The following is a 111,706-nucleotide window of genomic DNA, read 5'->3' as shown; positions in this document are numbered from 1 at the left end:
AAAACTGAACAAAATTCAACTACATATTTACTGCATAGTTTGGTAGGTAAGTCATTGATTTTACTAATAGGCGCGGAGGGGATCGAACCCACGACCTCTTCCGCGTCAAGGAAGCGCTCTCCCACTGAGCTACGCGCCTGATTTTTATAATTATAATTACATTGCGTAATTGTTGTCAAATTTTTAAAAATAATTGGTTAAAGCATTACAAATATTACCATAAATATTTATTTTCTGTTATTGCAAGCAGATAGGTAACGAAGCAATTTCTTTTTTTGGGATTTCCATGTCTCACCTTCTTTGGGAATGTTATTACTAAAGCCAAGTCACACTTTATTACTATATTAAAATGTCACATTTTATTTTAAGCTTCTCCTCCAAGGGTGATTAGCTGCAGGTTTATATTTTTTCTTTTCCTTCTGCTCTCTCTGTTCCTCTATATAAGTCCTGAGATTTAAAATCTCTTCTTTCTCTTTAAGTCTCTCTTTTTCTGTCTTATCTAATCCTTTTATTTCTGAATATCCTATACGTTTGCCTTCCCATAATATCTCCATTCTACCGTCTCTAAGTTCACAAACATCTACCCATTTGCCTGCAAGGCTCTTAATTCCCTTTACAGGAAGTATCTGATAAACTCCTCCACAGTATCTTAATGTGTTGTCTTTGTTCACTTTTCTTGGATGTTTTATTGAAAAGACAAGGTCAAGGTCTTTTTCTGTAGCCACAGGCATATAAAGACTCTCTACAGAAAGAGTGTATCTACTGTTACTCCATGTAAGAAATTCCTCTTTGAGAAACTTGTTAGCCTCATCATAATCCCTTATACCACTTAATCTCATCTCCTTAATAAGCCTGTCCTGAAAAAATCTAAACTTACGTTCAACTCTTCCTTTTGCCTGCGGAGTATTTGCATTGATTAGTTTAATCCCCAATTCATTTAATGCTCTTGCAATCTGGGTTTCTTTATGTTGTACTTCAACATGATAGTGAAGTCCTCCATGCCTTGTTGTCCTAAAGTGAGAGGCTTTATCAGTGTATAAAGCCATAAAGACACCTTTTTGCTCTATATATGCTCTTATTACTGACATATTTGCCCATACTGTCTCAGATGGATGAAATTCAGCATACACAAATCCATCTGCATCATCTATCATTGCTACAAGCCACCATTGCTGCCCAATACCTTCAATCCACCTATGTTGAGATGAATCCATCTGCACAAGCATTCCTGCCTTAGGCATCCTCCTTCTCCTTCGGTATACTTTTCTTTTCTTCTTAGGTTCATGTAACCCTTCCTGTATCAATATCTTTCTTATACTTTCATAGCTTAAGTTAATGTCATGAACATCCTTAAGTTTATCCTTAAAGTGAAGTATGTTGAAATCCCAGTACAAGGACTTTCTCAAGCTTATGATCTCATCCTTGACGGAAGAGTCAATCTTTAGGGCTGTGGGTGGCTCAGGTATTTTCCTTAAAAGCCCCTCAAAACCCTGAAACTTGAACCTCTCCTTTAGCCTTAAAACCTGTCTGTAACTCAACCCTAATATCTCCTAAGCTTGTTTAAGGGTTAAAAAGCCTGATAAGACTTGATTCATTACTTCAAACCTCTTCAACTCTTCCTCCGTAAAAATGTATTTTTTTCTCCATAAAACCTCCTTCCTTTAGATTGCTTGCCTAAAAGAAGGAGGTTAACATATATGTGACATTTCAATTTAGTAAAAACAGATGACATTTTAATATAGTAACCACAGGTTAACACGTGGTATTTGAAATAATTCTAATGATATGCTACAATAGGTCAGTGATTACAGGAAAAACAAAGGTAATTGGTATATTTGGAGATCCCATTGAACACTCTCTTTCTCCCTTAATTCATAATGAAGCTTTTAAATATCTTGGACTTGATTACTGTTATGTGCCCTTCCATGTCAAAAAGGAAAAATTGAAAGAAGCCGTTGATGGCATTCGAGCATTGAATATAAAAGGGGTAAATATAACTGTTCCTCATAAGGAAGAAGTAATTCAGTATCTTGACGAATTATCAGAGGAAACTAAAAATATCGGAGCAGTCAACACAATTTTGAATAAAGAAGGAATTCTTAAAGGATTTAATACTGATGCTAAGGGGTTTATTTATTCATTGAAAGAAGCAGAAGTGAGTATAAGCAATAAAAATGTATTAATTATCGGAGCAGGAGGCGCAGCAAGGGCATTAGTTTATGGCATCCTTAATGAGGGAGGAAAAATTTTTATATATAATAGAACAATTGAAAAGGCGAAGGCATTAGAAGGAAGGTTTCAAAATTTTGGAAGTATTGAAGTTTTAGATAAAATGGAAAAGAATACGATAGAAAAGATGCATATAATTGTTAATGCAACATCTCTTGGTTTAAAGAAGAATGATTCATTACCTATTTCTCCTGAACTTTTAAATTCCTCACAGATTTATTGTGATATCGTATATCCTGAAACAATAATGATGAAGAAGGCAAAAGAAATTGGTTGTAAAGTTTTAGGTGGGATTGGAATGCTTCTCTGGCAAGCAGTTTTTGCCTTTGAGATATGGACTGGAATTCAGCCTCCCATTGATATTTTGAAAAAGGTCTTGACAAAAAATTTCTGATAATAAAAAATAATAATAAAAAATAAACGATGATTATCGGAATAGACATAGAGCCATCTTCTATTAAAGTTGCCCAAATAAAAAAGAAATTTGAACTCGTTCAGTGGGAAATATTTGATTTGCCAATGGGGATTGTTAGTTCTGAGGGTATATTAGATAAAGACGGATTAGTTAAAAATTTAGCAAAGATAAATACAAAATTAAATTTAAGAAATCCAAAAGTAGCATTTTCTATTTCAGGTCCAACATATATAGCTGTAAGAATTGTGAAAGTACCATATACTGATAAGGATGAGATTGCCTTAAATCTTCCTTATGAGCTTGATAAATATATACCATTTAGTGTTAAAGAAGTATATCATGATTTTCATATTATTGAAAAATCAAATGACACAAATTCTACTGAAATTCTACTTGCTGTAGCGAATAAGGATATAGTTAACGAATATATAGGAGTTTTTGAAAAAGCGGGGATGAATGTTGCGGTAGTAGACATCGGAGCAATAGCTCTTTATAATGTATACGAAATTAATTACACAGATAATTATGCAGCATTGATTGTAAATATTGGAGAAAAGGTCATAAATTTTGTTGTGGCAAAGAAAAAAAAGCCTCTTTACATTAAAGACAGCATTCATTCATTTAATCCTAATGTAAATGAATTAACTGAAGATGAAATAAGAAACTTTGCAGATGAGATTTCAGCTGAAATTTATAGACAAATAGAATACTTCAAGAATTATATGAGCGAAGAATCAATAAATAAAATTTATCTAACTGGCATTCCTGTTATCTCTCCTGTTTTTATATCTGCTGTCAGTGACAGACTTGAACAGGAAGTGATGATTTTTAATCCTTTCAGACAAATCAAGATAGACAAAAAAATACCATCAAGGATCCAAAATTACTCTCACTTAGCTTCAATATCTATTGGATTGTCATTAAGAGGAACGGAGAAACTTAAGTGATAAAGATTAATCTGCTCCCAAAAAGAGAAATTAAAACAAAAACCAAAAAAAAGGTTGACATAACATTATCAAAGGATGTTGTAAAGAATTTATTGATTCCTGTATTTATATTATTAATAATTTTAGGTCTGATATTTGCATACTTAGAGATGACTAAATCTAATTTAAAAAAGGAGATAGAGCAAAATAAAAATCTGCTTTCAAATCTTCAGAAAAAAGTGGAAGAGGTGAAAAAATTTGAAGCCCTTAATAAAGAAATAGAAGCTAAAACAAAGTTAATTGAGGATTTAAGAAAAATACAGGCTTTGCCTGTTACTCTTTTAAATTTGATACCAAAAAAACTTCCTGATGGAGTATGGATGACTGCGTTAAATTATGATAATAATGCTGTGACTATTGAAGGATTTAGCTTTTCCAATTTGAATATTGTAAGTTTTGTAGAAAATTTAAAAGCAGTTCCTGAACTACAGGATGTTGCTCTTGTTGAATCTTCTCAAGCTGAATATGAAAAAACAACAGTTTATAAATTCATATTAAGATTTAGGGTGAAAAGTTAAAATGGATTGGGAAAATCTACCAAAAAGTAAGAAAATTTTAATTATAATTTTGCCCGTATTAATCGTTGGATTTTTATTTATGCAACTATATTTACTTCCGACTTTAGATGAAATCGGTAAACTTAAAAATGAAAATCTTAGCGTTAAACAGGAAATAGATAAAGCCAATCAAGTAGTTGCAAGATATGAAGAATTGAAAGCTTTAAATGAAAAGCTTCAGCAAAAAATGGAGTATTTAAAAACATTACTACCAAAAGAAACAGAGGTTTCAGATGTTTTGAAAAAAGTCTCTGAGCTTGGCTTGCAGAAAGGTTTAATTGTATTATCTTGGAAACCTAAAGACAAAGGGGTGCATTCATCAAATGAGATTTATGAGATTCCAGTAGAAGTAGGAATGAAAGGGAAGTACCATACATTCGGAAGCTTTTTTGCAGATATTTCAAAAATTGAAAGAATTTTAAATATCAAAAAAATTGAGCTTAAAAAAGGAGATAAGGACCCAACTACGCTTAGTAGTAATTTAGTAGCAGTCACTTATTCATTAATTCCTGAAGAAGAAAAAAAGAAAATACAAGAGAAGAAAAAATGAAGATAGATAAAAAAATATTAATTATTATCGCTATTACAGTCGGAGTTGGATTAATTTTGGGAGGAGTTTTATTTTTAACTTCAAAAAAGGATGTAAAAGAAACATCTATTGTATTACCTCAAAAACCTAAAAAGATAGAAATACAGCCTAAACAGGAAGAGGTAGCCTCTGCTGTGTATTCCTATGATGCTCAAAATTTAAGAGATCCGTTTGCTCCTTTGATTGTTAAAAGAGATGAAAAGAAAAAATCAGCCTCACCCTTTGAAGTTTATGATATTGATGACTTTAAACTTACAGGTATAGCAAAGGATAATAAAGGAGCATACGCTTTACTGCAAGCACCTGATGGAAAATTTTATATCATAAGAGATAATGATAAAATCGGTGCATCTGGAGCTCGCATTAAAATACTCAAGGATTTCGTTGAAGTAAGGGATGGCAATAAAATTAAGCGAATAAAGCTTTATACGGAGGAAGATAAATGAAAAGAACAATTTTGATTTCAATAATTTTTGGTTTATTTTTTGTTTTCAACTCTTGGGCTGGTGAGATTAATAAGGTGGATTTTAACAAAGATGAGTTGAGAATTTATCTTACGGAGCAAACAGATTGGAAAATCTTGCAACAAGATGACCCCTTTAGATTACTAATTGAGCTTAAAAATACCAAACCTGGCATCCTTAACAAAAAAATGATTTTTCATGAAGGTATAGTTAGTGAAATATCTGCTAAAGAAGTAAACTCAGATACAGTAGTTGAAATTCTTTTATCAGAGCTATCCAACTCTGAGATTAATTTTGCCCAAAACATTTTAAATATTTCCTTTTCTAAGAAACAGCTATCTAAAGAAACGCCAATTAATGCTAAAATTATTGATTTTACAGTTGAAAAGATAACAGATGGCTATGAAGTTTCCATCAAGGCAGATAGAATATTTCCAGAACCAGATGTTGAATGGATTGATGATTATTTTAATCTTAGTTTCTCGGATGTTATTCTTTCTACAGAACTGCCAAAGGAAATTCCTGTATTAGTACAAAGGGCTGATGATAAATTAAATTTAAAATTCTTTTTAGGCAAAAATTTTAGCGTGGAACCATTATATTTAGGCGATGAAGTAGTTTTGGAAATTAAAGAGAAAAAAGAAGTTAAGGTTACAAAGAAAGAAAAATCCGAGGACAAGGTATCAATAAAAACAGTATACACCAATATCCCCGAATCAGATAAAACAATTTCCCTTGACTTACAAGATGCTGATATTGTGGGAGTTTTCAGACTTCTTGGAGATGTGGGTGGATATAATATGGTTATTCATCCTGATGTCAAGGGCAAAGTTACTCTTAAGCTCATCAATGTGTCTTGGTTAAAAGCTCTTGATATTATTTGTAAAACTTATCATCTGGAAAAAGTATTTGATGGAAACATTATTAGGATAGCGCCAGTTAAAGTTTTTCAGGAAGAGAAAAAACTTCAGGCAGAGACAAAGGAATTATTTGAAAAGGCTGAAGAGGAACAAACAAAAATTTACATACTTAAATATGCTCCTGTGGATAAAGTAAAGGCAACCATTGAATCATCAAAAATGTTATCTCCGAAAGGAAATATTTCAATAGATGATAGAACCAGAGCAATAATTATTAAGGACATTCCAAGTACTATTGCAAAAGTAGAGAGATTAATTGCAGAACTGGATAGACCCATCAAGCAAATTCTTTTAGAGACAAGAATTATTGAAATCAATAGCTCCTTTTCAAAAAGTCTTGGGTTTGAATGGGGAATTAGTTGGAGACCACCAGATTCTCGTTCAACTATAGTTGGCTCCCAATCAGGTACAACCCCTGTGACTGGTGGAAATACTCCTATAGGTATAAATCTTCCTGCTTCAACTCCAACTGCTGCATTTACAGTTGGATACATTAATGCCTCAGGCACTTTTGCTCTTGATTTAAGGATTTCTGCCCTACAGCAGAGTGGAAAGGGAAAAGTTATCTCAAATCCAAAAGTAATTACGCTTGATAATCAAAAAGCTAAAATAGTTCAGGGTGACAGTATACCATATGGAGAAAAAGATGTACAAAGCGGGCAGATTTCAACAAAATTTAAAGATGTTGCAATTACAGTAGAGGTTACACCTCATCTTGTTGATGAAAAAACGATGCTTATAGATTTAAACGTTGTTAAAGAGGACCTTGTTGAATTTGTAAATGTTGGTGGTGCCTATGCTCCGAGAACAGTCAAGATTGAAGGAAATACAAAAGTTTCTCTACGGGATGGGGAAACACTTGTAATAGGAGGAATTTATAAGCAAAAGGATTCATTTACCACTGCTCAAGTGCCTGGATTAGGAGACATCCCAGTAGTTGGAGAGCTCTTTAAAAGTAGAAGTAAAGACGCAACCCAGTATGAAGTTATGATATTTATTACCCCGAGAATTTTGTTAAAAGAATGATTAATGAGGGTTCTTTTAATAGAGGATGACGGTATCCTCGGTGAAAGTCTGAGGGAGTATCTTTCAACCGAGGGTATTGAGACTATTTGGCTTGAAGATGAGAGAAAAATTGCAGAAGTTCTATCCTCACAGGATTTTGATGTAATAGTTCTTGACCTTATTCTCAAATATTCAGCTGGTGAAGATTTAATATCTCAACTCAGAGAGAAGGGTATCAAGATACCTATACTTGTTCTTACAGCGAAACAAAGTATAAATGACAAAGAAACATGCTTTTTAAGAGGCGCAGATGATTATCTCACAAAGCCCTTTCATACAAGAGAGCTTGTTTTAAGAATTCAATCCCTAAGTCGGAAAAAATCTGTTGATACGATTGTGAAAATTGGAGATGTGATTATTAATCTTGATGCAAAAACTGTTTTCAAAAATAATAAAGAAATAAAAATCACAAAAACTGCTTGGAAATTGCTCACCCTTCTTATTAAACATAGGGGAGAAATAGTCAGCACTGAGACAATAATGAACTATGTTTGGGCTGGAAGAATAGTCGGAGATGAAGTTTTGCGGGCATATATAAAAGAATTACGAAAAATACTTCCACCTGAATCAATAGAAACTCATAAAGGAAGAGGGTATAAACTTATTTGAAAAAGAGAATAGATTTTCAGATAAAAGTCATAATTGCAACAACCTTTGTTTTAATCGTCGTTTTATTTTATCTCAATACAATGACTTTTACTTTTTTAGATGATATGCTGAGAGATCTTTCCAATCAATTTACACTAAAGGGGGAAATTAACAAAAAAATAGAATTTGAAAAGAGATATGCAGAATATTTAAAAGATATTCTTTTATGGGAATCACTTCTTGCTCTCTCTTTAATGCTAATTCTCTATAAAATAATTCAGGTACTTACAAAAAAGGAGATTGAATATCAAAAGTTTCTTGAACTATTAATCATGTTAATTTCGCATAAATTTGGTAATTTTTTGGCAATTCACCGAACAAATATTGATATTCTTAAAAAAAGATATGATATTAAAGCGCTTGACAGACTTGAAAAAAGTTATGAATACATTCAGGAGGATTTATCAAAAATTCTTAATACCTTAATATCCTTTAAATCTCCAGAAGAAAAAGAAACTATCTTTATTAAAGAAATTGTAGAAAAGATAGTTTTTTCCTTTCCACAAGAAAAAAAGATAATTTTAAAACTTAACAATACAAAAATTAGAACATGTAAAATGAAGATTGAAAATATCATTTTTTTCTTATTTGAAAATTCTATCAAATATTCAAAAAGTTTTATTCACATTAGACTTACTTCTAAATATCTCGCAATAAGAAATGACATAAATTATACAAAAAGAGGAAGTGGCATTGGATTAAAGATTGTTGATTGGCTTGCCAATAAAGAAAAAATTAAACTAAGATATAGATGCACATCTGAAATATTTTTTGTAATTTTGAAATTTAAGTAAGCCTTCTGTTAAATTTTTGTAAAAATTTTTTGCAATTTTTTATAATTTAAGTATGGACTACTTAGTTGTTCTAATAACTGCACCGAATGAAAACGAAGCAGTAAGTATTGCAAAAACAATTGTAGAAGAAAAGCTCGCTGCTTGCGTAAATATAATAAAAGATGTACGTTCAATTTACTCTTGGCAAGGAAAAATAGAAGACGACTCTGAGGTTTTAATGATAGTGAAAACCCGTTCAGATTTGTTTGATGAACTGGAAAAAAGAGTAAAATCCCTGCACTCCTACACAATTCCTGAAATTATAGTTTTAAAGATAAAAAAAGGCTCAGAAAATTACTTAAATTGGATTAGTGAGGTTACAAAATGAAAGAAGACATTTACACCTCATTAATTTGTAAAAAATTTTGCAGTTACTACAAGCCAGGCAAAGAAACAGAAACCTGCGGAGGTTATGATTACATTCAGCAATATTTAACTCCGTCTGAGCTGAATTCTGTTCTGAAAATCTATAATTTAAACAAAGATATCTTATCATCTCATTCAGCATCTTTTTTATGTGAGAAATGTAGCTTTAAAGAAGACGGATGTGATTTTTTTGTTAACAAAAGCTCTAATCCTTGCGGAGGATATTCAATAATCATAGGTTTACTTAATCATACAAATTTTTGACAGGGAGGTTTCTCATGTCAAAAAGAATGGTTGAAAGGGCATTAATAAAAAGAAGGCATCGCAGAGAAAAAATAGGAAAACTTAGGGAAAAATTTAAATTAGCAAAAACAGAAGAAGAAAAAAAGCGTATCATTGAAAAAGTTTCAAGAATTTCTCCTTCATTAAAAATAGAGGATTTTATCGCATCAGTCAAATAAAGTAAGTTGGCAAATTTTTATGAGATAACTTCCTAAATTCTCATTTTTAGGCACTATGATATCTGAGAGTTTGTGAATACTCTATTAAGAGATATCTGACATTTATCAAGGGATTGATGAGGAAGGTAGAGCACTATCTATGCTTTTTGAAATATCCTAAACAGATAAGGAAATATTTTTATTCGACAACACTTTTTTCGTCTTCACGAGTCTTGCTTAGCAAGTCGAAGTGATCTCCTTTTTGGAGAAGAAAAAGGCGAGATTGCTTCGCCTGCAATGACGGACAAGGAAACTCCAAGAAGGGGACACCCTCGAAATGAAAGAGAAAAAGGCTTAATAACGAAAAAGGGATCAACCTCGCCATGACGATGAAGGGACACCATCGCAATGACAGGGAAAAAGGCTTGCGTTTACGATGAGGGGGCATATACGTATATATTATTTATGAAAAATTTAACGAAATTTTCACGATTTTTTTAATTAAGTTTTATATAATATAATTAAAAGTTAAAGCAAACCTGCTTGGCAGGTTAAAAACTCTTAGGAGGTGTCCTATGAAGGCACTATTTTTAAGGGACCAGAAGGGTTTCACGCTGATTGAGCTCCTCATCGTTATAGCAATTATTGCAATTCTTGCATCACTCGCAATTCCACAGTATATGAAGTATCAAAGAAAAGCAAGAGTATCATCCTATGCAGAGCCACTTGCAAGAGCTTGTATGATGGATATAGCTGCATGGTGTACTGAAAATCCAGACGTAAATCCAACCACAGACAATTTGGGTAACTGCGCAAATACGAATATTCCGACAGCTGGTGGACAAGTAACGCTGAATATTACAAGTGCAAGCTGCGCTAACGGTGCACCAGCTAATTCAACGGTAACAGCTAGCCTTACTAATGTTAGTGATTATTCTGCTGTATGTTACTACACCGACAACAGCATAAAATGCACAATACAAGGCTAATTTAAGCTAACCCCCCATAAAATGGGGGGTTTTTATTTTTTATGATATATATCTTTCTTCTATTTTTTTGTTTCCTTTATTTCATATCATCAACAAAAGTTCTAAACTCAGGTGATGCTGGTGAACTTGTTGTATCTTCAGTTACTCTTGGTATTGCTCATCCATCAGGTTATCCGCTTTATCTTGAGATTTTAAAGCTATTCAGTCTAATTCCTGCAGGAAACATATCTTTTAGAATGGTATTTGTATCTATTTTATTTTCTGTTCTGTCTCTTTATCTGATTTACAAGATAGTTCTTAAAATAACTAATGACAAATGGGCATCGGTTTTTTCTGTTGTTTTGCTTGGTTTTTCATACTCTTTCTGGGGGCAGTCTGTTGTAATAAAGTTTTATCCTCTTAATCTGTTTATTATAACTTTTATGCTTTATCTTGGAATAAAGATTATTACTGATGGCTATGACAGAAGACATCAACTTCTTATCAGTCTTTTTCTTGGTCTTGCATTAGCCAATCATCATACAGGCTTTATAATGGTTATTCCATTTTTTGTACTATCTTTTTTTTATACCAGAGATGTATTCAAAAACCTTGCATTAAGCCTGTTTTTCTTACTGGCAGGATTTCTTGTCAATATTCATATGTTAATAAGAGGACAAAAAGGATTCTGCATGAATTCAGTCACTGACTTAAACAGTTTTTTGTCAGTATTTTTAAGAAAACCTTATAAAAAAGGAGCATCCTTAGAGATAGCCAAAAATGTTGCTTCAACTTTTGATGGTTACTGGTATGCTATAAAAAATTCTTTAATAATAATTCAAAATAACTTTCCAGTTTATGTTTTTCCTCTTTTTCTATTAGGGATATGGTATGCATTTAAAACTTCAAAAAAGTTGGGTATTTTTCTTTCCATTTATTTTCTGGCTTATTCTGTTTTTTTGGCAAAGATTTCTTTTTCCGGATCTTTAATAAATATGGATGGATGGTATATGGGTGCACATCAGTACTTTCTTCCAATGCTTTCAGGTTTTTGTATTCTGGCAGGTTTAGGTTTTTTCTTCCTCTTAAAACTCCTTCGCAAAACATCCATGGAACTTTTAAAGTTGGTTATCCCTTCTGCAGCTATCTTAATGGTTGGTCTGACTGTTTTTGAAAGATTAATTGACCAGAACTTCAATGATAACTATGTACCATATACAGTAACAAAAACAATACTCTCATCACTACCTGTGGGAAGTCTTTATCTTACATTTGGGGATAATCATACTTTCCAGTCATGGTATTTCAAGTATGTAGCAAAATACAGAGAAGATATATGTAGTCAGGATTACTTTGCTCCGGACAGTAATAAATTCATACCTAGAGGATGTCAACCTACAAATATCTACAAAAATAGCTATATTTTCTCAAAATTTTTCAAAGAATTAGATGAAATTTCTCGGCAAGAAAGATTTTATAGCATAATATACTTAGAAAATAAAAATCCACTTAGAAAATATCTTAAAAACCAATACTGGGTTTTTACATATATGCTTATTCCTGCTAATTATAAGATACCTGAAAGCTATTTTGAGAAAAAACTCACCCACTGGCAGGAGCTTGAGTATCTGTCAATGCTTGACTGTGCCAATTACAAAGCAGATGACCAGTTTACAAGACTGCTTTGTAATTACTCGCTTCCGTTTTTTGCATACTTAGCCAGAAGTATAGAAGTAAAAAAGCCAACATCTTCAATAAAATACGACACAAAGCATGACAATGAATTTTTTACAATAAATGCAGGCATTGAAAATAGAGAAATTTTAGACCTTTATTCAAGAGTTCTTGAGAACAACAAGTCTGAAAGATTCAGGTATTACAGATACTCAAAGGAATACTTGGAGAAACAAAAATGAGAAGACTTTTACCAGCAATATTGGCAATTCTGATTATTGTAATTTCAATTTCTTCTCTTCTTTACAACCAAAAAACTTTAATCCGAGAAGCTCAAATGGTGCAGATAATGGGAAAACCTCTTATGGCAGTAAATCTATATGAAAGAGTGCTTTTAAACTATGTGCCATTCAGCCCATATAACAGAAAAGCAATTGAGGGTATTGAAAATATATGTATCAGCCTCACTGACAAAAAATACAAACTTTTCTGCGAAGAGACCTTGAGGTCATCGCTATATCAGATAAGAAGTTTTTACATTCCATATAATGACAAAATAAGAGAAATAGACAAAAGAATACTTCTGCTTAAAACAGAGCTTTACATAGAGCATAATAGACCGCCAGAAGATAAATTTGAGGCAATATATAAAGATTTAAAGAATATTCAAGATTTTGACTACAATGCTCAGGTATCTTGGAGTCTGATTGCTGTACTGTCACTTCTTTTGTGGATAGGATGTTTAATTTTTGCTATATTTAGAGGATTTACTAAACCCGCAAATAAGAAAAATCTCCGGATTGGATTTGCTGGCTTTGCTATCTTTTTCATCCTATGGATAATAGGACTTCTTAAGGCATGAGAGTTTTGGCATTACCACTTTATGGAATAGGTGATGTTTTAATGACTACTCCTGCAATAAGAATTCTAAAAGAGCAAAAACCTGATATTTCTCTAACATACATATGCATGTTTTCATCCCAATATGAGATTCTATCAAAAAATCCATTTATTGACAGATTAATATTGTTTCCATTTTTTGAATTGGGTGTGCTAAAAAGCATGAGATTTGCCCTTTCATTAAGAGGAGAGTTTAACTGCTCAATAAATTTTTATCCATCAAACAGAAAACATTACAACATTCTGGCTTTTTTGGCTGGAGCACCAGTAAGGATTGGTCACAGATACTTGCATAGAGATTTTTTGGAGTTAAATTTTTTAAAAAATAAAACAATCATGGAAAATGAGGAACTTCATAACGTTGAGGAAAATGTAAGGCTTTTAAGCTTTTTTGGAATAAATGCAAATGAGATTCCAGCTATGGAAATTTATCTGACAGATGAAGAGATTGAAAGAGGCAGAAGCCTCTTAAAAAAAGGAGTTTTAAACATAGGAATTCATGCTGGAACAAGCAGGTATAAAAATCATATCCACAAAAGATGGGACAAGGAAAAGTTTGTTGAACTTGTAAACAGAATGGATGGATGTCATTTTTTTATTTTTGGTGGCAAGGATGATGAGGATGTAAATAGATTTATAATTGAAAAATGCAAAAACAAGGTAACACTTTTTGAAAACAAACCAATAAGGGAAGTAGCATCATTGATAAAGGCTTTAAATCTCTTTATCTCCAATGACTCTGGACTTATGCATATTGCAGCAGCAGTTGGAACACCTGTTTTAGCAATATTTGGTCCAACAAATCCAAATTTTGTAAGACCTTGGGGAGTAAAACACAAAGTTGTAAGAGCAGAGCTTCCATGTTCTCCATGTTTTTATTACTCTCCAAAACCTCTTAAATGTAAGATAAACGATAAATTCAAATGTTTAAAGGAAATATCAGTTGATGAGGTTTTAAAATCCGTAGAGAGTTTATTGAAATGAAAGCATTGGTTATTATTCCAACATATAACGAAGTAAACAACATTTATACAGTTATCAACAAAGTTTTGGAACATGAAAATGTTGATATTTTAGTTGTTGATGATAGCTCTCAAGACGGAACAGCAGAGAAGGTTAAGACATGGGCTGAAAAAACTGAAAGAGTAAGCTTAATCATAAGACCTGCAAAGCTTGGGCTTGGAACAGCTTATGTAACAGGTTTTAAATGGGGATTAAATCATGATTACAAATACTTTTTTGAGATGGATGCAGATTTATCCCATGATCCAGCAGAAATTCCAAATTTTATAAGAAAAATTGATGAGGGATACGATTTAGTAATAGGCTCTCGTTATATGAGAGGAACAATAAGTGTTGTTGGATGGGATTTTAAAAGACTTCTTTTAAGCAAATTTGCAAACAAATATGCCATAACAATTCTCAGGCTTAATTGGTTAACTGATATAACCAGCGGATATCGTTGTTATAGCCGTAGAGTCATTGAAAGCATTGACTTGGACAAAATTAAGTCCAATGGCTATGCCTTCCAGATAGAAATGGCATACAGAGTATACAAGAAGGGATTGAAAATTGGAGAAATTCCAATAATTTTCTATGAAAGAAACAGTGGCTCATCAAAAATGTCACGCAAAATCGCCCTTGAAGCAGCATGGATGGTTTGGAGACTGAGATTTAGAGGGTAGGAATGAGAAGTAGTAAAATTCAAAAAGATTTTTATGATTCCGGAATTGAAATGAATGATTTACAAAAGGCAATGAAATATAAAGAAAGTGATGAATTTAGAAAAAAATTTATAAACCAGATACAAGGCTTGAACTCTTTCTTAAATGAAGTATTAAAAATAAGTTTTTAATCTTGAAATACTTTCAATGAAATGCCCATCTGTAAACGTGTTCATAGAATTCTTCTAAATCTTTCAGATGCTTTGTTAAAATCAGCTTATTTTTATCTAACTTAATACATTTATCTCATCAAAATTCAGAATATCCATATAATCCCACTCTCTCCAGCCCATCACATAGATACCTTTTTTGCTTGCATAGTGGATTACATCCTCTGGAAAAGTTATGCCACCAAAGATTATTATCAGAATCTTTCCCTTATACTCTGGGAAAAATTCAAAAAAGCTCTTTGCCTTCTCCTTTATCTCATCAACATCAATAATTCTCGGAGTTGATTTAACTTCAATCATAAATACCTTGTCTTCACATGCTGCTATTGCATCTACTTCGTAATTTCTGCCATTTTTCCTTCTCCGCATTCTTTGCCCTTCCATGTTTACTTCGCATTCAAAGTATTTGGAAATCACTGGACGAAGGGCTGGTGAGATAAGGTCTTCCACAATAGTGCCCATCTTTTTGGCAAGATTGCTCCACTCTTTGTTCTTCTTTCTGCTTTCCTCTTTCATCTCATCCCTGAAAGCTTTCATCTCATCCTTAAAATCTTTCATCTCATCTTTAAAATCTCTCATCTCATCCTTGAAGGCTCTAAACTCTTCTATCACTTTTTCAGTCTTGTCTCTGAAAACTCTCATCTCGTCCTTGAAGGCTTTCATTTCGTCTTTGAATGCTTTGAATTCAATTTGGTTTTGCATCTGTAGATTGTAAACTTTATTAAATTCAATGCCAACATTTCTAATGAATTCCTCAAGAGACTTTTCAAGGTTAGTAACTCTTTCTTCTATTGCAAGCATGAGAACCTCCTAAAAGGTTTTTAAAACTTCCAAATCTTATTTTTATTTTACCATGCTTATTTGAAAAAATCTTCTTTTTCAATCTGGCGAAGAAATTCAAGTCAGAGCTTACAAAGTACGATATATAATTCTGTATCTAAATTTTGCATTTTTTATAAAACCTTTGTTTACCTGTCATTACGAGGCAGACCGAAGGATGCGAAGCAATCTCTTCTATCAATATATGAAGAAAAACGAGACTGCCACAGCTTTGGCTCCCAGTGGCTATTATTTATCCCCATTTCTGCTATAATATTATCATGAAAAACATTGTCCTCGTGGGTTTTATGGGAAGCGGAAAAACTACTGTTGGAAAGATGATAGCTAAAAAGCTTGGTTTGTCTTTTGTAGATTTGGATGATGTGATTGAACAAACTACAGGAATGAAAATATCAGATATTTTTAAGAATTTTGGAGAAAACAGGTTCAGAGACATAGAATCAGAAATTGTTAAAATTGTAAGCAAAAAAAGTGGATTAGTGATAGCTACAGGAGGTGGTGTAGTTTTAAGGCAAGAGAATATTGAGAATTTAAAAAACTCGGGAATTGTTTTTTGGTTGACAGCGTCTGAAGACACAATTTATGAGAGAGTAAAATCAAGCAAAGACCGTCCGCTTTTGCAGGTGGAAAATCCTAAAGAAAGGATAAAACAACTGATGCAGAAAAGAAAACCTCTTTACGAGAAGGCTGATGTTATTATAGATACTGAAGGATTAACAATAGAAAAAGTTGCAGAAAAAATAATTTCTGAATATGAGAGGTTAGTTGATGGAAAAGATTAGGGTAGAGCTTGGTGAGCGCAGTTATGAGATTTTAATTGACAGTAACATTCTTGCCAGCATCAGTGAGAGGCTTCTAAGATTTTCCATAGGCAAGAAAATAGCAGTAATAAGCAATCCGACAGTTTCAGAGCTTTATGCAGAGAAAGTTTTAACTTCCCTAAAAAAAGAAGGCTTTGACCCATATTTTATTCTTATTCCTGATGGAGAAGTTTACAAAGATTATTTTTGGGCATATCATATTCTTACGAAACTTTTAGAGCTTGGATTTGACAGAAAGTCAGCTCTTATTGCTTTGGGAGGCGGAGTAATAGGAGATATAACAGGTTTTGTGGCATCCCTTTTTATGCGAGGAATTTCGTATATCCAAATACCAACAACACTTCTCGCTCAGGTTGACAGCTCTGTTGGTGGCAAGACAGCTGTAAATCATCCACTTGGTAAAAATATGATTGGCACATTCTGGCAACCTTGTCTGGTTTGGATTGATGTTGGAGTTCTTGATACTTTGCCTGAAAGGGAATATCTTTCTGGTTTAGCAGAGGTAATAAAGTACGGAATTATTTGGGATAGCGAATTTTTTGATTTCCTTGAGAAAAACAGAGAGAAAATTTCAAAAAGAGATAAGTCTGTGCTTATTGAAATTGTCAAACGCTCATGTGAGATTAAGGCAGAGGTGGTATCCAAAGATGAAAGGGAAAGCGGACTCAGGGCAATTTTAAATTACGGACATTCAATCGGACATGCCATTGAAACATTGACAGGATATAAATCATATCTACATGGAGAAGCAATTTCAATAGGAATGGTTTATGAGGCAAAACTTTCTAATTTGCTCGGATTTCTTGATAAAGACAGCTTTGAAAAAATTAGAAAAATCTTCAAAGATTATGGATTGCCTGTTGAAATACCGCCTGTGCTTGATTCCACATCCATAATTAAAACAATGCTCCTTGACAAAAAAAATATTCACGGCAGAATAAGAATGGTTATTCCTGAAAGCATAGGAAAAATAAAAATAAATTTTGAGGTCAGTGAGGAGGAGTTAAAAAGAGTCTTTCATGGATAAAAGAATACTAATTGTTGAAGACGAAAGAGAAATAGCTGATTTAATAGCCTACACAATGAAAAAAGAAAACTTTCAGGTAGATATCGCATTAGATGGGCAGGAGGCTCTAAAAAAGCTTAAAGAGAATTTTTACGACTTATTGATTCTTGATATAATGCTTCCCTATCTTTCAGGGCTTGAAATATGTAAACTGGTAAGAAATGAGCCAAAAATGATTAATGCAGGAATAATCATTGTTACTGCAAAGGGCGAGGAACACGACAAAATCATCGGACTTGAACTGGGAGCAGATGACTATATCACAAAGCCATTTAGCCCACGAGAACTTGTAGCAAGAGTAAAAGCAGTATTAAGAAGAACAAAGGATAAATCACAGTCCCAAAGGATTTTAAAAATTGGTGATATAGAAATTGATAGAGAAAAATATACTGTCACTGTAAGAGGTGAGACTATTAAACTTTCTGCTACAGAGTTTAAGCTTCTTCTTTATCTTGCTGAAAAGCCTAACAGAATATTCAACAGAGACCATCTTCTTGATGCAGTGTGGGGACAAGATGTTTATGTTGACCCTCGCACAGTTGATGTTCACATAAGAAGGCTCAGGATGAAGATTGAGAAAGACCCTGACAATCCAGAATACATTAAAACAATGAGAGGGATTGGTTACTACATAGAAGGTTAGGTATGCAGATATACATAATAATTATAGCTTTTTTAGTTATCATTATTTTCTTCCTTGCTTTGCAGATCAGAAAAAAATCTCCAGATGAAAATTCTCGCAAACAAGCGCTATTAGAAGATTACTCAAAGATTTCAATACAGAATTTTGAGACAATTCTCAGGTCAATCACAGATGGAATAATAATTATTGATGAAAAGGGCAAAATACTTTTTGCAAACAACAGCTTTAAAAAACTTGCAAAGATTGAAGAGCCTCCAGAGGGAAAACATTTCATAGAAATTATAAGAAACTTTCAACTTATTGAACTTTTGCGTTCTGCCCTTGAGTCTATGAAAGAGGTTTCAGGAGAGTTGTCTGTTAAGAGAGCTGGTGAAGAAATCTTTCTGTATGCAAAGGCAATGCCTGTAGTTGGAGAAAGCAGGGAAGTTTTTCTAATTGTAATTCTTCATGATATAACAAAGTTAAAGAAACTTGAAAATGTCAGAAAAGATTTTGTTGCCAATGTTTCCCATGAACTTAAAACTCCACTTACAGCCATTAAAGGATATGCAGAAACCCTCCTTGAAGGTGCGATTGATGAAAGGGAAAATGCAAGGAAATGCATTGAAATTATTAAAAATCAGGCAGACAGATTGGTTGCACTTGTTGAGGATTTGCTTACTCTTTCAAGAATAGAGTCTGGAGAGATTAAGATTGAAAAACAAACTGTTAATTTAAGAGAGATTGTTAATTCTGTTTTTGAGATTTTTCAAGAAAGAAGCGAAAAGAAGGGGATTGAGTTAATAAATGATATTAAGGATGAAATAAAAATAAGAGCGGATATCAATAAGCTGATACAAATACTAACAAATCTCATTGATAATGCTGTAAAGTTTACAGATAAGGGAAGAGTGACAGTAAGTGTAAGTTTTTTAACCGAAAATGAAAAAAATGTTCTACTTGTAAAAGACACAGGCATAGGCATTCCAAAGGAGCATCTTTCTCGGATAGGAGAGAGATTTTACAGAGTTGACAGAGTCCGGTCAAGGCAACTTGGTGGCACAGGATTAGGTCTTGCAATTGTAAAACATCTTATAAGAGCTCATGGATGGCAGTTAGAAATAGATAGCGAATATGGCGTTGGAACAGAGGTAAAAATTGTTATTCCAAAGGAGGATTTGATTTATCCTTAAACCCAACATCATCAAATACTGATTGAATTATAAGACCTCTGCTGTTTTTAAAGGCTAAAAATCTATGAAGTTGGGTTAAGTGCGGTTAAGCAATTTATTGTATTATGAGCTAGCAGAAAAATAAAAAAAGCATAAAGGAAGCTGAATAAAAATTAGAATCTCAGTTCAGCTCCTGTCTCGGAGATTAATGCATTTATTAGTTTTGAGTGAATTTCTTCAACTTCCTCTGAAGTAAGTGTTCTATCAAATGCCCTATATATGACCCTGAATGCTATGCTCTTTTTGCCTTCAGGTATGCCTTTGCCTTTGTATACATCAAAAATATAAGCATCCTCAATAAGCTCACTTCCAAATTTTTTTATAAGTTCCAATATTTTTTGAGCCTCAAAATCTAAAGAAACCAAGACTGCTGTATCCCTCTTTATTGGTGGATATGTTGAAAAAGGCTTGTAAGTAGTTATTTGTGTCTGCTGACTGACTATTGGTGTTAATTTTAATATTTTCTCAAGATTTATTTCTGCCAAGCAGATATAAGGCTTTGTTTTAAAGTCAAATTTGTCTAAAATTTTTGGTGAAATTACTCCAATATATCCTATTTTTTCATCTTTTACATATAAATCAGATGATTGACCAGAGTGTAAAAATGGCTCTGATGACCTTTGATATTTAACATCTTCCAATTTAAAATGCCTTAGCATTCCACCTATTATACCCTTTAAAGCATAAAAATCATATGGATCCTCATTAAATGGTGATTTGAAATCTTCCTTCTTCGTTATTATACCAAGATAAACAGGCTCATCTGGTAAGCTATTGCTTAGTTTGTGGCTTTTAGATGTATTTTTTGCAATAAAAACTCTGCTTATCTCAAAAAGTTTTAAACATTCTATTCCACGAGAAGTATTTCTTTCAACATTTTTCAGTAAGGATGGCGTAAGCATGGTTCTAATGATTGATTCCTCTTGTCTCAAAGGATTTTTTAAGGAAATAAATCTTCTTCTTTCGTCATTTTCTGGAAATTCAAAGATATCCAAATCCTCTGGAGACATGAAACTCATGTTTACAGCCTCATTAAATCCAAGTGCAAGCATGTAATCGCGAATTTTTGCTAAAATTTTTCTCTTTTGAGAAAGTTCTTGATTTTCTTCAACATGTCTAAAATTTTGAGGAAGTGCTGCAGGTATTTTTTCATAACCGTAAATTCTTGCCACTTCTTCAGCAATATCTTCCTCAATGGAAAGATCCTGTCTGTGTGTGGGTACTATTGCAACATAGCTGTCTTTATCTTTCTTTACCTCTATATCAAGGAGAGATAGAATTCTTAAAATTTCTTCATCTTTGATTTCAACGCCTAAAAATTTGCGAATCCTTTCAGGTTTAAATTTTATTTCCGCTGTAGGAATTTTTTTGACATACTCATCAATAATTTCGTAAATCTCTCCTCCGGCAAGTTGCTGAATAAGGTAAGCAGCTCTGTCAAGGGCATGAATTAGGTTTTCTATGTCTGTTCCCCTTTCAAATCTGTATGAGGCTTCTGTTGATAATCCAAGTCTTTTTGCGGTTTTTCTGACTGATTCAGGCTTGAAATAAGCACTTTCAAGAAATACATTTACTGTTTTTTCAGTTACCTCCGTATTTGCTCCACCCATTACTCCAGCAATTGCAACAGGCTTTTCTGCATCCCATATCAAAAGGTCATCGGCAGATACTGTTCTCTTTACTCCATCGAGTGTTTCAATTTCTTCCCTATCTTTCCCAGAAATTGTTTTTGATGTGCCTACCCTGATGCAATATCCCTTGAGAAGATCAAGGTCAAAGGCATGGAGAGGATGTCCATATTCAAGCAATACGTAGTTTGTAACATCAACTATATTGTTTATTGAACGAATGCCTGCTTGTTCAAGTCTCTTTTTCAGCCAAGAAGGCGACTCTCCAATTTTTACCCCCCTGACTATCCTTCCTGCATATCTATAACACAGCTCAGGGTCTGCTATAATAACTTTGAATTTATCATCTTTTACTTCATTCTCTATTTTAAAAACAGGCTTTTTTAATTCTACTCCAAATAATGCTTTAATTTCCCTTGCAACGCCTAAAATACTTAGGCAGTCTGCTCTGTTAGGTGTTAGCTCTATGTCTATAACAGGCTCACCATAAACTTCCTCTACAGCACCAACCTCAAGTCCTGCCATTGTAAGAGAATCAGCAACTGAGTTAAGCTCTAATTCACCTTGAATATATTCCTTTAACCAGTAAAAAGGAACTCTCATCAGAACTGCCTCAAAAATCTTATATCATTTTCAAAAAATAGCCTTATATCATCAATGCCATATTTAAGCATTGTGAGTCTCTCAACTCCCATTCCAAAAGCAAAGCCTGTGTATTTTCCTTCAGGATAACCTGCAAATTTAAAAACATTCGGATGAACCATTCCTGCTCCCAAAACCTCAAGCCATCCTGTTCCTTTGCATACTCTGCATCCCTTTCCTCCACAAATAATACAGCCAATATCTACCTCAGTGGATGGCTCTGTAAATGGGAAAAAGCTTGGTCTGAATCTTACAGGAATCTTTCCAAAAAGTCTTTGCAAAAAATATACAAGTACTCCCTTTAAGTGGGAAAAATTAACATCTTCGTCAACCATCAAACCTTCAACCTGATGAAACATAGGTGTGTGGGTTACATCAGAGTCACATCTGTAAACCTTGCCCGGAGAGATAAACCTTAAGGGAGGCTTTTTCTTTTCCATAACCCTAACCTGAACAGGTGAGGTATGAGTTCTTAAAACAACATCTTCGCTGACATAAAATGTATCTTGCATATCTCTGGCAGGATGATTTTTAGGAATATTAAGGGCTTCAAAATTGTAATAATCAAGCTCTATTTCCGGACCCTCCTCAACAGTGAATCCTAACTCTCTGAAAATATCAATTATCTCAATAAGTGTCCTGTTGACAGGATGGGAACCGCCAAAATAATAATCTTTACCGGGAAGCGTTATGTCTATAAATTCTTTTTGAAGAGATTCTGATATCTCCTTCTGCCTTAATTCTTCTTCCTTGTTTTTTATGGTTTCTTCAATAAAATTTTTGAGTTCATTAAGGGCTTTTCCCTGAACTTTTCTCTCATCAAGGGAAAGTTTTCCAAGATTCTTAAGCTGTTCAGTGATTATCCCCTTTTTGCCTATATATCTTGCTTTGAGGTTGAGCAAATCTTGGACAGAAACAACTTTTTCAATTTCTTTAAGGAATTGTTGTTTAAGAGACTCTTGCATTTACGCAGCTTTCACAAAGGGTTTTACCTTCTCAACAATTTCTTTAAATGCTTCAATATCATTGAATGCAATATCTGCAAGAGCCTTTCTGTTTAGATTGATTTCTGCCTTTTTAAGGGCACCCATAAGTTGACTATATGTCAATCCAAACATTCTTGCAGCAGCATTAATTCTTGTAATCCACAATGCTCTGAAGTCTCTCTTTTTAAGTTTTCTATCAGTAAAGGCATGAAGAAGTGCCTTTTCAACAGCTTTAGCAGCTACCTTATAGCTACGATGACGACCACTGTAATAACCCTTTGCCATAGAAAGAACTTTTTTATGATATCTTCTTGTTTTAAATCCACCTTTTGCTCTTGGCATCTATTCCTCCTTTGTTATTTATAAAAAAAATTTAAACTCCTGGGGAGGGATTCGAACCCCCGACCCGGTGGTTAACAGCCACCTGCTCTGCCGGCTGAGCTACCCAGGAATTATTATTAAAATACCAAATTTCAACGGGTTATGTCAAATTATTCTGACTTTTTCTCTTCTTCCTTCTCAGGTTTTTTATAATCAACAAACTCTATTATAGCCAAAGGAGCACTATCTTTGATTCTCCAGCCTGTCCTTACAATCCTTACATAACCGCCATTTCTGTCTGCAAAGCGAGGCGCGATTTCATTAAAAAGTTTCCTTACAAGCTCTTTATCAGGCAAATAGGAAAGTGCAAGCCTTCTTGAATGAAGATCTCCTCTCTTTCCAAATGTAACAAGTCTGTCAGCAAGGTCTTTAATTGCTTTTGCCTTTGCAACCGTTGTCTCAATTCTCTCATATTTTATTAAAGAAGCTAAAAGTCCTCTTAATAAAGCCTTTCTCTGATTTGCTGTCCTGCCAAAATGTCTTCCATCAACTCTATGCCTCATTTCATTTACCTCCTGAGAGTATCTTGTAATTTTTCAAGCTTTTGTTCATCTATCTTCATACCAAGTGTTAAACCATGTTTTTCCAGTACTTCTTTTATCTCATCAAGTGAACGTTTTCCAAAATTCTTTGTTTTTAAAAGCTCGTTTTCAGTCTTTTGAACAAGTTCCAAAACAGTATTTATACCTGCACTTTTAAGGCAATTGTAAGCTCTAACTGATAACTCAAGGTCCTCTATAGGCTTAAATATGGTCTCATTCAAATTTTCTATTTCAACAGACTCTGTTTGTTCTTCCCTTGTTTCTTCTGAATCCTTATTTAAACCTTGAATTTCGCTCAAATTAGTAAAATATTCAAAATGCCTTATCAATATGTTTGAGGCTTCACTGATTGCCATTTGGGGCGTGGTGCTTCCATCTGTCCAGACTTCTAATATTAGACGATCATAGTCTGTCTGTTCTCCAACCCTTGTTTTTTCAACCCTGAAATTAACTTTTTTTATAGGGCTAAATATAGCATCTACTGTAATTGCATCAACTGGCAAATCTTCATCCTTTATTAATTCTGAAGGCACATATCCTCTTCCTCTTTTAATATATAAATACATCTCTAAATTGACATCGTTATCAATTGAACAAATATATTGATTTTTATTCAATACCTCAAAACTACCATCGGTTTTTATATGTTCTGCGGTAACATCAATTGGTCCTTTAACATTTATAGTTGCAACTTTTTTGTCCGCATCCTGAGAATGATATTTAAAACGAAGTTTCTTAACATTTAAAACAATATCAAGAACATCTTCCTTTACTCCCTTTATTGAGCTTATTTCGTGCAAAACTCCATTGATTCTTATTGCATAAACAGCAGCACCCTCAAGGGAGGAAAGAAGAACTCTTCTCAAAGAATTTCCAAGTGTTATTCCATAACCCCTCTCAAGAGGCTCAACTATAAGTTTTCCATATGTATTTGTCAGGGTTTCAGTATCAAACTCAACCCTTTTAGGTAATTGAAAATCTTTATATAAATCCATTTACAGCCTCCTAATTTATGGCAATTTTATAGAAAATAAAAATTTATTTGGAGTAAAACTCAACAATTAACTGCTCCTGCACTGGAAGCTGAATCTCGTCCCTTTCTGGAATTCTTAAAAATTTAGCCTTTAATTCATCTATGTTTACTTCAACCCATGCAGGAAAACCTCTCTGTTCAGCCAATGCAAGATTTTCTTTTATAAGTTCTATATCTTTACCCTCTTTTACCTGAATAACATCTCCGGGTTTCACTAAATAAGAAGGTATATCAACTTTTTTACCATTAACCACGAAGAATCCGTGTCTAACCAGTTGTCTTGCCTGTCTGATATTAATTGCAAATCCCATTCTGTAAACCACATTATCAAGTCTTCTTTCAAGTAGTTTCAACAGATTTTCACCAGTTACACCTTTCATTTTTGTAGCTTTTTCAAAATAGTTTTTAAACTGCCTTTCCATAATGCCATACATTCTCTTTACTTTCTGTTTTTCTCTCAACTGCAATCCATAATCAGAAAGCTTGGCTCTGTTGTGTCCATGTTGTCCGGGTGCATACTTTCTTCTTTCAAAGGCACATTTTTCTGTATAGCATCTTGTTCCCTTAAGGAATAACTTACTTCCTTCTCTTCTGCAAAGTCTGCAAAGTGCTCCTGTATATCTTGCCATTTAAACCCTCCTTCTCTTTGGAGGTCTGCACCCGTTGTGGGGTACAGGAGTTACATCTTTTATGATTTGAACCTCCAAACCAGCTGCTTGTAAAGCTCTTATTGCAGTCTCTCTTCCAGAACCAGGACCTTTGATATATACATCTATTGATTTCATTCCCATATCCATCACTCTCTTTGCTACTGTTTCTGCTGCAATCTGAGCTGCGTATGGTGTTCCCTTTCTTGAGCCTTTAAATCCGCAACTTCCAGATGATGCCCATGCTACAACATTTCCATTAGGGTCTGTAATTGTAATTATTGTATTGTTAAAACTTGTTTGCACATGTGCTATTCCATGCGGAACATTTTTTTTAACTTTTTTTATTCCTTTACGTTTTTGTGCCATTAAGCTTTATCCCTCCTTCTATTTTTTCTTAGCTAATTTTCTTCTTGGACCCTTACGAGTTCTCGCATTTGTTTTTGTTCTTTGTCCTCTGACTGGTAAATTGGCAAGATGCCTTAGTCCTCTGTAACAACCAATATCTATAAGTCTCTTTATATTTATTGAGATTTCTTTTCTTAGTTCTCCCTCAACTTTATAATTCTTTTCTATTTCAGCCCTTATCTTAACTATCTCTTCATCTGTTAAGTCCTTTACCCTTTTGTTGAGATCAATTCCAGTAGTTTTCAATATTTGATTAGAGAGGCTTCTGCCAATACCAAAAATTCTTGTTAAACCTATTTCTATTCTTTCGTTCTTTGGTATGTCTACACCTGCAATTCTTGCCATATTATGCTCCTTTCCTATCCCTGTCTTTGTTTGTGCTTAGGATTTTCACAGATTACTCTTATAACTCCCTTTCTCTTAATAATCCTGCACTTAGAACAAATTTTCTTTACTGAGGCTCTTACTTTCAAATTACACCTCCTTATTTAAATCGGTAAATTATTCTTCCTTTAGTAAGATCATACGGAGATATTTCTACAAGAACCTTATCTCCCGGTAAGATTTTTATAAAATGCATCCTCATCTTACCTGAAACATAAGCAAGTATAACATGACCATTTTCAAGCCTTACCCTAAACATTGCATTAGGCAGGGCTTCTTCAATGGTCCCTTGCATTTCTATATGATCTTCTTTTGGCATAACTTGATAATATATTACTTTTTTTAAAGTTTAGTCAAGATTTGTGGTTCACCATCGGTCACTGCAATAGTATGTTCAAAGTGCGCAGACAGTGAACGGTCCTTTGTTACAGCTGTCCAACCGTCAGATAAAACCTCAACTTCAAATGTCCCAACATTAACCATTGGTTCAATAGCAAGGGTCATTCCTTTTTTTAGCTTTGGACCTGTGCCTTTTTTCCCAAAATTTGGTATTTGAGGGTCCTCATGCAGGGCTCTTCCAATACCATGTCCTACAAATGCTCTTACAATGGAGAAGCCATTTGCTTCAACATGGGTTTGAATTGCATTTGATATATCACCTACTCTATTGCCTTGCACGGCTTTTTCAATTCCTTTGTAAAGAGCTTCCTGCGTAACTTCAACTAATTTTTCAGCTAAATCAGAAACCTTGCCAATTTTAAAAGTGTAAGCACCATCGCCATAAAAACCATCAAATATAACTCCAACATCAACACCCACTATATCTCCTTCCTTTAAAAATACATTTTCAGATGGTATACCGTGAACCACTTCTTCATTTATTGAAATACAAGCACTTGCAGGATAACCTCTGTAACCTTTAAATGCCGGAATACCACCTCTCTTTACTATAATCTGCTCAATGAATTTCTCAACTTCCTTAGTTGCTAAACCCTCTTTTATAAAGGATTTTAGCTTTTCAAAGACTTCAGCAACTATCTGGCACGCCTTTCTAATCTTGTTTATTTCATCAGGACTTTTTATGACTATCACTTAAAATTAATCCTTCCTGCCTTTTATCCTAAATTTCTTAAATAGTCCATCGTATGATCTACTTATCATATGGGTCTCAATCTGGGAGACCGTATCTAATGCTACTCCAACTGTTATCAAGAGGGATGTGCCACCAAAGTAAAACGGAACTTTAAACTGAGAAATAAGAATTTCAGGAAGAATACAAACAGCACTTAAGTATAAAGCACCTATGAATGTTAGTCTTGAAAGGACTCTATAAATATACTCTGCTGTTTTCTGTCCCGGTCTTACTCCTGTTATATAACCTCCGTTCTTTTGTAAATTTTCAGCAATTTCCACTGGATTGTAAATAACAGCGGTATAAAAATATGTAAAGAATATTATTAAGCCGACATAAAAAATAATATGAAGGAAACTACCCGGTGCAAGCTGTTTTGCAAGTGCCTGAACCCATGGGACTGCAATAAATCCTGCAATTGTTGCAGGAAACATAAGCACAGAGGATGCAAAAATTGGTGGTATAACTCCTGCTGAATTAATCTTTAACGGAAGATAACTTGTATATCCACCATACATTTTTCTGCCGATAACTCTTTTGGCATACTGAATAGGGATTCTTCTCTGAGCTCTTTCTATATAAATAATTCCTGCCACTACACCCACCATTACTACTACAAGCGAAATGACAAAGAAAATTGATAATTCGCCAGTTTTTACAAGATTGTAAGTATAAAACAAAGCATTAGGCAGTCTTGCAACAATTCCTGCAAAAATTATAAGTGAAATACCATTGCCTATTCCTCTCTCAGTAATTTGCTCTCCAAGCCACATAAGAAAAGCTGTTCCTGCGGTCAGCGTAATCATAGTGACTAATCTGAAAGACCATCCCGGCTCTTGAATAAATTGTCCTCCACCCATTGTTTCAAGTCCTACGGCAATTCCAAATCCCTGAATTGCTGCGATAACAATCGTAGCATAGCGTGTGTATCTTGTGATTTTTTTTCTGCCTTCTTCACCTTCTTTAGCAAGCTTCTGCAGTGCAGGTATTACAACGGTTAATAGTTGGAATATAATTGATGCACTGATGTATGGCATTACTCCCAAAGCAAATATTGTAACCTTTGAAAGAGCTCCTCCTGTGAATATATCAAAAAAGCCCATTACAGCCCCGCCTTTTTCTATAAGGAATTTGCTTAATGCCTCACCGTCAATTCCCGGAGTAGGAATATGAGCTCCTATTCTAAAAACTGCAAGCATTGCAAGAGTAAATAAAACCCTTGCCCTTAGCTCAGGTATTTTAAAAATATTTCTAAAGGCAGTAATGAGTCCCACTATAATACCTCTACCTTACCACCTTTTGCTTCTATTTTTTGGCGGGCTGTTTTACTGAATGCGTGTGCCTTTATAGTTATTGACTTGGTTAAGTCTCCATTCCCTAAAACTTTTAATCCATCCTTGAGGTCCTTAATTATTCCCTTTTCCATAAGAATCTCAGGTGTGACAATCTCTACATTATCTATAATTTTGTTTATATCATCAAGATTTACAATGGCATATTCTTTCTTAAATGGAGCATTTGAAAAACCTCTTTTTGGAAGTCTTCTTTGAAGTGGCATCTGACCACCTTCAAATCCGGGCCCCTTTGTACCACCTGAACGAGACTTTTGTCCTTTTAGTCCTTTAGTTGCATATCTTCCATGTCCCGAACCCAATCCTCTTCCAATTCTCTTAGGTCTTTTTTTGCTTCCTTCTGCTGGCTTTAGTTCATTTATTTTCATACTACCTTTTCCTCCTCTCCAGCTACCTGATTTTCTTCGGATGCTTCTATTTCAGATGGTTTACTTCTAAGTTTTTCAACAGATGAAGGCTCTTTCAAGGAATTCAAAGCACCTATTGTTGCCTTAACTGAATTAAAAGGATTATGACTTCCTAAAACCTTTGCAACAACATCCTGAACTCCTGCTACCTCAAAAACCGCTCTTGCAGGTCCACCTGCTATTATTCCAGTTCCTTTAGGAGCAGGATTAATTACAATCTTTGTAGCACCATACTTGTATTCAACTCTGTGGGGGATTGTGGTTTCTTTCAATGGAAAACTAATTAAATTCTTCTTAGCCTTGTCTATTGCCTTTCTTATAGCATCTGGGACCTCTGCAGCCTTTCCTTTTCCTACTCCTACTATTCCAGCTTCATTTCCCACTACAACAAGAGCGCTAAATGAAAATCTTCTACCACCCTTAACAACCTTAGCAACCCTGTTGATGTAAACAACTTTATCCTTCAAATTTAGTTCATCTGCATTTATCCTTTCCCGCTTCACCTTTCCTCCTCCTAAAACTGTAATCCCTTTTCTCTCGCAGCGTCTGCAAGAGCTTTTACAATTCCGTGATATTTATATCCCGCCCTGTCAAATACTACCTTTGTAATTCCACTGTTGAGCGCCCTTTCTGCTATCAGCTCACCAACCTTCTTAGCAAACTCTATATTGCTCTTATTTCCGGGTTTTATATTTCTCATTTCTTTCTCTACAGTAGATGCTGATACGAGTGTTTTTCCTGTTGTATCATCAATAACCTGTGCATATATATGATTGAGACTTCTAAATATACAAAGCCTCGGTCTTTCGGGTGTTCCTATAACTTTTTTTCTAATTCTTTTGTGTCTTCTTTCTCTCGATTCTCTTTTATCCCGCAATTTTAAACCTCCTTATTTCTTTCCTGTCTTACCTGGTTTTAATTTTAATTCTTCGTCTGCGTATCTAATTCCTTTGCCCTTATAGGCATCAGGAGGTCTAATACCTCTTAGATTGGCAGCAACCTGTCCTAACAACTGTTTGTCTATTCCAGATAGGGTTATGGTTGTCTGTTTCTCATCAACTGTTGCTTTTATTCCATCTGGAAGAGGAAATTCAACAGGATGAGAGTATCCAACATTTATAATAAGCTTATTACCACTTAACTGAGCCCTGTATCCAACTCCCACTATAGTCATAACCTTAGTAAAGCCCTGAGTTACTCCTGTGACCATGTTTGCAATTAAACTTCTTGCAAGTCCGTGAAGAGCTCTTACCTTAGGAATATCTGACTTTCTTGTAACCAAAAGTGTATTATTGTCAATTGTTACATCAATAGCATCAGGAAGTGTATAATTTAACTGTCCCTTTGGTCCTTTTACTGTAATTTCTTTGTTTTCAATCTTTACTTCAACACCATTTGGTATTTGAATAGGCTTTCTTCCAATCCTTGACATTCTATCACCCCTTACCATACATAACATATTACTTCTCCGCCGACACCCTTTTGTCGGCACTCTTTATCAGTCATGATTCCAGAGGAGGTTGTCAAAATTGCAACTCCAAGACCACCCATAACTCTCGGAATCTCATCCTTACTTACATAGACTCTTCTTCCGGGTTTGCTTATTCTCTCTAAGTTTGAAATAACCGGATCACCCTCAGGCGTGTATTTCAGGTTAATTCTAATAATGCCTTGCTTTTTATCTTTGATAATTTTGTAAGACTTGATAAAGCCTTCTTCCTTAAGAATTTTGGCAATCTCTATTTTCATACGGGATGCTGGTATATCAACCTTTTCTGCCTTTACTTTAATAGCATTTCTTATGCGAGTAAGCATATCTGAAATAGGATCTGTCATCATAATTGTCACCCCTTTACCAGCTTGATTTTACTACGCCAGGGATTTTCCCTGAATTTGCTAAAAATCTAAAACATATTCTGCACATACCAAATTTTCTCAAGTAACCCCTTGATCGTCCGCAAACCTTACAGCGGTTTTTTACCCTGACATTGAATTTTGGTGGTAACTTAGACCTTTCTATTTTGCACTTCCTTGCCACAGCTCCTCCTTATTTTCTAAATGGCATTCCAAATTCTTCTAATAAAGCCATTCCTTCTTGGTCTGTCTTAGCTGTTGTGCATATCATAATATCAAGACCATGAATCATCTCAACTTTGTCATAATCAATCTCTGGAAATATAAATTGCTCCTTTATACCAAAAGCGTAGTTTCCTCTGCCATCAAAGGATTTTCTTGATATCCCTTTAAAATCCCTAATTCTTGGCAAAGCAAGTGATATAAGTCTGTCTAAAAATTCATACATCCTGTCTCCTCTCAGGGTCACCTTTACTCCGAGAGGTGTTCCTTTTTTCAACTTGAATGCTGCGAGTGCTCTTTTGGCTCTCGTTATTACTGGCTTTTGACCTGTTATAAGAGTAATCTGTTTCTCAGCTGCATCAAGAAGCTTTATATTTTGAACTGCCTCTCCTAATGTCACATGAACAACTATTTTCTCCAGTTTTGGAACTTGCATAATATTTTTATACTCAAACCTTTTCATTAAAGCCTGAATAATCTCATTCTTATACTTTTCCTTAAGGCGAGGAACATATTTTTCCTTAACTTCTGCTGCCATTAGTCTATAACCTCCTTACACTTCTTGCACACTCTAACCTTTTTCCCATCTTCCAATATCTTTGCACTTATACGAGTAGGCTTATCGCATTTTGGACATATAAGCATCACTTTCGCTCTGTAAATAGGGAATTCCTTTTCTATAATTCCGCCCTGAGGATATTTACGAGAGGGTTTTTGATGCTTTTTTACAATATTAACACCTTCCACAATGACCTTTTCTTCCTTAGGTATAACTTTAATTACCCTACCCTTTTTATCTTTATCTTTGCCAGATAAAACTAAAACTGTATCACCCTTTTTAATACCTAATCCCACTTTCGTCCTCCGTCTTTATATAACTTCTGGAGCAAGGGAAATAATCTTAGTAAATTCCTTCCATCTAAGTTCCCTTGCAACAGGTCCGAATATTCTCGTTCCAATAGGTTCAAGCTGATTGTTAACGATAACTACTGCATTCTCATCAAACTTTATGTAAGAACCATCAGCTCTCCTGACCCTTCTGCGAAGTCTAACAATGACAGCCTTAGCTACTGAGCCTTTTTTAATGTTGCTGTCTGGCTCAGCTTCCTTCACGCTAACTATTATTAAATCTCCTAAACTTGCATATTTTCTATTGGAGCCACCCATAACTCTAATACATTGAACTTTTTTTGCACCAGAATTATCAGCAACTGTAAGAATACTTCTTGGCTGTATCATTGTTCCTCACCCTCCTTGAAAATTCTCAATACTTTCCACCTTTTTGTTTTGCTTATGGGTCGGCTTTCAATTATTTCAACTACATCGCCTACACGGCACTTATTCTCTTCGTCGTGTGCCTTATATTTTTTACTTGTTTTAATAGTTTTCTTGTAAAGCGGATGCTGGAAAACTCTTTCAACAGATACAACCACTGTCTTATCCATTTTATCACTTATAACTGTTCCCTTTAATATTTTTTTAGGCATCTTCTCCTACCCCTTTAATTCTTTTTTCTGCTTAACTCTGTAATAATGGTCAGAATTCTTGCAATATCTTTCCGTACAGCCTTTATTCTCTTTACATTCTGCAATTCACCCTTTGAAAACTGAAATCTCAGATTGAATAACTCTTTTCTTAATTCTTTCTCTTTCTTTTTCAACTCATCTAATGATAAATTTCTCAACTCTGATGCCTTCATACAAAACTCTCCTGCCTTTTAACAAATTTTGTCTTTATGGGCAATTTATGAGACGCAAGCTCAAAAGCCTCTTTTGCAATCTCCTCAGAAACTCCAGATATTTCAAAAAGTATTCTGCCGGGCTTGACAACTGCAACCCAGAACTCAGGATTTCCTTTTCCCTTTCCCATTCTTGTTTCAGCAGGCTTTCGTGTAATTGGTTTATCTGGAAATATTCTAATCCATAACTTACATCCCTTTTTGGCATGCCTCATTATTGCAACTCTTGCTGCCTCTATCTGTCTTGATGTAATCCATGCTGGTTCTAATGCCTTTAATCCGTATTCGCCAAAGGCAACAGAGCTGCCTCTGTAGGCTATGCCTTTCATTCTGCCTTTTTGCATTTTACGGAATTTGACTTTCTTTGGAGCTAACATAACTCGTCCCTCACCTTTAATAGTTATAGTTTACATATTGACCAGGCTGAACTTCACCCTTAAATATCCATACTTTTATACCAATAATTCCATATGTAGTTTTTGCTTCGGCAAATCCATAGTCTATATCAGCCCTGAAAGTACTAAGAGGAACTCTACCTTCTCTATACCATTCTGTTCTTGCTATTTCAGCTCCTGCCAATCTTCCTGCGCAGGAAACTTTTATACCTTTAGCACCAAATCTGATTGCTGAAGAAACCGCCCTTTTCATTGCCCTACGATAGGCAACTCTTTTTTCCACTTGAAGGGCAATATTTTCAGCAACAAGCTGGGCGTCAAGTTCGGGCCTTCTTACTTCCTTTATTTCAATATCTACTTGCTTGCCTGTTAGTCCTGCAACTTCCTTTTTTAATTTATCAACTTCTGCTCCCTTTTTACCGATAATAATTCCGGGTCTGGCTGCAAAAATTATAATCCTTATCTTATCTCCAACTCTCTCAATTTCTATCCTTGATATTCCAGCATGATACAGCTTTTGCTTCAGCATCTTTCTCAGATTGAGGTCCTCTATCAGTTTGGATGAGTAATCTTTTGTAGCAAACCACCTGCTTTCCCATGTCCTAATAATGCCTAACCTATTGCCTATCGGATTTGTTTTTTGACCCAAATCAACACCCCCGTTTAATTTTCTTCAGTTCCAACATATATTGTTATATGGGAAGTCTTTTTCTTTATAATGTTTGCCCTTCCCATAGCCCTTTCCTCTATTCTCTTCATCATAGGTCCCTGATCCACGAATGCTTTAACTATCTTGAGCTCATCAATATCAAGTCTCGGATTTTTCTGTTCAGCATTTGCTATTGCTGATCTCAACACCTTTTCAATTATTCTGGCGCCTCTGTGAGGCATATATTTAAGTGCTAATAAAGCTTCACCTGCTTTTTTGCCTCTGATTATATTTATTACTTTCCTTGCTTTAGTAGGTGTGATACGAGCGTATTTTAGTATTGCCCTTGCTTCCATTTCTTACTTCCCCTTAGCCTTTTTCTTTTCTTCGGAGCCTGCATGCCCCTTGAATGTTCTTGTTGGTGCAAATTCACCTAATTTATGTCCAACCATGTTTTCTGTCACATATACCGGAATAAATTTCCTTCCATTATGGACAGCAAAGGTCAAACCTATAAATTCAGGCACAATGGTTGAACGTCTTGACCATGTTTTAATCGGCTTTTTATCTCCTGTTTCAATTGCCTTTTTCACTTTTTCCATTAGTTTTTCATCAACAAATGGACCTTTTTTTAATGATCTCGCCACTTTTTACCCCCTATTTACGGCGCTTTACAATGTATTTGTCAGTTTTCTTATTTTTTCTGGTCTTAACGCCTTCTGGTTTACCCCATGGTGAGCAAGCAGGCCTACCACCGGAAGATCTACCTTCTCCGCCTCCGAGTGGATGATCAATAGGGTTCATAGCAACACCTCTAACAGAAGGTCTTCTTCCCATATGTCTCATTCTTCCTGCTTTTCCAATGATTATATTTTCATGGTCTAAGTTGCTAACCTGACCAATTGTTGCCATACAATCAAGAAGTACAAGCCTCATTTCTCCTGAAGGAAGCTTAATTGTAGCGTATCTTCCTTCCTTTGCCATAAGCTGTGCAGCTGTTCCAGCACTTCTTACAAGTTTACCTCCACCCTTTGGTTGAAGCTCAATATTGTGAATCATTGTTCCAAGTGGTATATCTCTAAGGGGTAAAGCATTACCAACCTTTATGTCAGCGCCCGGACCACTCATTAATGTATCTCCAACTTGTAAGCCATCAGGTGCAAGTATATATCTGTATTCGCCATCAAGATATTTAAGAAGCGCTATTCTTGCTGAACGATTAGGGTCATACTCTATGCTTACAATTTTAGCTGGAATACCATATTTATCTCTTTTAAAATCAATTATTCTGTATAATTTCCTGTTGCCACCACCCTTGAGCCATGAGGTAACTCTTCCTTGATTATTTCTACCTTTTCTCTTTTTTATGCATTTTGTAAGAGGCTCATAGGGCTTATCTGTTGTAATCTCGCTAAAATCAGAATATGTAACAAATCTCCTACCGGCTGATGTTGGCTTGCATCTTCTTATTCCCATTATACACCCTCTATTAGATCTAATTTTTCCCCTGGCTTCAGGGTTATTACAGCCTTTTTAGATTTCTCTGTCTTTGTATAATGCCATCCAACTCTTTTAGTGCGAGGCTTAACATTTATCACCGCAACCTTTTCAACCTTTACCTTAAAACATTCTTCAAAGGCTTTCTTAATTTGAGTCTTATTTGCATCAGGGTGAACTTCTACAACTATCTTGTTTTCACCCTCCTTAAGATTCATAGCCTTTTCTGTAAATAATGGTCTTCTTATTACTTCAAAAATATCCATCAGGAGACTACCCCCTTCACTTTTAATAGTGCGTCAAGCCCTGAAACTGTAAATACTACTTTATCAAAAAGCGATACATGATAAGCATTTAAATCTCCTGCCCTTACAACTCCCACATAGGGGATATTCCTTGCAGACAGAAGAATGTTTTCATCCTTATCAGGCAACACAAAAAGCACTGACTTCTCAGCGAGTTCTAAATTTTTTAAAATACCAACCATGTCTTTAGTCTTTGGTTGAGTAAGCTCAATTTTATCCAACAAAATTATTTCATTGTCTTTGTATTTAAGGGTCAATGCCTTAAATAAAGCAGTATCCTTCATCTGCTTTGGCAATTTTATATAATAATCTCTGGGCTGAGGTCCAAAAACAATTCCACCCTTTCTCCACAATGGCGACCTTATGCTTCCATGCCTTGCCCTTCCTGTGTGCTTTTGTCTCCATGGCTTTCTGCCACCACCAGATACCATAGCTCTTGTTTTTGTCGCATGAGTACCCTGCCTCTGATTTGCCATATATGCTACAACAGCGCTATGAACAACAGAGTCAGATGCATCGTTATTAAAGACTATATCTGGTACTTCTTTTTTGCCAACTATGTTGTTGTTGATATCTCTGATTTCTATCTCCATCATGCCTCTACCTTCCATATCTCAAGTATTCCGTTTTCTCCTCCCGGAACAGCACCTTTTACAAGGATTATATTCTGCTCCGGAATAATTTCAACTATTTCTAAGTTTTTCACAGTAACCCTTTCATTACCCATGTGTCCAGCCATTCCCTTGCCTTTCCACACCCTTGAAGGGAAAGAGCTTGCACCTATAGAACCGGGGGCTCTGTTAAACATAGAACCGTGACTATCTGGACCTCCTGCAAATCTATGCCTTTTCATAACGCCCTGAAAACCCTTACCTTTTGAAATTCCTGAAACATGAACAATATCACCCTTTGAAAATATCTCTACTGTAACCTTATCTCCCACATTATACCCTTCCATTTTGAACTCTTTGAGAATTCTGCAAACAGGAACTCCTGCCTTCTTAAATATTCCAATCAAAGGCTTTGTAATGTTTTTCTCTTTCTTGACCTCTAAAAACCCAAGCTGGACAGCATTATAGCCATCCTTTTCTTTTGTCCTTACCTGAACAACCCAGCAAGGACCTGCTTCAATAACTGTAACAGGAATAATCCTGCCATCTTCACCAAAAATTTGTGTCATTCCGACTTTTCTTCCTATAATTCCCTTCATCATAGCTTTATCTCCACATCTACCCCTGCAGAAAGCTCTAACTTCATAAGAGCTTCTACTGTCTCGGGGGTGGGATCATGTATATCAATTAATCTTTTATGCACTCTAATTTCAAACTGCTCTCTTGATTTTTTATCTTGGTTAGTTGACCTTAAAACTGTATATCTGCTTATTTTAGTTGGTAAAGGAACAGGACCAGATATTCTGGCACCTGTCCTTTTAACAGTATCAACTATTTCCTTTACTGACTGATCAAGAACTCTATTGTCGTATGCTTTCAATTTTATTCTAATTTTTTGATTCATCTCCTACTCCACTATCTGAGTAACTACACCTGCACCTACAGTTCTTCCACCTTCTCTTATCGCAAACCTTAATCCCTCTTCCATCGCTATAGGTGCTATCAGTTCAACTGACATGTTTACATTATCTCCAGGCATTACCATCTCCACTCCTTCAGGTAACTTTATCACTCCTGTCACATCTGTTGTCCTAAAGTAAAACTGTGGCCTATACCCATTGAAAAATGGTGTGTGCCTTCCTCCCTCTTCCTTCGTCAATACGTATACCTCTGCCTTAAACTTAGTATGCGGTGTGATACTCCCCGGCTTCGCCAATACCATTCCTCTCTCTACTTCATCCTTGCCTATTCCCCTCAACAATACTCCTATGTTGTCTCCTGCCCTTCCCTCATCAAGTATCTTCCTGAACATCTCCACTCCTGTGGCTACTGTCTTCCTCGTCGGTCCTAATCCCACTATCTCTACTTCATCTCCTACCTTTATGATTCCCCTCTCTACTCTCCCTGTCACTACTGTTCCACGTCCTGATATGCTAAATACATCCTCTATCGGCATCAAAAATGGCTTGTCTATCGGCCTCTCGGGCTCTGGTATATAGCTGTCTAATGCATCAAGTAACTCCTGTATAGGCTTGTATTCCTCTGCATTCGGATCATTGCTTCCACTCTCCAATGCCTTCAATGCTGAACCCCTTATTACCGGTACCTCATCCCCAGGAAATCCATACTTGCTCAACAGCTCCCTTACTTCAAGCTCTACTAAGTCCAATAGCTCAGGGTCATCTACCATGTCTGTCTTGTTCATAAATACTACTATGTATGGCACTCCTACCTGCCTTGCAAGCAAGATATGCTCCCTCGTCTGTGGCATCGGTCCATCATTGGCTGCTACTACTAAGATTGAGCCATCCATCTGCGCCGCACCTGTTATCATGTTCTTTATGTAGTCCGCATGACCAGGACAGTCTACATGTGCATAATGCCTCTTGTCTGTCTCATATTCTACATGCGCTGTGTTGATTGTTATTCCCCTTGCCTTCTCCTCAGGTGCATTGTCTATCTGGTCATAACTCTTGAACTGCGCCATTCCCTTCAAGTTCAGATACTTGGTTATCGCTGCTGTCAATGTGGTCTTTCCATGGTCAATGTGCCCTATCGTCCCTACGTTTACATGCGGCTTCTTTCTCTCAAATTTTGCCTTTGCCATCACTTCCTCCTTATTCTCTTTAAACTTTTATTTTGCATTTCCTTTTATCTTTGAAACAATCTGATCCGCAATATTCTTTGGAACTTCATCATAGTGAGAGAACTGCATCGTGTATGTACCTCTACCCTGAGTTTTTGACCTTAAATCTGTTGCGTATCCAAACATTTCAGCCAATGGAACATATGCTCTTATGACTTGAGCCTTACCCCTTTTCTCCATTGACTGAACTTTTCCACGCCTTGAATTTAAATCACCTATTACTTCACCCATATATTCCTCAGGCACAACAACTTCAACATCCATTATTGGCTCCAATAGCACTAATCCTGCCTTTTTACAAGCATCCTTCAATGCCATTGATGCAGCAATTTTAAATGCCATCTCTGAAGAGTCAACCTCATGATATGAACCATCAAAAAGCGTTACCCTTACATCAACCAAAGGATATCCAGCAAGAACACCACCTTCCATAGCCTCTATAACTCCCTTTTCAACCGCTGGTATGAATTCCCTCGGAATTATTCCGCCAACTATTTTATTTACAAATTCAAAGCCCTTTCCTCTCTCTAAGGCTTCTACTTCTAACCAAACATGTCCATACTGACCTCTACCACCAGTTTGCCTAATAAATTTACCTTCTGCCTTTGCAGCTCCTTTAATTGTCTCCTTATAGGCAACCTGAGGCTTGCCGACATTAGCACCAACCTTAAACTCTCTTGTTAATCTATCTACAATTATTTCAAGATGAAGCTCTCCCATTCCAGAAATAAGTGTCTGACCAGTTTCTTCATTAAATGTAACCCTAAATGATGGGTCTTCTTGGGATATTTTCTGCAATGAAAGAGAAAGTTTTTCTTGATCTGCCTTTGTTTTTGGCTCAATTGCAACTGAAATAACAGGCTCTGGAAACTCTATTGCTTCAAGAATTATAGGGTTTGCCTCGTCACACAGAGTGTCTCCTGTAAGTGTATTTTTCAAACCTACAATAGCTGCTATATCACCAGCGCATATTTCTTTTATTTCTTCTCTATGATTTGCATGCATTCTGAAAATTCTTGCTACTCTCTCTTTTATATTTCTCGTAGAATTATAAACATAAGAACCTGAGCTCAATACTCCTGAATATACCCTTACATAAGTCAAGCTTCCCATGTATGGGTCAGCCATAATTTTAAAAGCCAATGCTGTCAGTGGCTCATTTTCTGAAGGCTTCCTTTCAATCTCCTCATCGGTCAATGGATTTTTACCCTTAACCGGAGGAACATCAAGTGGTGATGGCAAATAATAAACTATTGCATCTAAAAGCAACTGTATACCTTTATTCTTAAAAGCTGAGCCACATAATACAGGTGTCAGCTTCAGCTCCACAGTTCCTTTTCTCAAAGCTTTTCTTATTTCATCTACTGTTATTTCTTCTCCTGCAAGATACTTCTCCATTATCGCATCATCAACATCGCACAAAGCCTCTATCATTTTTTCTCTATATTTTTTGGCTTGCTCAATATATTCTTCAGGTATTTCAGCCTCAACAAATTTTGCACCAAGAGTTTCATCATCAAAATAATAGGCTTTCATTTCAACAAGGTCTATAGGACCTCTGAAAGTGTCCTCTTTTCCAATAGGTATCTGAACTGGAACAGGGTTAGCTCCAAGTTTTTCAATCATGCTTTCAACAGCCATTTCAAAATCTGCTCCGAGCTTATCCATCTTATTCATAAATGCAATTCTTGGGACTCTGTATTTGTCTGCCTGTCTCCAAACAGTTTCACTCTGAGGCTCAACGCCAGCTGAGGCATCAAAAACTGCTATTGCACCATCAAGAACTCTCAATGAACGCTCAACTTCAATTGTGAAATCAACATGACCGGGTGTATCTATGATGTTAATTTTGTATCCATTCCATTCACAACTTGTAGAAGCTGCTGTGATTGTGATTCCACGCTCCTGCTCCTGTGGCATCCAGTCCATTACTGCTGTGCCTTCGTGAACTTCACCAATTTTATATGTAACACCGGTGTAATAAAGAATGCGCTCAGTAGTTGTAGTTTTTCCGGCGTCAATATGAGCCATAATACCAATGTTTCTTGTCTTTTCTAATGGAAACCTACTCATCTCCTCCTCTAATTATTCTTTTAAAAATTTATATGCTTACCATCTATAATGAGCGAAGGCTCTGTTGGCTTCTGCCATCTTGTGAGTTTCTTCTCTCTTTTTGATACAAGCACCTACATTGTTGTAGGCATCCAATATTTCAGCTGCCAATCTTTCTCTCATTGTTTTTTCTTTACGCTGTCTTGAATATGTTTTAAGCCATCTTAATGCAAGGCTTAATCTTCTGTTTGGTCTTACTTCCATTGGAACTTGATAAGTAGCTCCTCCAACTCTTCTTGGCCTAACTTCAAGAATAGGTTTAATATTTTCTATTGCCTGCTTAAAAATTTTAAGTGGGTCTTGCCCTGTCTTCTCTCTAATTATTTCAAATGCTCCGTAAACAATTCTTTCGCTTGTTGACTTTTTACCATCCTGCATTATTACATTTATCAATTTAGATACGAGCTTGCTATGATATAACGGATCTGGCAAAACCTCCCTTTTTGGAATATAACCTCTTCTTGGCATCTCCTTGCTCCTAATTTATTTTGGTCTCTTTGTGCCGTATTTTGAACGGCTTTTTCTTCTGTTGTTGACACCAGCACAATCAAGTGTGCCTCTGACAATATGATATCTCACACCCGGCAAATCCTTAACTCTTCCGCCTCTCACAAGAACAATAGAATGCTCCTGTAAGTTGTGTCCTTCGCCCGGTATATAGGCAATAACCTCTACACCGTTTGTAAGCCTTACTTTTGCAACCTTTCTTAAAGCAGAATTCGGCTTCTTTGGTGTTGTTGTATAAACTCTTACGCATACTCCTCTTCTTTGAGGGCATGATTGCAATGCAGGTGACTTAGTCTTCTTTTCAACCTTCTCTCTGCCTTTTTTTACTAATTGTGCAATTGTTGGCACCTTTTCACCTCGCAAAATGTGCTAATTTATATTTTAACAAAATTTTAACATTTAAATAGCCAAGACTTTTTAGTTTATCAAAAATATTAAATTATGTCAAGTAATCTAACAACTTTTCTGTAAACAACGATTAAAAAAGTATCATTTGTTATCGCAATTTTTTTGCTTTATAAAATTAATTTAAAGAGTTCACTCACTCAATTAATTGGAGGCCGCTCAAAAAAGTTTGGAAGTCATTACAAAATATAATCTTATGCAGCCAAACTCTAATTAATATTATTATTTAAAATGCTAATTTTTTTCAACAGTTACAAAAATAGTATAATACTTTCAAAAAATTGAGGAGGTTTATAATGAGAACAAAGGTAAAGGACATTATGAATACTAAACTTGAAACAATAAGCCCTGATGCAACTGTGTATGATGCAATAGAAAAACTTGTTGACAGAAGGATGCGGTCTTTAATAGTTCTTCCAAAGGATGATAAAGATGTATATGGAGTAATCACTGTGCGTGACATAGTTTATAAGGTAATTGCAAAAAACATGGATCCACATAAAATAAAAATAGAAGAGATTGCATCAAAGCCTGTAATTAGTATAGACAAGGAAACAGAACTTGAGCACCTAATTAAGCTTATGGACAAATTCAACATTGCAAGGGTATTTGTTCATGAGGGCAAAGAAATCATTGGAGTTGTTTCCCTTTTAGATGTGCTATCTGCTTCATTGATAGCAAGGGCAAGGAGACAGTAAGATGTTTGATAAAATTTTTGCCGGTGGCAAATTAGAAAAGAAAGTAATTGAAAATATCAAAACACACATCAAAATTCTCTGCTCAGCTACTGAATGCTTTAGACATGCTATCTCTACTGGTGAAAAAGAAAGCACTTTTTGCGTTGCAGACTTGGAAAGAAAGGCTGATTCTATAAGAAGAGATATTATTTCAACAATTCATCAAGGAGCTTTTCTACCCTTTGTAAGACCAAATATTTGCAGATTTGTAGAAATTGTTGATGAAGCCTTTGATAATCTTGAAGACGCAGCCTTTGAATATAGATATGTGAATACTGATACTTACAAACTCATTGAACCTGAATGCCTAAAAATCGCAAAAATCAACTCAGATATGTGTGAACTTCTCTCTTTAGCTTTTGATACTCTGATAAGCAAGGGTGATTTAAAGGAAAAAAATCTTGCTATAAGAATATACGAAAAGCAAGTTGATGACCTGAAATTTGATATCATTGAAAAGTTAAGAAAAATTGATATTAAAAACTACTGGGACGGAAAAATTATAACTGATTTTGTTGATTATTTAACAAAACTTAGCGATTTAATAGAAGACGCAAGCGATTACTTATACATCATTGAAGTAAGCCTTAGATAATATTGACTGGTTAGTGTCAGGAGAAATGAACGGAAATGATTGAAATAGCAATACTGGCAAGTTTTCTTATTGCCTTTGGAATAGGTTCAAATGATGCATCAAATGCACTTGGAATCTGCATAGGTTCAGGAATAATAAGATTAAGACGAGCAATTTTTTTATTTGGTGTACTTGTTTTCTTGGGCATTTTTCTTCAGGGACAAAAAGTAATGAAAACTGTCGGGAAAAACATTGTAGATGTCAATTCTACAATAATCATCATTGCCTTAACCATATCAGCAATACTAATAATCGTCTCTAACTGGCGACGACTTCCGCTTTCTACTCATCAGGTTATTATAGGCAGTCTTGTTGGAGCCTCTGTTGCCTGCGATAGCGCAATCAATATCTCTTCTATCATAAAAATTATAATTTCATGGATAATTTCACCTTTTATTGCTATGGGCTTTTCGTTCTTTTTATACAAGATTCTTGAAAAAACGGTATCAAGGTTTCCATTCTTCCAGATTGAAAGACTTTTAAGAGCATTTCTACTATTAAGCGCAGGCTTGATTTCTTACAATACTGGTGCAAACGAACTTGCTACAGTTTTAGGTCCTGTAATGCATTCTGGCATGGAAGTAAATAAAGTTATATTATTTTCTATTGCCTCAATTATGGTATTCTCAGGTGCAATGTTGCTCAGTCACAGAGTTATTGAAACAGTAGGGAAAGGAATAACTACATTAGACCCTTTCTCAGGTTTTGCTGCCCAGTTTGGAGCAGGTGGATGCGTGCTTTTTTTCACATTTCTTGGAATGCCAATATCAACGACTTATTGCATAATAGGCGGAATAAGCGGTGTTGGAATGACAAAGGGAATCAGGACAGTAAAATTCGGACTTTTAAGAAAAATTGCAATTAACTTTTTAATTACCCCTTCCCTTGCCTTTGTCCTTGGTTATTTTGCACTAAAATTAATCAATCCCTAAGTAGTTCTTTATCCTTGAAACTGCCTCTGGAATTGCAGCCTCCACAGAAGGACTACATTCTCTGCTTAGGGTTTCAACATCTTCTACTTCAACTCCAATAATTTTTATATCCTTTGGCATTTCATCGGGATAAACGGAATAGCCAATTCTTATAAGCTCAAAGATTGATAAACTGTGAGTTCCACTTGCATAGACTTTTTCCCAATAGTCAGAAGTAAATTCAAGAATACTTCCCGGTTCTCTTCCAGTTTTAACTCCATCCACAATTATTGCTCTGTCATAGCCTAACATAGAGTCAATTAGTTCAAAACTTATGTTTAATAATTTAATGGTTGGCACTTTATTCTCAAATGCTTCAACTATCTTGAGTCCAACTCCATCATCCTTAAAATTGGGATTACCTATCCCAATAACAATAGTTTTCATCTCCCCTCTCTGAAAATCAGATTAATAAAAATTTTGCGGGGGAAGTGAATCCCCCGCAGTAAAAAGGAAGGATATTTTTAGGCTATTTCATAATTTCTAAGGCTCTTTATCAATTCGCCATCGTGGGAGTAAATATTAAGTTCAATAGGAGTTCTTCCTGGCAATGTATGTGTAGCGCAAGCAAAGCAAAGGTCATAAGGTCTGTAAGCCATTTCAACCATATTGAGTATACCCTCATCTACCTTTCCACCTTTTATGAAGTACTGAGCAGCCTTTCTGATTGCCACATTAATTGCTCCCTTGTTGTGAGTAGTAGCAACAATAAGATTTGCCTCTGTTACAATAGCATTTTCGTCAGTTTTGTAATGGTGAATAAGAGTTCCTCTTGGGACCTCAACTATTCCAACTCCTTCACCAACTACTTGAGTGAGTTCCTGACGAACATTAGGATCAGTAATGCTTTCATCTGATGCAAGTGCCTTAATGTTCTCTGCGGCACTCAGTAACTCAATTGCTCTTGCCCAATGATAAGCCATAATGTTGTGAACAGGTTTTCCTCCAAAGGTATTAAGCATTTTCTCATATGCTTCCTGAGCAAGAGGCGTTGGGAATCCATTACCTACGTTAAATCTGGCAAGAGGTCCGACGCTGTAGAGGCTTGTACCATCACCATCTACAATGCCCTTCCAGCCAAATTTTTTAATATATGGAGCTTTCAAGTAACTCCATGGAAGTGTTCTTTCTGCAATGTGGTCAAGATATTCCTTACCTCTGAAACGAGCTATCTCATTTCCCTTAGTATCAACGAAAACCTCTTCTTTTGGATCATAATAAGTTATCTTACCATTCTCATCAACACCGCCAAGATAATTTACAACCACCTTATAAGCATCTGAGAGAACTAAATCTACATATGCCTTGTTCTGAAGAACGACCTTATCAAATACATCAAGAGTAAGTTTACCAAGCTCTATCAGGTCATCTGCTATAGCAAGAATTTCTTTTCTCTGCTCCTCTGTTATAGCCTTTGACCAACCACCGGGAACTGCTGCCACAGGATGTATTGGTCTACCACCGAGCATTTCAAATATCTTTACAGCACCTGCTCTTTTCTTCAAAACAAGCTTTCCAACATCAGCACCTACCTTCATAATTAAGCCAACAAGATTTCTCTCCGCCGGTGGTGCTGTGGGTCCGCATACAAAATCAGGAAAACCAAGCGCATAAAGGATTGCAGTATGGTCTTCAACCATATGGGCATTAAAAAATATGTCTCTAAGTTTTTTTGCTGTTGGAGTTGGTTCAACTCCAAAAACACCATCGCTTGCCTTCATTGAGGCTGTAAAATGAACACCTCTACAAACACCACAAATTGTTGATACTGTTCTTGGAACTTCCTCTATGGGCATTCCCCTGAGGAATCTTTCGTATCCCATGAACTCTACAGTTTGAAGATATGCGTTTTCAACATTTCCTTGTTCATCAAGGAAGATTGTAATTTTTCCGTGGCCCTCAAGCCTTGTCATCGGATTAATTTCTATTTTCTTCATTCCCTTTCCCCCCTTCTGGGTTATTTTTCTTATTATATCTTTCAAACTCATTTTATCTCTTTAATTTTTTGCCCAAGAAAGAACTTGGCAATGTGTATCTATAAAAGAGATGAACAGGATCAGGTATCTTATCAACAAGTTCTTCATTTTCAAGCATGCTTGCAATAGCACTAACTGCTCTTAAACCATAATCTTTAACTCCTGGTATTGGACCTCCACAACCTCTGCAAGGAATGTCTACAGATGGACATTTTGAGCCGCAGTCACCCTGAGTTACTGGACCGAGACATAAATATCCCTGCTCCAGCAAACAGGTATTGGGATCGGGATTTCCTTCATATATTCTCTTAACTGTATTTGCAAGTTTTTTGGGTTTACCTTGCAAAACAGGATTTTTATCACATACTTCACATACAGCCTTACCCATTGTAATCCAAGAACCAGCAGGTGGAAGTTGCCCTGTTAAAATTGCATTCACTGCCTTTGCGACATGTGTATGATGAGGTGGGCATCCTCCAACATAAAAGTCAACAGGAACAACATCGTCAAGCTTCCTTGCATCCATAAGTGCAGGAAGTGTTAAATCATATTTACCATTGTCAACATAGCTTACCTGTGGAAGAACTTTGTCAGGATTATCAGTGCTAAATGTATTAATATATGCTGTATCAAGAAGTTGCTCGGTTGTATGTAAATTAACAAGTCCTTTGATTCCGCCACAAGCTGCACATATACCAAAGGCTATAAGAACTTTACATTTATCTCTTAGAACCTTTGCAATGTGTTCATGTTCTGAGTTTCTCACATTACCACTGAAAAGTCCGACATCTATTGAACCAGAGGGCATTGCCTCAAGGTCTTTATATTTTGCATCAGCCACTGTTGGTGCCCAGAAGACAATATCTAATACTGTAGCTACATCAACCAATGCTTCTGATAGATCCACAATTGACATATCACATCCACCGCAACCACCAGCTAAATAAAATGCAAGTTTAGGTTTGCTCATTGTGCCCCTCCTTTCAAAGGATTTGGTCCGAGTTCTCTTATTTTTGCATCAAATTCAGTCATAGCCTCGGAAAATCTCTTTCCCTCACTTCCTGATATCCATTCAAGCTGAATTCTATCTGGTTCAACACCGAGGTCTGTTGCTAATCTCTTGAAAAGTTTAAATCTTCTGATTGCTTTGTAGTTGCCCTCTTTATAATGGCAATCACCAAAGTGGCATCCGCCAATAAATACACCATCTGCCCCTCTTCTGAGGGCTTCAGCAATAAACTCGGGTTCAACCCGTCCACTACATGGTACTCTTATAATATGAATTGTAGGAGGATAAGAATACCTTAAACTACCTGCCAAATCAGCCCCCTGATAGGTACACCATTGACAGGCAATAACAATAATTCTTGGCTCCCATGCCATTTCTAATTACCTCCTTTTATTTTTGTTATTACTCCATTCAAAGGAATTGATGCCATTGCAGTAGCTTTTTCAACATCTGCACCCATTGCAATTGCAAGAAGTTGAACAATGTGAAGAGCAGGTATTGTGTAATTAATCTTTTTCTGCTCTGCGAGCAAAGCTTGTCCTGCATCAAACTGAAGTAAACAGGAACTACAACCTGTAACACATACATCAGGATTCAGCTCTTCTTTAATTACATCAAGCTTTTTCTTAAATAAAGCAAGAGATTTTTCAGGTGCATTTGACCTTAAAGCTCCCATTCCACAACAGTCTGTCAAGGTGCTGTAATGGGGAGCTGAACCACCAGCTGCCTCAACAATTTCCTCTAGTTTTTTAGGGAAAAATACATTCTCTTCATTGTGATGAAAGGCTCTACTGGGCCAAAGATTGTGGCATCCTGTCTGCAAAGCCACAACTAATCCATTAAGAGGATATTTTATTTTTGATTTGAGAGCATCAAGTCCTATCTCGTCATGAAGGTAATTTATAAAATTCCAGTGGGTTGCTTTTCCTTCGTATTTCTTCCCGACTTTTCCAAGTATTTCGTTTACCTTCTGCTTAATCTCTGGATGTTTTTCCATGTAATACTTAGCTTCATTTATTGAACCATAACATGAACCGCATCCTGTAATAGTATCAACGCCTTTTTCTTCTGCAATTGCTAAATTCCATGCAGAAGCTGCTGCCCATCCTACAATATCAAGGGATGGCATGGTTCCATATGCAGGACAGCATGTGGCACCTTCAAGCTCTACAACTTCAACTCCCAATTCATTCAGCATATATCTTGCTGAATACTCTACATCTGGTCTGTTAAAAGGTATATTACATCCAAGAAAAAATCCTATTTTCTTCATTTCTGTCCTCCTAATCAAGCGGGAATGGTGCTATTTCTTCAAGGACGGTCTGTTTTAAGACCTCCCTGTATTTCTTTAATAATTCCTCATTGCTTAACGCTGTTGGTGGTTTTTCAGGAAGTCCTGCTTTCTTTCTTCTCTCCTCAAATCCCTTTGGAAATACCGCATGTCCAAATCTATAAAGATTTCTCAAACCCTCATATGTATTTGCAGGACATGATTCAACCCTCATGGCAGCCCTTCTTACTGCCTGAATAACTTCATAGGGAACTACATCCATTGGGCAAACTTCTACACATCTATTACAGGACTGACATCCCCAAACTGAAGAGTCCTCAAGTAGAATATCTCTTAAACCCAAGTTTGCTGCATGGATTATTCTTTTAATGAAAAACTCTAAACCAGATAAAGCCATTGGACATGTTGAAGCACACTTTCCACACTGAATACACTCTTTAAGTTCTTCTGCACCTAATTCTTTTAATTCTTTTACAAAACTCTCATCACCTTGTGTTAGGTCAATTACATTTACGGTGACCTCTTCCATTTTTTCCTCCTTATTTTATTTTAAGCCTCTGTTAATGCTTCAATTTGTGCCATAACCTGCTCTGTTGTAAAGCCATGGAATGTAATTGCACGAGATGGGCAAGCAGTTGCGCATACTCCGCAACCAGCACAAAGAGCTGGCTCAATATATGCCTTTTCTTTGCCTTTGTATTCCTCAAGTCTGATTGCACCATATGGACAAAGTGGTACACATACTCCACAGGAACTGCATTTTTCTCTGTCAACCTCTGATATAATTGCCTCAAATTTGATTTTTCCGGGAATGACTAATGCAGCTGCTGCAGATGCTGCTGCACGGGATTGGGCAATTGATTCAGGAATATCCTTTGGTCCCTGAACACATCCTGCTAAAAATACTCCCTTGGCTGCAGTTTCAACAGGATAAAGTTTTGTATGAACCTCTCTTAAGAAACCTTCTCTTCCACATGTAGCAGCAAATAGTCTTCCGAGTTCCTCAGTTCCTGCAGGTGGCTCAATAGCTGTTGCCAAAACAACCATGTCAGCCTCAAGCTCTACAGGCGAGCAAAGGTCAACATCAAATCCTCTAACCCTAAGCTTTCCATTAGGCTTGACATCAACTGCTGATACTCTTCCACCTCTTATTATCTTTGCACCAAGCTCTCTTGTATAAACATAGAACTCTTCAAAATCCTTACCAGCAGTCCTTACGTCAATGAAGAATAGATAGAGCTTTATGTCAGGATATTTCTCTTTGAGAATTCTTGCGTGCTTAAGCATATACATACAGCAGACTTTGGAACAATATGTATGATATCTTTCATCTCTGCTACCAACGCAAGAGATAAATGCAATAGTTTTTGGTTTTGTTCCATCTGATGGTCTCTTCAACTCACCCTCAGTTGGTCCTGTTGCTGAAAGAATTCTCTCAAATTCCATTGCAGTAACAACATCAGGTGAATGAGGGGAGTATTCCTTGAAGTGAGTTTTTTCCATAACCTTGTATCCTGTGGCTATAATAACAGCACCAACCTTTAAGTTAATGTATTCATCTTTATCGTCAAATTTTATTGCACCTGCTGGACATCCTTGAATTCCCTTTGGTGGAATACCTTTTTCACAAATTTGACATGCAGGTTTTCCACTCTTTTCCATTGATTTGAAATATAAACAATTTGGTCTGTCAATTACTGCTTTCTTTGGAACTGCTTGCGGAAACTCAATGTATGCTGCCCTTCTCTGATCCATTTTATAGTTATATTCATTCGGAACTCTTGAAGGGCAAATCTGAGTACATACTCCACATCCTGTACATTTATCCCAATCAATATATCTTGCCTTTCTCTTGACTGTAATATCAAAATTACCTACATATCCTTTTACTGCATCAACTTCGCAGTATGTCATAAGTTCTATGTTAGGATGCTGGGCAACCTCAACCATTTTAGGGGTAAGAATACATGCTGAACAATCCATTGTTGGGAAGGTTTTATCAAGCTTAATCATCATTCCGCCAATTGATGGCTGTCTCTCAACAAGATATACTTTTAATCCCATGTTTGCCAAATCTAATGCTGCAAACATTCCCGCCACACCACCACCAATGACCATTACGGACTTTTCCATTTCTCCATAACGGTCCTCAAGGGGCTCTGCGTATCTTACTTTTGCAACGGCACTTCTTATTAATCTTTTTGCTTTTTCTGTAGCACCTGTTTTGTCATGCCAGTGAGCCCAGCTGTCTTGGTCTCTTATATTTGCCATCTCAAGAAAATAACGGTTTAGCCCAGCTGCCTCAACAGCATCTCTAAAAATTGGTTCATGTGTTCTTGGTGTACATGCTGCAACAACTACTCTGTCAACTACGCCATTTTTAATATCCTGCTTAATGATATCCTGTCCTGGATCAGAACACATAAAGAGATAGTTTCTGACAACTACCACATCTGGAAGGGTTGCGGCATACTTGGCTACTTCGTCAATGTTCACAGCCCCCGCAATGTTCTCACCACAATGGCATACATACACCCCTATCTTTGCCATTTTAAAACCTCCTTTTGGATATAGTTATATTTTAATGTGCTATATCTTTTTAGCATTTTTTGCAAAATTTGTCAAGAGCTATCTTAGTTTAAATAAAAAAATCTATTAAATCAAACAGTTACAGAATAATTTCAAATTGTCCAATTCTCAAGCGTTATTAGGGAGCTCTGTCCCGAGGTAATCTTGTTCTTTTTAGATTGCTTTGCATTCCTTCGGTGGCTGTGTCATAACCCCTTTTGGTCAGATTTTTCTCCTCAAGGCTTTTCAAAACACATTGAAAATTCTACAAAATTTTTGCACAAAGCAGACTGATTTAAGAGAATTGGGAGATTGCGACACAGCCTTCTTCGGACTTCTCGCAATGCCCCCTTTTACCGTCATCACGAGGCTTGCGAGGCAAGCCGAAGTGATCTCTCTTTTTTATTTGGAATAGAAAAACGAGATTGCTTCGCTACGCTCGGAGTCGCAATGACAGGGAGAGGAAACCTCTTGCAATGAGATAAAGGTGTTCACCATGCACCATCCACCAATCACTTATCACCAACCACCATCCACGAATCACCAATTAGAGACTGCTTCGCCACATCGAGGGGCTCGCAGTGACGAGTGTCTATTGCTATTTTCGGTGTGTTAAAAATAAGGTTAAATTTTGAATTTGTGTGTTAAAATACTCTGTTATGTCAATTTTAAACAAGGCAGTTTTATATCTGCGGATGATAAAGATTGAACACAGTGTTTTTGCGCTTCCCTTCGGGCTTGCAGGAGCATTTCTGGCTGCAAATGGTTTTCCTGAATTGGAAAAAATTTTCTGGATAGTTATTGCGATAGTTACTGCAAGGGCAGCTGCTTTTGGTTTTAATAGAATAATTGACAGAGAAATAGATGCTAAAAACCCAAGAACCGCAAACAGGGAAATACCCTCTGGAAAAATAAAACTCTGGGAAGCTGTTTTGTTTACAGTTATATGCCTTGCAATATTTGTTTATTCTGCTTGGGCACTTAATCCATTATGTTTTAAGCTATCTCCTTTAGCAATACTTATTCTGTTCATATATTCTTACACAAAAAGATTTACACTGCTTTGCCATTTTGTATTAGGCATAGCCCTTTCACTTGCTCCTCTTGGAGCTTGGATTGCAATAAGAGGCAGTTTTGACTGGGAAATCGTTCCGATGGTTTTAACTGTTGTATTCTGGCTTGCTGGATTTGACACTCTCTATGCCTTATGGGATGTTGAATTTGATAGAAAATTTGGAATTTACTCAATCCCCAGCAGGCTTGGAATAAGAAACGCAATTTATTTATCACGGATCTTTCATTTTATTGCATGGAGTCTTCTGATAGTCACAGGAATTATATTCAATCTTAATGTCTTTTACTGGATTGGTATGGCTATTGTGGCAATCTTGTTTATCAGAGAACATTCACTTGTAAAGCCTGATGACATTTCCAAGCTTGATATAGCATTTTTTAATATGAATGGATACATAAGTATCACTGTATTTGTTTTCACTGCCTTGTCTTTACTTATCAAAACAATCTAATCCTGCATCAGTTCATAAACAAGCACATCAAGCACACAGGGCTTTGCTTGCCTTAAGGAAAGATTTGCCTTGTAAAGCAGGCTGTAGAGTTTTAAGTCTGCTTTGGCTCTATAAGTGAAATGCCAGTTCAAAGCACCCAAAATCATGTCCGACTCTGTATTTTGCAAGCTCTGAAGTATTTTAAATGCTTTGCCTTTGTCTTTGCTTTGAATCGCATCAATCAGGTCAAAGGAGCTGTATTCTGCATTTTCTGCGAGTATCTCTTTTATATCTGAAATTCCTATTTCTGACTGGTTGACAAGCAGTGATATTTTCTCTACCTCCGAAGAAATCAATCCCGGCTGACCTGCTGTAAGGTCAATTAAGTAATCAATTGCATCCCTTCTGAGTTTTAATCCACTTTTTGAAGCCTTGTAAATAATCCATTCATGAAGGTCTCTTTCCTGAATATCAAGAGGAAAAATGCCAAAACGGAAGTGTCCTTTAAGAAAATTGATATCCTCTGCGAGCTCCTTTGCCTCAGCATTGCATAAAAAAAACACAGTTATATGGGAAGCTTTTTTTTCAACAATTTTTTTTAGCCATTCTATTCTTTTGTCTTTCTTTCTAATTTTCTCAAAATTGTAAATAAGCAAAATCCTTCTTTCTGCAAATAATGAGGTAGCAGATGTAAGAGTTGCAATGTCTATTTCTTCCAAAGACTCATAGGTTTCAATGGAAATCGGAGGAAAATGAGCACGAATAAGCTTTACAGCCTCTGACAAAAGAAATCCATCATTGGAATAACAGAAATAAAGCTGACTTGTAAGTCCCTTTTTTACATCGTCCTCAAGTCTCTGTATTGCAAGCATGATTTATTGTATCATATAAATATGTCAGCTATTAAGGAAAAAATAGAAACTGCTCAAAAATGGGCTGAAAAAATCAAATTGTCTCAAGAATTTGAAACTCTTCTTGCTGAGCTAAAAAATTACATATTAGAAGCAGACATTGAAAGACAACGCACAGGGATGTCCGCAATATGTGCTAAATGTGGAAAAGAGAGCAAATCTTGCTGCGGAAGTGGAATAGAGTTAAAATATTCACCCCAACTTTTGTTGATAAATATCTTGTTTGGCGTGAAAATGCCTTCAAAACATGAGTTTCCTGACAGATGTTACTTTATTAAATCTGATGGTTGCTGTCTGTTTGCGAGGGATGTATTCTGTATAAACTTTATCTGTGATAAAATCAAGGGGAAAATCTCACCCAAGCAGTTGAAAAAACTAAGAGAGATAGAAGGCAAGCAACTACACATTCAATTTATCCTTGAGGAGAAACTGAAAAGAGATATTCCAAGCATAAATAAGACATGATAAGATATAGATTATCTAAATTGTGCGATCTTAATCGTTATTGCGGGAAGACCGAAAAATAGAGATAGACACTCGTCACTGCGAGCCCCCTGTTGCGAGCGATAGTGTGGCAATCTGGGGCGAAGCAGTCTCTAACAAGGCTTTATTGAAAAATAAAGTAGAGATTGCTTCGCATCCTTCGGATGCTCGCAATGACAGCAAAAAATACTTAATTTTCAAATGGTTATACCAATTATTGGATTTCTATCGCTATTTTTGGGGAAGATGTCTTGATGTAAATTTACTTTTTGATATTAATTTGGACACTTCGTGCCCTTGCAATGAGGGAAAAACGCTCGCAATTAAGAAAAAGGAGGATTTTTAATTTTCTATCGCCATTATAGGAACTGAAAAAGTCCTATAAAAAATCGCTCAAATTAGATAATAAAAAATCTAAGCTATGAGTATGGCAGAAGTAAAATGTTATGTGGCAAATATTATTTTTGCTTGGTGTAGAGTTGCATTACATCATCTCTTGTGACAACAGCATCAAGCTCTTCAGGAAATCCGCATTCTTTAAGGAATTTTAGTATGTTTTCTTTGCCTCCCTCTTGTCTGTCAACAAGGACTACTACTTTTCTGACAAAAATTCCAGCCTCTTTGAGTCTCGTTATAGCCTGAATAGTTGAAGAGCCTGTTGTTATCACATCGTCTATAACAACAACATAATCGCCTGCTTGAATGTTTCCTTCAATCCACTGCATTGTCCCGTGTTCTTTAGCTTTTTTCCTTACGACAAAAGCCTCAATCGGTTTGTTTTTAAGATATGATGTATATGCAACTGAATAAGCAATTGGGTCTGCACCAAGTGTTAATCCACCAATGCCTTTTATATCAAGATTTGCAATCATGTCATAGATTATGTTTCCGATTAAGTACATGCCTTCAGGAGAAAGTGTTACTGCTTTACAATTAAAGTAATAATTGCTTACTCCACCTGATGTGAGGCGAAATATAGGAGTTTCACTGTATTTGAAAGCTTTCTCATAAATCAGTTGTATTAGTCTGTCTTTCATGCTTACCCCTTTTTGTATATATGAATGTAAATCTCTGTAGTAGGCGGCTCGCAGTTATTTTTGTATTTTCACTAACCACGAGTCACCAATTATGAATTTAATATCCTCTTTCCTGTTTTTCAGATTCGCAAACTTCCTTTACAGTGTCTTTGATAACCTTACCGTTTTCCCAGACTTTTTCTGATACTTTTCTGCATTTTGTATAAGGGTCTTTGTAATAATAATCGCTTGTCGGCTCGGCTCTGTAAACTCCTCTGCCATCTTCAGTCCTATACTCAACAGGTCTACCAGTTTGATAGGCTTCTCTTGAGCCTCTTATTGAAATATCAGCTATTGTTGCACCCAAAACAGCACCCAGTCCTGCTCCGATTACTCCACCACGCCAGCGATTTTTGGAATCTAACAAAGCTCCTGCTATTCCACCAACCAATGCTCCTGCACCTGCGCCTTCATAGTGTTGCTGCTGTAGTTGTCCGCATGCTGTTGTAAGCAACATTACTAATGCTAATAATAAAGCTACTCCTTTCATTCTCACGCCTCCTTTTTTATTTTATTCTACCATAAAATTTTCAAAAACAACTCTATTTCTTCCTGCTTGTTTTGCTTTATAAAGAGCTATATCTGCTTTGTTTATCAAGAAATCAGCTGTTATTTCCTCTTGATCATCCTTTAAATAGGTCGTCAAACCTATGCTAACTGTGATTTTTATATGTTCACCTTTAATTGAATGAAACTTACTTTCTTCAATCAATTGACGCAATCCTTCACAAATATCCATTGCCTCTTGCCTATCTGTAGAGGGCATAACAAGGCAAAACTCCTCGCCTCCATATCTACCAAATGTTACTTTATTGGGCAAATACTGCAGGCAATAATGCGATATCTCCATAAGAATTCTGTCACCTGTTAAATGTCCGTAAGTATCATTGATTTTTTTAAAGTGGTCAATATCTAGAAGAGCGAGTGAAAGGGGCTCATTATATAAATTGCACCATCTGATTTCCTCATACAATCTTTCCATTAAAAAGCTTCTATTATAAACACCTGTTAAAGGATCTCGTGAAAGAAGTTTGTCAAACTCTTTCTTTAATTCAACTGTTTGCTTTGCTTTTTTAATCTTCCAAATAATTTCATACTTATCAAAGGAATCAAGAACATAATCATACACCTCAGCATCGCACAATTTTTTAATCATTGAGGGACTTCTTTTTTTAATCAATACAATTAAAGGAATTTCTCGGATAGACGGAGCAAAAGAAATATTTTCAACTAATTTTTGCCAGTTTTTCAGATTTACAATGTCAAGAAGAATAATGTCGGGATTTGTTTTATAAAGCAAATCTACAAATGAGTTATCTATAGGGCTGGTTTTGACCTCTGTAAATTCCTCGGATAAAAATTTTTCAATTAACTTAGCTAAATCATTTCTATTGGTTCCAAGCAGAATGCACATTTTTATCTTTTGGTGCAAAAAGGCTCATAAGAGCCTTTTTGGGTGTGGAGGAAGATGTAACAGCTCTTCCTACCACTATAAAATCCGCACCCATTGCAATAGCCTCATCTGCTGTGACCGTTCTTTTCTGGTCATCCTTAGAGTGATTATGCGGCCTTATACCGGGAGTTATTACTAAAAAATCTTTCCCGCAAATTTCTTTTATAAATTTTACTTCTTGGGCAGATGCCACAACTCCGTCCAGATTGCAATCCTTTGCAAGAAAGGAAAGTCTTTTTACGATCTGTGGAATACTGACATTAATGCCTAATTCGTTCAAATCATCTTCGTTTAAACTTGTGAGAATGGTTACTCCAATAATTTTTGTTTTATTGGTCTCTTTTTTAAGCGTCGTTACTGCCTCAAGCATTTTTTTTCCGCCAATGGTGTGGATAGTGAGTAAATCAACATCATATTTTAAACAAACTTTTGCAGCTTTTTGGACAGTATTAGGAATGTCGTGAAGCTTAAGGTCAAGAAATACTTTTTTGTCAAGGCTTTTAAGCTTTTTTATAATTGAAGGACCTGAGCTACAGAATAGCTCAAGTCCTACTTTGTAAAAGTTTACTAATTCACCGAGATCATCAACAATTTTCAATGCATCAGCTTCATTTGAAAAATCTAAGGCTATTATAACTTTGTCAAAGCTCATATCTTTGGTAAAACTATTCCTTGCTGTGCCTGATATTTACCTTTTCTGTCCGCATAAGAGACCTCGCACTCTTCCTCAGCCTTGATAAATACCAACTGAGCAATACCTTCGTTTGAATAAATCTTTGCAGGAAGCGGAGTTGTATTTGATATCTCAATCGTCACATAGCCCTCCCACTGTGGCTCAAGCGGTGTCACATTTACAATAATTCCACATCTTGCATAGGTTGATTTTCCAATACATAGTACAAGAACATCTCTTGGGATACGGAAATACTCAACTGAACGGGCAAGGGCAAAGGAATTAGGTGGAATTATGCAGTATTCTCCCTTGAATTCAACAAAGCTTTTTGGGTCAAAATTTTTTGGATCAACTATTGTATTGTTAATGTTAGTAAAAATTCTAAATTCATCTGCAACCCGCATGTCATATCCATAGGAGCTTACTCCATACGATATTACTCCTTCTCTTACAAGCCCCTCTTCAAAGGGCTCAATCATGCCTTTTTTAGCCATCTCCTTAATCCAACGGTCATTCCTAACCATACCTCTCACTCCTTTTCATCAAGTATATTTCTTACTTTTATAAGAATTTCCTCTGGTGAAAGAGTTTTTTCAACAGAGACAATGTCCTTTAAATTAACTGGATATCCACTCATTATTATTGTTTTTGCATCTGGTTTAATGTATTTTATTCTCTTTCTTACTTCTATTCCTGGAATTCCCGGCATTACAAGGTCAATGAGACAAAGGTCAATTCTATCCTTATTTTTTTCAAATATCTCAAGAGCCTGCTGACCATTTTCAGCTTCAATTACATTGTATCCATAATCTTTCAAAAATGAAGAAACGTACTGCCTTGTTTGACTGTCATCATCAACAACAAGTATTGTTTCATTTCCTTTAAACGCTGAAATGTCCAATCTTGAGAAGTCAACTTTTTCTTTAATAGGCAAATATATTTTAAAAGTTGTTCCTTTGCCCAATTCGCTGTAAACATGGATATGACCATTGTATTGTTTTACTAAGCTAAAAACAGTTGATAGTCCAAGTCCTGTTCCTTTTCCCTTTGGTTTTGTTGTAAAAAATGGTTCAAAAATTCTTTGTTTTGTTTCCTCATCCATTCCTACTCCCGTATCGCTTATGCACAAAGCAATGTAATTGCCAGGTTTTACAAGAGGATGGGTAGAGTAATACTCCATATCCAGAGATAATTCTTTAAGTCCTATGCTAAGATGTCCTCCATTTGGCATAACATCTCTTGCATTTGTAACAAGATTCATCAGAATTATTTCCAGATGTGTTGGGTTTATTTCATAAAAAATTTCTTCTTCAGGAATTTTAATTTGAAGTGTAATGTCTCTTCCAATTATCGGCTTTACAAACTCTGAAAAATCTGTGAGATACTTATTTAAGTTGATCTTTTGAATGCCTTCAACCTCTTCCTTTCTGCTAAAAGCAAGAAGCTGTTGAGACATATTTCTCGCTTTTTCAGCAGATTCAATTATTTTTTGCGTGAAGTTTTTAAGGGTTTCATCTTCAATTTTATTGTATAGTATTTGTGCAAATCCTAAAATTGGTGTGAGAATATTTTTAAATTCATGGGCAATTCTTCCTGAAAGCATTCCAAGTGATTCCATTTTTTGGGCATGAATAAGTTGTTCCTGTATCTTCTTTGTTTCAGTAATATCTACTATTGAAGCAACTGATTTCTTTGTATATGGAATCATTCCTACTGTTAAAAGAATGCGCTTAATATTTCCTTTTCTGTCTTTCAGTTTGCTTTCATACTGTCTTGGAGCAAGGGAAGGAGAAATTCGTCTTAATTTATGATATGTTTTCATTGTCTCAAGCATATCCTCTGCAAAAAACTCTGTCCACTTCATCTTCCCTTCAATTTCTTCTTTTGAATAACCAGTCAGTGCTTCAAATTCAGCGTTTGTATACTCAATTGTCATGTCTTCTTCAACAACAATTATTGCTGTACCGATATTAGAGAGAATAGCATTTTGCTGTTCATAAAGTTGCACAATTTCTTTGTGTTGTTCTTTTATTTTTTCAATATATTCTACAAATCTATCTCTTGTTTTGTTTATCAAGCTTCCGAGCATTTTTACAATTTTAATTGAAGAGTCCTCTGAGGCTGTAGCAGAAAAATCACCTTCTTGAAGCTTGAGAAGAACATCAAAGTATTCGCACAATGATAATGCCATCTCATGATTAAGATTAATTAAATCTTCTATGTCTGTAGAGAGATTATTAATAGCATCAATAAGACATTGGATCTCATATACCTCTACTTTTAATTCAATTTTTTCTGATGTATCACCTTGAGCTATTTTTTCAAGAGTAGCACAGCAAAGATTTAAAATTTCGCGGATTTTTTGACCACCTTCACAAGATTTATTTAAACACGCAAGAAAATCACCGTAAGGACAAGGATTCTTCTCCATAGTCATATCTTTATTGTCACCTTCAAAGTATTTCCTTGTTTTTCTATGTTAAGGATAGTTTTTGAAAGCTTGTTGCACCAAACTTTTATGTCTTTTTCAAAGGTGGGACAATCTGCAATTACTTCAATTATTTCGCCTTTTTTAAAATTGGGATACTGGGCACTAAGCTTCAAAATAGGATGAGGGCACTTTAGTCCTCTGTAGTCAAAGATCTTGTCTGCCAACTTTTTTCCTGCGCCTCCATGTCTTTAAATATTTTTTCAAAAATCTTTAAAGCTTCTTGTGCTTCAGCAGGTTCCATTCTGTTTATTGCAAATCCAGCATGAACAAGCACATAATCACCAATTTTTGGCTCCTCAGGCAAAAGCATAAGGCTTATCTGCTTTCTTAACCCCATAACATCAACAGTAGCCATAGAGCCATCAATATCTATTATTTTTGATGGGACTGCAAGGCACATTTAATCCCCCACCTTTCAAGAATTTTTAAGACTTCTTCAATTAATAAATTTAGTCTACCAGCTATTGTAGGTGTTAGGTCAAGTCCAAGGTCTATGCTTTCTGGTTGAATGCCTACAAGTATTAATTCTTCAGGCATTATGCCCATAAATCTTGCCACCTCTAATAAATCCTGCACACCAACATGATGAACAGAAAGCTTTGTTTTAAGATAAGGCGGAATTTCTTCTCCCTTTAAAATTTTTATAAAGCCTGGATTTTCTTGAAAATCAACCACATCAATTAGCAAGATTTTTTTGTATTTTTCAATATATGGCAAAAGGTCAAGTCCAAGAGTTCCGCCATCTATTATTTCAATCTCAGGCTGAAATGTATAATTATTCCTCAAAATTTCAGCCACCTTCGGACCAACTCCTTCATCTTGCATTAAAATGTTACCAACACCAATCACACAAACTTTCATCATTTTCTCCAATTAAAAAGCCCTCCACAAGGGAGGGCTCATTTTTTATTTAGTCTATTTCAACTCTAAACTACTCCTCTTTAATCTCAATCATGTGCATACCGCATGCCATACATGGGTCAAAGGAGTGAATTGTTCTTAAAAGTTCAAGAGGCTGTTTTGAATCTGCAACTGGTGTATTGACAAGTGCTTCCTCAACAGGACCTCTTACGCCTTTATGGTCTCTTGGAGAGAGATTCCATGTTGATGGGACAACCATCTGATAGTTGGCAATCTTTTTATCTTTAATGACAATATAATGAGAAAGCGCACCACGAGGAGCATCATGCCAGCCCATTCCTTTTGCTTCTTTGGGCCATGTCTTTGGATCCCATTTCTCTGTGTTAGCAATCTTATAGTCACCATTTTTCATATTGGCTGCGAGCTCAGCTATAAAGGATTTTGTTTTATAGGCAGTCACTAAAGCAATTATTCCCCTTGCAGCAGTTCTTCCAAGTGTTGAGAACAAAGCTTCAGGACCAACTCCGAGCTTTTTCAATACCATATTTACTGCTTCTTTAACCTCAGTATGCCCTGAAGCATAGGCAACGAGAACTCTTGCAAGAGGACCTACTTCCATTGGAAGCTCTTCATATCTTGGTGCTTTACCCCAGCTGTATTTACCATCTACATTAAGATACTTATATGGTGGCTTTGGTCCTGTATAATTTGGAGTTGTCTCACCATCCCAAGGATGAAGACCTACCTTATCTCCCTTTGAATAGGTATAATATGAACGAGTGATGTATTCCATTATCTTTTTGTGGTTAACAGGATAAATCTCTTTAAGATTCTTGTTCTTTATAATTCCTGCTGGAAGCCACAGTTTTCCATTGGCTTCAGGATATTCACCGCAGGCAAGGAAGTTAGAGTTTCCACCATAATTTGCCCAGTCTTTATAGAATGATGCAATTGCAAGAAGGTCTGGGATGTAAACTTTTTCAACAAATTCAATAGCCATATCAGCGTATTTATTAAGTGCTGCAATTGTTCCAGCATTAATTGCATTCTGGCTGTCTGGGTCTATGGGGATTGCCATTCCACCAACAAGGAATGTTTGTGGATGTGGGTTCTTTGCACCAAGCATTGCCATCATTTTAATTACTTCTTTCTGCCAGTCAAGGGCTTCAAGATAATGGGCAACTGCGAGCAAGTTAGCTTCGGGTGGAAGCTTCATTGCTGGATGTCCCCAATAACCATTGCTGAATATTCCAAGCTGACCTCTTTCTACAAAGGCTTTAAGTTTATCCTGCACAGCCTTGAAATAGGTAGCAGAGTTGTTGTGCCATGAGGATATTCTCTTTGCAAGCTCTGATGTCTTTGCTGGGTCTGCTTTTAAAGCAGATACAACATCAACCCAGTCAAGAGCATGAAGATGATAAAAATGAATTACATGGTCTTGCACACACTGGTTTGCCATAATAAGATTTCTAATAAGATCAGCATTTCTTGGAACTTTTATCTGCAAAGCATCTTCAACAGCTCTTATTGATGCAATCGCGTGGACAGTGGTACAAACACCGCAAAGTCTTTGCACAAATACCCATGCTTCTCTTGGGTCTCTTCCCTGCATTATTACTTCTATTCCACGCCACATTGTACATGAGGAATAGGCATCCTTTACCTTTCCATTGGACACTGTGGCTTCAACTCTTAGATGACCTTCAATTCTTGTTACTGGATCTATTACTAAGCGTGCCATACATGCCCCCCTTATTTATTTTTTTCTTCTTTTTTTGTTAAACCAGCTACTGCCATAGCACCAAGTCCAATCTTGGTTGCCTTTACAAAGAAGGTATCTTTATTTTCAACGCCAGCATAAAATGGTGAATTAGCATCCCAGAATTTCGGCTCTGAACAAGCAACACATGGATGACCTGCCATTACGGGCCAACTTGTTCCGTCATTCCATCTTATGGTTGGACAGTTATGATATGTAAATGGACCTTTACATCCTAATTCATACAAACACCAACCAAGTCTGTGTCCCTTGTCACCCCAACTTTTTGCAAACTCACCTGTATCAAAGTATCCTCTTCTTTCACAGTTATCGTGAATGAGAATTCCATAGGCAAACAAGGGTCTTCCAAATCTGTCTGTCTTTGGAAGCTTGCCAAAGGTGAGATAGTAAACTACAGTGGCTGTAAAGTTTTCAACATTAAACGGACATCCTGGAAGATTAATTACTGGTTTATCTTTAATAATATCCTTTACTCCAACAGCTCCTGTTGGATTTGGTTTTGCTGCAGGAATTCCACCATATGCAGCACATGTTCCTACTGCGATAATTGCAGCACAGTCCTTTGCAGCTTCTTTGAGAATATCTATTGCTGGTCTTCCACCAATGCAACAATAGAGACCTCCATCCTTTGTTGGAATAGAACCTTCAACAACTAAAAGATATTTTCCCTTATATTTGTGAATTGCATCATGGTAAGATTTTTCTGCCTGATGACCTGCTGCAGCCATAATGGTCTCATGATATTCAAGGGATACTACATCAAGAACAAGCTGTCCGATTGTTGGTTTTGTTGCCCTCAATGCACTTTCGCTGCAGCCTGTGCAGTCTTGAAAGTGCAGCCAGACAACGACAGGTTTTTCTTTTTTCTCCATTGCCTCAGCAATCTGTGGAACATATGAGGATGAAAGACCTAAAACTGCGGCGGTAGTAGCACAGAACTTCAAAAAGTCTCTTCTTGAGACCCCACGCCTTACTAATCCTTCATGGATTGTTTCTCTTTCCATACAGCCCCCCTGCAAAAATTTTTTCTCTATTCTACAAAAATTTTTATAATTTGTCAACCTCCCGCATTAGACCCTAAAATAGCGATAGACACTCGTCACTGCGAGCCCCTCGATGGGGCGAAGCAGTCTCTAATAAGGCTTTATTGAAAAAAAAGTAGAGATTGCTTCGCATCCTTCGGATGCTCGTAATGACAGCAAAAAATACTTAATTTTCAAATGTTTATACCAATTATTGGATTTCTATCGCTATTTTTCGCATTAGATAATAACAAATGTCCGTGAAATATAGAGGGATAGATAAAAATAAAATGCCCGTAAAATGCTAAAATATCTCCTGAGTCAAAACAATTAAAATCAGGAGGGCAAAACATGATACAGGAGTTTGATATGCAATTAATGACAAGGTTGATAAAAAACTACATAACCGCTTCAAATATATAAAAACTTTATTAGCCTTTTATTGTGAGAGAAAAAATTCATGGTGATTTCTGAGATTTCTTCGTGGAATAAGCATGTAGCGAGCAGAAGGCATGGCGACCAGTCGCAATTACAATTAAAAATCGCTCAATTTAAATTCTAATAATCCTACTTAACTCTTCAATCCTATTTTTCGCAAAATTCTTACGAGTTTAGATTTATCTTCATTTATAAACTCAAGAAATTTTTCACGATTTAAAACAAGCAAGCCTTTGTCTTCTATTATGGTCTCAGGAGGAAGATAGAATATGTAGTCATCTCTGTCCCTTTTTTCCATATCAAGTTTAACAACGATTTTGTTTTCCCTTGCAAGTTCTTCAAATATTTCTTTTTTTCGTATGTAAAGCATTCGCCATATGTTTTTGCCCCTTGAATAATAGTCCCTCAGTGGTTCGGAATTAAACCAGAATGGAGTAGACATGTCAAGCTCTTTAAAGTATTCTTTGAAAACTTCTCTTCCAACCCAAAGAAAATCACCCTGAAGCTGAGCTTCGCTTTCATTTAATTTTTGCTTTACTCTAAATATAAAATCGCTGAAAAGCTCTGTGCCAAAGCTTTCTCTTATTTCATCAAAGTATCTAAGGGATTCTGATTCTTTGGAAGTGTCAAAGGAGTTGTTAAGTTGAATGTAATATATTCGCTTGATAATCTGAGCATCAGACTGAAAGGTTGTGTTTGTTGTAGATATTACTGTTGGATGCTCCCCTACGAGAGTGTTTGAGACTTCCTTGATAAAGCTTTCTCCCATAAATGGCTTCTGGACATTCTTTGATGAAAAGTATGCCTTATCAATTTCATCAACAAAAATCGGACAAAGATTTCCTTCCCTTAAAAATTCTTCTATAATTTGTGGGGGAATCTCTCTGTAAGATGAGATTGTAGTCCTTGAATGATAATGATAGTATTGTTCATTGTTTCCCACTGCAAGGCTTAAAAATCTTAAAAGATGCGTTTTCCCTGTGTTTGCCTTTCCTGCAATTAGGAGAAAAATTGGAATTTTATAAAGAAGCTCAGTTCTGTCTTTGAAGTCTTTTCGCAAAAGCCAAAGAAATGGAGACATGAATGTATAGAGAATTGCCTCAAATACTCTTTTTGTGTTTTCCTTGTCTTCCTTTGCAGTTAAAAGGTCATACGCTTTTATGAATTTATCAAGTAATATCAATTTTTCTTTCAATGTCTTTGAATCCGTAGGCTTTTCAACTGGCTCTGCAATTTCACCGTAAATTTTTATAATTCCTCTTCCATCCCATCTTAAATCTATTCGCTGGTCTTCAAACTCTCCTTTAATGGTTTTCCTTTTTGTAAGAACCTGAATAATCTTGTCTTTATTCTTCTCAATCTCAAGCTTAGGAAGAATTATGCCTGTGCCTGACCTGTCTTTCTTTTTGATTACAATACTGTAAAGCTCCTGCTCTTTTTTGATTATTTTTATCTCTTCATCCTTTCTTTTTATCGTAGTCTCAAGATTTTCAATGATGTTTTTCATTTCAACTGCAGGCAAAATCGGAGTTTTGTTTCTTATCTGCTCAGATACATCTTTGATTATATTTATTGCATCTTCAGGCACAATAATATTTACATTGCCTTTTTGAATAATTTTCTCTTTGAGCGACTGAGGAATAAAGTCTATGCTTGCTTCATAAATTTCTTTTATTCTTCTATCGTAATATTCGCACCATTGAGGATTGGATTTGCTGTCAAATCCAACTATTTCCTCATACTGGCGTCCCAAAAAGGCTGACTCAGTTAAATTCGCAGAGCCGACAAATACAATACTTTCATCATTGCCAACAAGCCTATAAATCTTTGAATGAATTTTTTTGCCAATTGGTGTATATCTTACTTCAATTTCTCCGTAGGCAATCTTTTTTTGGGTGGACTCGTCAAGTTCTTTAAGAAACTTCTCCTGCAAATCTACTGTAAAACTAAGCTGAGTATCGGTATCCTCTACACCAAGAATTAACAAAATTTTTTTAAAATTTTTGAGGGTATTAAAGAAAAATTTTGGAGAGGAGACATAGGTGACGACTTCTATTTTGTTAAATCGTTTTGCATCAAAGAAATCAAGCAGAGAGCCATTGTGCAGTTTATTATTGAAAAAGACTGAGAGATTTGATTTTTGAGACAATGTTGCCTCTTGCTCTTTGAAAAGTTCCATGTTTTATTATAACTTTATGTTATAATTTTTTACTCCCAATGAATAACAAAGAGCTGAAAAAGCATATTTTTTATATTATTGCTCTCTTAGTAGGGGTAAATATTTTTGGTACTATTGGCTATATGCTCCTTGAAAATATGAATTTTCTTGATGCCCTCTACATGACTGTTATCACTCTTGCTACAGTAGGATACAGAGAGGTAAAAGATTTAAGTGACAATGGTAAGCTTTTTACCATTATTCTCATTTTTTCAGGTTTCGGAGTTTTTACTTATTCACTTACGCAAGGAGCTAAAATTATTGTAGAAGGAGAAATAAAGGAGGTTTTTAAAAAAAGAAAAATGAAAAATGTTATTGAACATTTAAAAGACCATTACATTATTTGTGGATATGGAAGAATGGGAAGCATTGTTGTTAAGGAGCTTTTAGCAAACAAAGTTCCATTGGTCGTAGTTGAGAAAAACAAAGAAGGTATTCCAGAGCATGTTAAATTCCCTTATATCATTGGAGATGCTACAAACGATGATATTTTAAAATCAGCAGGTATTGAAAGTGCACGTGGATTAATTTCAGTGCTTCCATCAGAGGCAGAAAATCTTTATGTAGTTTTAACTGCAAAAGAACTCAATCCAAACTTATTCATTGTTGCAAGAGCTATTGAAAAGGCAGCAGAGGGAAAGCTTAAAAGAGCTGGTGCAGACAGGGTTGTATCTCCTTATTTAATTGGAGGCTTGAGAATTGCTCACACTATTTTAAGACCCAATGTGGTTGAATTTTTGGAGTTTGCAACGAGGTCCGAACATCTTGAGATTCAGATAGAGGAAATAGAGGTTTCACCAAATTCAAGTCTTGTTGGGAAAACTATTGCCCAAAGCGGGATTGGTAAAGACTTAGGAATAATAGTAATCGGAATAAGAAGAGCAGAGGGAAGGATGAAATTTAATCCAACTTCTCAGACCCTTATTAAGGAAGGTGATATTCTTATTGTCGTAGGAGAACCTGAAAAGCTCAATGTTCTTGAAAAAATGGTTAGCGAATGAGTTTTTCTAATATTTCAACTGTCCTTTTCGTAGCACCGCTTTCTGAAAGAAATATTTTATAAGCCCTCTCTCCAGTTCTTTCCTTAAGTTCCTTATTTTCTATTAAATTTTTAAGTGTATCAACAAGCTTACCCTTTTCAATCATAAAACAGGCTCCAGCTTTCACAAACTCATCAATGAATGGAAAATTATGCATGTAAGGTCCACATACTATTGGTTTTCTCCAGTATGCTGGCTCAAGCGGATTTTGCCCTCCATGGGGAATAAAACTTCCTCCCACAATTGCAATATCACAAATTCTGTAAAGGGAGCCAAGTATTCCCATTTTGTCAATAAGAATTATCAATTTTGTTAAAGCCTGATTTTCAATTTTTTCCATTGATGAAAGTCTTATTACCATACACGAGCTATTTTCTTTAATCCAAGAGTAAACTTCATCAAATCTTTCAGGATGCCTTGGAGCAATAAGAAGTGTGGCATTGTAGGGAATTTCAAGAAAGCTTTTAACAATTATCTCTTCCTCTGGATGATGAGTGCTTCCAGCCAAAATTACAGGTTTTGGAATAGAATTTTCCCACTCAAATTGAATTTCCCTAAGCTCAATGTCAAACTTTGTATTTCCAGTTACAAAAATTTTGCTCTCCTCTGCTCCCAAATTTTTAAATCTCTCTTTGTAAATCTCCTCCTGAACACAAAGAGCAGTGAACATGGAAAGAATTTTTTTCATGAAAAATTTGACTTTTCTGTAACCTTTAAAAGATTTTTCACTTAGTCTACCGTTTACAAGAAAAACTGGAATTTTTTTGGATGAAATTTTTATTAAATTGGGCCAAAGCTCAGTTTCTGTAAGTACAAAAGCAGAAGGTTCAAAAATTTTTAAAGCTCTTTTTATTGCAAAGGGAATGTCAAAGGGAAGATAAATTATTTTTACAGGTAAATCTTTAAATCTCTGCTCAGCAACCCTTTGCCCTGTATCGGTTACTGTGCTTAAAATTACATCAAATTCTTTGCAAAGCTCATTCACAAGCTTTGAAACTGCTATCACCTCACCAACCGATACTGCATGAATCCATATTCTTTTCCTATTTGTTTTTGAAACATCCAAAAAACCAAATTTTTCCTTGAGCCATCTTTTTCTAAGCTCTTTTGGGCGTTTTAGATATTCCTTTGGAAGTAAAATTAAAATGCTAATAAGATAGATAATTGTGTAAATTAAAAAAGCTGCCTGCATATTTTTGCTACTTCTTTTGATGGTTCTTTGTTTAAAAAGTATTTTCTTATGTCATCAAGAAAAGAAATCTGGCTTTCTCTAAATTTTTCATCATAAAGAAGTTTTTTCATATGCTCTTTTATCTCTTGCAAATCAAGCTTTTGTATAAATTCAGGAACCCTTGTCTCTTCATCATAACCCATAAAGTCTGCAATAACATTTGGAAGGGCAATATGCTTTACTCCTTTAATTAAAATTTTTCCAAGAATGTATGATAAGGGATTAACTTTGTATATTACAATCATTGGAATTTTCAAAAGAGTTGCCTGCAAAGTTGATGTTCCAGATGTAATGATTGCAAGATCACTCATTGAAAGGGCTTTAAATGCTTGTCCATTTAAAATTTTTACATTTCCCATGCTTATAATTTCTTTAAGAGTTTTTTCATCAAATTCAATGTTTGGTGCTTTTGGAATGATAAATTGAAATTCTGGAAAATCTTTAATAAGTTTAAGCATAAGTGGAAGGGTTTTGCTTACTTCAGAAGGTCTGCTTCCTGGCATAAGAGTAATTGTGGTATGTGACTGTTTTTGTTGAGGCTCGGAAACTTCCAATTTTAAAAGTTCATACATAGGATGACCAACAAAGATTGAAGGAATGTTTTCTTTTCTGTAAATTTCTTCTTCAAAAGGTAGAATTGTGGCAACAAAATCAACATAATTTTTTATTGTCTTTATTCTTGCCCTTCTCCATGCCCAAATTTGAGGACTTACATAATAAAGAACTTTTTTGCCTAAATTTTTTGCCTTTTTTGCCACTGTAAGGTTAAAACCTGGAAAATCAATTAAGATAACACCGTGCATATCTTTTAGCACTCTTTCAACAGAAGCCATGTTTTTCTTGATTTTTCTTAAATGCGAAAGAATTTCAACTATACCAAATGTATGAGTTATCTCACCAATAAGATTAACACCAGCCTCTTTCATGTGCTTTCCGCCAATTCCAAAGAGCTCAAAATGAGAGGAAAGCTCTTTTGCAAGCAGAGCTCCGTAAAGCTCTCCAGATGTCTCTCCAGCTATGATCAGGAGTTTTTTAGGCATCTTATTATTATTTGAGATATTTCAAATACTTCCTCATCTGAAATTTCAGGATAAATAGGAATTGAAAGAATTTCCTTTGAAACCTTCTCTGCAACTGGAAAATCTCCTTCTTTATAATCCAAAAATTTCAAAGCCTTCTGTAGATGCATAGGAATTGGATAATATACAACAGCAGGAATTCCATGAGAATGCAAAGTTTCTTTAATTTTTTCCCTTTCAGAAGAACGAATACTGTAAAGATGATAAACATGGTAATAGTTTTCAGGCTCATAAGGAGTTGTAACAACATCTGACAAATATTTGTTGTAAAGTTCTGCCTTTTTTCTTCTTAATTCGTTGTACTCATCAATGTGTTTGAGTTTAATTCTTAAAATTCCTGCCTGAATTTCATCAAGTCTTGAATTAAGTCCAACTGTTTCATGAACATATCTTCCGGGTGAGCCGTGATTTCTCAGCAGTCTAATTTTTTCAGCCACTTCACTGTCATTTGTTACAACCATTCCGCCATCACCAAAGCATCCAAGATTTTTGCTTGGATAAAAGCTAAAGCATCCAACATCGCCAAAACTACCTATTTTTTTCCTTTTTATCATTGCGCCAAATGCCTGTGCAGCATCTTCAATGACCTTTAATCCGTAGTATTTTGCAATTTCATTTATCCTTTCCATATCAGCTGGACAACCAAAAATGTGAACAGGAATAATTGCCTTTGTGTGTGGAGTAAATTTTTCCTCAATTTTTTCTGGATTTATGTTGTATGTCTTTTCATCAATGTCAACAAAAACAGGCTTTGCACCAATATAAATTATTGCCTCAACAGTTGCAAAAAAAGTAAAAGGAGTTGTTATTACTTCATCACCCCTGCCTATGCCGAGCGCTCTTAAGGCAAGATGAAGAGCATCTGTTCCTGAGGCAACTCCTATTGCCTGTTTTACTCCTAAATAATTCTGCACCTCTTCTTCAAATTTTTTAACATTTTCTCCAAGAATGTAATGACTACTTTCAAGAACTTCGTTAATACATTGAAGAACCTCGTCTTTTATGTTTTTATACTGCGCTTTTAAGTCAATGAAAGGTCTCAATTCTCTCCTCCATTTATTTGATTTATTATCTTTATTGCTTCAATAATCTCTTTAGGGCTTGGTGCAATATTAGAAAACCGATTTTCTCTTATTGCCTGTAAAAAATCCCTAATTTCATCGTAGAGCGGATTTGCGTTATTATTTTGCACAGGAAGTTCATAAGAATTTCCTTTATTGTCAATTTTGAAAACTTTTCTTTCAACTAAATCTGCATTAAATGCACAGTCTTCCTCAATTACTGTGATACTTCTTTTTGGTGAAATTGAAACTCTGCTTGCAATGACATTGGCATTTATTTGTTTATCAGCTGATTCAAATTCAAGCCAAACATCAGCATAATCTATTTTGTAAGTTACAATACTCTTTTTAAATATCTCTTTTATAATCCAAGAACATTCATTCAAATTGCAATGTTTTAGAATCGTCCAAATTAAATCTATGTCGTGTATCATTAGGTCAAATGTTACATCCGTATCTGTTGCTCTTCCCAAAAAGGGAGATAGCCTTTGAGCGTTTATGAATAAAGGATTTTTAACATACTCCAACAAAGTTCTTACAGCAGGATTAAATCTTTCTATCAATCCGACTTGAAAAATAACGCCCTTTTGTAATGCTTCATTTATTAAAAACTGAGCATCCTCAACTTTCTCAGTAATAGGTTTTTCAATAAAAAGATGCTTTCCCTTGTCAATTAAAAAATTTGCTATTTCAAAATGGGTGATTGTGGGAGTTACAATAAAAAATATTTCTGCATCATCTATCAATTCCCTAAAGTCTTCCACGCATCTGATATCATAGCCTTTGACAACTTCAAAAGCCCTATAAATATCTTTATCTGCAATACCCACAATTTCTACATCATCCATTTGGCTAAGCAGTTTAATGTGTCTCTGACCAAAATATCCAGCGCCTATAACAGCAACTTTAAACATTGAAGCTCCTGTATTTTGTCTTTGTTCTAACATCTCAAATCCCTTCACTTAACTATTACAAATCATGCCTGTCTAAAATAATAACTCAAAACCTTGATTAATAGTAACTTTCTAAAGCGAGATTGCCTCGTCGCTATCGCTCCTCGCAATGACGGAGAGGGTAAGTCCTCGCAAAGACGCTCTATTTCGTCACTGCGAGCCCCTCGGTGGAGCGAAGCAGTCTTCTCTAAGATTGCTTCGGCAGCTCTTAGGTCTGTCTCGCAATGATACAGGTGAGGATTGACACGCCTCACCTTCGGTGAGACTCGCAATGACATAGTAGGGACCGTCTCCCATTTTCTGTCATTGCGATACATTATACCACACCGTCATTGCGAGCGAAGCGAAGCAATCTCTTCTTTTCTTTCCATCCAACTAAGAGATCACTTCGGCTTGCTTCGCAAGCCTCGTGATGACGAAAGTGAAAGTCCTGCGAGCCCTGTGTCTCGAGCGACATCATAGCAATTGTCCAACCTTCTCCGTTATTGCGAGGACTTCCCTTGCCATCATTGTGAAGGGCATCCCCTTCTTTGTCATTACGAGGTCTTCCCCTCGTCGTCATTGCGAGGGTGCTTGAGCACCCGAAGCAATCTCAAAAAATTTTGTTTCACTATATCCTCAATAACAGGCTAACAATATGTTTCTATAAAAAATCGCTCAATTCAGATAATTCATAATTATCTCTTCTATCTTCTCTTTGGTTTTTTTGAAACCGTGTTGTCTCAAAAATGCCACAATTTCCTTTGATGCTATTTCCCTGAATATTTCCTGCCTTTGTTTGTCTTCCTTTATTTTTGCTTTGATTTCTCGGCGAATCTTTTTGAGATACTTTAAATATAAAGCAAATTCCTTGCCATAAAATTCCTTTAATTCATCCCTGATAACTTTACTTAATGCAGGAAACTCTGTTGAAACTGATATCGTAAGGTTTTCTTTTTCAAATATTGCAGGAACAATATATTCTATTGCATTAACATCTGAACTTGCATTCATATTTACGCAATTTACAAGGAATGTGGCATCCTTAAGAATCTGGGCATTCAAATCTTTGTCAGATGTGGCTGCAACAACTAAATAAGCATCTTTTATATCTTCTGGCGAATACTCTTTGTTTAGATAATCTATTTTTCCCTTTTCAAAAAGTTTTTTAATATTTAAAGTAATTTCAGGGCTTATAACAGTAACACAACCACCATATTCAAGAAGTTTTTTTATTTTTCTCTCTGCAACAGAGCCTCCACCAACAACAACGCACTTTTTGCCTTCAATGTTTATTAAGATTGGAAACCATTTTGGCATTTATTGAATTTTCAGTCCTTTACTTTTTTTGCATATGAGCTGTCAGGGAACTTGCTTTTAAGCAAATTTGCATATTCTTTAGCTTTCTCAGGCATACTCAATCTCTTATATGAGTCTGTGAGAAGATAAAGCACTTCATCAAGGTTTTTAAAGTCTGAGTAATTCTGAATTATTCCCTCAAGCCTACCAATTGCTGCTTTGTAGGAACCCTTTTTATGATAAAATTTACCAATCAAAAGCTCGCCCTCTGCAATTATGTTTCTGCATTTTTGAATCCTCAAGGGAAGTATCTCTCCGTAGGGATGTCTTGGATAGAGCTTTTCAAGCTTTAAAAACTCTTCAAGAGCTTTTTGTGCAGTCCCTGCACCCCTTTCTGGTCCTTCAATTTGTCTGAAATATGCCATTGCAATGCTGTATTGTGCATAAGGTGCATAAGTGGATTCAGGGTAAAGCTCAATGAATCTTCTGTATTCGGCTATTGCAAGCTCTGTTTCTTCTTCTTTGAGATATGAATCTGCTATTTTAAGCTGTGCAAGTGGTGCATATTCCTTTGCTGTTTCTCTGTTTTTTATTTCAAGAAGAAGCTTCCTTGCCTCTTCATACTCTTTTTTTGCTACAAGTTCATCTGCCTTTTTAAGATAAACCACAGGATCAAACTCTTCTTTTTTTACTTGAGTTTTTCCTCCACAGCCTGTGAAAATAATTGAAAAAGTAAGCAATAAAAAAATTAACCTTTTCATCTGAAAGCTCCTTAAACTGTTTTTCTTATCTCAAAATCTAACAATCCTTCTGGCTCTTCCCAAATGATTTCTATGTTATCTACTCTTGCATAAATAGGACCTTCTTTGCATCTCTCAATTGCGATAGAAATTTTATCTTCATCGCCCTCAAATACAGCTTCAACTCGTCCGTCCCTTAAATTTCTTACCCATCCCTTAAGCCCCAAAGAATCAGCAACTTCCTTTGTAAAGGCTCTATAAAAAACTCCCTGAACCCTTCCACTAATGAACAAATGTGCTCTTTGCATTTTTTACTCCTTTAATAACCTCTTAAAATCTTTAGTCTTCTTTGTGCATCAGCTTCCCAGCCTCTTTTACCATCTGTTAGCTGAAGTGCGTTGGTCAGATTTTCCACAGCCTTGCTTCTATTGCCTACTGCTTGATAGTTAACTCCGAGATAGTAATAAAGGTCTGCATTGTCACTGACAAGTCTCTTTGCTTTTTCAAGAGTATCAATGCTTGCACGATATTGACCTGTCTGATTTTGGGAAATACCTTTGATTAGCATCGGCAAAAAATAAAGATTATCAATATTTATTGCTCTGTCAGCATCAGATATCGCTTCATTATATCTTTTAAGATTAAGATTTACAAGGGCTCTGTATGTGTATGCCTGATTGTTGTTTGGATAAAGCTCTATTGCTCTGTTTAGTTGATTGAGAGCTGAGCTATAATTACGAGATTTTATTTGTTTTTTTGCCTCTTCAACATAATTGTAGGAATCTTTAGAAGAATTAACAACTGATTTGATTCTCACAAACTCCTGGCTGTTTTGTCTTAATCTGTATGAGTCTGGATACTGCTGATCTATCATTTGTTGCACATTTCTAATTCTTGTATCTGGAAGAGGATGAGTACTGAGCCATTCCACAGTCCTTCCTCTTTCCAGTGCTTTAAATTTTTCAAACATACTTAAAAGTCCTCTTGGGTCATAGCCTGCCTGATAACTAAAACTCACACCATAGGCATCTGCTTCATTTTCTTGGTCTCTGCTGAATTTTAATTGAAGAAGTCCTGCGGAGGCTTGAGCTAAACTCATCACCGCAGAAGAATATTCGCTTCCTTGAAGAGCTATGTTAAGAATACTTAAAAGTATGCTCATGCCAAAATTTTTTTCAAGGAATTTTGCATGATGCCTTGCATTGATATGCCCAAGTTCATGGGATAGAACACCAACAAGCTCGTTTTCACTGTTCATCTGAAGAAGGAGCCCTCTTGTTACAAAAACGGGTCCGCCGGGAAGAGCAAAGGCGTTTAAATCAGGAGAATTGACAACAAAAAATTGATAGTTTACCTTTCTTGGAGTAACGCTTGCTATTCTTGAACCTAAATGTTTCACATAATTCTGAACTTCCCTGTCTGGATAAAGTCCATCATTTTCATTTATGGCTGAAGGGATAATCTTCTGTCCAATTTCAATCTCCTGCTGAGTTGAAATTAGAGTAAATGTTTTTTTACCAGAGGCTGGATCAACTTCTGTAACGCAGGATACAGAGAACAATATTATGAAAATTAAAAAAATATTAATAAATTTCTTCTTCATTGACAACCTCTTTTTTTATCTTGCCAACAAGTTCCTGTAAAGCTGGAAAGACATCTGTTCTGAGCCTGCCTGCTACAAGAACTTTCATTATGTCATCGCCTATTTTCAATTCTCCCTCGTTTATCCATACTTTAACATCTAAAATTCCTTCTCTTTTTCTTATTTCTTGAATGATTTCGTTTAGCCTTTCCCTGTTATACGAAAGCCTCATGCCTTTTACAGGTTTGCCATCCTTTGAAGTAGCCCTTACAATTCCGTTATGGATAAGAATCATTCCTGCAGATTTGCTATCAGGATTTTCTTTAACTTCTTTTATCCAACTATCTATCATAATATGTAGTTTAACAAAAAATTTTTTTCAAGTGTTAGACACAATTTTATTTTAACCTCCGAGAATTATTTTTGCTACATGAAATATCCAGAAAAGATAAGGAAACACATGTACACAACGAATGCATTAGAGAATATAAATAGCAGGCTGGAAGTCTTAAGGTAAACTCTGGAGGTATTTTCAATCTGACAAGACTGCATCACTATATACCGAAAAATAGAGATAGAAATCCAAAAATTGGTATAACCATTTGAAAATTAAGTATTTTTCGCTGTCATTGCGAGCATCCGAAGGATGCGAAGCAATCTCTACTTTGTTTTTTAATAAAGCCTTATTAGAGACTGCTTCGCCCCAGATTGCCACGCTATCGCTCGCAACAGGGGGGCTCGCAGTGACAAGTGTCTATCTCTATTTTTTGTGGGATAAAGTGATTTGACATTAATCAAAAAAAATTTGTAGTATTTACATTATGCTTAAAATTGCTGTAATTGATGGACAGGGTGGAGGAATAGGTAGCTATATTATAAAAGCCCTGAGAGAAGAATTTGGGGATAAAATAGAAATAATTGCACTTGGAACTAATGCTACTGCAACTGCCAATATGATGAAAGCTAAGGCAAATAAAGGAGCTTCTGGAGAAAACGCTATAATTTGGAATGTAAACAAGGTAGATATGATATTAGGTCCACTAAGTATAATAGTTTCAAATTCAATGATGGGAGAATTAACATCAAAGATGGCTGAAGCAGTGTGTAGCTCAGAGGCAAAAAAATTCTTATTGCCTATCACTCAGGAAAATATTGAAATAATTGGAGTTGTAAAGGAACCTCTTCCACATCTTGTGGAAAAACTTATCCTTCAATTAAAGGAGGAAATAAATGTGTGAAGCAAATGCTTATATTATCAAGGATGGAAAAGAATTGATTTATTTAGAGGCTGTTGATATCTTAAAGCCCGAAGGAAATACTATATATCTCCGCAATATATTCGGTGAGCAGAAGGTATTTAAAGGAAAAATCAAAGAGATGTCTTTGCTGAATCACAAAATCATTTTGGAAGAGGAAAAAGAATAAAAGTTATTTATTGATGCAAATCCGCTTTATTGAATATCAGTCATATTCACCTCCTCTTAACATGGCAATTGATGAAGCTATTAGTATTTTTGTCAGAGACAATAAAATTCTGCCTACCTTTAGGTTATATGGATGGAACGAAACAGCTATAACTATTGGGGAGTTTCAAAAAATAGAAGGAATAAATTATTCTCTATGTTGCACAAAAAATATTCCTATCATAAGAAGACCTACTGGTGGCAAAGGAATTCTTCATTATGATGACCTCACATATAGTTTTTCAGCCAAAAAAGAAGGTAGATTTAGAGGAAATCTATTTCAAAACTATGAAACATTAAGCAAAATCTTCGAAAAAGCCTTTAAACTTACTGGAATTGATGTAGAAATCAAGAGAGAAAAAAGGGTAAGTAATAAAAGCGCTCTTTGCTTTGCTCTTTCCTCATTCGGAGAGATATGTTTCAATGATATAAAAATCATAGGCTCGGCTCAAAAAAGATGGAAAGATGGTTTCTTACAACAAGGCACAATTCCAATAAAAGTTGACAGAGAATTATTAAAAAGTCTATTCATTTGCAAACCTGAAGAGGCAGATAAGATTTATGGCATTAAGGAATTGTTTCCTGATTTTTCCATAGAGAGATTTCAAGAAAATATCAAACAAGCTCTGAGAGCGGAAGGTTTTGTTCCTGTGGTTGAGCCTCTGTCTGCTGAGGAATTTGCTCTTGCCCAGGAACTTGTTGAGAGAAAAAATACTGCTCCTCATAAAAATTGGACACGCCTGATGTTTCTGCATGAGCAGACATAACCTTTTAAATGGGGAGCAGTATAAAGGCAAAACTTTTGAGTAAGTATTCAGTCAAGGATGTACTAATAAATCTTGGAAGGATATATAAACTAAAGATGCCTCATGGATGGGAAATTCAGAAATTCCAAAGCAAACAAGATTGATTGCTAAAAAGTTAAAGCTTGAGTTACATATTCCTTAAAAGGCAGAGTTACGGCTTAGATTGAGTCTAAATTGAAATGTTTTTTTCTAACCTTTAATAGCGTGTCATTGCAAGCGTAGTGAAGCAATTCCTTGCGAGGCATAAAAGAATGCTACTTCAATGTCTTTGGTAACAAACTTTGTCCAATGGTGAAAAATCTGAGGAATTTGATCTTGAGAAGTTTTGATTTTATTGGCGGGGTGGACGGGACTTGAACCCGCGGCCTCTTGCGTGACAGGCAAGCGTTCTAACCGTGCTGAACTACCACCCCACTCTGCGGATGGGCGGAACAGGTTTCGAACCTGTGACCTCAGCCTTGTAAGGGCTGCGCTCTCCCATCTGAGCTATCCGCCCGTATTTTTAAGCTAATACAATATTTGTTAATTTGTCAAGAATTTTTGTTTGCTCCCCAAGCAAAATTCAATCATAGAGCTGTTTTTTATCATGTCTTTTATGAGAAAGCTCATTTAAAAATTTAAAACCTGATTTTCCCAGCAAGAGAGATAAAAATCCAAAATCGGCATGACTATTTGAGAAATGAATTAAGTGATTTTTTATAGAAAATCTTTGTAAGGCTATCATTGCAAGCCTCTCACGGAAAATAATGCTCGCAATTTCTTAAAAAAGAGATTGCTTCGTCGCTATCGCTCCTCGCAATGACACTTTTTTCGTCATCACGAGGCTTGCGAAGCAAGCCGAAGTGATCTTTCGTGAGAGAGAGGGGGAAAAAAGCGAGATTGTTTCAAGACTAAATTCTTTCCCAATTACAAAGAAAGAGTTCGCAATGATAGGAAATAATCTATAATGACAAAAAAACACCATCCACCAACCACCAATCACTATGCACCAATCACTAATTAGAGACTGCTTCGCCTCCTTCGGAGGCTCGCAGTGACGATGTTGCGGATTGCCACGCTATCGCTCGCAACAGGGGGCTCGCAGTGAAGAGTGTCTATCTCTATGTCTCGTAATGCCTTGACAAAATAGATGAACTCTGAATAAAATAGAATACTAAGAGGCAACCGTTTACCGTGCAAAAAGTATCTACTGGCATAAGTGATTTAGACAGACTGATTGACTATATATATCTTGGTGACAATGTTGTATGGGAAGTTGATGCAGGAACTTCCTACGAAGTTTTTGTAAAAAAATTCATTGAAGCCTTCTCTTCTCTGTCAAACGATATAATTTATATCAGCTTCAACAAATCAGTTCAAACTCTTTTCAAAGAATTGAAAAACTATGTAAATGATAAGTTTCACATAATTGACTGTTTTACCTCTGGTAAAGGTAAAAATGATATTACTTTTTTAAAAGCCTATGATGAATTAAGTAAACATATTGATATCGTAAAATTGTCAAATCCTTCAGATATTCAAGAGTTGACAGAAGCAATAGCTTCTGTTGAGAGCAGAGTCTCAACACCAACTGCTTACATTTTTGATAGCCTTACAGGAATGCAAAATCTTCTTAAAGATGAAGATGCTACCTATAGTTTTTTTACTTACATGTGTCCAAGATTATATGACCTTGACAGTATTGCTTACTGGATTTTAGAAAAAGATGCTCACAGTCAGAAATTTAAGGCAAATATAAGGCATATCACCCAGATTGTCATTGATTTATATAGAAGAAAGGAAAAATTGTTTCTTAAAGCCTTAAAATTAGCACGAAGAAAAAATCGTAATGCCTTTGCAGCTCATATGTATGAGATTACTTCTGATGATAATATAGAAATTAGCTCTGTTGAACCCTCTGCCACAATTGATATTGGCAGTAAATTGAGAGAAATCAGAATATCTCGCAAAATGAGTCAGAAAGAGCTTGCCGATAAGGTCAATCTTACAGCTGGTTTTATATCGCAGATGGAAAATAATCAAATAGTACCTTCTTTACTTTCCTTTATGCAGATTTGTGAGGCTTTAGGCATTAAACCAAGTGAAATTTTTTCGGAGGCTGACAGAGAGCAATCACTTGTAATTAGAAAACAGAGCATCATGTCAAATCCTCCAAATAAGATTTCACAGGCTGATATTTATAAGGTTTTGTCCGATGAAAACTTTAATGTTTACTATATACTGATTCCTTCAAACTCTTTGATAAACAAACATTTTTTAACTAAAAAAGAACCCGAGCTTGCCTTTGTAATGAAGGGAGATATTTCAGTGACTTTAGATAAGGTTTCATCCAGTCTCCAAGAGGGAGACTGTCTTTACATCAAAAAAAATCTACCTGAAAAATGGGAAAATAAAGGAGGTGGGAACGCAGAGATTTTGTTGATAAGCAAGTAATTTTCTACTTTTTTTCAAATTACAAAAGTGGGCAAAAATATCTTGGATATTTTTTTGCCCAAATAGTTTAGCATTACTAAACTAAACTCATCAAAATTTACTATTACTTTAGGAGGTAAAAAAATGAATGTATTTCCAGGTCAACCAAATGCAAGTTCAGCAACAGGAACCCGTAACAGGGTTTCAGATCCAGCACCCTATTCAGGAATATGTTCAGTATGTCTTGATGGATGCCCAGGTTTTTGTGAGGTAGGAAAATCCTCATTCCGAGGAAGGGAAGTTGTTTATCCCGGTCCTTTTGGAAAGGTAACTGCAGGAGCAACAAAAAAGTATCCAGTTGATTATTCACATCTAAACATTCAGGGAACATGCGTGGGTGCAGTTGGTGTTGAAGCTGACCCTGACAAGGCAACATTCCCTGCTGTTAATATTGAAAGGGAGATTGGGAAGGACTACAAAATTAAGCTTCGCATACCTATATTTACAGGTGCTTTAGGCTCAACAGACATTGCAAAAGACAACTGGGAAGGTCTCGCAATAGGTGCTGCTATCTCAGGAATCATGGTAGTTATTGGAGAGAATGTTGTTGGAATGGATCCGAAGGCTGAGTTTGACAAGAAAGGCAAAGTAACAAAATCTCCTGAGCTTGAAAGAAGAGTAAAATGCTTCAAGGAATGGTATGATGGATACGGAGAGATTATTCTTCAGCAAAATGTTGAAGATACAAGACTTGCTTCAGCAGAGTATGCCATTGAAAAGCTTGGTGTCACATGCATAGAGCTTAAATGGGGACAGGGTGCAAAGGACATAGGAGGTGAGGTCAAACTAAAAAGCCTTGAAAGAGCACTTGAGCTCAAAAGAAGAGGATACATAGTTCTTCCTGATCCTGAAGACCCTGTTGTCCAGAAAGCCTATAAAGCTGGAGAATTTAAGGAGTTTGAAAGGCACTCAAGGCTTGGAATGGTTGACTACGAAAGCTTTGAGAAATCTGTAAAACATTACAGAAAGGCTGGAGCAAAATTTGTTTCCCTCAAAACAGGTGCTTACAGAATTACTGACCTTGCAAGGGCTTTAAGATTTGCCTCTGATGCAGGCATTGACCTTGTGACAATTGATGGTGCTGGTGGTGGAACAGGAATGAGCCCATGGAGAATGATGAATGAGTGGGGCATTCCAACAATTTATCTTCAGTCCATTGCTTACAACTTCGCAAAACAGCTTGCTGAAAATGGCAAATATGTTCCAGACCTTGCAATTGCTGGTGGATTCTCTCTTGAAGACCATATATTCAAAGCATTGGCTTTAGGTGCTCCTTACTTTAAGGCAGTCTGCATGGGTAGAGCATTAATGATTCCTGCATTTGTTGGTAAGAACATTCAGAAATGGTATGAGGACGGAAAGCTTCCTGCTGATATAGCAAAATATGGAAACTCTGTTGAGGAGATTTTCATTACCTCTGAGATTCTCAAAAACAAATATGGAAAAGCATTTAAGAAGCTTCCATGGGGTGCAATTGCCATGTACACATTCGTTGATAGACTTACACTCGGATTGAAACAGTTAATGGCTGGTGCAAGAAAGTTCTCTATTGAATATCTTGACAGAAATGATATTGTTGCACTTACAAAAGAAGCTGCTCAGGTAACAGGCATTCCATATGTCATGGAAGCTGATATGGACGAAGCTCAGAGAATTCTTCTTGATTAATTCTTTTAAGAATTTGATTTCAAAGGAGAGGCTTTACCGCCTCTCCTTTTTTTATTATCAAAAATCCCATAAAATCTAACTCTACAAACATTTCATATGGCAACCTATTGCCAGAGGTTGACAAATTTTTTTTCAAAAAAGTATAATTGCTTAATCTTATTTTGAGGACGATTATGAAGATTGAACAGTATAGGATAATTGAGAAAAATCAAATTAAAGATTTCATAAACGCTCTCATTTCTCTATCCAAAGTAGTTGCTCCAGTATACAAAGGCTATAATAACTATGCCTTTCAGGAGATAAAATCAGCAGACGAGGTAAGTCTTAAATACATTCCAACTATTATTCCACCAAAGAAATACTTTTTACCAAAAAGGGAAACAATCTTGCAGTTTGATACAAAGGATGAAATGAAGATAGAGCCTGTTACAGAATACGATAATCTTATATTATTTGGAGTACATACTTGCGATATAGCTGGAATTAAATGCCTTAATATGGTTTTATCTGACAGACCTAAAGATACATCTTATCTGATTAGAAAAAAACATATTACTATTATAGGTATTGAATGCAATGACTACTGTGATGAATATGCAAGCTGTTCTTTTGTAGGTGCTCATATACCTACTACTGGATATGATTTGATGTTTACTGAGCTGAGCGATTGTTATATAGTGCATATTCACTCATATAAAGGCGTTGAGATAATTGAAAATACAGGGATATTCAAACCAGCAAATGAGGAAAAATTTGAAGAATTAAAGGCACTACGAAATGAAAAATTTAAAAAATTCAGCAATGAAATTCCAACGGAAAGAAGATACATACCTGACCTTTTTGATCGTTCCTTTAATGCAACTGTATGGAAAGAGCTTGAACAAAAATGTCTGAGTTGTGGTAACTGCACTGCTGTATGTCCAACCTGTTATTGCTTTGACATTAAGGAAGATGTTGACCTTACATTAAAGGCGGGTGAAAGATACAGAGTATGGTTTTCATGTCAGCTTGACCCATTTGCCAAAATTGCAGGTGGCATTGACTTTAGAAGGGAACGTTCTGCAAGGCAAAGACATAGATTTTATAGAAAGTTCAGATATCACATTGACAGATACGGCATGATTTTCTGCACAGGATGTGGAAGATGTTCTCGCACATGCATGGCAGGTATACAACTCAAGGAAGTACTTACATCACTCATAAGAGAATCAGAGGCAAAGATATGGCGAAAGTGGTTATAAAGGATTCACCCTACAATTTAAAACAGGCAAGAATACTGGGCATAAAAACGCTTACGGAAAAAGAAAAGCTTTTTAAAATTGTCTTTGAAGATGGAAAATGGCTTGATTTTGAACCCGGCCAGTTTATTATGGTTTCCCTAATGGGAATAGGTGAAATTCCAGTCTCTGTATGCTCTTCGCCTTTAAACAGGCATTATTTTGAAATTTGCGTAAGGGCTGTTGGTAAGGTTACAAATTCTCTTCACAATTTAAAACCCGGAGACAAAATTGGAGTAAGAGGTCCTTATGGCAATGGCTTTCCTATAAAAATGATTGAAGGGCATGACCTTTTAATAATTGCTGGTGGGTTGGGACTTGCACCATTGAGGTCTCTTATCCTTTATGCAATTGACAACAGAAGAGACTTTGGTGAAATTCACATACTTTTTGGATGCAAAACTCCACAGGAGCTTCTTTTTGCCGATGAAATTGAAGATTGGAGTAAAAGGCTTGATATTCATTTTGCTTGCACAGTAGACAGGGCAGACCCTGATTGGAAGGGAAATGTTGGACTTATAACTTCTCTAATTCCAGGAGTTGACATAGATCCAATAAGGACTTATGCTGCAGTTGTTGGTCCTCCAATTATGTATAAATTTGTTATAAAAGAGCTTCTTTCAAAGGGATTGCCGGTTGATCAAATTCTTCTTTCCTTTGAAAGGCATATGAAATGTGGAATGGGAAAGTGCGGAAGATGTCAGATTCAAAATCTATATTGTTGTAAAGACGGACCTGTATTTACATTTAGAGAAATAATGGATATGGCAGAGGCATTGTAATGAGTAAACCAAAGGTTGCATTTTTTGATTTTGCCTGTTGTGAAGGATGCCAGCTTCAGGTTGCAAATATTGGAGAAGCTCTTCTTGATGTTCTTGATATTGTTGATGTTGTTGAATTCAGAGAAGTGATGACTGAGAAGTGGGATGGAGAGTTTGATGTTGCTTTTATTGAAGGAAGCATAACAGATGAGCATGCTGTAGAAAGGGTTAAAAAAATTAGGGAAAGAAGCAAGATTCTTGTTGCACTTGGCTCTTGTGCTACAATTGGCGGTGTCAATGGAATGAAAAACTCCTTTGACCTTGAAGAAGTTGGCAGATATGTTTATGGAGAGCATTATAAATTTTTCCCTACTCTTCACACAAAAGCTGTGCATCAGGTTGTAAAAGTAGACTACTTTATAAATGGCTGTCCTATGTACATACCTGAATTTGTTACAGTTTTAAAATGCATTCTGCAGGGAATACCATACTATGTGCCAGAGTATCCTGTATGCGTTGAATGCAAACTCAATGAAAATGTATGCATGTATGACAGGGGAGTTACCTGCATGGGACCAGTTACAAAAGCTGGTTGCAATTCTTGGTGTATAAACAATGGAAACATCTGCTACGGATGCAGAGGGCTCACAATCAATCCAAATACTGAGGGCTATAAAGATGTTCTCAAAAAATATGGAATTCCTGAGGATTTTTTAATTAAAAAAATAGAAATGTATAACAAATGCAAGGAGTTGGACAAAGAGTGAGCAACAATATAAGCATTAATGTTAACTATTTAACCAGAGTAGAGGGACACGGCAACATAGTTGTTGAAGTAAAAGACGGAAAGCTTGAAATCTGTAGGCTTGAAATAGTTGAATCTCCGAGATTTTTTGAAGCATTCTTGAGAGGTCGTTCAATATATGAAGCACCTCACATAACTTGCAGAATTTGTGGAATCTGCTCATGCGGACATACCCTTGCATCAATTCAAGCTGCAGAGGATGCGCTCGGAATAAAACCTTCGGAGCAAACTATTCTTTTAAGGAAGCTTTTACTGCATTATGAGGAACTTGATAGCCACATTCTCCATATTTATCTTCTTGTTGCTCCAGACCTTCTTGGTGTGCCAAGCTTTGTACCGCTTATAAAAACTCATCTTGATGTGGTAAAACGGGCATTAAAAATGAAAAGGCTCTGCAATGAGCTATGCGACATACTTGTTGGCAGGCATGTGCATCCAATCTCAGCAGTAATTGGAGGATTTACCAAGCTTCCTTCAGAAAATGACCTCAGAGAGATGCATAAAAGACTTTTGGAACTTAGAACTGATATGGAATACACGGTTGAACTTTTCACAAACCTGAAATTTCCAGAGTTTGAAAGAGATACAGAGTACGTTGCATTGGTAAACGATGAAGATGAGTATCCACTTCTTTATGGAGACATAGGCTCAACTGATGGTTATAGAGTGGACAAGCATGAATATAAAAATGTTGTTAATGAATTCATTGTGCCATATGCTTCTGCCAAACGAACAAAGTGGCACAGAGACTCCTATGCAGTCGGTGCTCTGGCAAGATTTAATCTTAATCACGAAAAACTTCATCCTAAGGCTAAAGAAGCAGCAAATGTCTTAAATTTAAAGCCAAAATGTATAAATCCCTATCTAAACACAGTAGCACAGATTGTTGAGTCTGTCCATTGTGTTGAGGATGCAATAAGAATTGTAGAGCTTTTGCTCAACAAAGGAATTAATTATGACGAAATAGTTATTCCTGATATTAACGAGCATGGTATTCTTCCAGTCAAAGCTGGAGAAGGAGTTGGAGCAGTTGAGGTTCCAAGAGGGCTTTTAATTCATCACTACGAGTGCGATGAAAAAGGCATTTTTAGAAATGCAAACTGCGTCATTCCAACCAATCAGAACACCCACAATATTGAACTTGACATGATAGAGCTTGTTCCAAAAATCTTGGATAAATCTCCTGATGAGATCAGGCTGGCACTTGAAATGCTTGTCCGAGCCTATGACCCCTGTATTTCATGCTCTGTCCACATGGTTGAACTCAAAATAAAATAGACAAAGCGCTAAAATTACTTAATGACAGAGCATATATTTTTCAAATAGATTAAACTCATACCTGCCAAAATAGCCTTTTCCCAAAATAAACTGAGAAACAACCCCTTCACAATGTCAATTTATACTACCCTAAATTTTGCATTTTTTAGCATCATTGCGCAATGACAGAAGTCTATCTTTCTTATTTTCCTAAAAATGGCAGTAGAAATTTAAAATTGCCATAAACATTGCGAGGCATCCTCTCCCTCGTAATAGCCAGAACACAAAGTAGCCGAAAAATCTCACCTTTCACTTTACTCTCACTAAAACTGCTGTGCTTATAGTCTTTACGATTATATTTGCAGTCACTCTTGTCCAAAATAAATTTTTTAAAAAGCTCCGATCTGGGTAAAATAGATAAACATTTAGCTTAAAATTAAAGACCCAGATCGGAGGTGTATATGAATAAGTATAGCAGTATTTTCAGTCAAATTCTATCCCTTTTTCCAAGATTAGAATTTGAGAAGTCAGTCAAAGCAGACAGAAGCTGAGCGTAGAGCAAAAGGGTTTACGAGTTGGGGGCAATTTGTAGCTATGTTATTTTGTCAACTTGGGCAGGCGCATTCTCTAAGAGAGATATGTAATGGACTTGCCAGTTGCGTTGGCAAGTTAAGACATCTTGGTATAAAAGAAGCTCCAAAGAGCTCTACCCTTGCCTATGCAAATGAACACAGACCGTGGGAACTCTTTCAAGCAGTATTTTATATGCTTCTTCAGAGATGTCAGTCTAAATTTACTGGCAAGAGGAAATTCAGATTTAAGAACAAGCTAATGAGCTTTGATGCATCTGTAATAGAGTTGTGTGCAACAGTATTTGACTGGGCAAAATTCAGAAAGACTAAAGGTGCGGTAAAGTTGCATTTACTACTTGACCACTCAGGATATTTACCTGAATATGCGCATATAACAGAAGGTAAAGTGCACGAAGTAAACATATTAAGGAGACTTCAATTTTGTTCTGGTGCCATAGTAGTAATAGACAGAGGGTGTGTTGACTATGCTTTATTTGGTAGATGGACAGAGGAGGGGGTATATTTTGTAACAAGGTTAAAGGACAACGCCTCTTATAAAGTGATAAAGAGCCTACCAGTGCCAAAGAACAGAAACATAATTCGGGATGAGATAATCAAGCTTAAGGGTTTTTATGCAGAGCAAGACTGTCCATATGAGCTACGGAGGATAGAGGTCATGGATAAGGAAACAAAAGATACAGTTGTGCTACTCACGAACCAACTGAACTTTGGTGCAACGACCATATCAGAGATATACAAAGACAGATGGCAGGGCAGATTTTTTAAGACATTGAAACAAAATCTAAGAGTAAAAACCTTTGTAGGGACATCAGCGAATGCACTTAAGATACAGATATGGACGGCATTAATAGCGATACTGATACTGAAGTATCTGAAGGAGTTATCAACATTTGGATGGTCATTAAGTAATCTAGTTGCATTGTTGAGACTAAACCTATTTACATATAGGAATTTATGGGAATGGATAAATAAACCGACAGAGACACCGCAAATTGAGCCTCAAATAGAACAGTTAAAATTTAGACTTGTTTAATTGGACAGCAAATAAAAAGAAAGGGGGGTAACCTGATTTTGAAAAAGCAAATTTTCTTGTCCAAAAGTCTTATTTTATGCGGATGTTTTTTATGAGTTTAGATTATTTTGGACAGCAATGATAAAAAATATTAGCCCAAAATTAAATTTGAGGTTAAAAATGCAACGGATAACAATTTTTATATTTCTGTTTTTTATTTTTACTGCAAATCTCCATGCCTATGAAAAACGTCGTATCTTTGTTATTCCATTTGAAGTCGGTATTTCAAGAGTTCCTAATGACACTGCAAAGGAAATTACAGATTTGTTTGTCTCAGCCCTAATAAAATCAAAATCAGTTGAAGTGATTGATGCACAGAAGATTGAGAATTTCTCAAAAGATTTAGACTTTGAGCAAATATTGAAAATTGCTAAATCTGCTAAGTCTAACAAAATTTTTATGGGTAAAATCAATCAAGTGGAGCTACCCAAAAATAGAGATAGACACTCGTCACTGCGAGCTCCCTGTTGCGAGCGATAGCGTGGCAATCTGGGGCGAAGCAGTCTCTCTCTACTCGTCATTGCGACTCCGAGCGAAGCGAGGAGGAAGCAATCTTGCCTTTTCCCCTTCAAAGAGATTGCTTCGCATCCTTCGGATGCTCGCAATGACAGCAAAAAATACTTAATTTTCAAATGTTTATACCAATTATTGGATTTCTATCGCTATTTTTGGGAAAGCAAATCAATTTTGACAATTTTTCTTTAAATTTATTACAATTAATTAATCCCTGGGGGAGGTCGTAAGGACCTGAGAGTTCCCGTTGAGGGAAGACCCCTTGAACCTGATCCGGATAATACCGGCGTAGGGAAAGGGAGAGACTGAAAACAATCAGCCTCTATCCTTCAGGGATAGAGGCTTTTTTGTTTGGAGGAAAAAATGAAAATTAGAGTTAATGGAATTGATATGGATGTTAATTCGAGAACTCTTAAAGAACTTCTCGACGAGCTTAAAATCAATCCAGACAGGGTTGCCGTTGAGGTTAATCTTCAAATAATTAAGAAAGATAAATTTTCTGAATTTGAAATAAAAGAGGGCGATTCAGTAGAAATCGTAAATTTTGTTGGAGGTGGATAAAATGTATGAGCCATTAGTTATCAGAGGCATTGAATTTAAATCAAGACTTTGGGTTGGCACAGGAAAATATAAGAGCTTTGAAGAGACAGCAAAAGCAATTGAAGCCTCTGGCGCAGATGTGGTTACAGTAGCAGTAAGGCGAGTTAATATAATTGATCGCAGTAAAGAAAATCTTCTTGACTACATTGATCCAAAGAAATACAAAATTCTTCCTAACACTGCAGGTTGTTACAATGTTGAGGATGCTCTCAGATATGCACGGCTTGCTCGGGAAGCAGGTATCTCAGATATGGTTAAGCTTGAAGTTATTGGAGATGAGAAAACTCTTTTCCCAGATGTATGCGGGTTGCTCAAGGCTACAGAGATTCTTGCAAAGGAGGGCTTCATTGTATTTCCTTACACAAACGATGACCCAATTACAGCAAAAAGGCTTGTTGATGCAGGAGCTGCAGCTGTTATGCCTCTTGGCGCACCAATAGGCTCTGGTCTTGGAATAAGAAATCCATATAACATCAAGATTATTCTTGAAACTGTGAACATCCCAGTAATCGTTGATGCAGGAGTTGGCACAGCCTCAGATGTTGCCATTGCTATGGAGCTTGGTTGTGATGCTGTGTTAGTTAACACTGCGATAGCAGGAGCTCAAGACCCCATTATGATGGCAAAGGCTTTAAAACACGCTTGCATTGCTGGAAGGCTTGCTTACAAAGCAGGCAGAATACCAAAGAAGCTTTATGCTTCTGCAAGCTCTCCTATTGAGGGTATGCTTACATGAAATTTAGGCTTTATCTTATAGGTGACAGAAAGCTCTTTATAAGTGAGAATGATTTTTTGGAGGCAGTGGAGACAGCGCTAAAGGCTGGAATTAAAGCTTTTCAATTAAGGGAAAAAGATATGACAGCAAAGGAGCTTTATTACCTTGCTAAAAAATTAAGGGAGATAACAATTAGGCACGATGCATTGCTATTTATAAATGATCGCATTGACATAGCCCTCGCAGTTGAGGCTGATGGAGTGCATTTGCCACAAAGCGGTATTCCTGCTCATGTTGTAAGAAAGGTCTGGAAAGATAGATTTATCATCGGAGTTTCAACTCATTCAGTTGAAGAGGCAAAGAATGCTGAAAACTGGGCAGATTTTATAACTTTTAGTCCGATATTTTTTACTCCATCAAAAGCAAAGTATGGTGAGCCACAGGGGATAGAAAAATTAAAAAAGATAAAAAAAGCTGTTAAATGTCCTGTTTTTGCACTCGGTGGAATTAACATAGTTAATGCCAATGAGGTAATCCCTCATTGTGACGGAATTGCGATGATAAGAGGAATTTTAGAGCAAAAGGACATTGAAGAAGCAGTAAAAAATTTTATAAAAATCTTAGGAGAGGCGTGATGACAAGAATAGAGTTAGCAAAAAAAGGAATAATTACTGATGAATTTAGGAAAGTAGCTCAGCAAGAGGGGGTATCTGCTGAGGAGCTTGTAAAAAATATTGCTGAGGGAAAGGCTGTTATAACAAGAAATATTCTACGCAATATAAAACCTTTAGGTATCGGCAAGGGGTTAAGCACCAAAATTAATGCAAACATAGGAACTTCAAGGGACAAAACTGAGATTGCCGAGGAGTTAGAAAAGTTGAATGTTGCGATTAAATATGGAGCAGATGCTGTAATGGACCTTTCCACAGGAGGACCTCTCAGGGAGACAAGACAGGCAATTGTGAAGAATTCTCCAGTAAGTGTGGGAACTGTTCCAATTTATGAGGTTGCAGTAAGGGCATTGGAAAAGTATGGCAGTATTTTAAAGATGACAGTTGATGATATTTTTGATGTTATAGAAGAACATGCGAATGATGGTGTAGATTTTATCACTGTGCATTGCGGAGTAACAATGAAGATAGTTGAGATGCTTAAATCCAATGAGAGGGTTCTGCCAATTGTAAGCAGAGGAGGCTCTATACTTGCAGACTGGATATGTCATAATGAAAAAGAAAACCCCCTCTATGAATATTTTGATAGACTTCTTGAGATAGCAAAAAAATATGACCTTACCCTTAGTCTTGGAGATGGGCTTAGACCGGGATGTCTTCTTGATGCAACAGATAAATATCAACTCCTTGAGCTGATAACCATTGGAAAATTAAAAGATATAGCTGTTTCAGAGGGTGTTCAATGCATAATTGAAGGTCCCGGACACTTGCCCTTAAATCATGTTGAGACAAACATAAAACTGCAAAAAAGCATATGCAAAGAAGCACCTTTCTATGTTTTGGGACCTCTTGTTACTGATTGTGCCATGGGTTATGACCACATTGCTGCAGCAATTGGAGGAGCTTTAGCTGGTATGTATGGCGCTGACTTTCTCTGCTATGTAACTCCTTCGGAACATATTAGACTTCCTGATAAAGAAGATGTAAAGGAAGGTGTTATAGCATCAAAAATAGCTGCCCATGCTGCAGATATTGCAAAGGGGTATAAAAAGGCTTGGCAGAGAGACGAAGAAATGGCTTTTGCCAGAAGGAATTTTGATTGGCAAAAACAGATAGAACTATCTTTTGACCCTGAAAAAGTGCATTCTATGCGTTCTGAAAGACCTCCAATGGAGGATGAAAAAGTCTGCAGTATGTGTGGAGAATTTTGCGCAATAAAAATCTCAAGAAAGACAGTGGAGTCATGAAAAGAATAATTGAGCTAAATTTGTTGACTTATTTTGTTTTTTCTGCTATTCTTTTTACATGAAACGAATCTTTTTGTGTCTGATACTTTCATTGATTTTCTGTTCTCAGACAGATGCCTTTGACAGAAAAGGTTTTTCTCCAACAGCTCCGTTTTCAGTGCTTTCAACTTTTTCTGCAGACTCTCCTAAGCAAAATCAAGTAGCTTTGGGGATTGATTATGAGCTTGCAACTGATCCTGATATCAAGCGAGTTAATCTTAATGTCTCATATGGGCTTACAAATAATTTTGAGTTAATTCTTAATCTTCCCTATAACCTATCCTATAAAGATTACAGTAAATCAAGCGGAGCAGAAGATTTAAATTTTGGCTTTAAGCACAGAATTTTAGAAGAGACAACATTTACTCCTGCTATTGCCTATATGCTTTTTGCCTCTGGCGATTTTGGAAAAGAAGCATTTTCAACTGCAGGTGGGATAGGTGGAGGTTTTATTGTCTCAAAAAAAGTAGGACCTGTGCAGGCACATGGAAATTTAATTTACTTTAGACCAGAGAAAGAGGGATTTAAGGAGATATGGAAATTAAACCTTGGTGCAGAGTTAAAGGTAAGCTATAACTCTCAGATGCTCTTTGAAATCATTGGCAGAAAGGCTGTTGACAAAAATAAAATAGACCTTCTTGAGTGGAGACTGGGCTACAGAATAAAAATTACTGATTTTTCTTATACGACTGTTGGTGTTGGTTTTGATATAAAGAATAGAAATCCTGATACGAGATTTATGTTTGGTGTCAGTGTAATTTTACCACCTGAAAAGAGGAAATACAAAAAAGTTGTTGATGATGTTGATTGATTGTTATAATAACTTATGTTTGACTTAGGATTTCAGGAATTAATTGTGATATTTATAGTTGCTCTCCTTGTATTCGGACCTAAAAGGCTCCCAGAACTCGGCTATACTCTCGGGAAAACATTTAATGAGATAAGAAAGGCATTTCAGGGAGCAAAGGAAGAGATGGAGAAGGAGATCAATGAGGTTAAAGAAACAGTGGAGGATGTAAAAAAGGATATAAAAAATCCACTTGAGCTTAAAAATGAACTTTTCAAAGACATGCCCTCCATTTCAGACTTAAGAATTGATAAACACATTGAGAATATTGCAAAAAAAGAGATTGAGAAAAAGGAGTTATAATGGATGGAAGACCAGAAAATGTCTTTAATAGAGCATCTTTCAGAGCTAAGAAAGAGAATTATCGTTTGTCTTGTTGCACTTTTAATTGCATTTTTATTAACTTTTAGCTTTTCAGAATATATATTCAAAATTCTGCTTTTTCCCCTTAATTATACTCCGCAATTTTCTTTGAAGGAAGGGCTTGTTTTTGTCCTTGACCAAAAAATACAAAATACAAAACTTGTATTCTTAGGACCTGCTGAAGCTTTTTGGATGAATATGAAAATTGCCCTTGTTACAGGATTTCTTCTGACATTACCAGTAGTTTTTTATCAGCTGTGGAAGTTTATCTCCCCTGGGCTATATCCACACGAAAGAAAATACATACTGCCATTTGTTTTGACCGCTACAGCTCTCTTTATGATTGGTGTAACATTTTGCTATTTGATTGTATTGCCATTTGCAATGAGCTTCCTGCTTAATTACAAAGTTGGAGATTTTCTTATGCCTATGCTTTCTGTAGGACTGTATATAGATTTTCTCCTAAAATTTCTTCTTGCCTTTGGTTTTGTATTTGAATTGCCTATAATTATTGTAATTACTACAAGAATGGGAATTATCACTCCCCAGACCCTTAAAAAATACAGAAGGCTTGCTCTTGTGCTTGCCTTTGTTGTTGCTGCTATTATTACTCCAACTCCAGATGCCTTTAATCAAACCCTTATGGCAGTGCCTATGATAATTCTTTATGAAGTGGGAATATGGGTTTCAATACTTTTAAATAAGAAAAAGGAAGAGAAAGATGGAAGGTCGGAGTAAATCTTTAATGGCTATAGCCTCTGACATTGCAGATGGCTTTATTACAGTAAATCCTGTTTTTTTAAAGAAATTAAAAGAAAGCGATATTAAAGAGCTAAGGGAAGTTTTGATAAAGAAAGAAAAACAGATCAGGGCTGAACCTTTTCCATTTAATGACGCATTAGCAATAAGAAAAAGAAACATGCGACTGCAAAGAATAACTCAGGCAATAGTTATAATAAAAAACTTTTTGGAAGGGAGAATATGAAGATTGCTCTTGTAGGTTTTTCCAATTCTGGCAAAACTACGATTTTTAATGCAATGACCCATCAAAAAATTGAAACCTCTCCATCAATTACACCACCAGAGAAAATCCATAAAGGCATTGTTCAGGTTGATGACCCCAGACTCAGGAAAATAAGCGAGATAGTTAATCCCAAGAAAACAACCTTTGCTACTATTGAGTGTTTTGATTTAGCAGGGATTTTAAAAAATAATCCTTCACACAACTCCAAAATTATCAAGGAAATATCTGATGCCGATGCACTTATTTATGTTTTAAGAGGATTTGATGATCCTTCAGTTCCCTATCAGTTTGAATCAATAGACCCTTTAAGAGACCTTAATGAATTACAATATGAATTTCTGATGATTGACCTTGAACTTGTAACAAAAAGACTTGATAGAATGGCAGAGCAAAAAAAGAAGGGACAAAAGATTAATGAGAGAGAAAGGGAAGTTTTAGAGTTTTTAAGAGTACATCTTGAGGAAGGACAATCTCTAAGCTCATTAAAAATAACAGAAGAGCAAGCTCAAGAAATAAGACACCTTAATTTTATAACCCTTAAACCGTCTTTTTCTATAATCAATGTAGATGAGCAAGCATTTAATGAAGGAAAATTCAAGGATTCTGGATTTATTGTAATATGTGCATCATTGGAAAGTGAAATCTCCCAGCTTCCTGATGAGGAAATCGGAAGTTTTTTGGATGCAATGGGAATTGATGAGCCTGTTAATAAAAAGATAGTCAGAAAGGCTTACGAAATTTTGGATTACATTTCATTTTTCACCGCAGGACCTCAGGAAGTAAGAGCTTGGAGTATAAAAAAAGGCACAAAAGCAGTTGAGGCAGCTGGGAAAATCCATTCAGATATACAAAGAGGATTTATCAGGGCAGAGGTTGTCTCATATGATGACTTTATCAGCGTATCTGGAGACTTGAATCTTGCAAAACAAAATGGTATATTTAGACTTGAAGGGAAAGAATATGAGGTAAAAGATGGAGATGTGATCACATTCAGATTTAAAGTATAAACAAAACATAGGAGGCGCGGTATGGATTTTTTAAGGGAGCTTGACAGAAAAATCAAACTCCGTTGGAAGATGATAATTCCTCTTGCTCTTGCAATTGCCTTTGGAGTCATTGCTACTGTGATAGTTACAGGCTATGGAGCATACAAGATAGCTTTAGAGACAACACTACATTTTGGGGCAAAGGAAGTGCCTCAGGAGATCATGAAAGAAGTAAGAAACCTTCAATTGATTTTCGCTATTTTAGGTTTTTTAGGAATAATCTCTGCATCAGCAACTGTTTACATAACTTACATGATTACTCATAAACCCCTTAATATTCTTGACCAAACATTGCACAAAATTTCAGAAGGAGACCTTACAGTAAGAGTAGGTTTTAAAGATAGGGTTGATGTTGTTGGAAGGCTGGCAACGAGTATTGATAAGGTTCTTCAAACATTTATTACTCTTACAGACAAATCCCTTGAATACTCTCAAAGACTTGCCTCTACAGTGGATAAATGCAACAAAATTATAGATGATACAATAGAAGGTGCTAAAAAACAGTCTCAGCAAGCCAATCAAATAGCCACTGCAGCTGAAGAAATGACCCAAACAATAACAGACATCGCCAATAACGCATCTCGGGCATCTGAAACAGCAACAGAGGCTATGGAGACAGCAAAGAAAGGTCAGAGCACATCGGAGCAGGCTGTTCAAAAGGTAAATATTGTTTATCAAACAACAAATGAGCTTGGAACAATGATTGAAAAACTCAATCAAAGGGCTTCAGAAATAGGAGAAATTGTAACAGTAATAAAAGACATAGCAGACCAGACAAACCTTTTAGCATTGAATGCAGCAATAGAGGCAGCCAGAGCAGGAGAGCAAGGAAGAGGTTTTGCAGTTGTTGCTGACGAAGTAAGGAAACTTGCAGAAAGAACAATTAGGGCAACAGATGAGATTTCAAAGAAAATTGGCGCAATACAGCATGAGACATCTCTTACAGCCCAATCAATGCAAAAAGAACTTGCAGAGGTAAAAGAAGTTACAGAAGCAGTAAGAAGTATAGGTAACGCATTGGGAGAGATTGTCTCCTCAGTTGTAAAAGTAAAAGACCAAATCACACAAATTGCAACAGCGGTTGAGGAACAATCAGCAGCAAGTGAAGAAGTGACAAGGAATATTGAGGAAAGTGCTAAGATAGCATCCCACATAGAAAAACTTGCAGAGTTGATTGTAAAAGATGCCTATGAAATTTTACATGTTTCCTCAGACCTAAGACACACTGCCTCTGTAGTTAAGACAAAGAAAACGCAAGAGATGCTCTTTGATATATTTAAAGGTGACCACGAAAGACTTTATGTGCGAGTATTAGCCCACATTCGCGGAATTGACAGGCTTGACCCTGAAAGACTTGCAGACTTTAGATCATGCGGTGTTGGAAAGTGGTATTATAGTGAAGAGGGACAAAAATTTAGAGATTTACCCGGATTTTCAGAATTTGAAGAAATTCATAAAGCCAGTCATATTATTGGAAAAGAAATAGTTCTTGCCCATAATTCTGGAGATCATGAAAGGGTTAGAAAATTAATCGCTGAAATGGAAAAGAATCTTGAAAAAGTAGCAAAATCATTGGATCAGCTTAAAAGTGGGTATCTTGCAAGAATTAGATAATCAGCAACTTGACGAAAAGCAGTCACACAATGGTATTATAAAAAAGCTTGGAGAGGTGGCCGAGTCGGTCGAAGGCAGCCGCCTGCTAAGCGGTTGTGGGGCCAAAAGCTCCACCCAGGGTTCGAATCCCTGCCTCTCCGTTTTTTTATTAAGTCTTTATGGTCAAACAAATTAGCATAGACGCAAAATATAAAAGTCTTTTATTCTTATTCATCAGAAACCTGACAAAGTCAGGTTAAAAATGGATTTCTATTCAATAATAGAAAAATTCTCATATCCTGGTTTGTTTTTTTTATTAATTCTTGGTGGACTTGGTGTTCCATTCTTTCCTGAAGATTTAATCTTAATAGCCTGTGGAATGTTAATTTCTTTTGATATAATCAAACCTATTCCAGCAGTTATCATATCCTATGGAGGATTGATAATATCTGACTTTTTGCTATATTATGCAGGTAAAAAGTTTGGGCGAAAGGTAGTTACTAATCCAAAGTTTTCTAAAATTTTATCTCCCCAGAAATTTCTTTTACTTGAAAGAAAATTTATAAGACACAGTACCATCATTATGCTGCTGGGAAGACTTCTTGTAGGATTTAGAGCCCAGGTTTTCATTATTGCAGGGATTACAAAAGTACCTTTTTTAAAATTCCTAATAATAGACTCCTTCGGCTCTGCTGTAGTTCTTACAATTATGGTGACTGCAGGTTACTTAGGTGGCAAGTTTCTTGAAAGTGTTAAAAAGGGCATGCTATACATGGAATATGCAGTAGGATTTTTGGTGGTAGTTGCTATTATTCTTGGAATAATATACTTATCCTATAGATATCTGACAAGAACCAACAATTTGAAACCTAAGAACAATAATAGCGAATAAAATAATTTTACCTAAATTGTTCCACTCTCAAGCGTCATTGCAAGTCACCGTCATGTGACGGAGTGACCTCCTTACGTTGCATAGAGAAAGGAGAGATTGCTTCCTCCTCGCTTTGCTCGGAGTCGCAATTATGGTGAAAAAGATTCTATTAATCATTCACAATACGTTATTCACTATTCACCAATCACCATCCACCAATTATAGACTGCTTCGCCCCAGATTGCCACGCTATCGCTCGCAACAGGGGGCTCGCAGTGACACATTACTCCGTCATTGCGAGGCATCCGTCAGGATGCCGAAGCAATCTCTTCTTTTGCCTTTTGTGTCTCAAGTCTTTCGTTTTACAAATATTTAGACCCGATTTTATCAGTTAATTTTTTTGTAACTCATTGAAAAATAAACATTCTTATCTTCAAACTCCTCATTTTTTGGACAACAAATCTACTGTGAAGAAAAATTAACTGGTACCAGTTTTTCATTTTTTCGTATAATTTTTGACATTAACTGTCATAGCAAGGGACGAAGTCCCGATGCAATCTCAAAGGAATTTGCTATACTATATTCGCAATGACGGGTTAATAAAATTTGTGTATACAATCCCTCATTTTAGATGTGTATCAAGACTTCTTTTTATTTCTTCAAGAAGTGCGTCAACAAGTGTACTTTCTTTGACAGTTTTTACAATTTTGCCTTTTACAAAAACTATTCCCTGTCCTTTACCTCCAGCTATTCCGAAATCTGCTTCCTTTGCCTCACCCGGTCCGTTCACAGAGCATCCCATAACTGCTACTCTGATTGGCTGTTTTATTTCCCTCAAAGCTTTTTTTACCTGATTAACCATTCGTTTAATATTAACTTCACATCTTCCACAGGTAGGACAGCTGATTATTTCAACTCCAAAATTTCTGATTCCAACTGCTCGCAATATTTCATAAGCAACTTTTACTTCAACAACAGGAGACTCTGTTAGAGATACTCTTATGGTGTCTCCAATTCCCTCAAGAAGAAGCATTCCTATGCCTATTGAGCTTTTTACAACACCTTCTGGCGAAGGTCCTGTTTCTGTTATTCCCACATGGAGAGGGTAATCGTATTTTTCGCTAAAAACTCTGTATGCTTCAACAGTTTTTAAAACATCCGATGCTTTAAGGGAAATTTTTATATCATGAAAATCTAGCTCTTCAAGGATTTGAATGTGTCTTTCAGCAGCCTCAACCATAGCTTCAGGTGTTGGATGTCCATATTTTTGCAAAATATCTTTTGGAAGAGAACCAGCATTTACTCCTATTCTTATCGTTAATCTTCTCTCCTTTGCAGCATTTACAACTTCTTTGACTTTATCTTTACTGCCAATGTTTCCCGGATTTATTCTAAGAGCATCAACGCCTTGCTTTATTGCTTCAAGGGCAAGCTTGTAGTTGAAATGAATATCTGCAACAATCGGGATTTTTACTCTCTTTTTTATATTGCCTAAAGCCTTAGCTGCATCCATATCAGGAACAGCTAACCGAACTATTTCGCATCCTGCTTTTTCAAGTTGTTTTATTTGCCTGACTGTTTTTTCTACATCTCTGGTGTCTGTTTTTGTCATTGACTGCACAACAACAGGAGCACCACCGCCAATTGCAACATTGCCTATATAAATTCTTTTTGTTGGCTTTCTTTTGATATTAATCAATGTTTTCGCCTCTGATTTTATTTATTGCAGAAACATGCTCTTTATAATCAACAGAAAAAACATGGCTTCCATCACCTTTGGCAACAAAATAAATATAGTTAACATTGGCAGGATTTAAAGCAGCCTTGATTGATTTTATACTCGGAGAAGCTATTGGTCCCGGAGGCAATCCTTTGATGATGTATGTGTTATAGGGTGTATTATTTTTTAAATCGCTTTTTTTGACTCCCTCTTTAAATCTTTTTACACCATAAATTGCAGTTGGGTCTGCCTGCAAAGGCATTCCGATTTTAAGCCTGTTATGATAAACTGCGGAAATAATGGGCTTTTCCTCGTCTAATTTGGCTTCTTTTTCAATTATTGATGCAAGAGTCAATATTTTGTTAACTGTCCAACCTTTTTTTACAGTTTCTGCCCTTAATTTTTCATCATAAATCTGCCACATTCTTTTTACCATTATCGTCAAAATTTCTTTAAGTTCCATACCCTTTGGAATCAGATATGTATCAGGATAAATGTATCCTTCAAGGGAAGGTGCGTCTATATTTAAAGACTTCAAAAAGCTTTTGTCTGAAGTAAGCTGCCACAGCTCTTCTTTAAATTTTGGATTTATCTCACCAAGTTTATCTGCGATTTCATAAAGGCTGTCTCCTTCAACAATTGTGATTTGATATTCAATAATTTTGCCTTCAAGGAGTTCTTTGATAACATCCACCACACTCATTTGCGGTGTAATTAAATAATATCCAGCTCTTGCCTTTTTTTCTATCCCAAGCATTCTACCTGTGATTATAAACACTAATTCATTTCGTATAACATTTTTTTCCTTTAAGATAGACGCTATTTGAGAAAAACTTGCTCCCTTTGGTATATAAACTTCAATGTTTTCCTTTGTTCCAACAGGGCGTGTAAGCTGAATAGAGACATAAAGGAAAAGAAATAATAGATAACAAAATAGGATCAGAGCAATATATTTGATGAGTTTCATTTTTTATGATATCAAATCGTATTAATAGTTGGCAATTTTGAGGTTGTTCCCACAATAGAGATACACAAGCGTCACTGCAAGTCCCCCTGTTACGAGCGATTGCAAAGCAATTTCAGAGATTGCTTCGGCATCCTGACGGATGCCTCGCAATGACGGAGTAGTGTGTCACTCCGAGCTAACAAACAAATTCCATCGTCACTGCGAGCCTTTATTTAATATCGTCACTGCGAGCCAAAGGCGAAGCAGTCTCTGAGATTGCCACGCCTGCCTGTCGGCAGGCTCGCAATGACGACTGGGTGGTTATAAAAGGAGATTGCTTCGGCATCCCTTCGCTCTGTCTCGCAATAACAATGAAAAAGCATAGCTTGCAATGACAGCGAAGTATTTATTTTACAAAAAGTTATAGCAAATTAGACTTCTATCGTTGTTTTTGGGTTTTTAAAGATAAGGAGGGCTTATCGCCCTCCCAAATGTTATTCAATTTGCAGTTTTCTCTCCTTTGTCTTTGCCTCTTCAGATTTTGGAATTCTTATTTCAAGCACGCCATTTTCAAATTTTGCCTTTGCCTTATCTGTCTGAACCTCAACAGGTAGCCTGAAGGTTCTTGAAAATGAACCATAAGAACGCTCATACCTGTAGTAGTCTTTCTCTTCAACCTTTTCTTCCTTTTTCTTCTCTCCAGAAATTGTTATATAGTCCTCTGTAAGCTTAACTTCAATATCTTCCTTGTTAATGCCGGGAAGCTCTGCCTTAATAACAAGGTCATCGCCTTCCTCATAGAGGTCAACTGCTGGAGTTATCATTTCTTCCGCAGAGCTAACTCTTGGTAAAAGTGAGCCAAAAACTGAAAATGGTCTTCTCATTACCTCATCAAAAAGCCTTTCAAACTCCTCAAAGGGAGTTAAAATAGAAGGCTTAACTCTTTCTACATCCTTTCTTTCTTTTCTTGTCATAGTCCCACCTCCTTCAAGGTGATATTGATATTAACTGACTAAATATAACAAGTTTTAATCAGTTTTGTCAAGGGGTTATAAAAAACAATTTATACAAATCTTATCAAGATAAAATGACTTTTCCTTCTCCCTCTTCTATAACCTCTCCAACAACACTTGCAGAGCTGATTCCCTTTTCCTGAAGCATTTTTACTAATTGATTTGCTTTTGCATTTGGAACAGAAATAAGAAGTCCTCCTGATGTTTGGGGATCTGACAGGATATCCATAGTTATTGGGTCTGTATTGCCTATTTCCAATGATTTAGAGCAATAATTTACATTCCTTCTGCCACCTGCAGGCACAATGCCCATTGAGGCAAAATCAAATACCTTCGGAAGCAGAGGCACATTATTTTTGAAGATTTTTATCTTCACCTTGCTTGCTTTAGCCATTTCAAGAGCGTGCCCAATTAGTCCAAATCCTGTAATGTCTGTGCAAGCATTGACTCCAACCTGCATCATGACTTCAGAGGCAGTTTTGTTTAAGGTTGCCATTGTTTCAGTGAGAATTTTTGTTGTTTCCGCATCAAGAAGCTTGCCTTTCAAAGCCGTTGATAGAATTCCTGTTCCGATTGGCTTGGTAAGAACGAGCAGGTCTCCAACTTTTGCATTTCTGTTTGTAAGAAACTTTTCTGGATGCACTAATCCAGTTACTGAAATTCCATACTTAATTTCTGGATCTTCTACACTGTGTCCACCTATCATTAAAACACCTGCCTCTTTGAGCTTCTCTGCACCACCAAGTAAAATTTCTTTTAGTATGGATTTATCAAGACTATTAATAGGAAAACAAACAATGTTGAGGGCTAAGATAGGCTTTGCTCCTGCAGCATAGATATCACTTAATGAATTGGCTACAGCAATCTGCCCAAAGTCATAGGGATTGTCAACAATAGGAGTGAAGAAATCAACGCTTTGCACAATTGTAATTTCATCAGTCAGACGATAAATCCCCGCATCTGACCAGTCCTCTGAGCCAACAAGTAGATTAGGGTCAGAAGGAAGGGGAATATGCTTCAATATTTCTTCAAGGTCCCCAGGACCTATTTTTGCTGCTCAGCCTGCAGCCTTGACTTTTTCAGTCAGCATCAGTTTCTCTCCTCTTTAGACTTTTTATGCTTAATTTTATCATAAAACCGAAAAATGGTGATAAAAATATAGAAATTACTAAAGGCTTTTAAAAGATAAACATTTTTCGTCATTACGAGCACCTGAAGATGAGGCGAGGCAGTTTTGGACGCTACTTCGTCTTTGGCTCGCAGGGATGCGTGTTTTGAGTAAAATCTTTAAAATTACTTAATCAAATGGCTACCATCACAAGACAAAGCGGAATTGAGTTGTATAAACCCTTCCCTGCATGATGCAAAGCTTAACTTGAGTTCATCACAAATCTGTTTGATTTTTAAAATTATCTCTTTTCTTGTGCTTTCTGGTAAATACCATGAGTTAGATTTTTTTAGACCCTGCCTGAAATATAAAGACTCCAGTTTATGGCTTTCTTGAGGAAATAACTTTTTGAACCTTTGCCAGCTGTCCCATCTTGGTTTAAATGTGCTTGCTGTTACATGCATTATTCCATCTGACTTGGCTAATCTTAAAATTTCTTCTATTTCAGAGTCATTAATTCCGGGTATTATGGGATCAAGCCTTAGCCCTGTGGGGATTCCTTGTAAGTTAAGTTTTTCCAAAGCCTTTAGCCTTTTGTAGGGGGAAGGAGCATAGGGTTCAAGAGATTGATAGTGTTTAAGGGTCGTTATTGTGATTGTGACAGCTGCTTTCATATTTTCTATCAAATCTATGTCCCTGCAAACAATATCGCTTTTTGTGATAATTAAAACCCTGATATTACTTTCCTTAAAAATTTTTAGACAATTTCTGGTAAGTAGCAACTGACTCTCCATAGGAGGATATGGGTCAGAGGTGTTACTTAGAGAAACGAGCGAGTTCTGAGGAATTTTTTTTATTTCCTTTTTAATTTGTTCTGTTAGGTTAGGTTTAGGTCTGCAATGAAAAAAATCTTTTATGTATGATGAAGCATAGCAGTAAACACATCCATGTGCACATCCTGTATATGGATTAAGTGAATATTTTGAAGGACAGGTGCATAACTCACTTTTCCATGGATCAAATGGTCTGATGTACATGGTTAATCTCCAGCCTAAATTGTGCAATTCTCAAGTATTTTTACGAAAGCTCGCAAAGCCTTCGGCTCGCGACAGGCTCCGTGACCGAAGCAATTTCGTCTTTTCCTTCCAATCCCACGAAGAGATTGCCACGCCTCACCTTCGGTGAGGCTCGCAATGACTGAGTAGATGTCATGCGAGGTTATTTTTTGTCATTGAGAGACACCCCATTTTTTCCGTTATTACGAGCCCTATTCCCGTCATTGCAAGGGAAGCAATCTCGCTTTTCCCTTGCGCCCTTTGTCCGTCATTGCGAGGGACTTTAGTCCCGAAGCAATCTCGCCTTTTGCTTTTCACTTCTCACTTCTTACGTTTTACGAATTTTCAAACCTTCAGATTGCCATGCTATCGCTCGCAATAGGGAGCTCGCAGTGACAATTTTCTATCTATTTTTCTGGTACTCTCAGTGATAGACTAACAAAGTTTTATATAAAAAAACAATCAAATTAATTGGATTATAATACAGAAAAAGTCTTTTCTTCATTGATATTTGGCAATAATTTGCCAACATGGCAGATGTGAGGTGGAATTTTTCAATAAAGATTTTTTATAATGTAATTTTTAGAGGCTTTAATATAAGGAGGCTTTGAAATGAAAGGACAAACAGCAATAATTACAGGTTCAGCAAGGGGAATAGGAAGAACAACTGCAGAGGAATTTGCTAAAAGAGGAGTTAATGTAGTTATCGTAGATATAAATGAAGAGGTAGCGCAAAAGGCAGCTCAGGATATAAAAAATCAGTTTAATGTTGAAACATTGGGCATACAGGCAGATGTTTCCAATGCCGAAGATGTAAAAAAATTATTTGAAGAATCTGTAAAAAAATTTGAAAAAATAGAAATTCTTATCAATAACGCTGGTATAACCAGAGATAACCTGCTAATTAGGATGAAAGATGAAGAGTGGGATGCGGTTTTAAATATCAATTTGAAAGGCGCTTTTCTGTGTTCTCGTGAGGCTGTAAAGATTATGTCAAAAATAAAATACGGTAGAATAATAAATATTGCCTCTGTCGTAGCTTTTATAGGCAATCCCGGACAGGTAAATTATTCTGCTTCAAAAGCAGGCCTTGTTGCAATGACAAAAACATTAGCAAAGGAATATGCATCTCGTGGAATTACAGTCAATGCTGTTGCTCCAGGATTTATTCAAACTGCTATGACAGAAAAATTGCCTGAAAAAGTGAAGGAGGAAATGCTTAAAATGATTCCCCTTTCACGATTTGGAACAACTCAGGATGTTGCAAATGCTATAATATTTTTAGCCCAACCAGAATCAGGATATATAACCGGTCAGGTTATTCATGTAAATGGCGGAATGTACATGTAAAAAAAGAAAAAAGGAGGGACATAATGGTAGAAGAAAAAGTAAAGGAAATTATAGCAAAACAGTTAGGAGTTGATGCAGCACAAATTACTCCTGAATCATCATTTGTTGAGGACCTCGGAGCAGACTCCCTTGACACAGTGGAGCTCGTAATGGCATTTGAAGAGGCTTTCAACATTGAGATTCCAGACGAGGACGCAGAGAAGATTGCCAAAGTAAAAGATGCAATTGAGTACATAAAAAACAAGACTGGACAGGCATAATCAAGTAATGGCAAAAAGAAGAGTTGTTGTGACCGGGCTTGGGGCTGTGACCCCGCTCGGTCTTGATGTAAAATCTACATGGCAGGCAATTCTTGAGGGAAAATCAGGGGTTGGCTATATTACTCAGTTTGATACCACAAATTATCCAGTAAAAATAGCTGCCGAGGTAAAGGGCTTTGATCCAACCCAATATATTGAACCAAAAGAAATCAAAAGAATGGATAGGTTTATCCATTTTGCTATAGCAGCCACCCAAATGGCACTTGAGGATTCAGGTTTGAAAATTACAGAGGAAAATTCAGAACGGATAGGTGTTGTTATTGGTTCAGGGATGGGTGGTCTTCCAGCCATTGAATATTATCATCAGGTGTTACTTGAAAAGGGTTGGAAAAGGATATCACCTTTTTTTATTCCTATGCTAATAATTAATCTTGCAGCAGGACAAATTTCCATAAGATACGGAATTAAGGGTCCAAATTTAGCTGTAACAACAGCCTGTGCAACTGGAAATCACTCAATTGGTGAAGCTTTCAGAATGATTCAATATGGCGATGCTGATGTTATGATATGCGGTGGAACAGAAGCTGTCATTGCACCAATGGCTGTTGCAGGATTTTCAGTTATGAAAGCACTCTCAACAAGAAATGACGAGCCTGAACGTGCAAGCAGACCCTTTGATGCAGACAGAGATGGATTTGTAATGGGAGAAGGCTCTGGCATAATAATTCTTGAAGAATTGGAGCATGCCCTAAAGCGCGGAGCAAAAATTTATGCAGAACTTGCAGGATATGGAATGACCGCAGATGCCTATCACATAACTGCTCCTGCACCAGAGGGAGAAGGTGGCGCAAGATGCATGAAAAGGGCTTTGGAAGATGCTGAAGTTAAACCCGAGGAAGTGGATTACATCAATGCACACGGCACTTCCACAAAGCAAGGAGATGAGCTTGAAACACAAGCAATTAAGAGCGTATTTGGTGAACATGCTTATAAACTATGTGTAAGCTCTACAAAGTCAATGACAGGTCATCTTCTCGGTGCTGCAGGCGGAGTTGAGGCTATTTTCACGATTTTAAGCGTTTATGAAGACATAATTCCTCCAACTATTAATCTTGATAATCCAGACCCTGAATGTGACCTTGATTATGTTCCATACAAACCCAGAAAAAAGAATGTAAGATGCGCTATTACAAATTCCTTTGGATTTGGCGGTACTAATGCATCCCTTGTCTTTAGAAAGTTCTCAGGAAATTGAAAATATAATCGGTTACAGATTTAAAAATCCTGAACTTCTTCATCAGGCACTTACCCATAGTTCTTATGCAAATGAAAATCTGACTCCATCAAATGAAAGACTTGAGTTTCTTGGAGATGTTGTCTTGGGATTTGTTATATCAGATTATCTTTTTAGCCTTAAGCCAGAGCTAAATGAAGCTGAGATGTCAATAATTCGCTCATATCTCGTTAGCAAAAAGTGCCTTGCTTTAATTTCAAAAAGACTTCTACTCGGAAGATTTTTATTGTTGGGCAAAGGAGAGAGATTAAGCGGTGGTGAAAACAAAGACTCCATCCTTGCAGATGCAATGGAAGCAATTATAGGCGCTATTTATCTTGATGGTGGCATCTCTGCTGTAAAAGAATTCATACTTGAAATTATTTCTGATACTTTACCTTTAAAGCCTTCTCCACCACAGGAGGCACAAGACTTTTTACTGAGCCTCCAAAGTATGCAATCTCTTTAACAATGCTTGAGGATATAAATGAGTACTGCTCAGAAGGCATTAGAAATATCGTTTCTACATCCTTTAAAAGTCTTCTGTTGGCAAGGGTAAACTGAAATTCAAATTCAAAGTCTGAGACTGCTCTCAGTCCTCTAACGATTGCAAGTGCGTCCTTTTGTTTAACAAAATTGATGAGAAGCCCGTCAAATGGCTCAACACTAAGATTTTTTAAATCTTTTGTTGCTTCTTTTATAAAGTAAAGCCTCTCTTCAATTGAAAAAACAGGTGCTTTTTTATAACTTGACATAGCTACTGCAACTATAAGCTCATCAAAAATCTTTAAAGCTCTTTTGATAACATCAAGATGTCCATTGGTTATGGGATCAAACGTGCCGGGATAAACGCCTATTTTTTTCAATCTACCCTCCTGTAAACCGTTAAAAGTGTATCTCCATATCTGTAACATTTATGGATTTTTAAATCCTTTAGTTTCTCCCTTAACGATTCATTTTTATAATGCTGAATGATTAGTATTCCGTCTTCCTTCACCAGATTTTTCTTTTCAAATATTTCAAACATTCTTTTCAGTTCACCAGACTCATAGGGAGGGTCTGAAAAAATAATATCGTATGTCAGCTCTGTTTGTCTAAGAAAATCAATTACATCTAAGTTATAGACCCTCGCCTTTTCAAGAAGTCTATTTTTATTCAAAGAATTTTTTATGAAAATACACAAAACTGGGTCTCTTTCAACAAATATTGCTTCCTTAGCACCCCTTTTCAGTGCTTCCATGCCAACAAATCCTTTTCCAGCATATAAGTCTACAAATGTCTTGCCTTCAACATCCCGCAAAATATCAAAAATAGCTTTTCTGACAATTGCAGGAGTGGGTCTTACTTTTTGAGTTTTTATATTTGCTCCTTTCATAGACTAATCTCAGGATTTGTAAAGAATTTTTCAGGCAAACGATAGTCTTTAATTTTAACTTTTCTTCCCTCTACCTGAAGCCTTCCTTCTGCAAAAAGTCTTATTGCTTCAGGAAAAATTTTATGCTCTAATCTGAGTATCCTTTCTGAAAGACTGTCTTCTGTATCATCTGGATGAACTGGTACAGCGGCCTGAATGATTATTGGTCCTGTGTCAACTCCTTCATCAACAAAATGAACTGTGCATCCACTTATTCTCACTCCATAATCAACTGCTTGCTTCTGACCATGAAGCCCCGGAAATGAAGGAAGAAGAGCTGGATGAATATTCATAATCCTGTTTGGAAAAGCATCAAGCAAGGGCTTTTTAACTATTCTCATAAATCCTGCCAATACGACAAGCTCTACACCCTTTGCCAATAGTTCGTCCCTTATTTTTTCGTAAAATGCTTCTTTGCTTAGAAAATCCTTTGGATTGACATAGAGATGTGGAATTCCATGCTTTTTTGCTCTTTCAATTGCATAGGCATTGGGATTATCAACAATTAATATCTCTATCTTTGCAGGAAGCCTTCCAGCTTCAATTTCATCAATGATTGCCTGAAAGTTGGAGCCCCTTCCTGATGCTAAAACGCCTATCTTTAGCATCTTAGACCCTCCTAATTGAATTTATCCTAATTTGAGTAAATTTTATATAACATATTTTGTTAGCCTTTAATTGCAAGCCTTGCCGAAGGTGAGGCATGCAAACTAAAAAACGAGATTGCTTCCTCCTCGCTTTGCTCGGAGTCGCAATGACAAGGAAAGGGGTCATTGCGAGCCTGCGGTCAGGCGTGGCAATCTCATAAAAAAGACCGTATAGCCTCAGACATAAAATCTCTCGCAAAGTCCATATATCTAACATACGATGTCTATTGAGAATCGCGCTATTTAGCTTTAAGCAATTTATAACTGAATTCATGGACAAAGTCAACCAATTTTTTTAATTTATCCACCGAAGTATTGATATTTACTCCGTGCCCGACATTGAAAATATGAGCCCTTGCATTCATACCTTCTATCAGGATTTTCTCCGCCCTTCTCAAGATTTCCTCTTCATTTCCTAAAAGCACCAAAGGATCAAGATTCCCCTGCAATGGCTGATTGAAAAGTTTTGCTGCCTCTTTAATATCAACCCTCCAGTCTATACTCAAAACATCAAAACCCAACTCTTTCAGATGAAGCCAAAGTCCTGCTGTATTGGGAGCAAAATAAATCACAGGCACTTTCTTGTTTGCGCGCTGGTCAGTTAGTGTTGAATGATAGATGGAAATTCCATTGATTAGTCTCTTCACATAGGGCTTGCAAAATATTTCGTAATCATAGGGCGATAAAACACCAGCCCATGTATCAAATATTTGAACAGCATGCACGCCTGCTTTTATTTGTTCAATAAGATAGCTTAAAGTTGCCTCTGTAAGCATTGTCATAAGTTTATGAAAGCTTTCAGGTTCAGAAAACATTAATCTTTTAGTGTTAACAAAATCCTTCGTTGAGCCTCCTTCAATCACATATGTAGCGAGTGTAAAAGGAGAGGCAGAAAATCCGATTAATGGAACATCTATCTCATTGATGAGAATTTCAATAGCCTTAAAAACAAAATTTATACTTTCAAGCTCCAATTTTTTTATATTTTCCAAATCTCTATCTGTTCTCACTGTAGGATAAACCTGTGGTCCCTTTTCATCTATAAAATCTATCTTTAAGCCCATTGCTTCAAGGAGAATCAAAATATCGCTAAAAAGTATGGCTGCATCTACACCTAAAATCTTTATGGGTTGCATGGTTACTTCTGCTGCAAGCTCAGGAGTTTTGCACATTGTCAGAAAATCGTATTTTTGTCTGATTTTCTGATACTCAGGCATATATCTGCCTGCTTGTCTCATAAACCAAACAGGTGTATAGTCAGTTTTGTCACCCCGGCAGGCTTTAAGAAATGTTTCGTTCACCGTATTTCCTCGGAATATATTTGCAGTATGGGTCTTCTTCCATATAATCATCCTTTATACAGTATGCTCTTGCTCTACAACCTCCGCAGACATTGACATACTCACAAACACCACAACGCCCTTTGTAGGAAGAGAAGTTTCTCAAATCTTTAAAAAGTTCTGAATTTTCCCAGATATCTTTGAATGATTGCTTTTTAATATTTCCCGCTGGTAAAGGAAAATAGCTGCAAGGCATTACATCACCATCAACATTAATAAGACAAATTAGCTGCCCTGCAACGCAACCCTTAGCACCACCAGTTGAAAACTTAAGTGTTCTTCTCTCAAATTTTTCTCCTTCCTGTTTTGACCTTTCAAATATGACTCTATAATACTGAGGAGCGCAAGTGGGTCTTACAAGAATATCCTTTTCATTTTTTTCCATATCATAATGCCAGTGAAGAATCTTTTCATAGTCCTCATCATTTATTAACTCAGATAAAAGCTCCTCACCTCTGCCTGTAGGAACTATCATAAACATGTACCATGCGGTTGCACCAAGCTCTTTTGCAAGTTTGTAAACTTCGGGTATTGTATGCTGATTCCTCTTTGTGAAAGAGGAGTTAATCAAAAATGGAATGCCATGTTTATTGAACAGATTAGCTGCATTTATAGTTCCCTGAAAAGCTCCTTTTTGCTGCCTAAAATTGTCATGGATTTCTTCATTTGGTCCATCAAGGCTTAAGGATACCATTTTTATATCTGAATTTTTGATTTTTTGACAGATTTCATCATTAACAAGTGTTCCATTAGTGGCAAGGCAAACTCTTAAACCCTTGCTACTGCCGTATTCAGCAATTTCAAATAAATCGTTTCTTAGTAAAGGTTCACCTCCTGTAAGCACAAGCACAGGCTTAGCATAGGAGGTAATATCGTCAATAATTCTGAAGCACTCTTCTTTAGAGGGATCAGGATGCTCTAAAACAACATCTTCTGATGAAGAACGACAGTGAATACAACGGAGGTTACATCTACGAGTTACTTCCCAAGCTACCCATTTAGGTTCAAACTTCATTTAATATTATAACAAAAAAGCTCATTCCTACATGGAATAATCAAAATGTACGAACATAACGATAGAAATTCGCATTTTATGATAACTAAATATGAGGGTGACTCAGCATCCGAAGCAATTACGCCTTAAAAAAGTTTCCTATAAAAATAGCTCAATTTAGTATTCAAATAATCTACAACAAACTTACTGGGTCAATCTCAATTTTGTATGACATTCCTTTGAAATTTGAAAGATTTAGTATTGCTTCATTTGTCTCTTCGGTAAGTTTTCTTTTATTTTTTGAACGGAGGATAAAAAGAAACTCCTTTTCACTTCTTTTTAATGGACCTATAATGTCTCCCGAAATATTAGATTTAAGAAAAATCTTAAGTTTTTCAAGAATATCCTTTGAGCCCGTTCTTTTAAGAGTTACAGTAAGCTTTATCAGTCTTACAAAAGGGGGGAACTTGACTTCCCTTCTATGATTTAGTTCATAAATATAAAAATCTTTAAAGCTATACTGACGAATGTATCTGAAAAAATTGTTTGTAAGATTAAGAGTCTGAATAAATAATAATCCGTCATCTTTAATCAGATGTCTAACTGATAAAATTTTGGCAAAGGCATTTTCAGTAGCTCTGTAATCAGGAATGGAAAGAAAAAAATCAAAGTCAACAAATATTGCATATTTAAATTTTGGAGCGTATGTTTTCTGAATTTTTCCCGCATGAGCAACATATATTTTTTTCAGTTCATCTTCTTCAAAATCCAGCTCTCCGATTGAAACTTCTTTGCCTGCAAATAGGGCTGAAAGCTCTTCCTTTAATCTTTCTACCCCAACACCAATTGGATGTAAGCTTAGGCTGTGACAAGATGGACAGGATATTGGAACATCTTTCCTGATATTACATCTAAAACATTCAATGGCTCTATCTTCTTTTCTAAAGAGCATACTGTAACCGCAATTTTCACATTTTATTACTTCTCCACAATCAAAACATCTCAAAAGGCTGTATCCTGTTCTTGGACTAATCGCAAGCACTCCATCTTTTGCGTGTAACTTTAAAAAGAGGGTAACCTCAGGATTAAACACGCTTTTCAATGGCTGTCTAAATACTTTGATGATAGGATGGGCAATTTTGTCAAAATCATTAATAAACTCAAATTTTTTCTGAATAACATTGAAATATGAGCTTACAGAGGGCATATTAGAACATAGTATTACAGGGCATTCATCAATAAAACCTCTCATCAGAGCGCATTCTCTTAAATTATACTTTGGTGATTCCTCTGCTTTATAAAGCCAGCTTGACTCTTGCGAAACTATGATAATATCAAGTTTTTTTATTGGGGCAAAAACAGCAAATCTTGTTCCAACAACAATCTTTGCATTATCATTCATTATCTTTTCAATTGATTCAAATAACTCTGAAGGTCTCATGTTGCTGTGAAGCATAACGACCCCATCGTTAACTCTATCTTTTATCAAGTTATACATAGTCTCAACATCCCTTATTTCTGGTAAAATAAAGAGTGCAGTGCCGTTACAATTTGTATTAGCTGAAAGCTTCTCAACGTTAGATGTTGACTCACAAAGGGCGGTGCAAACTTCTAACATCATTTTCATTTCATAGGCTATATTAGGCGAATGAAGAAGAAAAGCTTTGTATTTTCTTTGATTTATGGCTTGAATTATTTTTGAGACTGTTTCTTGATTGACAGAAAGGCTATCAAAAAAATTTTTTTCCTCTATCATGTCAGATAATTGTTTAGACGATATCTTTCTTCTTTTCTTACCCTTAAGGAGATTAGTAATCTCTTCAAAAAAGGTTAACCTTAATATGGAGCCTATCTCAGAAACATAATAAAAGCTCATCCACAGAAGAAAATCAACGAATCGTTTTGTATATGCCTGTCCCAACACAGTCTTGATAGGCTTAATATCAATATCTGGTGGTTTGTCAACTTTCTTGATGACAATTCCTTCGTAGAACTTGTTTTTTAAAGGAACTGTAACTGCATATCCTGTCAAATCTTCATCTATATCGTGGTAGTATGTAAGATTTTTTAGTTTAAGAGGAATAGAAACATCAAAATATGGCATACATAATTTTACCACCTTATAAAGAATTTAGTCTCTAATTTGAGCGATTTATATATATCTTTGTTACTCTCAGTACTACTTCGCCTACTTTAATTGGTTGTGTCGCAATCTTTTTTATAATTGTAAAACTGCATTTTGGATTAAAATATATAAAAAAACCTTTTTATTTCCCCTCATCTGTTGTAGAGTTGCTGCCAAAGGGATAT

Annotated in this window: 135 protein-coding genes, 5 tRNA genes, 1 pseudogene and 1 riboswitch; of the genes and pseudogenes, 57 read left to right on the top strand and 84 right to left on the bottom strand. The window is 36.1% G+C overall.

What is annotated here, in order from left to right; translation table 11 throughout:
* Positions 1-67 precede the first annotated feature (67 nt).
* Positions 68-139, bottom strand: a tRNA-Val gene (locus ACYQ3P_RS09390).
* Positions 140-359: 220 nt separating this feature from the next.
* Positions 360-1,538, bottom strand: a complete 1,179-nt coding sequence (locus tag ACYQ3P_RS09385; RefSeq protein ID WP_460177636.1) for an ISNCY family transposase — start codon at positions 1,536-1,538, stop codon at positions 360-362.
* Between the two features lie 263 nt (positions 1,539-1,801).
* On the opposite strand from ACYQ3P_RS09385, the gene aroE reads away from it, so the two are divergent.
* From aroE to ACYQ3P_RS09300, 17 genes are all read left to right on the top strand, one after another.
* Entirely contained in the window at positions 1,802-2,623 is an 822-nt protein-coding gene (aroE, locus tag ACYQ3P_RS09380; RefSeq protein ID WP_460177635.1) for a shikimate dehydrogenase, read from the top strand.
* Positions 2,624-2,652: 29 nt separating this feature from the next.
* Positions 2,653-3,591: a type IV pilus biogenesis protein PilM gene (gene pilM, locus ACYQ3P_RS09375; RefSeq protein WP_460177634.1), complete on the top strand. Its 939-nt coding sequence runs from the start codon at positions 2,653-2,655 to the stop codon at positions 3,589-3,591.
* Positions 3,588-4,148 carry a PilN domain-containing protein gene (locus tag ACYQ3P_RS09370; protein WP_460177633.1) on the top strand — a complete coding sequence of 187 codons (561 nt, stop codon included), beginning with the start codon at positions 3,588-3,590 and terminating at the stop codon, positions 4,146-4,148. The genes pilM and ACYQ3P_RS09370 overlap by 4 nt, the downstream gene beginning before the upstream one ends.
* A gap of 1 nt (position 4,149) precedes the next feature.
* On the top strand, positions 4,150-4,737 hold the full coding sequence (locus ACYQ3P_RS09365) for a type IV pilus inner membrane component PilO (RefSeq protein WP_460177632.1): 588 nt from the start codon (positions 4,150-4,152) through the stop codon (positions 4,735-4,737).
* Entirely contained in the window at positions 4,734-5,222 is a 489-nt protein-coding gene (locus ACYQ3P_RS09360; protein WP_460177631.1) for a pilus assembly protein PilP, read from the top strand. The genes ACYQ3P_RS09365 and ACYQ3P_RS09360 overlap by 4 nt, the downstream gene beginning before the upstream one ends.
* Positions 5,219-7,186 (top strand): type IV pilus secretin PilQ, encoded by a 1,968-nt coding sequence (gene pilQ / locus ACYQ3P_RS09355; RefSeq protein ID WP_460177630.1) that lies wholly within the window; start codon positions 5,219-5,221, stop codon positions 7,184-7,186. Before ACYQ3P_RS09360 ends, pilQ begins: the two co-directional genes overlap by 4 nt.
* A gap of 3 nt (positions 7,187-7,189) precedes the next feature.
* Positions 7,190-7,834 carry a response regulator transcription factor gene (locus ACYQ3P_RS09350; protein WP_460177629.1) on the top strand — a complete coding sequence of 215 codons (645 nt, stop codon included), beginning with the start codon at positions 7,190-7,192 and terminating at the stop codon, positions 7,832-7,834.
* Positions 7,831-8,667, top strand: coding sequence for a histidine kinase (locus tag ACYQ3P_RS09345; protein WP_460177628.1), 837 nt, complete (start codon positions 7,831-7,833; stop codon positions 8,665-8,667). Before ACYQ3P_RS09350 ends, ACYQ3P_RS09345 begins: the two co-directional genes overlap by 4 nt.
* A gap of 52 nt (positions 8,668-8,719) precedes the next feature.
* Positions 8,720-9,034, top strand: coding sequence for a divalent-cation tolerance protein CutA (cutA, locus tag ACYQ3P_RS09340; protein ID WP_460177627.1), 315 nt, complete (start codon positions 8,720-8,722; stop codon positions 9,032-9,034).
* Complete coding sequence (locus ACYQ3P_RS09335; RefSeq protein WP_460177626.1) at positions 9,031-9,336, top strand: hypothetical protein; 306 nt, start codon at positions 9,031-9,033, stop codon at positions 9,334-9,336. The genes cutA and ACYQ3P_RS09335 overlap by 4 nt, the downstream gene beginning before the upstream one ends.
* 14 nt (positions 9,337-9,350) lie before the next feature.
* The gene (locus ACYQ3P_RS09330) at positions 9,351-9,533 is read left to right on the top strand and encodes a DUF6800 family protein (RefSeq protein ID WP_460177625.1); all 183 of its coding nucleotides are present in this window, start codon (positions 9,351-9,353) and stop codon (positions 9,531-9,533) included.
* 554 nt (positions 9,534-10,087) lie between these two features.
* Positions 10,088-10,501 (top strand): prepilin-type N-terminal cleavage/methylation domain-containing protein, encoded by a 414-nt coding sequence (locus ACYQ3P_RS09325; RefSeq protein WP_460177624.1) that lies wholly within the window; start codon positions 10,088-10,090, stop codon positions 10,499-10,501.
* Between the two features lie 41 nt (positions 10,502-10,542).
* Positions 10,543-12,396 (top strand): glycosyltransferase family 117 protein, encoded by a 1,854-nt coding sequence (locus ACYQ3P_RS09320; protein ID WP_460177623.1) that lies wholly within the window; start codon positions 10,543-10,545, stop codon positions 12,394-12,396.
* The gene (locus tag ACYQ3P_RS09315) at positions 12,393-13,016 is read left to right on the top strand and encodes a hypothetical protein (RefSeq protein ID WP_460177622.1); all 624 of its coding nucleotides are present in this window, start codon (positions 12,393-12,395) and stop codon (positions 13,014-13,016) included. Before ACYQ3P_RS09320 ends, ACYQ3P_RS09315 begins: the two co-directional genes overlap by 4 nt.
* The gene (locus ACYQ3P_RS09310; protein ID WP_460177621.1) at positions 13,013-14,038 is read left to right on the top strand and encodes a glycosyltransferase family 9 protein; all 1,026 of its coding nucleotides are present in this window, start codon (positions 13,013-13,015) and stop codon (positions 14,036-14,038) included. Before ACYQ3P_RS09315 ends, ACYQ3P_RS09310 begins: the two co-directional genes overlap by 4 nt.
* Positions 14,035-14,739 carry a polyprenol monophosphomannose synthase gene (locus ACYQ3P_RS09305; RefSeq protein WP_460177620.1) on the top strand — a complete coding sequence of 235 codons (705 nt, stop codon included), beginning with the start codon at positions 14,035-14,037 and terminating at the stop codon, positions 14,737-14,739. Before ACYQ3P_RS09310 ends, ACYQ3P_RS09305 begins: the two co-directional genes overlap by 4 nt.
* A 2-nt stretch (positions 14,740-14,741) precedes the next feature.
* Complete coding sequence (locus ACYQ3P_RS09300) at positions 14,742-14,909, top strand: hypothetical protein (RefSeq protein ID WP_460177619.1); 168 nt, start codon at positions 14,742-14,744, stop codon at positions 14,907-14,909.
* Between the two features lie 96 nt (positions 14,910-15,005).
* Here ACYQ3P_RS09300 and ACYQ3P_RS09295 read toward each other — a convergent pair whose 3' ends face one another.
* The gene (locus ACYQ3P_RS09295) at positions 15,006-15,749 is read right to left on the bottom strand and encodes a hypothetical protein (protein WP_460177618.1); all 744 of its coding nucleotides are present in this window, start codon (positions 15,747-15,749) and stop codon (positions 15,006-15,008) included.
* Between the two features lie 299 nt (positions 15,750-16,048).
* Here ACYQ3P_RS09295 and ACYQ3P_RS09290 point away from each other — a divergent pair, with 299 nt between their 5' ends.
* The 4 genes from ACYQ3P_RS09290 to ACYQ3P_RS09275 are packed head-to-tail and all read left to right on the top strand — an operon-like array spanning position 16,049 to position 19,490.
* A complete protein-coding gene (locus tag ACYQ3P_RS09290; RefSeq protein WP_460177617.1) occupies positions 16,049-16,570 on the top strand; it encodes a shikimate kinase in 522 nt (173 codons plus the stop codon).
* Positions 16,557-17,636, top strand: coding sequence for a 3-dehydroquinate synthase (aroB, locus tag ACYQ3P_RS09285; RefSeq protein ID WP_460177616.1), 1,080 nt, complete (start codon positions 16,557-16,559; stop codon positions 17,634-17,636). The genes ACYQ3P_RS09290 and aroB overlap by 14 nt, the downstream gene beginning before the upstream one ends.
* Entirely contained in the window at positions 17,629-18,318 is a 690-nt protein-coding gene (locus ACYQ3P_RS09280) for a winged helix-turn-helix domain-containing protein (RefSeq protein WP_460177615.1), read from the top strand. Before aroB ends, ACYQ3P_RS09280 begins: the two co-directional genes overlap by 8 nt.
* A gap of 2 nt (positions 18,319-18,320) precedes the next feature.
* Positions 18,321-19,490, top strand: coding sequence for an ATP-binding protein (locus tag ACYQ3P_RS09275; protein WP_460177614.1), 1,170 nt, complete (start codon positions 18,321-18,323; stop codon positions 19,488-19,490).
* Between the two features lie 152 nt (positions 19,491-19,642).
* On the opposite strand, the gene pheT is transcribed toward ACYQ3P_RS09275, so the two are convergent.
* From pheT to rpsL, 37 genes are all read right to left on the bottom strand, one after another.
* On the bottom strand, positions 19,643-21,760 hold the full coding sequence (gene pheT / locus ACYQ3P_RS09270) for a phenylalanine--tRNA ligase subunit beta (protein ID WP_460177613.1): 2,118 nt from the start codon (positions 21,758-21,760) through the stop codon (positions 19,643-19,645).
* A complete protein-coding gene (gene pheS, locus ACYQ3P_RS09265; RefSeq protein ID WP_460177612.1) occupies positions 21,760-22,764 on the bottom strand; it encodes a phenylalanine--tRNA ligase subunit alpha in 1,005 nt (334 codons plus the stop codon). Before pheS ends, pheT begins: the two co-directional genes overlap by 1 nt.
* Positions 22,765-23,127: a 50S ribosomal protein L20 gene (gene rplT, locus ACYQ3P_RS09260; protein WP_460177611.1), complete on the bottom strand. Its 363-nt coding sequence runs from the start codon at positions 23,125-23,127 to the stop codon at positions 22,765-22,767. It abuts the gene before it with no gap.
* A gap of 36 nt (positions 23,128-23,163) precedes the next feature.
* Positions 23,164-23,236 (bottom strand) — tRNA-Asn (locus ACYQ3P_RS09255).
* Positions 23,237-23,276: 40 nt separating this feature from the next.
* Positions 23,277-23,669: a 50S ribosomal protein L17 gene (gene rplQ, locus ACYQ3P_RS09250; protein ID WP_460177610.1), complete on the bottom strand. Its 393-nt coding sequence runs from the start codon at positions 23,667-23,669 to the stop codon at positions 23,277-23,279.
* Between the two features lie 5 nt (positions 23,670-23,674).
* Positions 23,675-24,703, bottom strand: a complete 1,029-nt coding sequence (locus ACYQ3P_RS09245) for a DNA-directed RNA polymerase subunit alpha (protein WP_460177609.1) — start codon at positions 24,701-24,703, stop codon at positions 23,675-23,677.
* 43 nt (positions 24,704-24,746) lie between these two features.
* Positions 24,747-25,370 carry a 30S ribosomal protein S4 gene (gene rpsD / locus ACYQ3P_RS09240; protein WP_460177608.1) on the bottom strand — a complete coding sequence of 208 codons (624 nt, stop codon included), beginning with the start codon at positions 25,368-25,370 and terminating at the stop codon, positions 24,747-24,749.
* Positions 25,371-25,757, bottom strand: coding sequence for a 30S ribosomal protein S11 (gene rpsK / locus ACYQ3P_RS09235; RefSeq protein ID WP_460177607.1), 387 nt, complete (start codon positions 25,755-25,757; stop codon positions 25,371-25,373). It lies immediately after the preceding gene.
* Positions 25,758-25,775: 18 nt separating this feature from the next.
* A complete protein-coding gene (gene rpsM / locus ACYQ3P_RS09230; RefSeq protein ID WP_460177606.1) occupies positions 25,776-26,141 on the bottom strand; it encodes a 30S ribosomal protein S13 in 366 nt (121 codons plus the stop codon).
* 14 nt (positions 26,142-26,155) lie between these two features.
* Complete coding sequence (rpmJ, locus tag ACYQ3P_RS09225) at positions 26,156-26,269, bottom strand: 50S ribosomal protein L36 (protein WP_460177605.1); 114 nt, start codon at positions 26,267-26,269, stop codon at positions 26,156-26,158.
* A gap of 11 nt (positions 26,270-26,280) precedes the next feature.
* Complete coding sequence (gene infA, locus ACYQ3P_RS09220; protein ID WP_460177604.1) at positions 26,281-26,499, bottom strand: translation initiation factor IF-1; 219 nt, start codon at positions 26,497-26,499, stop codon at positions 26,281-26,283.
* A gap of 23 nt (positions 26,500-26,522) precedes the next feature.
* Complete coding sequence (gene map / locus ACYQ3P_RS09215; RefSeq protein ID WP_460177603.1) at positions 26,523-27,272, bottom strand: type I methionyl aminopeptidase; 750 nt, start codon at positions 27,270-27,272, stop codon at positions 26,523-26,525.
* A gap of 6 nt (positions 27,273-27,278) precedes the next feature.
* Entirely contained in the window at positions 27,279-28,586 is a 1,308-nt protein-coding gene (gene secY, locus ACYQ3P_RS09210) for a preprotein translocase subunit SecY (RefSeq protein WP_460177602.1), read from the bottom strand.
* Complete coding sequence (gene rplO, locus ACYQ3P_RS09205) at positions 28,586-29,032, bottom strand: 50S ribosomal protein L15 (RefSeq protein ID WP_460177601.1); 447 nt, start codon at positions 29,030-29,032, stop codon at positions 28,586-28,588. The genes secY and rplO overlap by 1 nt, the downstream gene beginning before the upstream one ends.
* Positions 29,029-29,574, bottom strand: coding sequence for a 30S ribosomal protein S5 (gene rpsE / locus ACYQ3P_RS09200; RefSeq protein WP_460177600.1), 546 nt, complete (start codon positions 29,572-29,574; stop codon positions 29,029-29,031). The genes rplO and rpsE overlap by 4 nt, the downstream gene beginning before the upstream one ends.
* Positions 29,575-29,585: 11 nt before the next feature.
* Positions 29,586-29,948 (bottom strand): 50S ribosomal protein L18, encoded by a 363-nt coding sequence (rplR, locus tag ACYQ3P_RS09195; protein ID WP_460177599.1) that lies wholly within the window; start codon positions 29,946-29,948, stop codon positions 29,586-29,588.
* 12 nt (positions 29,949-29,960) lie between these two features.
* Positions 29,961-30,503, bottom strand: coding sequence for a 50S ribosomal protein L6 (rplF, locus tag ACYQ3P_RS09190; protein WP_460178073.1), 543 nt, complete (start codon positions 30,501-30,503; stop codon positions 29,961-29,963).
* A gap of 11 nt (positions 30,504-30,514) precedes the next feature.
* Positions 30,515-30,910 carry a 30S ribosomal protein S8 gene (rpsH, locus tag ACYQ3P_RS09185; RefSeq protein WP_460177598.1) on the bottom strand — a complete coding sequence of 132 codons (396 nt, stop codon included), beginning with the start codon at positions 30,908-30,910 and terminating at the stop codon, positions 30,515-30,517.
* A gap of 13 nt (positions 30,911-30,923) precedes the next feature.
* On the bottom strand, positions 30,924-31,109 hold the full coding sequence (locus ACYQ3P_RS09180; RefSeq protein ID WP_460177597.1) for a type Z 30S ribosomal protein S14: 186 nt from the start codon (positions 31,107-31,109) through the stop codon (positions 30,924-30,926).
* Positions 31,110-31,118: 9 nt separating this feature from the next.
* Positions 31,119-31,685, bottom strand: coding sequence for a 50S ribosomal protein L5 (gene rplE, locus ACYQ3P_RS09175; protein ID WP_460177596.1), 567 nt, complete (start codon positions 31,683-31,685; stop codon positions 31,119-31,121).
* The gene (gene rplX / locus ACYQ3P_RS09170) at positions 31,685-32,002 is read right to left on the bottom strand and encodes a 50S ribosomal protein L24 (protein ID WP_460177595.1); all 318 of its coding nucleotides are present in this window, start codon (positions 32,000-32,002) and stop codon (positions 31,685-31,687) included. The genes rplE and rplX overlap by 1 nt, the downstream gene beginning before the upstream one ends.
* A 15-nt stretch (positions 32,003-32,017) precedes the next feature.
* Positions 32,018-32,386 (bottom strand): 50S ribosomal protein L14, encoded by a 369-nt coding sequence (gene rplN / locus ACYQ3P_RS09165; RefSeq protein ID WP_460177594.1) that lies wholly within the window; start codon positions 32,384-32,386, stop codon positions 32,018-32,020.
* On the bottom strand, positions 32,383-32,634 hold the full coding sequence (gene rpsQ / locus ACYQ3P_RS09160) for a 30S ribosomal protein S17 (protein ID WP_460177593.1): 252 nt from the start codon (positions 32,632-32,634) through the stop codon (positions 32,383-32,385). Before rpsQ ends, rplN begins: the two co-directional genes overlap by 4 nt.
* Positions 32,635-32,648: 14 nt before the next feature.
* The gene (gene rpmC / locus ACYQ3P_RS09155; protein WP_460177592.1) at positions 32,649-32,846 is read right to left on the bottom strand and encodes a 50S ribosomal protein L29; all 198 of its coding nucleotides are present in this window, start codon (positions 32,844-32,846) and stop codon (positions 32,649-32,651) included.
* Positions 32,843-33,262: a 50S ribosomal protein L16 gene (gene rplP / locus ACYQ3P_RS09150; RefSeq protein ID WP_460177591.1), complete on the bottom strand. Its 420-nt coding sequence runs from the start codon at positions 33,260-33,262 to the stop codon at positions 32,843-32,845. Before rplP ends, rpmC begins: the two co-directional genes overlap by 4 nt.
* Positions 33,263-33,278: 16 nt before the next feature.
* Entirely contained in the window at positions 33,279-33,929 is a 651-nt protein-coding gene (rpsC, locus tag ACYQ3P_RS09145; protein WP_460177590.1) for a 30S ribosomal protein S3, read from the bottom strand.
* Between the two features lie 14 nt (positions 33,930-33,943).
* Positions 33,944-34,285 (bottom strand): 50S ribosomal protein L22, encoded by a 342-nt coding sequence (rplV, locus tag ACYQ3P_RS09140; protein ID WP_460177589.1) that lies wholly within the window; start codon positions 34,283-34,285, stop codon positions 33,944-33,946.
* A gap of 3 nt (positions 34,286-34,288) precedes the next feature.
* Positions 34,289-34,576, bottom strand: coding sequence for a 30S ribosomal protein S19 (gene rpsS, locus ACYQ3P_RS09135; protein ID WP_460177588.1), 288 nt, complete (start codon positions 34,574-34,576; stop codon positions 34,289-34,291).
* Between the two features lie 10 nt (positions 34,577-34,586).
* Positions 34,587-35,405, bottom strand: a complete 819-nt coding sequence (gene rplB, locus ACYQ3P_RS09130; RefSeq protein ID WP_460177587.1) for a 50S ribosomal protein L2 — start codon at positions 35,403-35,405, stop codon at positions 34,587-34,589.
* A complete protein-coding gene (gene rplW, locus ACYQ3P_RS09125; RefSeq protein ID WP_460177586.1) occupies positions 35,405-35,692 on the bottom strand; it encodes a 50S ribosomal protein L23 in 288 nt (95 codons plus the stop codon). Before rplW ends, rplB begins: the two co-directional genes overlap by 1 nt.
* Entirely contained in the window at positions 35,692-36,327 is a 636-nt protein-coding gene (rplD, locus tag ACYQ3P_RS09120) for a 50S ribosomal protein L4 (protein WP_460177585.1), read from the bottom strand. Before rplD ends, rplW begins: the two co-directional genes overlap by 1 nt.
* On the bottom strand, positions 36,324-36,941 hold the full coding sequence (rplC, locus tag ACYQ3P_RS09115; protein ID WP_460178072.1) for a 50S ribosomal protein L3: 618 nt from the start codon (positions 36,939-36,941) through the stop codon (positions 36,324-36,326). The genes rplD and rplC overlap by 4 nt, the downstream gene beginning before the upstream one ends.
* Positions 36,941-37,246, bottom strand: coding sequence for a 30S ribosomal protein S10 (rpsJ, locus tag ACYQ3P_RS09110; protein WP_460177584.1), 306 nt, complete (start codon positions 37,244-37,246; stop codon positions 36,941-36,943). Before rpsJ ends, rplC begins: the two co-directional genes overlap by 1 nt.
* Before the next feature lie 3 nt (positions 37,247-37,249).
* On the bottom strand, positions 37,250-38,449 hold the full coding sequence (tuf, locus tag ACYQ3P_RS09105) for an elongation factor Tu (protein ID WP_460177583.1): 1,200 nt from the start codon (positions 38,447-38,449) through the stop codon (positions 37,250-37,252).
* A gap of 27 nt (positions 38,450-38,476) precedes the next feature.
* Positions 38,477-40,561 carry an elongation factor G gene (gene fusA / locus ACYQ3P_RS09100; RefSeq protein ID WP_460177582.1) on the bottom strand — a complete coding sequence of 695 codons (2,085 nt, stop codon included), beginning with the start codon at positions 40,559-40,561 and terminating at the stop codon, positions 38,477-38,479.
* Between the two features lie 36 nt (positions 40,562-40,597).
* Positions 40,598-41,068, bottom strand: a complete 471-nt coding sequence (rpsG, locus tag ACYQ3P_RS09095; protein ID WP_460177581.1) for a 30S ribosomal protein S7 — start codon at positions 41,066-41,068, stop codon at positions 40,598-40,600.
* A gap of 15 nt (positions 41,069-41,083) precedes the next feature.
* Positions 41,084-41,455: a 30S ribosomal protein S12 gene (gene rpsL / locus ACYQ3P_RS09090; RefSeq protein ID WP_297211337.1), complete on the bottom strand. Its 372-nt coding sequence runs from the start codon at positions 41,453-41,455 to the stop codon at positions 41,084-41,086.
* Between the two features lie 353 nt (positions 41,456-41,808).
* Here rpsL and ACYQ3P_RS09085 point away from each other — a divergent pair, with 353 nt between their 5' ends.
* From ACYQ3P_RS09085 to ACYQ3P_RS09075, 3 genes are read left to right on the top strand one after another with little or no spacing between them, the layout of a single operon-like run.
* Positions 41,809-42,210: a CBS domain-containing protein gene (locus tag ACYQ3P_RS09085; protein WP_460177580.1), complete on the top strand. Its 402-nt coding sequence runs from the start codon at positions 41,809-41,811 to the stop codon at positions 42,208-42,210.
* Position 42,211: 1 nt separating this feature from the next.
* A complete protein-coding gene (locus ACYQ3P_RS09080) occupies positions 42,212-42,844 on the top strand; it encodes a TIGR00153 family protein (RefSeq protein WP_460177579.1) in 633 nt (210 codons plus the stop codon).
* 35 nt (positions 42,845-42,879) lie between these two features.
* Entirely contained in the window at positions 42,880-43,815 is a 936-nt protein-coding gene (locus ACYQ3P_RS09075) for an inorganic phosphate transporter (RefSeq protein ID WP_460177578.1), read from the top strand.
* Here the strand turns inward: ACYQ3P_RS09075 and ACYQ3P_RS09070 are convergent.
* The 7 genes from ACYQ3P_RS09070 to ACYQ3P_RS09040 form a co-directional block, all read right to left on the bottom strand.
* Positions 43,801-44,241, bottom strand: coding sequence for a hydrogenase maturation protease (locus tag ACYQ3P_RS09070; protein ID WP_460177577.1), 441 nt, complete (start codon positions 44,239-44,241; stop codon positions 43,801-43,803). The two genes, ACYQ3P_RS09075 and ACYQ3P_RS09070, sit on opposite strands and share 15 nt — an antisense overlap.
* Before the next feature lie 77 nt (positions 44,242-44,318).
* Positions 44,319-45,791, bottom strand: a complete 1,473-nt coding sequence (locus ACYQ3P_RS09065; protein ID WP_460178071.1) for a Ni/Fe hydrogenase subunit alpha — start codon at positions 45,789-45,791, stop codon at positions 44,319-44,321.
* 52 nt (positions 45,792-45,843) lie between these two features.
* Entirely contained in the window at positions 45,844-46,800 is a 957-nt protein-coding gene (locus ACYQ3P_RS09060) for an NADH-quinone oxidoreductase subunit B family protein (protein ID WP_460177576.1), read from the bottom strand.
* Positions 46,797-47,213 (bottom strand): hydrogenase iron-sulfur subunit, encoded by a 417-nt coding sequence (locus ACYQ3P_RS09055; RefSeq protein WP_460177575.1) that lies wholly within the window; start codon positions 47,211-47,213, stop codon positions 46,797-46,799. The genes ACYQ3P_RS09060 and ACYQ3P_RS09055 overlap by 4 nt, the downstream gene beginning before the upstream one ends.
* A gap of 2 nt (positions 47,214-47,215) precedes the next feature.
* Positions 47,216-48,112 carry a CoB--CoM heterodisulfide reductase iron-sulfur subunit B family protein gene (locus ACYQ3P_RS09050; protein ID WP_460177574.1) on the bottom strand — a complete coding sequence of 299 codons (897 nt, stop codon included), beginning with the start codon at positions 48,110-48,112 and terminating at the stop codon, positions 47,216-47,218.
* Between the two features lie 10 nt (positions 48,113-48,122).
* Positions 48,123-48,659: a 4Fe-4S dicluster domain-containing protein gene (locus ACYQ3P_RS09045; protein WP_460177573.1), complete on the bottom strand. Its 537-nt coding sequence runs from the start codon at positions 48,657-48,659 to the stop codon at positions 48,123-48,125.
* 20 nt (positions 48,660-48,679) lie between these two features.
* Positions 48,680-50,680, bottom strand: a complete 2,001-nt coding sequence (locus ACYQ3P_RS09040) for a 4Fe-4S binding protein (protein WP_460177572.1) — start codon at positions 50,678-50,680, stop codon at positions 48,680-48,682.
* Positions 50,681-51,357: 677 nt separating this feature from the next.
* Between ACYQ3P_RS09040 and ACYQ3P_RS09035 the strand changes: the two genes are divergently transcribed.
* The gene (locus ACYQ3P_RS09035) at positions 51,358-52,224 is read left to right on the top strand and encodes a UbiA-like polyprenyltransferase (protein ID WP_460177571.1); all 867 of its coding nucleotides are present in this window, start codon (positions 51,358-51,360) and stop codon (positions 52,222-52,224) included.
* Here the strand turns inward: ACYQ3P_RS09035 and holA are convergent.
* Positions 52,221-53,075: a DNA polymerase III subunit delta gene (gene holA / locus ACYQ3P_RS09030; protein ID WP_460177570.1), complete on the bottom strand. Its 855-nt coding sequence runs from the start codon at positions 53,073-53,075 to the stop codon at positions 52,221-52,223. The two genes, ACYQ3P_RS09035 and holA, sit on opposite strands and share 4 nt — an antisense overlap.
* Positions 53,076-53,096: 21 nt before the next feature.
* On the opposite strand from holA, the gene ACYQ3P_RS09025 reads away from it, so the two are divergent.
* Together ACYQ3P_RS09025 and ACYQ3P_RS09020 are read left to right on the top strand one after the other, a co-directional pair.
* Entirely contained in the window at positions 53,097-53,579 is a 483-nt protein-coding gene (locus ACYQ3P_RS09025; protein ID WP_460177569.1) for a hypothetical protein, read from the top strand.
* Positions 53,580-53,685: 106 nt separating this feature from the next.
* On the top strand, positions 53,686-53,943 hold the full coding sequence (locus ACYQ3P_RS09020; protein WP_460177568.1) for a hypothetical protein: 258 nt from the start codon (positions 53,686-53,688) through the stop codon (positions 53,941-53,943).
* Positions 53,944-54,055: 112 nt separating this feature from the next.
* On the opposite strand, the gene pyrE is transcribed toward ACYQ3P_RS09020, so the two are convergent.
* The 12 genes from pyrE to ACYQ3P_RS08960 all read right to left on the bottom strand — a co-directional run bounded on the left by pyrE (position 54,056) and on the right by ACYQ3P_RS08960 (position 65,570).
* Positions 54,056-54,634, bottom strand: coding sequence for an orotate phosphoribosyltransferase (pyrE, locus tag ACYQ3P_RS09015; RefSeq protein ID WP_460177567.1), 579 nt, complete (start codon positions 54,632-54,634; stop codon positions 54,056-54,058).
* 97 nt (positions 54,635-54,731) lie between these two features.
* Positions 54,732-55,163 carry a YMGG-like glycine zipper-containing protein gene (locus ACYQ3P_RS09010; protein ID WP_460177566.1) on the bottom strand — a complete coding sequence of 144 codons (432 nt, stop codon included), beginning with the start codon at positions 55,161-55,163 and terminating at the stop codon, positions 54,732-54,734.
* A gap of 21 nt (positions 55,164-55,184) precedes the next feature.
* Positions 55,185-56,087: a diguanylate cyclase gene (locus ACYQ3P_RS09005; RefSeq protein WP_460177565.1), complete on the bottom strand. Its 903-nt coding sequence runs from the start codon at positions 56,085-56,087 to the stop codon at positions 55,185-55,187.
* Positions 56,062-56,778 carry an orotidine-5'-phosphate decarboxylase gene (gene pyrF, locus ACYQ3P_RS09000; protein ID WP_460177564.1) on the bottom strand — a complete coding sequence of 239 codons (717 nt, stop codon included), beginning with the start codon at positions 56,776-56,778 and terminating at the stop codon, positions 56,062-56,064. The genes ACYQ3P_RS09005 and pyrF overlap by 26 nt, the downstream gene beginning before the upstream one ends.
* Positions 56,775-57,323, bottom strand: a complete 549-nt coding sequence (dcd, locus tag ACYQ3P_RS08995; RefSeq protein WP_460177563.1) for a dCTP deaminase — start codon at positions 57,321-57,323, stop codon at positions 56,775-56,777. The genes pyrF and dcd overlap by 4 nt, the downstream gene beginning before the upstream one ends.
* Positions 57,324-57,328: 5 nt before the next feature.
* Positions 57,329-59,236, bottom strand: coding sequence for a two-component system sensor histidine kinase NtrB (locus tag ACYQ3P_RS08990; protein ID WP_460177562.1), 1,908 nt, complete (start codon positions 59,234-59,236; stop codon positions 57,329-57,331).
* Complete coding sequence (locus tag ACYQ3P_RS08985; protein WP_460177561.1) at positions 59,233-59,454, bottom strand: sulfurtransferase TusA family protein; 222 nt, start codon at positions 59,452-59,454, stop codon at positions 59,233-59,235. The genes ACYQ3P_RS08990 and ACYQ3P_RS08985 overlap by 4 nt, the downstream gene beginning before the upstream one ends.
* Entirely contained in the window at positions 59,421-59,690 is a 270-nt protein-coding gene (locus ACYQ3P_RS08980; RefSeq protein WP_460177560.1) for a HypC/HybG/HupF family hydrogenase formation chaperone, read from the bottom strand. The genes ACYQ3P_RS08985 and ACYQ3P_RS08980 overlap by 34 nt, the downstream gene beginning before the upstream one ends.
* A complete protein-coding gene (locus ACYQ3P_RS08975) occupies positions 59,663-60,154 on the bottom strand; it encodes a HyaD/HybD family hydrogenase maturation endopeptidase (protein WP_460177559.1) in 492 nt (163 codons plus the stop codon). The genes ACYQ3P_RS08980 and ACYQ3P_RS08975 overlap by 28 nt, the downstream gene beginning before the upstream one ends.
* A gap of 67 nt (positions 60,155-60,221) precedes the next feature.
* Positions 60,222-61,892: a nickel-dependent hydrogenase large subunit gene (locus ACYQ3P_RS08970; RefSeq protein WP_460177558.1), complete on the bottom strand. Its 1,671-nt coding sequence runs from the start codon at positions 61,890-61,892 to the stop codon at positions 60,222-60,224.
* Between the two features lie 11 nt (positions 61,893-61,903).
* Positions 61,904-62,935 carry a hydrogenase small subunit gene (locus tag ACYQ3P_RS08965; RefSeq protein WP_460177557.1) on the bottom strand — a complete coding sequence of 344 codons (1,032 nt, stop codon included), beginning with the start codon at positions 62,933-62,935 and terminating at the stop codon, positions 61,904-61,906.
* 589 nt (positions 62,936-63,524) lie between these two features.
* A complete protein-coding gene (locus ACYQ3P_RS08960) occupies positions 63,525-65,570 on the bottom strand; it encodes a restriction endonuclease PLD domain-containing protein (protein ID WP_460177556.1) in 2,046 nt (681 codons plus the stop codon).
* A 38-nt stretch (positions 65,571-65,608) separates the two neighbouring features.
* On the opposite strand from ACYQ3P_RS08960, the gene ACYQ3P_RS08955 reads away from it, so the two are divergent.
* Positions 65,609-66,610 (top strand): potassium channel family protein, encoded by a 1,002-nt coding sequence (locus ACYQ3P_RS08955; protein WP_460177555.1) that lies wholly within the window; start codon positions 65,609-65,611, stop codon positions 66,608-66,610.
* Here the strand turns inward: ACYQ3P_RS08955 and ACYQ3P_RS08950 are convergent.
* The 9 genes from ACYQ3P_RS08950 to ACYQ3P_RS08910 all read right to left on the bottom strand — a co-directional run bounded on the left by ACYQ3P_RS08950 (position 66,600) and on the right by ACYQ3P_RS08910 (position 74,925).
* The gene (locus ACYQ3P_RS08950; RefSeq protein WP_460177554.1) at positions 66,600-67,841 is read right to left on the bottom strand and encodes a 3-deoxy-D-manno-octulosonic acid transferase; all 1,242 of its coding nucleotides are present in this window, start codon (positions 67,839-67,841) and stop codon (positions 66,600-66,602) included. The two genes, ACYQ3P_RS08955 and ACYQ3P_RS08950, sit on opposite strands and share 11 nt — an antisense overlap.
* Entirely contained in the window at positions 67,823-68,920 is a 1,098-nt protein-coding gene (lpxB, locus tag ACYQ3P_RS08945; protein ID WP_460177553.1) for a lipid-A-disaccharide synthase, read from the bottom strand. Before lpxB ends, ACYQ3P_RS08950 begins: the two co-directional genes overlap by 19 nt.
* A complete protein-coding gene (locus ACYQ3P_RS08940; RefSeq protein ID WP_460177552.1) occupies positions 68,902-70,002 on the bottom strand; it encodes a DegT/DnrJ/EryC1/StrS family aminotransferase in 1,101 nt (366 codons plus the stop codon). The genes lpxB and ACYQ3P_RS08940 overlap by 19 nt, the downstream gene beginning before the upstream one ends.
* Positions 69,999-70,967: a Gfo/Idh/MocA family protein gene (locus ACYQ3P_RS08935; RefSeq protein ID WP_460177551.1), complete on the bottom strand. Its 969-nt coding sequence runs from the start codon at positions 70,965-70,967 to the stop codon at positions 69,999-70,001. Before ACYQ3P_RS08935 ends, ACYQ3P_RS08940 begins: the two co-directional genes overlap by 4 nt.
* Positions 70,968-71,630: 663 nt before the next feature.
* A complete protein-coding gene (locus ACYQ3P_RS08930; protein ID WP_460177550.1) occupies positions 71,631-72,272 on the bottom strand; it encodes a precorrin-2 dehydrogenase/sirohydrochlorin ferrochelatase family protein in 642 nt (213 codons plus the stop codon).
* Positions 72,273-72,283: 11 nt separating this feature from the next.
* Positions 72,284-73,012, bottom strand: a complete 729-nt coding sequence (locus ACYQ3P_RS08925) for an outer membrane protein assembly factor BamD (protein WP_460177549.1) — start codon at positions 73,010-73,012, stop codon at positions 72,284-72,286.
* Between the two features lie 11 nt (positions 73,013-73,023).
* Positions 73,024-73,299: an acylphosphatase gene (locus ACYQ3P_RS08920; RefSeq protein ID WP_460177548.1), complete on the bottom strand. Its 276-nt coding sequence runs from the start codon at positions 73,297-73,299 to the stop codon at positions 73,024-73,026.
* Positions 73,300-73,310: 11 nt separating this feature from the next.
* Entirely contained in the window at positions 73,311-74,594 is a 1,284-nt protein-coding gene (locus ACYQ3P_RS08915; RefSeq protein WP_460177547.1) for a M48 family metalloprotease, read from the bottom strand.
* Entirely contained in the window at positions 74,575-74,925 is a 351-nt protein-coding gene (locus ACYQ3P_RS08910; protein WP_460177546.1) for a molybdenum cofactor biosynthesis protein MoaE, read from the bottom strand. Before ACYQ3P_RS08910 ends, ACYQ3P_RS08915 begins: the two co-directional genes overlap by 20 nt.
* Positions 74,926-74,964: 39 nt before the next feature.
* Here ACYQ3P_RS08910 and ACYQ3P_RS08905 point away from each other — a divergent pair.
* Positions 74,965-75,090: pseudogene (locus ACYQ3P_RS08905) on the top strand (transposase); the annotation flags it as partial.
* 15 nt (positions 75,091-75,105) lie between these two features.
* Here ACYQ3P_RS08905 and ACYQ3P_RS08900 read toward each other — a convergent pair.
* Positions 75,106-75,288: a hypothetical protein gene (locus ACYQ3P_RS08900; protein ID WP_460177545.1), complete on the bottom strand. Its 183-nt coding sequence runs from the start codon at positions 75,286-75,288 to the stop codon at positions 75,106-75,108.
* A 106-nt stretch (positions 75,289-75,394) separates the two neighbouring features.
* Between ACYQ3P_RS08900 and ACYQ3P_RS08895 the strand changes: the two genes are divergently transcribed.
* Genes ACYQ3P_RS08895 through ACYQ3P_RS08880 form a run of 4 tightly spaced genes read left to right on the top strand, consistent with a single transcriptional unit; the run spans position 75,395 to position 76,946 of the window.
* Positions 75,395-75,811: a DUF3842 family protein gene (locus ACYQ3P_RS08895; protein ID WP_460177544.1), complete on the top strand. Its 417-nt coding sequence runs from the start codon at positions 75,395-75,397 to the stop codon at positions 75,809-75,811.
* Complete coding sequence (locus ACYQ3P_RS08890) at positions 75,804-75,998, top strand: CooT family nickel-binding protein (RefSeq protein WP_460177543.1); 195 nt, start codon at positions 75,804-75,806, stop codon at positions 75,996-75,998. Before ACYQ3P_RS08895 ends, ACYQ3P_RS08890 begins: the two co-directional genes overlap by 8 nt.
* Before the next feature lie 13 nt (positions 75,999-76,011).
* Positions 76,012-76,803, top strand: coding sequence for a lipoate--protein ligase family protein (locus ACYQ3P_RS08885; RefSeq protein WP_460177542.1), 792 nt, complete (start codon positions 76,012-76,014; stop codon positions 76,801-76,803).
* A gap of 8 nt (positions 76,804-76,811) precedes the next feature.
* A complete protein-coding gene (locus ACYQ3P_RS08880; protein WP_460177541.1) occupies positions 76,812-76,946 on the top strand; it encodes a hypothetical protein in 135 nt (44 codons plus the stop codon).
* Between the two features lie 231 nt (positions 76,947-77,177).
* Here the strand turns inward: ACYQ3P_RS08880 and ACYQ3P_RS08875 are convergent.
* The 3 genes from ACYQ3P_RS08875 to ACYQ3P_RS08865 all read right to left on the bottom strand — a co-directional run bounded on the left by ACYQ3P_RS08875 (position 77,178) and on the right by ACYQ3P_RS08865 (position 77,566).
* Positions 77,178-77,255, bottom strand: a tRNA-Asp gene (locus ACYQ3P_RS08875).
* 10 nt (positions 77,256-77,265) lie between these two features.
* Positions 77,266-77,338 (bottom strand) — tRNA-Val (locus ACYQ3P_RS08870).
* A gap of 66 nt (positions 77,339-77,404) precedes the next feature.
* Positions 77,405-77,566: a hypothetical protein gene (locus tag ACYQ3P_RS08865; RefSeq protein ID WP_460177540.1), complete on the bottom strand. Its 162-nt coding sequence runs from the start codon at positions 77,564-77,566 to the stop codon at positions 77,405-77,407.
* A gap of 449 nt (positions 77,567-78,015) precedes the next feature.
* On the opposite strand from ACYQ3P_RS08865, the gene ACYQ3P_RS08860 reads away from it, so the two are divergent.
* From ACYQ3P_RS08860 to ACYQ3P_RS08765, 20 genes are all read left to right on the top strand, one after another.
* Complete coding sequence (locus tag ACYQ3P_RS08860; RefSeq protein WP_460177539.1) at positions 78,016-79,275, top strand: helix-turn-helix domain-containing protein; 1,260 nt, start codon at positions 78,016-78,018, stop codon at positions 79,273-79,275.
* Positions 79,276-79,398: 123 nt separating this feature from the next.
* The gene (locus ACYQ3P_RS08855) at positions 79,399-80,982 is read left to right on the top strand and encodes an FMN-binding glutamate synthase family protein (RefSeq protein WP_460177538.1); all 1,584 of its coding nucleotides are present in this window, start codon (positions 79,399-79,401) and stop codon (positions 80,980-80,982) included.
* 173 nt (positions 80,983-81,155) lie between these two features.
* A complete protein-coding gene (locus ACYQ3P_RS08850; RefSeq protein WP_460177537.1) occupies positions 81,156-82,223 on the top strand; it encodes a 4Fe-4S dicluster domain-containing protein in 1,068 nt (355 codons plus the stop codon).
* Positions 82,205-83,041, top strand: a complete 837-nt coding sequence (locus tag ACYQ3P_RS08845) for an FAD/NAD(P)-binding protein (protein WP_460177536.1) — start codon at positions 82,205-82,207, stop codon at positions 83,039-83,041. Before ACYQ3P_RS08850 ends, ACYQ3P_RS08845 begins: the two co-directional genes overlap by 19 nt.
* On the top strand, positions 83,041-83,787 hold the full coding sequence (locus tag ACYQ3P_RS08840; RefSeq protein WP_460177535.1) for an NADH-quinone oxidoreductase subunit B family protein: 747 nt from the start codon (positions 83,041-83,043) through the stop codon (positions 83,785-83,787). The genes ACYQ3P_RS08845 and ACYQ3P_RS08840 overlap by 1 nt, the downstream gene beginning before the upstream one ends.
* Positions 83,784-85,103, top strand: a complete 1,320-nt coding sequence (locus ACYQ3P_RS08835) for a Ni/Fe hydrogenase subunit alpha (protein WP_460177534.1) — start codon at positions 83,784-83,786, stop codon at positions 85,101-85,103. The genes ACYQ3P_RS08840 and ACYQ3P_RS08835 overlap by 4 nt, the downstream gene beginning before the upstream one ends.
* A 498-nt stretch (positions 85,104-85,601) precedes the next feature.
* The gene (locus tag ACYQ3P_RS08830) at positions 85,602-86,708 is read left to right on the top strand and encodes an IS4 family transposase (protein ID WP_460177395.1); all 1,107 of its coding nucleotides are present in this window, start codon (positions 85,602-85,604) and stop codon (positions 86,706-86,708) included.
* A gap of 159 nt (positions 86,709-86,867) precedes the next feature.
* Entirely contained in the window at positions 86,868-87,227 is a 360-nt protein-coding gene (locus ACYQ3P_RS08825; RefSeq protein ID WP_460177533.1) for a hypothetical protein, read from the top strand.
* 239 nt (positions 87,228-87,466) lie between these two features.
* Positions 87,467-87,573, top strand: a riboswitch (TPP riboswitch).
* A gap of 50 nt (positions 87,574-87,623) precedes the next feature.
* Complete coding sequence (thiS, locus tag ACYQ3P_RS08820; RefSeq protein WP_460177532.1) at positions 87,624-87,821, top strand: sulfur carrier protein ThiS; 198 nt, start codon at positions 87,624-87,626, stop codon at positions 87,819-87,821.
* A 1-nt stretch (position 87,822) separates the two neighbouring features.
* A complete protein-coding gene (locus ACYQ3P_RS08815) occupies positions 87,823-88,596 on the top strand; it encodes a thiazole synthase (protein ID WP_460177531.1) in 774 nt (257 codons plus the stop codon).
* On the top strand, positions 88,593-89,210 hold the full coding sequence (gene thiE / locus ACYQ3P_RS08810) for a thiamine phosphate synthase (RefSeq protein ID WP_460177530.1): 618 nt from the start codon (positions 88,593-88,595) through the stop codon (positions 89,208-89,210). Before ACYQ3P_RS08815 ends, thiE begins: the two co-directional genes overlap by 4 nt.
* Positions 89,210-90,493 (top strand): phosphomethylpyrimidine synthase ThiC, encoded by a 1,284-nt coding sequence (gene thiC / locus ACYQ3P_RS08805; protein WP_460177529.1) that lies wholly within the window; start codon positions 89,210-89,212, stop codon positions 90,491-90,493. The genes thiE and thiC overlap by 1 nt, the downstream gene beginning before the upstream one ends.
* A gap of 58 nt (positions 90,494-90,551) precedes the next feature.
* Complete coding sequence (locus tag ACYQ3P_RS08800) at positions 90,552-91,343, top strand: hypothetical protein (protein WP_460177528.1); 792 nt, start codon at positions 90,552-90,554, stop codon at positions 91,341-91,343.
* 15 nt (positions 91,344-91,358) lie between these two features.
* A complete protein-coding gene (gene tatB / locus ACYQ3P_RS08795; RefSeq protein WP_460177527.1) occupies positions 91,359-91,682 on the top strand; it encodes a Sec-independent protein translocase protein TatB in 324 nt (107 codons plus the stop codon).
* 3 nt (positions 91,683-91,685) lie between these two features.
* Positions 91,686-92,480, top strand: a complete 795-nt coding sequence (gene tatC / locus ACYQ3P_RS08790) for a twin-arginine translocase subunit TatC (protein ID WP_460177526.1) — start codon at positions 91,686-91,688, stop codon at positions 92,478-92,480.
* Positions 92,464-92,727 carry a hypothetical protein gene (locus ACYQ3P_RS08785; protein WP_460177525.1) on the top strand — a complete coding sequence of 88 codons (264 nt, stop codon included), beginning with the start codon at positions 92,464-92,466 and terminating at the stop codon, positions 92,725-92,727. Before tatC ends, ACYQ3P_RS08785 begins: the two co-directional genes overlap by 17 nt.
* Positions 92,724-93,773 carry a redox-regulated ATPase YchF gene (gene ychF / locus ACYQ3P_RS08780; RefSeq protein WP_460177524.1) on the top strand — a complete coding sequence of 350 codons (1,050 nt, stop codon included), beginning with the start codon at positions 92,724-92,726 and terminating at the stop codon, positions 93,771-93,773. Before ACYQ3P_RS08785 ends, ychF begins: the two co-directional genes overlap by 4 nt.
* 21 nt (positions 93,774-93,794) lie before the next feature.
* Positions 93,795-95,426 carry a methyl-accepting chemotaxis protein gene (locus tag ACYQ3P_RS08775; RefSeq protein WP_460177523.1) on the top strand — a complete coding sequence of 544 codons (1,632 nt, stop codon included), beginning with the start codon at positions 93,795-93,797 and terminating at the stop codon, positions 95,424-95,426.
* 49 nt (positions 95,427-95,475) lie between these two features.
* A tRNA-Ser gene (locus ACYQ3P_RS08770) sits at positions 95,476-95,566 on the top strand.
* Between the two features lie 101 nt (positions 95,567-95,667).
* Positions 95,668-96,297 carry a DedA family protein gene (locus ACYQ3P_RS08765; protein WP_460177522.1) on the top strand — a complete coding sequence of 210 codons (630 nt, stop codon included), beginning with the start codon at positions 95,668-95,670 and terminating at the stop codon, positions 96,295-96,297.
* 601 nt (positions 96,298-96,898) lie between these two features.
* Here ACYQ3P_RS08765 and ispG read toward each other — a convergent pair.
* From ispG to ACYQ3P_RS08740, 5 genes are all read right to left on the bottom strand, one after another.
* Positions 96,899-97,966 (bottom strand): flavodoxin-dependent (E)-4-hydroxy-3-methylbut-2-enyl-diphosphate synthase, encoded by a 1,068-nt coding sequence (ispG, locus tag ACYQ3P_RS08760; protein ID WP_460178070.1) that lies wholly within the window; start codon positions 97,964-97,966, stop codon positions 96,899-96,901.
* Between the two features lies 1 nt (position 97,967).
* Positions 97,968-98,963, bottom strand: a complete 996-nt coding sequence (mltG, locus tag ACYQ3P_RS08755; protein WP_460177521.1) for an endolytic transglycosylase MltG — start codon at positions 98,961-98,963, stop codon at positions 97,968-97,970.
* Between the two features lie 473 nt (positions 98,964-99,436).
* Entirely contained in the window at positions 99,437-99,916 is a 480-nt protein-coding gene (locus ACYQ3P_RS08750; RefSeq protein ID WP_460177520.1) for an Hsp20/alpha crystallin family protein, read from the bottom strand.
* Between the two features lie 103 nt (positions 99,917-100,019).
* Positions 100,020-101,045 carry a selenide, water dikinase SelD gene (gene selD / locus ACYQ3P_RS08745; protein WP_460177519.1) on the bottom strand — a complete coding sequence of 342 codons (1,026 nt, stop codon included), beginning with the start codon at positions 101,043-101,045 and terminating at the stop codon, positions 100,020-100,022.
* Positions 101,046-101,248: 203 nt separating this feature from the next.
* Positions 101,249-102,100, bottom strand: a complete 852-nt coding sequence (locus ACYQ3P_RS08740) for an SPL family radical SAM protein (protein WP_460177518.1) — start codon at positions 102,098-102,100, stop codon at positions 101,249-101,251.
* Between the two features lie 630 nt (positions 102,101-102,730).
* Between ACYQ3P_RS08740 and fabG the strand changes: the two genes are divergently transcribed.
* The 4 genes from fabG to rnc are packed head-to-tail and all read left to right on the top strand — an operon-like array spanning position 102,731 to position 105,470.
* Positions 102,731-103,468, top strand: coding sequence for a 3-oxoacyl-[acyl-carrier-protein] reductase (gene fabG, locus ACYQ3P_RS08735; RefSeq protein ID WP_460177517.1), 738 nt, complete (start codon positions 102,731-102,733; stop codon positions 103,466-103,468).
* A 23-nt stretch (positions 103,469-103,491) separates the two neighbouring features.
* Positions 103,492-103,728 (top strand): acyl carrier protein, encoded by a 237-nt coding sequence (acpP, locus tag ACYQ3P_RS08730; RefSeq protein ID WP_460177516.1) that lies wholly within the window; start codon positions 103,492-103,494, stop codon positions 103,726-103,728.
* Between the two features lie 7 nt (positions 103,729-103,735).
* Positions 103,736-104,983, top strand: coding sequence for a beta-ketoacyl-ACP synthase II (fabF, locus tag ACYQ3P_RS08725; protein WP_460177515.1), 1,248 nt, complete (start codon positions 103,736-103,738; stop codon positions 104,981-104,983).
* Complete coding sequence (gene rnc, locus ACYQ3P_RS08720) at positions 104,946-105,470, top strand: ribonuclease III (protein ID WP_460177514.1); 525 nt, start codon at positions 104,946-104,948, stop codon at positions 105,468-105,470. Before fabF ends, rnc begins: the two co-directional genes overlap by 38 nt.
* Here rnc and coaD read toward each other — a convergent pair.
* The 6 genes from coaD to ACYQ3P_RS08690 form a co-directional block, all read right to left on the bottom strand.
* On the bottom strand, positions 105,382-105,867 hold the full coding sequence (coaD, locus tag ACYQ3P_RS08715; RefSeq protein WP_460177513.1) for a pantetheine-phosphate adenylyltransferase: 486 nt from the start codon (positions 105,865-105,867) through the stop codon (positions 105,382-105,384). The genes rnc and coaD overlap by 89 nt on opposite strands.
* Positions 105,864-106,376: a 16S rRNA (guanine(966)-N(2))-methyltransferase RsmD gene (gene rsmD, locus ACYQ3P_RS08710; RefSeq protein ID WP_460177512.1), complete on the bottom strand. Its 513-nt coding sequence runs from the start codon at positions 106,374-106,376 to the stop codon at positions 105,864-105,866. The genes coaD and rsmD overlap by 4 nt, the downstream gene beginning before the upstream one ends.
* A complete protein-coding gene (gene purN, locus ACYQ3P_RS08705) occupies positions 106,373-107,023 on the bottom strand; it encodes a phosphoribosylglycinamide formyltransferase (RefSeq protein WP_460177511.1) in 651 nt (216 codons plus the stop codon). Before purN ends, rsmD begins: the two co-directional genes overlap by 4 nt.
* Positions 107,024-107,301: 278 nt before the next feature.
* The gene (gene hemE / locus ACYQ3P_RS08700; RefSeq protein WP_460177510.1) at positions 107,302-108,363 is read right to left on the bottom strand and encodes a uroporphyrinogen decarboxylase; all 1,062 of its coding nucleotides are present in this window, start codon (positions 108,361-108,363) and stop codon (positions 107,302-107,304) included.
* On the bottom strand, positions 108,344-109,417 hold the full coding sequence (locus ACYQ3P_RS08695; protein ID WP_460177509.1) for a radical SAM protein: 1,074 nt from the start codon (positions 109,415-109,417) through the stop codon (positions 108,344-108,346). The genes hemE and ACYQ3P_RS08695 overlap by 20 nt, the downstream gene beginning before the upstream one ends.
* 172 nt (positions 109,418-109,589) lie before the next feature.
* The gene (locus ACYQ3P_RS08690) at positions 109,590-111,500 is read right to left on the bottom strand and encodes a primosomal protein N' family DNA-binding protein (protein WP_460177508.1); all 1,911 of its coding nucleotides are present in this window, start codon (positions 111,498-111,500) and stop codon (positions 109,590-109,592) included.
* Between the last annotated feature and the right edge of the window lie 206 nt (positions 111,501-111,706).

The organism is Thermodesulfovibrio hydrogeniphilus (assembly GCF_054657355.1).
This window is presented reverse-complemented; position numbering and strand designations above follow the sequence as displayed.

Coding starts and splice junctions, on each gene's coding strand:
- ACYQ3P_RS09025 (WP_460177569.1), top strand. CDS start 53,097: ATGTCAGCTATTAAGGAAAAAATAGAAACTGCTCAAAAATGGGCTGAA.
- fabF (WP_460177515.1), top strand. CDS start 103,736: ATGGCAAAAAGAAGAGTTGTTGTGACCGGGCTTGGGGCTGTGACCCCG.
- mltG (WP_460177521.1), bottom strand. CDS start 98,963: ATGAAACTCATCAAATATATTGCTCTGATCCTATTTTGTTATCTATTA.
- rplO (WP_460177601.1), bottom strand. CDS start 29,032: ATGAAAATAAATGAACTAAAGCCAGCAGAAGGAAGCAAAAAAAGACCT.
- pilM (WP_460177634.1), top strand. CDS start 2,653: ATGATTATCGGAATAGACATAGAGCCATCTTCTATTAAAGTTGCCCAA.
- ACYQ3P_RS08930 (WP_460177550.1), bottom strand. CDS start 72,272: ATGCCAAAATGGTTTCCAATCTTAATAAACATTGAAGGCAAAAAGTGC.
- ACYQ3P_RS08785 (WP_460177525.1), top strand. CDS start 92,464: ATGGAAGGTCGGAGTAAATCTTTAATGGCTATAGCCTCTGACATTGCA.
- ACYQ3P_RS09060 (WP_460177576.1), bottom strand. CDS start 46,800: ATGAGCAAACCTAAACTTGCATTTTATTTAGCTGGTGGTTGCGGTGGA.
- dcd (WP_460177563.1), bottom strand. CDS start 57,323: ATGGTTAGGAATGACCGTTGGATTAAGGAGATGGCTAAAAAAGGCATG.
- ACYQ3P_RS08855 (WP_460177538.1), top strand. CDS start 79,399: ATGAATGTATTTCCAGGTCAACCAAATGCAAGTTCAGCAACAGGAACC.
- pheS (WP_460177612.1), bottom strand. CDS start 22,764: ATGCAAGAGTCTCTTAAACAACAATTCCTTAAAGAAATTGAAAAAGTT.
- ACYQ3P_RS08850 (WP_460177537.1), top strand. CDS start 81,156: ATGAAGATTGAACAGTATAGGATAATTGAGAAAAATCAAATTAAAGAT.
- ACYQ3P_RS09055 (WP_460177575.1), bottom strand. CDS start 47,213: ATGGCATGGGAGCCAAGAATTATTGTTATTGCCTGTCAATGGTGTACC.
- fabG (WP_460177517.1), top strand. CDS start 102,731: ATGAAAGGACAAACAGCAATAATTACAGGTTCAGCAAGGGGAATAGGA.
- lpxB (WP_460177553.1), bottom strand. CDS start 68,920: ATGCCTAAAAAACTCCTGATCATAGCTGGAGAGACATCTGGAGAGCTT.
- ACYQ3P_RS08970 (WP_460177558.1), bottom strand. CDS start 61,892: ATGGCACGCTTAGTAATAGATCCAGTAACAAGAATTGAAGGTCATCTA.
- rplD (WP_460177585.1), bottom strand. CDS start 36,327: ATGATGGAGATAGAAATCAGAGATATCAACAACAACATAGTTGGCAAA.
- rplF (WP_460178073.1), bottom strand. CDS start 30,503: ATGTCAAGGATTGGAAGAAAGCCTATTCAAATACCAAATGGTGTTGAA.
- ACYQ3P_RS09075 (WP_460177578.1), top strand. CDS start 42,880: ATGATTGAAATAGCAATACTGGCAAGTTTTCTTATTGCCTTTGGAATA.
- rpsK (WP_460177607.1), bottom strand. CDS start 25,757: ATGGCACAAAAACGTAAAGGAATAAAAAAAGTTAAAAAAAATGTTCCG.
- ACYQ3P_RS08800 (WP_460177528.1), top strand. CDS start 90,552: ATGAAACGAATCTTTTTGTGTCTGATACTTTCATTGATTTTCTGTTCT.
- ACYQ3P_RS09045 (WP_460177573.1), bottom strand. CDS start 48,659: ATGGAAGAGGTCACCGTAAATGTAATTGACCTAACACAAGGTGATGAG.
- rplT (WP_460177611.1), bottom strand. CDS start 23,127: ATGCCAAGAGCAAAAGGTGGATTTAAAACAAGAAGATATCATAAAAAA.
- ACYQ3P_RS09360 (WP_460177631.1), top strand. CDS start 4,734: ATGAAGATAGATAAAAAAATATTAATTATTATCGCTATTACAGTCGGA.
- rplP (WP_460177591.1), bottom strand. CDS start 33,262: ATGTTAGCTCCAAAGAAAGTCAAATTCCGTAAAATGCAAAAAGGCAGA.
- ACYQ3P_RS08765 (WP_460177522.1), top strand. CDS start 95,668: ATGGATTTCTATTCAATAATAGAAAAATTCTCATATCCTGGTTTGTTT.
- rpmC (WP_460177592.1), bottom strand. CDS start 32,846: ATGAAGGCATCAGAGTTGAGAAATTTATCATTAGATGAGTTGAAAAAG.
- ACYQ3P_RS08955 (WP_460177555.1), top strand. CDS start 65,609: ATGAATAACAAAGAGCTGAAAAAGCATATTTTTTATATTATTGCTCTC.
- rsmD (WP_460177512.1), bottom strand. CDS start 106,376: ATGAAAGGAGCAAATATAAAAACTCAAAAAGTAAGACCCACTCCTGCA.
- rplQ (WP_460177610.1), bottom strand. CDS start 23,669: ATGAGGCATAGAGTTGATGGAAGACATTTTGGCAGGACAGCAAATCAG.
- thiC (WP_460177529.1), top strand. CDS start 89,210: ATGACAAGAATAGAGTTAGCAAAAAAAGGAATAATTACTGATGAATTT.
- pyrE (WP_460177567.1), bottom strand. CDS start 54,634: ATGAAAGACAGACTAATACAACTGATTTATGAGAAAGCTTTCAAATAC.
- aroB (WP_460177616.1), top strand. CDS start 16,557: ATGGAAAAGATTAGGGTAGAGCTTGGTGAGCGCAGTTATGAGATTTTA.
- rnc (WP_460177514.1), top strand. CDS start 104,946: ATGCATCCCTTGTCTTTAGAAAGTTCTCAGGAAATTGAAAATATAATC.
- rplE (WP_460177596.1), bottom strand. CDS start 31,685: ATGGCAGCAGAAGTTAAGGAAAAATATGTTCCTCGCCTTAAGGAAAAG.
- ACYQ3P_RS08885 (WP_460177542.1), top strand. CDS start 76,012: ATGCAAATCCGCTTTATTGAATATCAGTCATATTCACCTCCTCTTAAC.
- ACYQ3P_RS09305 (WP_460177620.1), top strand. CDS start 14,035: ATGAAAGCATTGGTTATTATTCCAACATATAACGAAGTAAACAACATT.
- ACYQ3P_RS08915 (WP_460177547.1), bottom strand. CDS start 74,594: ATGAAGAAGAAATTTATTAATATTTTTTTAATTTTCATAATATTGTTC.
- ACYQ3P_RS08935 (WP_460177551.1), bottom strand. CDS start 70,967: ATGTTAGAACAAAGACAAAATACAGGAGCTTCAATGTTTAAAGTTGCT.
- ACYQ3P_RS08845 (WP_460177536.1), top strand. CDS start 82,205: ATGGCGAAAGTGGTTATAAAGGATTCACCCTACAATTTAAAACAGGCA.
- rpsD (WP_460177608.1), bottom strand. CDS start 25,370: ATGGCAAGATATACAGGAGCACTTTGCAGACTTTGCAGAAGAGAAGGA.
- ACYQ3P_RS09335 (WP_460177626.1), top strand. CDS start 9,031: ATGAAAGAAGACATTTACACCTCATTAATTTGTAAAAAATTTTGCAGT.
- rplN (WP_460177594.1), bottom strand. CDS start 32,386: ATGATACAGCCAAGAAGTATTCTTACAGTTGCTGATAATTCTGGTGCA.
- ACYQ3P_RS09310 (WP_460177621.1), top strand. CDS start 13,013: ATGAGAGTTTTGGCATTACCACTTTATGGAATAGGTGATGTTTTAATG.
- tatB (WP_460177527.1), top strand. CDS start 91,359: ATGTTTGACTTAGGATTTCAGGAATTAATTGTGATATTTATAGTTGCT.
- ACYQ3P_RS09085 (WP_460177580.1), top strand. CDS start 41,809: ATGAGAACAAAGGTAAAGGACATTATGAATACTAAACTTGAAACAATA.
- ACYQ3P_RS09320 (WP_460177623.1), top strand. CDS start 10,543: ATGATATATATCTTTCTTCTATTTTTTTGTTTCCTTTATTTCATATCA.
- ACYQ3P_RS08920 (WP_460177548.1), bottom strand. CDS start 73,299: ATGCAAAGAGCACATTTGTTCATTAGTGGAAGGGTTCAGGGAGTTTTT.
- ACYQ3P_RS09065 (WP_460178071.1), bottom strand. CDS start 45,791: ATGAAGAAAATAGAAATTAATCCGATGACAAGGCTTGAGGGCCACGGA.
- tuf (WP_460177583.1), bottom strand. CDS start 38,449: ATGGCAAAGGCAAAATTTGAGAGAAAGAAGCCGCATGTAAACGTAGGG.
- ACYQ3P_RS09280 (WP_460177615.1), top strand. CDS start 17,629: ATGGATAAAAGAATACTAATTGTTGAAGACGAAAGAGAAATAGCTGAT.
- rplV (WP_460177589.1), bottom strand. CDS start 34,285: ATGGAAGCAAGGGCAATACTAAAATACGCTCGTATCACACCTACTAAA.
- ACYQ3P_RS09295 (WP_460177618.1), bottom strand. CDS start 15,749: ATGCTTGCAATAGAAGAAAGAGTTACTAACCTTGAAAAGTCTCTTGAG.
- pilQ (WP_460177630.1), top strand. CDS start 5,219: ATGAAAAGAACAATTTTGATTTCAATAATTTTTGGTTTATTTTTTGTT.
- ACYQ3P_RS08960 (WP_460177556.1), bottom strand. CDS start 65,570: ATGGAACTTTTCAAAGAGCAAGAGGCAACATTGTCTCAAAAATCAAAT.
- ACYQ3P_RS08910 (WP_460177546.1), bottom strand. CDS start 74,925: ATGATAGATAGTTGGATAAAAGAAGTTAAAGAAAATCCTGATAGCAAA.
- tatC (WP_460177526.1), top strand. CDS start 91,686: ATGGAAGACCAGAAAATGTCTTTAATAGAGCATCTTTCAGAGCTAAGA.
- ACYQ3P_RS09290 (WP_460177617.1), top strand. CDS start 16,049: ATGAAAAACATTGTCCTCGTGGGTTTTATGGGAAGCGGAAAAACTACT.
- purN (WP_460177511.1), bottom strand. CDS start 107,023: ATGCTAAAGATAGGCGTTTTAGCATCAGGAAGGGGCTCCAACTTTCAG.
- ACYQ3P_RS08980 (WP_460177560.1), bottom strand. CDS start 59,690: ATGTGCCTTGCAGTCCCATCAAAAATAATAGATATTGATGGCTCTATG.
- rpsG (WP_460177581.1), bottom strand. CDS start 41,068: ATGCCAAGAAGAGGTTATATTCCAAAAAGGGAGGTTTTGCCAGATCCG.
- rplB (WP_460177587.1), bottom strand. CDS start 35,405: ATGGGAATAAGAAGATGCAAGCCAACATCAGCCGGTAGGAGATTTGTT.
- thiE (WP_460177530.1), top strand. CDS start 88,593: ATGAAATTTAGGCTTTATCTTATAGGTGACAGAAAGCTCTTTATAAGT.
- ACYQ3P_RS09050 (WP_460177574.1), bottom strand. CDS start 48,112: ATGAAGAAAATAGGATTTTTTCTTGGATGTAATATACCTTTTAACAGA.
- rplC (WP_460178072.1), bottom strand. CDS start 36,941: ATGAAGGGAATTATAGGAAGAAAAGTCGGAATGACACAAATTTTTGGT.
- rpsH (WP_460177598.1), bottom strand. CDS start 30,910: ATGATGACAGATCCTATTTCAGATATGCTTACTCGCATAAGAAATGCT.
- ACYQ3P_RS08750 (WP_460177520.1), bottom strand. CDS start 99,916: ATGACAAGAAAAGAAAGAAAGGATGTAGAAAGAGTTAAGCCTTCTATT.
- ACYQ3P_RS08965 (WP_460177557.1), bottom strand. CDS start 62,935: ATGGAAAGAGAAACAATCCATGAAGGATTAGTAAGGCGTGGGGTCTCA.
- ACYQ3P_RS08690 (WP_460177508.1), bottom strand. CDS start 111,500: ATGCCATATTTTGATGTTTCTATTCCTCTTAAACTAAAAAATCTTACA.
- ACYQ3P_RS08975 (WP_460177559.1), bottom strand. CDS start 60,154: ATGATGAAAGTTTGTGTGATTGGTGTTGGTAACATTTTAATGCAAGAT.
- ACYQ3P_RS08990 (WP_460177562.1), bottom strand. CDS start 59,236: ATGACTATGGAGAAGAATCCTTGTCCTTACGGTGATTTTCTTGCGTGT.
- ACYQ3P_RS09010 (WP_460177566.1), bottom strand. CDS start 55,163: ATGAAAGGAGTAGCTTTATTATTAGCATTAGTAATGTTGCTTACAACA.
- ACYQ3P_RS08895 (WP_460177544.1), top strand. CDS start 75,395: ATGCTTAAAATTGCTGTAATTGATGGACAGGGTGGAGGAATAGGTAGC.
- ACYQ3P_RS08825 (WP_460177533.1), top strand. CDS start 86,868: ATGCAACGGATAACAATTTTTATATTTCTGTTTTTTATTTTTACTGCA.
- ACYQ3P_RS09365 (WP_460177632.1), top strand. CDS start 4,150: ATGGATTGGGAAAATCTACCAAAAAGTAAGAAAATTTTAATTATAATT.
- ACYQ3P_RS09275 (WP_460177614.1), top strand. CDS start 18,321: ATGCAGATATACATAATAATTATAGCTTTTTTAGTTATCATTATTTTC.
- fusA (WP_460177582.1), bottom strand. CDS start 40,561: ATGAGTAGGTTTCCATTAGAAAAGACAAGAAACATTGGTATTATGGCT.
- ACYQ3P_RS08890 (WP_460177543.1), top strand. CDS start 75,804: ATGTGTGAAGCAAATGCTTATATTATCAAGGATGGAAAAGAATTGATT.
- ACYQ3P_RS08950 (WP_460177554.1), bottom strand. CDS start 67,841: ATGCAGGCAGCTTTTTTAATTTACACAATTATCTATCTTATTAGCATT.
- ACYQ3P_RS09245 (WP_460177609.1), bottom strand. CDS start 24,703: ATGGATTTATATAAAGATTTTCAATTACCTAAAAGGGTTGAGTTTGAT.
- pheT (WP_460177613.1), bottom strand. CDS start 21,760: ATGAGAGTTCCTTTTTACTGGTTAAAGGAATATATTCAAGGTGAATTA.
- rpsQ (WP_460177593.1), bottom strand. CDS start 32,634: ATGCCTAAAAAAATATTAAAGGGAACAGTTATAAGTGATAAAATGGAT.
- ACYQ3P_RS09350 (WP_460177629.1), top strand. CDS start 7,190: ATGAGGGTTCTTTTAATAGAGGATGACGGTATCCTCGGTGAAAGTCTG.
- ACYQ3P_RS09325 (WP_460177624.1), top strand. CDS start 10,088: ATGAAGGCACTATTTTTAAGGGACCAGAAGGGTTTCACGCTGATTGAG.
- ACYQ3P_RS08740 (WP_460177518.1), bottom strand. CDS start 102,100: ATGTACATCAGACCATTTGATCCATGGAAAAGTGAGTTATGCACCTGT.
- rpsJ (WP_460177584.1), bottom strand. CDS start 37,246: ATGAATCAAAAAATTAGAATAAAATTGAAAGCATACGACAATAGAGTT.
- cutA (WP_460177627.1), top strand. CDS start 8,720: ATGGACTACTTAGTTGTTCTAATAACTGCACCGAATGAAAACGAAGCA.
- ACYQ3P_RS08840 (WP_460177535.1), top strand. CDS start 83,041: ATGAGTAAACCAAAGGTTGCATTTTTTGATTTTGCCTGTTGTGAAGGA.
- ychF (WP_460177524.1), top strand. CDS start 92,724: ATGAAGATTGCTCTTGTAGGTTTTTCCAATTCTGGCAAAACTACGATT.
- ACYQ3P_RS09005 (WP_460177565.1), bottom strand. CDS start 56,087: ATGTGCATTCTGCTTGGAACCAATAGAAATGATTTAGCTAAGTTAATT.
- ACYQ3P_RS08880 (WP_460177541.1), top strand. CDS start 76,812: ATGGGGAGCAGTATAAAGGCAAAACTTTTGAGTAAGTATTCAGTCAAG.
- pyrF (WP_460177564.1), bottom strand. CDS start 56,778: ATGAGCTTTGACAAAGTTATAATAGCCTTAGATTTTTCAAATGAAGCT.
- ACYQ3P_RS08865 (WP_460177540.1), bottom strand. CDS start 77,566: ATGATAGCCTTACAAAGATTTTCTATAAAAAATCACTTAATTCATTTC.
- thiS (WP_460177532.1), top strand. CDS start 87,624: ATGAAAATTAGAGTTAATGGAATTGATATGGATGTTAATTCGAGAACT.
- ACYQ3P_RS08695 (WP_460177509.1), bottom strand. CDS start 109,417: ATGAAGTTTGAACCTAAATGGGTAGCTTGGGAAGTAACTCGTAGATGT.
- rpsM (WP_460177606.1), bottom strand. CDS start 26,141: ATGGCAAGAATTGCAGGTGTAGACATACCAAAGAACGAAAGAATAGAA.
- ACYQ3P_RS09330 (WP_460177625.1), top strand. CDS start 9,351: ATGTCAAAAAGAATGGTTGAAAGGGCATTAATAAAAAGAAGGCATCGC.
- ACYQ3P_RS09300 (WP_460177619.1), top strand. CDS start 14,742: ATGAGAAGTAGTAAAATTCAAAAAGATTTTTATGATTCCGGAATTGAA.
- ACYQ3P_RS09315 (WP_460177622.1), top strand. CDS start 12,393: ATGAGAAGACTTTTACCAGCAATATTGGCAATTCTGATTATTGTAATT.
- ACYQ3P_RS09070 (WP_460177577.1), bottom strand. CDS start 44,241: ATGAAAACTATTGTTATTGGGATAGGTAATCCCAATTTTAAGGATGAT.
- ACYQ3P_RS09040 (WP_460177572.1), bottom strand. CDS start 50,680: ATGGCAAAGATAGGGGTGTATGTATGCCATTGTGGTGAGAACATTGCG.
- ACYQ3P_RS09080 (WP_460177579.1), top strand. CDS start 42,212: ATGTTTGATAAAATTTTTGCCGGTGGCAAATTAGAAAAGAAAGTAATT.
- ACYQ3P_RS08775 (WP_460177523.1), top strand. CDS start 93,795: ATGGATTTTTTAAGGGAGCTTGACAGAAAAATCAAACTCCGTTGGAAG.
- rplW (WP_460177586.1), bottom strand. CDS start 35,692: ATGGATATTTTTGAAGTAATAAGAAGACCATTATTTACAGAAAAGGCT.
- ACYQ3P_RS08925 (WP_460177549.1), bottom strand. CDS start 73,012: ATGAAAAGGTTAATTTTTTTATTGCTTACTTTTTCAATTATTTTCACA.
- holA (WP_460177570.1), bottom strand. CDS start 53,075: ATGCTTGCAATACAGAGACTTGAGGACGATGTAAAAAAGGGACTTACA.
- acpP (WP_460177516.1), top strand. CDS start 103,492: ATGGTAGAAGAAAAAGTAAAGGAAATTATAGCAAAACAGTTAGGAGTT.
- ACYQ3P_RS08815 (WP_460177531.1), top strand. CDS start 87,823: ATGTATGAGCCATTAGTTATCAGAGGCATTGAATTTAAATCAAGACTT.
- ACYQ3P_RS09035 (WP_460177571.1), top strand. CDS start 51,358: ATGTCAATTTTAAACAAGGCAGTTTTATATCTGCGGATGATAAAGATT.
- infA (WP_460177604.1), bottom strand. CDS start 26,499: ATGCCAAAAGAAGATCATATAGAAATGCAAGGGACCATTGAAGAAGCC.